This window comes from Massilia sp. LjRoot122 (genome assembly GCF_964252725.1).
Lineage (GTDB): Bacteria > Pseudomonadota > Gammaproteobacteria > Burkholderiales > Burkholderiaceae_D > Telluria.
In genome coordinates this window covers 396,012-509,384 of sequence record NZ_CAXUPB020000001.1, presented here as the reverse complement: position 1 = coordinate 509,384, position 113,373 = coordinate 396,012, and the positions used below count along the sequence as shown (strand labels likewise).

Below are 113,373 nucleotides of genomic sequence, written 5' to 3'. Positions count from 1 at the left end.
TCGAAGGCGGTGACGCTGGAGTATCCTGAAGAAGGCGGCCACGTCGGCTTCGCCGTCGGGCCCTTCCCCGGACGGATCGACTGGCTGCCGCGGCGCATCCTGGATTTCTTCGACCAGGCCGCGCCCGCCGCGACACGCGCGCCCGGCACGGCCGAAGCATGCGAAGCTTGAGACTATGGACGACATCGTAAAACAGGCAATGGCCAAGTGGCCGAACGTACCGCACTGCTACGGCTGGCTGGCGCTGGATGCACGCGGCAACTGGCGCATGCGCGACGAAGCGGCGCAGCGCGCCAATGCCCCCGGCGACAAGCTGGCCAACGCGGCGCTGGTGGGTTTCATCAACCGCAATTACGCGCACGACGACAAGGGCTGCTGGTATTTCCAGAACGGACCGCAGCGGGTCTACGTCAAGCTGGAAGCGACGCCTTATATTGCGCGTACCGATCCGGCGCAGGGCTTCGTGCTGCAGACCGGGGAGGCCCTGGCGGCGCCCGAGGCAGCATTCATGACCGACGCCGGTGCGCTGATCCTGCAGGCGGGCGAGGTCGTCGCCCAGCTCGACGACCGCGACGTGGCCCAGGTGCTGGCGCGTATGGAACTGGACGGCCGGCCGGCCTCGGTCGAAGCGATCATGGCTTGGCTGGAGGACGACTCGGACGAGCTGGCGCTGGTGCTGGAAGACAGCCGCGTGAAGGTGGAAAGGCTGTCGGCGGAAGCGCTGCGGCGCCGTTTCGGCTACGTGCAGGCGCCGGGCACCTGAGGTCCTAGCGCTCCTTCTCTTCTTCCTTCTCGGCCTTCTCGCGCGCCTTCAGCTCGCGTTCGCGCGCATCGATGACGGCCTGGTCGTAGAACGAGACGTCGCCCGCCTTGCGCGCCAGGTCGAGCTGCGCCACCGCCGCCGGCAGCGCGCCCGCGATCACGTAGGATTCCGCCAGCGCCATGTGCTGCAGGGCAATCTTGCCCTGCTTGGCATAGGCCCGCGCGAGCATGTCGTGCAGCTTCGGTTCCTGGCGGTAGAGCAGGGTCTGTTCGCGCAGGTAGCGCGTCGCTTCCTCGAGCTTGCCGGCCGCGATCAGGGCCTCGCCATACTGGCGGGCGATGGCGCGCGACAGCGGATAGCGCTGGCGCGCCGCGTCCGCCTCTGCCACGGCCTGCTGCGCGACCTCCGGCGCCTGGTTGGGCGCCAGCCTGATCTCGATCGACAGGCCGGCGAACATCGCCGCGCCATCGCCCGCATTCGATTCGACCGACAGCACGCCCTCCTTCGGCTTGACGGTCGCGCGCGCCTTGTCGAGCCAGCTTTGCGCCTCGGCCACCTTCCCCTGGCGCAGCGCCATCAGGGCCAGGCCGTACTGCGCACCGGCCTGCTGGTGGCGGTGCGGGTCCTTGAGCTGGGTGTCGAATGCATTCTTCGTGTCGCGGCGGCCGCTGACGCTCTCGTCCTGCAGCACGCGGGCACGCGCGCGCACCAGCTGGAAGTCGAGGTTGTCCACGCGCGCCTTTTTCGGGATCTCGCGGATGCGCGCCTGCATGTCGGTGATGCGCTCGGCCGTCAGCGGGTGGCTGCTCAGGTGGGCCAGGTGGGCGGGGATGTCGCCGGACAGCCGGGTGGCGCTCTGCAGGCGCTTGAAGAAGCCGACGATGCCGGTGACGTCATAGCCGCCGGCGCTCATGATCTGGAAACCGACGCGGTCGGCCTCGCGCTCGGCGTCCCGGCTGAAGTTCAGCTGGCGCTGCACGGCCAGGCCCTGCCCGCCCATCAGGACCCCCATCGCGGCATCCGGACTGGCCTTGGCGGCGAGCGCAGCGAGGATCATCGACGCCAGCGGCAGCAGCACATCCTGTTTCTGCTGCCCGATCATACGGGCAATGTGGCGCTGCGACACGTGGCCGACCTCGTGGGCCATCACGCCGGCCAGCTCGGATTCCTTCTGTGCCGCGACGATCAGGCCCGTATGCGCGCCGATGAAGCCGCCCGGCAGGGCGAAGGCGTTCAGGTTCGGATCGCGCATGGCGAAGAAGGTGAAGTCGGCGTTGGTCTCGCCGCGTGCGCCGGGCACGGCCGACACCAGTGCATTGCCGAGGTTATTCAGGTACTCGGTGATCGGGTCGTCGTCGAGGTAGCTCGGGTCGCGCCGGACGTCGTGCATGATTTCCTCGCCGAGCTTACGTTCGAGCACGGGCGACAGATCTTGCCGCGCGCTGTCGCCAAGCGTCGGCAATTTCATGTTGTCTGGTTTTTGCAGGGGCGCGGCGGGAGCGGCAATGGCGAAAGCGGCCGCCGTGCACAGGGCAATGGCGGTCAACGCAGGGCGCCAGCGGCGCGCCGATGCTGGGCGGGGAGCATATTTCACAATGCTATGATAACCGCATCCGCAGCCGCATTGCTGCCCTCGAAACACTTTGTTCCACAAGCTTATTTACCTTGCAATGAACCCATCCACTCCAGCCCCAGACCAACTGACCCACTTCGACGCCACCGGCCAGGCCCACATGGTCGACGTCGGCGCCAAGCAGGACACCCACCGCATCGCCGTCGCGGCCGGCACCATCCGCATGAAGCCGGAGACCCTGGCGCTGATCCAGTCGGGCAATGCGAAAAAGGGGGACGTGATCGGGATTGCACGGATTGCCGCCATCATGGCGTCGAAGCGCACCAGCGACCTGGTGCCGCTCTGCCATCCGCTGCCGATCACGCGGGTGGCGGTCGACTTCGAGGTGGATGCGGCGGCCAGCAGCGTGCATTGCAGGGCGCAGGTGGAAACCATCGGCAAGACCGGAGTCGAGATGGAAGCGCTGACGGCGGTGCAGGTGGGGCTCCTGACGGTTTATGACATGTGCAAGGCGGTGGACCGGGGGATGGTCATGACCAATGTGCGGGTGCTGGAAAAGCATGGCGGCAAGAGCGGGGACTGGACTGCCGAGATCTGACGATCAGCACGATTCTCATCGTCCCAATAGGCTGCGGCCGAGATACATATAAGCTGATATGATGCCGCTTTTCGCGTATCTTCTCGACAACGCGCCAAGCCCAGCATCACATGAACACTGAACCAGCTCGCGAACTCAAGCCCCAGGAATTCGAGTTCGAGACCATGAACCTGCAGGTCGGCGTCCGCCTGCAGGTGATGACTCACCGGCACCTGAAGCCGGCCCAGTATTTCTCGACCCTGATCGGCTACGTGAAGGACGAGTACCTCATCATCAAGATCCCTACCGAGAACGGCGCGCCGATCGCGATGACGGAAGGCGACCGGCTGACGATCAGGGTGTTCTCGGGGGTGAACGTGTGTTCCTTCGCCTGCTCGGTCGAGCGCGTATTCGCGCGCCCGCTCAACTACGTACACTTGTCCTTCCCGAGCTCGATCCAGGGCACCAGCCTGCGCGGTGCGATGCGGGTCAAGGCCGAGATTCCGGCGAGCGTGTCCATGATCGACGGCAAAGCCTCCTCGGCCGCCTGCATGCTGACGAACGTCTCGGTCACGGGTGCGAGGATCGAATCCGAGTATCCGCTGCCGCCTGGCAGCGAAGTGGTCACGCTGGGATTCACGCTGGCGACGCCGCCCACCAACGAAGAAGTGCCGGTCGAGAGCCTGGCCGCCGTCAGGAACATGACGGTAGCCAGGCCGGCGCCGGACAAGCCGGATGTCTACAGCTACGGCGTCCAGTTCGTCGACCTCGATCCCGTGCACTACACGCTGCTGCAGAACATGACCTACGAGGCGCTGCTGGCGGACCGGTTCAAGATCGTCTGAATCCTTCTTCAATGTCACATGGTAAATTGCTGGCCTGCGTAAGCGGCGCCCTGCCGCCTACCGAGATGACAACGAGGATGGAGCATGAATCTTCGTTTGCCGAGCCTGCTGCGCTTGCTACCAATCGCAGTGGCAACCCTGGCTGCCACGAGCGCAATGGCCGCACCGCGCGGCTTTACCGTGGAAGACCTGGTGAACATGGAACGGGTGGGCAGCCCGGCCGTGTCGCCTGACGCGAGCCGCGTCGTTTACACCGTGCGCAGCACGGACATGAGCAAGAATCGCGGTCACACGGAACTCTGGCTGGTCGACCTGCGCGCCGCCAAGCCGGTGCCGCAACGCCTGACCAATCACGCCTCGAGCAGCACCGAGCCGGAGTGGTCGCCCTCGGGCGACGCCGTCTACTTCCTGTCGACCCGTTCGGGCTCGTCACAGCTGTGGCGCTTGCCGCTGGCAGGAGGCAAAGCCGCCGAGCCGGTGAAAGTCACCGACCTGCCGCTCGACGTCGAGAGTTTCCGTGTGTCTCCCACGGGAGACCGGGTGGCGATGAGCCTGTCGGTGTTCCGCGACTGCGCCGACCTCGCCTGCACCAAACAGCGCCTCGATGCGGAGGAAAAGGACAAGGCCAGCGGCAAGCTGTACGACCGCCTGTTCGTGCGCCACTGGGATACCTGGAGCGACGGCCGCAACAACGTGCTGTTCTCGGCGCCCCTCGATGCCGGCGGGAAGCTGAGCAGCGCGCCAGTCAGCCTGTCAGGTGTGCTCGATGGCGATGTGCCTTCGAAGCCTTTCGGCGACCGCGAGGAGTTCCGCTTCAGCCCGGACGGCAAGACCATCGTGTTCGCCGCCCGCATCGCCGGCAAGACCGAGGCCTGGTCGACCAACTTCGACCTGTACACCGTGCCGGCCGCGGGCGGCGCCGCGCCGCGCAACCTGACGGCCGATAATCCGGCCTGGGACACCAAGGGCGTGTACTCGCCGGACGGCCGCACCCTCGCCTGGCTGGCAATGGCGCGCCCCGGCTTCGAGGCCGACCGCTACCAGGTGATGCTGATGGACGTGGCCAGCGGCCAAAAACGCAAGCTGGCCGCCGACTGGGACCGCTCGGCCGGCAGCCTGCACTGGCGCGCCGACGGCAAGGCGCTGATCGTCGATGCCGAAGACCTGGGCCAGCACCGCCTGTTCTCGATCGACGTCGCCACCGGACGGGTAGACGCACTGACCGGCAAGGGCGCGGTCGGCGCCTTCGACGTCCGCCGCGATACCGTCGCCTACACCCAGGCCAACCTGGCCTCCGGCGCGCAGCTGTTCGCGATGAAGCTGGGCAGCCAGCCCTCGCAGCTGACGACGCTGAACGCCGAGCGCCTGGCCGAGGTGCGCTGGGGCCAGTACGAGCAGTTCAGCTTTGCCGGTGCCAATGGCGAGACGGTGTATGGCCACGTGATGAAACCCTGGAATGCCGAACCGGGCAAGAAGTATCCGGTCGCCTTCCTGGTGCATGGCGGCCCGCAGGGCAGCTTCGGCAACGGCTGGAGCTACCGCTGGAATCCGCAGGTGTATGCGGGCGCCGGCTATGCCACCGTGTTCATCGACTTCCATGGTTCGACCGGCTACGGCCAGAAGTTCACCGATTCGATCAGCGGCGACTGGGGCGGCAAGCCGCTCGAGGACCTGCGCAAGGGCCTGGACGCGGCGGTGAAGAAGTTCCCCTGGCTCGACCGCGAACGCAGCTGCGCCCTGGGTGCGTCCTACGGCGGCTACATGATGAACTGGATCGCTGGGAACTGGAACGACGGCTTCCGCTGCCTGGTCAACCACGACGGCGTCTTCGACAGCCGCGGCATGGCCTACTCGACCGAGGAACAATGGTTCACTGACTGGGAAAACGGCGGCGCCTACTTCGCGGTGCCGGACAAGCACGAGCGCTTCAATCCGGTCCATCACGTGAACAAGTGGAAGACCCCGATGCTGGTGATCCAGGGCGACCTCGATTTTCGGATTCCGACGGCGCAGGCGCTGTCGACCTTCACGGCGCTGCAGCGCAAGGGCATCGACAGCCAGCTGCTGGTATTCCCGGACGAGAACCACTGGGTGCTCAAGCCGGCCAACTCGGTGCAATGGCATCACACGGTGGTGAAGTGGCTGGATCGGTATCTGCAGCCGCAGCCGGCGCGCTAAGCCTGAAAAGCAAACAGCCCGCTATGCAGCGGGCTGTTTGTCATTGTCATGCCAGGGCGGCATGACGGTCAGACGATTACAGCTTCGGACGGTACTTTTCGGTCACGTCGGTCGATGCGTCGTAGGTCGTGGTGCACTGTGCACCTTCGACACAGGTGATCAGATAGACCAGTTTCTTGGTGTCGATGCCGGCGTTGTTGGTGCCCTTCATGACAACGGTGACGGTACCCTTGTCTGCGGCGGTACCCGCAGCGGTAACCGAGGTGACGTACGAGCTGGTGATCGAAGTTGCAGCCGGCAGGCCGAGGGTGGTGTTAGTCGTGGAGGTAGACAGGCTACCTTCGTTGAATGCCTGTGCGATGGCCAGGCGGGCCGGCTGCGAGATCGACGAGGCTTCGCTGACTTTGGCTTTCGCGGTGTAGTCGCTGTAGGCCGGGATTGCGACGGCTGCCAGGATACCGATGATCGCGACGACGATCATCAGTTCGATCAGGGTGAAGCCGCCTTGTGCTTTGGTTTGCATTTGCTTGAAGTTCATGTCTATCTCTCCAGGTGGTGTATCAGGTGATTGGGTTACTGCTTGTTGCCACGCTTTCTTATATGCAAGTGGTATGCCAGCCCGAAAAATGCTGATTTTATTAGTGCGGAGATAACAAAACAGCGTGCCAGGACAAGTTTTGGCTTGAGCAGGGACAAAATTTGTCACTTGAGCTTAGCAATTTTTGTCAGTGGACAGTTTACGTAACGCAATTTGTCAGGTCAGGCAGCAAATAAAAACGGGGAGCCTCAGCTCCCCGTCTTCGTCGACCATGAAACGGTCAGATTACAGCATGGCCTTCAGCAGGCGAGCCATTTCCGACGGGTTCTTGGTGACGGTGATGCCGCAGGCTTCCATGATTTCCAGCTTGGCTTGCGCGGTATCGGCGCCGCCCGAGATCAGCGCGCCGGCATGGCCCATGCGCTTGCCCGGAGGCGCGGTGACACCAGCGATGAAGCCGACGACCGGCTTCTTCATGTTGTCCTTGATCCACTGAGCAGCGTTCGCCTCGTCCGGGCCGCCGATCTCGCCGATCATGATGACTGCGTCGGTATCCGGATCGTCGTTGAACATGCGCATCACGTCGATGTGCTTCAGACCATTGATCGGGTCGCCGCCGATGCCGACTGCCGACGACTGGCCCAGGCCCAGTGCGGTCAGCTGACCGACTGCTTCATAGGTCAGGGTGCCCGAGCGCGAGACGACGCCGATACGGCCCTTGCGGTGGATGTGACCCGGCATGATGCCGATCTTGATCTCGTCCGGGGTGATCAGGCCTGGGCAGTTCGGGCCCAGCAGCAGGGTCTTCGAACCGGCCTTGGCCATACGGTCCTTGACTTCCATCATGTCACGGACAGGGATGCCTTCGGTGATGCAGATTGCCAGGTCGAGCTCGGCTTCGACGGCTTCCCAGATCGCGGCGGCAGCACCTGCCGGCGGAACGTAGATCACCGACACGGTGGCGCCGGTTTCCGACTTCGCTTCCTTGACCGATGCGTAGATCGGGATGCCTTCGAAATCTTCGCCGGCTTTCTTCGGGTTCACGCCTGCCACGAAGGCTTCACGGCCGTTCGCGTAGTCGCGGCACATGCGGGTGTGGAACTGGCCGGTCTTGCCGGTGATACCTTGGGTGATGACTTTGGTGTCTTTGTTAATCAGAATCGACATTTTTATTTCCTTCGCGAATTAGGCTTGGCCAGCGGCAGCGGCAACGACCTGCTTCGCTGCGTCTTCCATGGTGTCTGCGGCGATGATCGGCAGGCCGGAGTCAGCCAGCATCTTCTTGCCCAGGTCTTCGTTGGTGCCCTTCATGCGGACGACCAGCGGCACTTGCAGCGAGACAGCTTTCGATGCGGTGATGACGCCTTCGGCGATCACGTCGCAGCGCATGATGCCGCCGAAGATGTTGACCAGGATGGCCTTCAGGCCCGGGTTCTTCAGCATGATCTTGAATGCTTCGGTGACCTTCTCTGCGGTCGCGCCGCCGCCGACGTCCAGGAAGTTGGCCGGCTCGCCGCCGAACAGCTTGATGGTGTCCATGGTGGCCATGGCCAGGCCGGCGCCGTTCACCAGGCAGCCGATGTTGCCGTCGAGCGAGATGTAAGCCAGGTCGAACTTCGATGCTTCGACTTCAGCTGGATCTTCTTCGTCCAGGTCGCGGTAGGCGACGATTTCCGGATGACGGAACAGGGCGTTCGAATCGAAGTTGAACTTGGCGTCCAGAGCGATGACCTTGCCCGAACCGGTCAGGATCAGCGGGTTGATTTCGGCCAGCGATGCGTCGGTTTCCCAGTACGCCTTGTACAGGCCCTGCAGGTTGGTGCGGGCGTCGACGATCGACGCTTCCGGCACGCCGATCTTGCGGGCGACGTCGTCTGCCTGCTCATCGGTCAGGCCGACCGACGGTTCGATCACGACGTTGTGGATCTTTTCCGGGTTGCTGTGCGCGACTTCTTCGATGTCCATGCCGCCTTCCGACGAGGCCATCATCACGACTTTCTGGGTGACGCGGTCGGTGACCAGCGACACGTACAGTTCCTTCTTGATGTCAGCGCCTTCTTCGATCAGCAGGCGGCGGACTTTCTGGCCTTCCGGGCTGGTCTGGTGCGTGATCAGCTGCATGCCCATGATCTGGTCCGAGTATTCCTTGACCTGTTCCAGCGACTTGGCAACCTTGACGCCGCCGCCTTTACCACGGCCACCGGCATGGATCTGCGCCTTGACGACCCAGACCGGGCCGCCCAGCTCTTCAGCGGCCTTGACCGCCTCTTCCACGTTCATGCACGGAATGCCGCGCGGAACGGTCACTCCGAACTTTCGGAGGATCTCTTTGCCTTGATACTCATGGATTTTCATGCTGGCTTCCCTTCTTCTATTACTGAATTAGAAATACGGTTGAATTACAAAAAATGACAAACAGCGAATGCTAACCCGACACTGCTTTGATCGACCAGCGGGGATAGTAGGTGGCCACGGCCGGTCCGTCGCTGCGCAGCGCATGGCAACGGTCGAGCTCGAAAGGCCGTTCGGCCGAGTTGTCGTCGGCGCCGCCGCGGGTGTCGAACACGTCGTCGGCGTAGGCCTGCAGCGCTGCCGTGGGCAGCACCTGGGCCAATTCGGTCAGGTGGGTGCAACCGAGCACGCCCGTGAGGCGGTCTTTCAGGTGCAGCCGGAAGTGGTTCATCAGCGACAGACCGACCAGCTTTTTGTAAGCAGGGCCTATCGTCTCGCAGAAACCGGGATACGGAACGGAATCGGAGGCAGCTTCGGCGTCCACGATGGTCAGCTTGCGGTCGATGGTGACGCGCAGCTTGAGGTCGTGTACGGGCGTCCCGCCCGGACGGGTGCCGGAAGGGAGGGGGATGTCAAGGGTTTTGACGTCGCGGATACTGGCGTCCAGATCCCACAGGCCATCGTCGCGCGCATAGGCTTCGACGGTAATGGCGCGCGTATGCCGGAGCGAGCGCGATACGGGAGGAGACAGGGGCATAAAAACCAATGCCGCTTGCGCGGCGGTTAGTGGTGCAGCCAGTGTGCTTCATGCACGTTGCCGTAGCTTCTACGACAACAACCGCTCATGCGGCGCTGCTTAAACCGTGAAAGTTTAGCACAGGGCGTTGTCGGTTGCACTGCAACAGAGGCCTTTTTGCCGCGTTGCAGCGATATTGGCGGGCTTTCTTGCTGAGTGGTCAATATTGCAGGTGGCTGGACGGGTTGCAGTAGCGGCAGGACCAATCAGCTGGTAATCAGCGGGTAAACGCACAGCGCCAGCGTGCAGCGCCATCGTCCGTTGAGGAATATGCCGGAGCATATCGGAGATGACGCTCCACGCTGGCGCCGGAGCAGCGCTTTCAGCTTCTCTATATAAGAAGCTGGAAAGCTGTCATGTGATCGAAAGGTGATACAGCAGGCCAGCGGCCAGGCCTGGCATATCGTCAGAGCAGCCTGGGGCCAGGCCGGCTCATCATCGTAGCAAGTGTGAACCCACCCCTGCTACAGCTCGTCGTCGTCGGGAGCGCCCTGCATCGCGGCCCGTGCAGCGCGTTGGGAGAAACCACGCTGCAGCAGGAAACGCATCTGCTTGGCTCGCTCGGCCGCATCGACGGCGACGGTGCCGAACTTGCGCTGCCACACTTCGGAGGCACGCGCCGTCTCGCTGTCGGCAAGCGAGGCTTTGATGTCATCCAAGGCTTCGCCTTTGACGCCGTGGCTTTGCAGCTCGGCCATCACCCGGCTGTTGCCGAAACGTGCCGCCCGCCGGTTGATGAGCGATTCGGCAAAACGTTCCTGCGACAGCCAGTTGTTTTTTTCAAGGAAATCCAGGAGGGCTTCCACATCCTCGCCCTCCTCGGCATAACGGGCCAGCTTGCGCCCCAGCTCGAGCCGGCTGTGCTCGCGCTGCGAGAGATAACGCAGCGCCCGCCCTTTGAGGCTCAGCTGGGGTGCAGGCATAGGCACTCTACAAGACAGCGATTACTCGCCGACTGCCTTCAGCTTGTCCTTGCCGCTGTCTTCGACAGCAGCGAGGACCGGCGGCAGTTCACGCACGCCCAGCGCAGCACGGACCTTGTTCTCGATTTCGCGTGCCAGTGCCGGACGCTCTTTCAGGAACAGGCGGGCGTTGTCCTTGCCCTGGCCAATGCGTTCGCCGTTATAGCTGTACCACGAGCCCGACTTCTCGACGATCTTGTTGTCGGCGCCCAGATCCAGGATTTCGCCTTCGCGCGAGGTGCCTTCTCCGTACAGGATGTCGAAGTGGGCTTCGCGGAACGGCGGCGCGATCTTGTTCTTGACGACCTTGACCTTGGTTTCGTTACCGATCACTTCGTCGCCCGACTTGATCGAGCCGGTACGGCGGATGTCCATACGCACGGAGGCGTAGAACTTCAGCGCGTTACCGCCGGTCGTGGTTTCCGGGCTGCCGAACATCACGCCGATCTTCATACGGATCTGGTTGATGAAGATGACCAGGGTGTTGGTGCGGTTGATCGAGGCGGTCAGCTTGCGCAGCGCCTGCGACATCAGTCGCGCCTGCAGGCCCGGGAGCGAGTCGCCCATGTCGCCTTCGATCTCGGCGCGCGGGGTCAGTGCCGCCACCGAGTCGATGACCACGAGGTCGACCGAGCCCGAACGCACCAGGGCGTCGGTAATTTCAAGCGCCTGTTCGCCGGTGTCCGGCTGCGAGATCAGCAGCTCGTCCAGCTTGATGCCCAGCTTCTGCGCATAGCCCACGTCGAGCGCGTGCTCGGCGTCGATGAAGGCGCAGGTGCCACCCAGTTTCTGCATCTGGGCGATGGTCTGCAAGGTCAGGGTGGTTTTACCCGACGATTCAGGACCGTAGATCTCGACGATACGGCCGCGCGGCAGGCCACCGACGCCCAGCGCGATGTCCAGGCCCAGCGAGCCGGTGGAAACAGTCTGGACTTCCTCGACCGGCATGTTGGAATCCATGCGCATGACCGAGCCCTTGCCAAACTGCTTTTCAATCTGCGCCAGGGCGGCTGCCAGCGCTTTGCCTTTTTCGGCAACATTCAATGCGATTTTTTTGTCGTCCATGGTGTACTTTCAGCTGTGGAGTAGGCAAGGTAGGGGCGCTACCGCTAAAATCAAGAGAACCACTGTATATAAATCCAGTTGTTCAAGCAAGCGAAATCAAGCCACTACTGTATATAAATCCAGTGGTTTAGGCAAGCGAAAAAAGTCTCGGTGTTGTTATCCGCGAGGCTCGCATTGTTGCGATAAATCAAACACAATAGGGCCTGTTGAAGGCTTAACGTTTTACAGGTGGTCCCCATGCGAATTCTGCTCGCCGAAGATGATAGCGTACTTGCCGATGGATTAACGCGTTCCCTGCGCCAGTCCGGCTATGCGATCGATTGCGTCAAGAACGGCCAGGATGCCGACACGGCCCTGTCCACCCAGGAGTTCGACCTCCTCATCCTCGACCTCGGCCTGCCCAAGCTGTCCGGCCTGGAAGTGCTGCGCCGCCTGCGCGCGCGCTCTTCGCTGCTGCCGGTGCTGATCCTCACCGCCGCCGATTCGGTCGAGCAGCGCGTCGAGGGCCTCGACCTCGGGGCCGACGACTACATGGCCAAGCCCTTCGCCCTGTCGGAGCTGGAGGCGCGGGTGCGCGCCCTCACCCGCCGCGGCGCCGGCGGCGGCCCCGCCGTGGTGCGCCACGGCCCGCTGGTGTACGACCAGGTCGGCCGCAGCGCCTACATCAACGACCAGATGCTCGACCTGTCGGCGCGCGAACTCGGCCTGCTCGAAGTGCTGCTGGCGCGCACCGGGCGCCTGGTCTCCAAGGAGCAGCTGGTCGACCACCTGTGCGAATGGGGCGAGGAAGTCTCGAACAATGCCATCGAGGTCTACGTGCACCGCCTGCGCAAGAAGATCGAGGTCGGCGGCGTGCGCATCGCCACCGTGCGCGGCCTCGGCTACTGCCTCGAGAAATTCTCCGACGCCCCGCGCGCGCCGGCTCCAGAGAGCAAGTGAACGAGCGCGACGCCGGGCTGGCGGATCCTCCCGCGCCGGAGACGGGACGGGACGGGCTGCAGCCCTACGTTCCGCCCAACCCCGAGCCCGACGAGAACATCCGGCACTCGCTGTTCGGCGAGATCCTCGACTGGATGCTGGCCCCGCTGCTGCTGCTGTGGCCGATGAGCATCGCGATCACCTACCTGGTGGCGAAATCGATCGCCAACCAGCCCTTCGACGATGCGCTCGAAGACCGCGTCACCGTGCTGTCGCAGCAGATCCGCACGGTGGCCGGGCGGCCCGTGGCGCAGCTGCCGGGCAGCGCGCTCGACGTGCTGCGCGCCGACGACGTGGACAGCGTCTACTTCCAGATCAGCGGCCCGGACGGCGCCCACATCGACGGCGACCGCGACCTGCCGCATCCCAGGCCCGGCAAGGGCGGCAACGACGGCGAACGCCCCCAGGGCGGCACCGTGGTGTTCCGGAACGACAGCATCCACGGCACCCCGGTACGCGTCGCCTACTCCTGGGTCAGCCTCGATCCGCTGCGCGCACCCGGCCAGGCCACAGCCAACCCAGGTGACCTGGCCCTGGTGCAGGTCGCGGAAACCCTCGACAAGCGCGCCAACCTGGCCAACGAAATCATCAAGGGCGTGATCCTGCCCCAGTTCATCATCCTGCCGGTGATCCTGGCGCTGGTCTGGTTCGCGCTGTCGCGCGGCCTGTCCCCGCTGGCCGAGCTGCAGGAGCGCATCCGCGCGCGCCCGCAGGACGACCTGTCGCCGATCGACCCGCGCCAGGTGCCGGAAGAGATCTCGCCGCTGGTGGGCTCGTTCAACGACATGCTCGAGCGTCTGGCCCAGACCGTCGAGATGCAGAAGCGCTTCATCGCCGACGCCGCGCACCAGATGAAGACGCCGCTGGCCGGCATGCGCATGCAGTCCGAGCTGGCGCTGCGCCAGGTCGACCCGAGCGAGATCCACCGCTCGCTCGAGCAGCTGGCCCAGAGCTCGGAATCGGCCACGCGCCTGGTCAACCAGTTGCTGGCCCTGGCCCGCGCAGAAAACCAGCCCCATGCCGGCCTGGCCTTCGAAGAGATCGACCTGGCCCAGCTGGCCCGCGCCACCGTGCAGGACTGGGTGCAGGCCTCGTTCGCGCACCGCATCGACCTCGGCTTCGAGCCGCCGGAAGAGACCCTGCAGATTGCCGGCAACGCGCTGATGCTGCGCGAGCTGCTGTCGAACCTGATCGACAACGCGCTGCGCTATACCCCGCAGGGCGGCAGCGTGACGGTGCGCGTGCGGCGCGACGGCGAACACGCCCTGCTCGAAGTCGAGGACACCGGTCCCGGCATCGCACCGGGCGAGCGCGCCCACGTGTTCGAGCGCTTCTACCGCATCCTCGGCAGCAACGTGCAGGGCAGCGGCCTGGGACTGGCGATCGTGCGCGAGATCGCACAGCAGCACGGCGCCGAGATCGACATCTTCAACAATCCGCGCAGCCACTCGCCCCGGTACCCGGGCAGCCTGTTCCGCCTGACCTTCCCGCCCCCAGCCCATGAGCCCGACGACGCCGCTTGACCCCACGCCCACGCCTTCCGGCCCACCCGGCGGCGCGGCCCTCGCCCGCCGCGAGGCGGCGCGCGCGGCCCACTGGCGGGCGACCCGGCGCCTGACCGCCGTCCTGATGACGCTGTGGCTGTGCACCGGCTTCGGCACCGTGTTCTTCGCGCGCGAGCTGGCGCGCTTCACCGTGTTCGGCTGGCCGCTGTCCTTCTACATGGCGGCCCAGGGCGCCTCGCTGGTATCGCTGGCGGTCATCGCGCTCTACGCCTGGCGCCTGCGCCGGCTCGACCGCCTGTACGAGGCCGCGGCGCGGGGGGACGCATGAGCGCGACCAGACCGCCCTACTTCCGCAAGCTGTCGCGCTACTACCTCTGGTACACCGCCTGCTTCGCCCTGTTCCTGGTGTCGCTCGCGCTGCTCGAGCAGGAAGGCATGCCGCGCCTGTGGATCGGCTACATCTTCATGTTCGCCACCATCGCGCTGTATGCCACCATCGGGGTGGTGGCGCGCACCTCGAACGTCACCGAATACTACGTGGCCGGGCGGCGGGTGCCGGCCCTGTTCAACGGCATGGCCACCGCCGCCGACTGGATCTCGGCGGCCAGCTTCATCAGCCTGGCCGGCGGCCTGTACCTGTACGGCTTCGACGGCCTGGCCTACATCATGGGCTGGACCGGCGGCTTCGTGCTGGTCGCCCTGCTGATCGCGCCCTACCTGCGCAAGTTCGGGCAGTACACCATCCCCGATTTCCTGGCGGCGCGCTACGGCGGCGGCGCGGGCGGACGGGGCGGACCGGTGCGGGCGCTGGCGGTGGCGGCCACCATCCTGGTCTCGTTCACCTACGTGGTGGCGCAGATCTACGCGGTCGGCCTGATCGCCTCGCGCTTCACCGGCGTCGACTTCTCGGTCGGCATCTTCCTGGGCCTGGCTTCCATTCTTGTCTGCTCGTTCCTGGGCGGGATGCGCGGCATCACCTGGACCCAGGTGGCGCAATACATCATCCTGCTGGTGGCCTTCCTGATCCCGAGTATCTGGCTGGCGGCCAAGCATGCCGACAACCCGGTGCCGCAGGTGGCCTACGGTTCGCTGCTGCCCAAGCTCGCCGCGCGCGAGCAGCAGCTGGAAAAAGACCCGCGCGAGGAACAGGTGCGCGCCGAGTTCCGGCGCCGCGCCGGCGAATATGCCATCCGCCTCGCCGGCCTGCCGGCGTCGTGGGAAACCGGCAAGCTGGAAGCGCAGCGCCGCCTGATGGCGGTACGCTCCCAGAATGCCTCGCTGGCCGAAGTGCGCCAGGCCGAGCGCGCGCTCCATACCTATCCCGGTTCGGCCGACGAAGCACGGGCGCTGTGGCTCGAGCTGCGCGATGCCAACCTGGCGCGCGCCCGCCCGCCGGTGCCGCACACGGTGCCCTTCCCCGGCGCGACCGAAGAAGAATCGGACAAGCGCCGCAACAACTTCCTGGCCGTGGTGTTCTGCCTGATGTTCGGCACCGCCGCCCTGCCCCACATCCTGATGCGGGCCTACACCACGCCCTCGGTGAACGAGACCCGGGTGTCGGTGTTCTGGACCCTGTTCTTCATCCTGCTGATCTACCTGACCATCCCGGCGCTGGCGGTGCTGGCCAAGTACGACATCTATACCGCCCTGGTCGGCAGCGACTTTTCTTCTCTGCCGACCTGGGTGTCGTACTGGTCGAACGTGGACAAGGTCAATCCCCTGCTCAGCATCGCCGACATCAACGGCGACGGCATCGTGCAGCTGGCCGAGGTCGCGATCGATGCCGACGTGCTGGTGCTCGCCACGCCCGAGATCGGCGGCCTGCCCTACGTGATCTCGGGCCTGGTGGCGGCGGGCGGCCTGGCGGCGGCGCTGTCCACGGCCGACGGCCTGCTGCTGGCGATCTCCAACGCCCTGTCGCACGACGTCTATTACAAGATGGTCGACCCGGGCGCCTCGACCCAGAAGCGGGTGACGATTTCCAAGCTGCTGCTGTTGGCGGTGGCCTTCATCGCGGCCTACGCCGCCTCGCAAAAGCCGGCCGACATCCTCTCCCTGGTAGGCGCGGCCTTCTCGCTTGCTGGTTCTACGCTTTTTCCCGTGCTGGTGCTGGGCGTCTTCTGGAAGCGTGCCAACCACACGGGGGCGATCGCGGGCATGGTCACGGGCTTCCTGGTCTGCCTGTGGTACATGCTGCGCGCCAGCCCGACCCTGGGCGGCAGCCTGGACGCCTCCTGGCTCGGCATCCAGCCGCTGGCGGCCGGCGTGTTCGGGGTGCCGGCCGGGCTGCTCGCGACCGTGGCCGGCAGCCTGCTGAGCGCGCCGCCGAGCCGCGCCAGCCTGGGCATGGCGGATTACATCCGGGCGCCGGAAGACGAAGCCTAGTCCGCACCACTTTTGCATCGGCGCGACAAACCGTATGCATGCCGCATCGCTTGGCGTTCAGGCCGCATTCCCGGTTTTGCCCCGCGCGCGAGACTGGTATTGTTGGCTCGCCTTCACGGCTGATACTTTCGAAAGAGCCAACATGACCTCATTCCTTCGCCGGGCGCTGCACGGCACCGCCTTCGCCGCGGCACTTGCCTGCGCGCTGACGGGCCCCCTTGCACAAGCGCAGTCCCCCGCCGCATCCGCGCTGCCGCCGGTCGAGCTGTTCTTCTCCAATCCTCTGCTGGCCAACGCCGAACTGTCGCCGAGCGGGCGCTACCTGGCGGCCCTGTCGGGCGCAGCCGGCCGGCGCGACATGCTGGTGGTGGTCGACCTGCAGGAAAACAAGGCCACCCCGGTAGCCGGCTACCAGAATGTCGATGTCCTGCGCTTCCAGTGGGTGAACGACGACCGCCTGCTGTTCAACGTCACCGACAAGCAGATCGGTCCGGGCGGGAACTACATGGCGAGCGGCCTGTATGCGGTCAACCGCGACGGCAGCGCCCTGCGCCAACTGGCCAACCGGCGCGGCGACATCGTCGCCGAGGGCGGCACCCAGATCGGGCGTCACGTCCTGCCCTGGCATACCTTCATGCTGGGCCAACGCGGCGCCCAGGATTCGGACCATGTCTACGTCACCAGCTACAACATCGACCAGAACGACGAGGTCGAGAGTCTCAGCCTGCTGCGCCTCGATACCGTGACGGGACGCTCGCAAGCCGTGCAGCGGCCGGGACCGATCGACAGCTGGCTGCTCGACAATGCCGGCGAACCGCGCCTGGGGATGTACTCCACCGCCGGCAAGACGAGCGTTTACTACCGCGAGCCGGCCAGCGGCGACTGGCGCACCATCGCGCAATACCCGACCTACTCGGGCAGCAAGGAAGGGTTCACGCCGGTCGGTTTCGGTGCGGACGGTACGCTCTATGTGCGCGCCCACGCCGGCAAGGATGCGGCGGCGCTGCATACGCTCGACCTGGCGACCGGGAAGATCAACCCGGAAGGCGTGGTCGTCATGCCGGGCTACGATTTCGACGGTGCGCTGATCAGCCGGCGCGGCAAACTGCTGGGCGCCTCCATCGAGACCGATGCCCCGGGCATCGTCTGGTTCGACAAGGACATGCAGAAGATCCAGCAGGACGTCGACAAGCTGCTGCCGGGCGGCGTCAACCTGATCTCGGTGGCCTCGCGTGCCGACGCTCCCTGGGTACTGGTGCGCTCCGTCTCCGACGTCCGTCCGCTGTCCTTCCACCTGTACCACCCCGCCAGCGGCAGGCTGAACCCGATCGGCAGCAGCCGCGATGGCATCGATCCGGCCAGGATGGGGCGCCAGGACCCGGTGCGCTACAAGGCGCGCGACGGCCGCGAGATCCCGGCCCTGCTCACGGTGCCGGCCGGCGCGACGAAGAACCTGCCGCTGGTGGTGATGGTGCATGGGGGCCCCTACGTACGCGGCAACCATTGGGGCTGGGATCCGGAAACCCAGTTCCTGGCCTCGCGCGGCTACGCGGTGCTGGAGCCGGACTTCCGCGGCAGCCGCGGCTACGGCACGGCACACTTCCGGGCCGGCTGGAAGCAATGGGGCCTGGCGATGCAGGACGACATCGCCGACGCCGCGCGCTGGGCGATCGCCCAGGGCCTGGCCGACCCCAAGCGCATCTGCATCGCCGGGGCCAGCTACGGCGGTTACGCGGCGCTGATGGGCCTGGTGAACGACCCCGACCTGTACAAGTGCGGCATCAATTTCGTGGGCGTCACCGACATCAACCTGCTGTACAACGGCCACTGGAGCTTCGACTCGGACATGACGGACGACTGGAAGAACCATGGCATGCCGCTGATGATCGGCGACCAGGTCAAGGACGCGGCGCAGTTCAAGGCCACCTCACCGATCCAGCAGGCCGCGAAGATCACCCAGCCGCTGCTGCTGGCCTATGGGGCGGTCGATCGCCGCGTGCCGCTCTACCACGGCAACCTGTTCCGCGATGCGGTGCAGGCCCACAACAAGCAGGTGGACTGGGTGGTGTACCAGGACGAGGGACATGGGTGGACGCGGCCGCAGAACCGCTTCGATTTCTGGAAGCGGGTAGAGACCTTCCTGGGGAAGCACATCGGAGACAGCGCTGCGAAGTAAATGCAGCCGCTCCCAAGCAAAACGGGCGCCTCGGCGCCCGTTTTGCTTGCATCAGACGACGTGCTTACTGCACGACGGTCTGCGCCTGCCCTTCTTCGCGCGCACGGATCTCGCCGATGCGGTACACGGTCTCGCCCGCGGCCTGCAGCTGCGCCATCGCCGCATCCGCGTTTTCCCTGGCCACGATGACGGTCATGCCGATACCGCAGTTGAACACGCGGTGCATCTCGGAGTCGGCCACGCCGCCGTGCTGCTGCAGCCACTGGAACAGCGGCGGCATGGTCCAGGACTTGGCGTCCAGGACGGCGGTCAGGTGATCGGCCAGCACGCGCGGGATGTTCTCGACCAGGCCGCCGCCGGTGATGTGCACCAGGCCCTTCACTTCCATCGAGGCCATCAGCGCCAGCAGCGGCTTGACGTACAGGCGGGTCGGCGCCATCAGCACGTCGGACAGCTTGCGGCCGTGGAAGTCGGCTTCCAGGTCCGGCTTGGCGACCTCGATGATCTTGCGCACCAGCGAATAACCGTTCGAGTGGATGCCCGACGAAGCCAGGCCCAGCACCACGTCGCCCGGGGTGATCTTGCTGCCGTCGATGATCTGCGATTTTTCGACTGCACCGACGGCGAAGCCGGCCAGGTCGTATTCGCCGTCCGGGTACATGCCCGGCATCTCGGCGGTCTCGCCGCCCAGCAGGGCGCAGCCGGACTGCTCGCAGCCTTCGGCGATGCCCTTGACGACCGCGGTCGCGGTTGCCACGTCCAGCTTGCCGCAGGCGAAGTAGTCGAGGAAGAACAGCGGCTCGGCGCCCTGCACCAGGATGTCGTTGACGCTCATGGCGACCAGGTCGATGCCGACCGTGTCATGGCGGTTCAGCTCGAAAGCCAGCTTGAGCTTGGTGCCGACGCCGTCCGTACCGGAGACCAGGACCGGCTCCTTGAACTTCTTGCTGATCTCGAACAGGCCGCCAAAACCGCCGATGCCGCCCAGGACGCCTTCGCGCATGGTGCGCTTGGCAAAGGGCTTGATCGCTTCGACCAGGGCGTCGCCTGCGTCGATGTCGACACCGGCGTCGCGGTAGGAGAGGGAAACATTAGATGGTTGGCTCATGGTATTTGGCAGCGGAGGCGGTAAAATAGAAGGCGGAGACCGTGCAAACCTGGTCAATCCGCTATTTTAGCAAAACGGCCTCTTTCCAACCCGTTTGCGCCCCATTTACAACCCGTTTTAGCAAAATAACAATAACGGCATGCCCTTTTTTCTGACCCCGGAGCAAAAACAGTCCACGTTCTGGTTGGCGCTCTGGCTGGCGGTGGCGCTGCTGTTGTACACCCTCGGGCCGATCCTGTCGCCCTTCATCGCGGCGGCCATCCTCGCCTACATGCTGAACGGCGCCGTCGACCGCCTGGCCCATGCGCGCCTGGGCAAGAGCCGGATGCCGCGCGTGGTCGCCGTTTCCATCGTCCTCACCGCCTTCTTCGCCGCCGTGATCGCGCTGGTGCTGGTCGTGGTGCCGGTGCTGCGCGCCGAAATCCCCCTGCTGCAGGCCAAGATCCCCGCCTTCTTCACCTGGCTCGACACCTTCGTCTCGCCCTGGCTGGCCGGCTACGGCATCAACGTCAAACTCGACAGCGCCGGCCTGCGCCAGCTGATCGAGCAGCAGGTGGCGGCCAGCGGCGACGACCTCTGGACCACGGTGCTGGCCAAGGTCCGGGTGGGCGGCAGCGCCCTGCTGGGCTGGATCGCGACGCTGACCCTGGTGCCGGTGGTGCTGTTCTACCTGCTGGTCGACTGGCACCACCTGCTGGCCCGCATCGAAGGCGCCATCCCGCGCCGCTGGGCGCAGCAGGTGGGCGGCATGGCGCGCGAATCGGACGAACTGCTGGCCCAGTACCTGCGCGGCCAGCTGCTGGTGATGATCGTGCTGGCCGTGTACTACTCGGCGGCGCTGGCCATCCTCGGGCTGGACGTGGCGCTGCCGGTCGGCGTGCTCACCGGCCTGCTGGGCTTCGTGCCCTACCTCGGCTTCGGCCTCGGGATGCTGCTGGCCCTGATCGCGGCGCTGCTGCAGTTCGCTGACTGGACCGGCCTGGCCTGGGTCGTGGCGATCTACACGGCGGGCCAACTGATCGAAAGCTTCTTCCTGACGCCGCGCCTGGTGGGCGAGCGCATCGGCCTGCACCCGCTGGCCGTGATCTTCGCCCTGATGGCCTTCGGCGAGCTGTTCGGCTTCGCCGGCGTGCTGCTGGCCTTGCCCGCCTCGGCGGTGCTGATGGTCGGCTTTCGCCACGTGCGCACCCACTACCTGCGCAGCAGCTTTTATAATGCCTGAAGCATATGACTTTTAACGTGAGCCCGACGCCATGAAACAGCTGGTGCTCGATTTAGGCGCCGAACCGGCGCACAGCCTCGACACCTTCCAGGTGGGCGAGAATGCCGAACTGGCGCACCTGATGCACCAGTTCGCGCAGCGTGCTTCGCGCGAGCATTTCGCCTACCTGTGGGGCGACACCGGCGCCGGCAAGACCCATTTGCTGCAGGCGCTGGCGGCCAGCCCGGCCTCGCGCTACATTCCCTTCGATGCCCCGGCAGACCAGTTCGTCCACACGGATGCTGTGACCCTCTATCTGCTGGACGACTGCGACCGCCTCTCGCCGCAGCGCCAGATCGACGCCTTCGCCCTGTTCAACCAGATCCGCGAGCACGGCGCCTACATGGTCAGCACCGGCCCGGTGCCGCCGGCCGTGCTGGGCGTGCGGGAAGACCTGCGTACGCGCATGGGCTGGGGCCTGATCTACCAGATCAAGGGCCTATCGGACGACGAGAAGATCGCCGCGCTCACCCAGGCCGCCGAAGCGCGCGGTTTGACGCTGTCGGCCAGCGTGTTACCCTATTTGTTGTCTCACTTCAAGCGCGACATGCGGTCGCTGGCGACGATGCTGGACGCTCTCGACCAGTATTCGCTCGAGACCCAGCGTCCCGTCACCCTGCCGCTGCTGCGTGATTTGTTGCTGCAAGAAAACCAGCAGTCGGAAACCAAAGAATGAAAAACCTTGCGCTGTTCGACCTCGACCACACCCTGCTGCCGATCGATTCGGATTATGAATGGGGTGAGTTCCTGGTCCGCATTGGCGCGGTGGACGAAACCGCCTTCCGCCGCCGCAACGACGAGTTCTTCGCCCAGTACCAGGCCGGCATCCTCGACCCGGTCGAATACCTCGAGTTCGCCCTCGGCACCCTGGCACGCTTCCCGCGGGCGCAGCTCGATGCCTTGTACGCGCGCTACATGGCCGAGGTCATCGAGCCGGCGATCAGGCCGCAAGCCTTGAAACTGGTGCGCGAGCACCAGGATGCCGGCGACCTGGTGGCGATCATCACCGCCACCAATTACCACATCACGGCGCCGATCGCAGCGCGCTTCGGGGTTGAGCACCACATCGGCGCGATGCCGGAATACGACGCCGACGGCAACCTGACAGGCAAGCTGCTGGGAACGCCGACTTCCGGCCCGGGCAAGATCACCCACATGCACGCCTGGCTGGAGCGCCTCGGCACCCGCTTCGACGCGTTCGAGCGCTGCCATTTCTACAGCGACTCGCACAACGACCTGCCGCTGCTGTCGATCGTCAGCCATCCGGTCGCCACCAACCCGAGCGCCAAGCTCGCCGCCCACGCGCAATCGCAGGGTTGGCCAACCATTCATCTCTTCAATGATTAAGAAATTCATCCGCAAGATCCTCGGCGTAAAAGACGACGGCCGCGACCCGACCCAACCGGTCATCCTGGGACCGGAAGAGCACAAGATCGACCCACGCAACGTGTCGCGCAACGCGGTCACGGTGACCCAGACGCTGCAGGAGGCCGGCTTCCAGGCCTTCGTGGTGGGCGGCGCCGTGCGCGACCTGCTGCTGGGCGTGAAGCCCAAGGACTTCGACATCGCCACCGACGCCACGCCCGAGCAGGTCAAGCGCCTGTTCCGGCGCGCCTTCATCATCGGCCGCCGCTTCCAGATCGTGCACGTGATGTTCGGCCAGGACCTGCTGGAAGTGACCACCTTCCGCGGCAACGGCAGCGACAACGCGCCGAAGGACGAGCATGGCCGGGTCCTGCGTGACAACAACTTCGGTCCCCAGCACGAGGATGCGGCACGGCGCGACTTCACCATCAACGCCATGTACTACGACCCGGCCACCCAGACGGTGCTGGACTACCATGGCGGCATCGAGGACATCCGCGCCAAGCTGCTGCGCATCATCGGCGTGCCGGAAGCGCGCTACCGCGAAGACCCGGTGCGCATGCTGCGCGTGGTGCGCTTCGCGGCGAAACTCGGCTTCACCATCGAGCCGACCACGCGCGCGCCGATTCCCGTGATGGCCCCGCTGATCGACAACGTGCCGGCCGCGCGCGTGTTCGACGAAATGCTCAAGCTCCTGCTGTCGGGCCACGCGCTGGCCTGCCTCAAGGAGCTGCGCTCGGCCGGCCTGCACCACGGCCTGCTGCCGCTGCTGGACGTCGTGCTGGAGCAGCCAATCGGCATGAAGTTCGTCACGCTGGCGCTGGAATCGACCGATGGCCGCGTCAAGGCCGGCAAGGGCGTTTCCCCGGGCTTCCTGTTCGCCTCGCTGCTGTGGCACCAGGTGCTGGAGAAGTGGAACGCCTACCGCGCCGCCGGCGAAGCGCCGATCCCGGCCCTGCACCTGGCCGCCGACGACGTGCTCGACACCCAGACCGAGAACCTGGCCCTGCAGCGCCGCATCGCCACCGACATGCGCGACATCTGGGCCATGCAGCCGCGCTTCGAGCGCCGCACCGGCAAGGCGCCCTTCAAGCTGCTCGAGCACCCGCGCTTCCGCGCCGGCTACGACTTCCTGCTGCTGCGCTGCGAATCGGGCGAACTGCCGGGCGACATCGGCGAATGGTGGACCGCGTTCTATGCGGCCGAAGGCGGCGAGCGCGAAGCCCTGCTGGCGGCGGCCAATGCCCGTCCCCGCAACGGTGAAGCGGGCCAGGGTCGCAGCGGCGAACCGCAGAAGCGCAAGCGCCCGCCGCGCCGCGGCCCGCGCAAGGGTAGTGGCGGCGAAGGCGGAGAAGCACCGGCACCACAGGGTGGCGGCGAGGAATGATCGCCTTCGTCGGCATCGGTGCGAACCTCGGCGACGCGCAGGCCAACGTGCTCGATGCGCTGCGCCGGCTCGCCCTGGTGCACGGCACGACGGTGATCGAAACCTCGGGCCTGTACCGCACGGCGCCGGTCGACTCCAGCGGCGACGACTACATCAATGCGGTCGCCTGCATCGACACCGCGCTCGACCCGCATGAACTCCTGCAGGCCCTGCAGGACATCGAACAGGCGCACGGCCGCGAACGGCCCTACCGCAACGCGCCGCGCACCCTCGACCTCGACCTGCTGCTCTACGGCGACCAAACCATCGCCACCGAGACCCTCACGGTGCCGCACCCGCGCATGCACGAGCGCGGCTTCGTGCTGGCGCCGCTGGCCGAAATCGCGCCGGATCTCGTCATCCCGGGCGTCGGCCCGGTGCACGACTACCTGCCCCTGGTGGCCAGCCAGGCCGTCGAGAAGATCGGCTAAGCTTCGTTCGATGACCACCTTCCTGCTGCTCGCCGCCTCGAACATCTTCATGACGATCGCCTGGTACTGGCATCTCAAGGGCGGCATGCACAAGCCGCTCCTGAGCGTCATCCTGATCAGCTGGGGCATCGCCTTCGTCGAGTACTGCCTCGCCGTCCCGGCAAACCGCATCGGTTTCGCGAGCGGCTGGAGCGCCGGGCAGCTGAAAGTCATGCAGGAAGCGATCGCCCTGGTCGTGTTCGGCGTCTTCATGGTGACCGTCCTCGGCGAACCCGTCTCATGGCGTCATCTCGCCGCCTTCGCCTGCATCATGGCGGCGGTGGGCTTCCTCTTCGTCGGCCGATAATCAAGAATCTGATTATTTCTGGCGTCACAGTCGTCAATACGATGCACGCTGAATAATCAAGATCAACAGCTTGAGCGTTTGGCGCCGGCTGCTCATCAAGCTCTCCGATCTGCCCGAGAATAAATACGAGCAGAGCAAAAATCCATCACTCGGAGACAATATGACAGACCCCAAGCGCAGCCACGGCCAGCGTGTCCACACATTCAAACTGACGGCCAGCGCCTTCGCCGTGGCCGCCCTCTTCGGCCAGGCACAGGCGCAGGAACAGCCGGCACAGGAACAGCCGGCGCCGGACAACACCAGCACCGTGGTCGTGACCGGCTTTCGCGCCAGCCTGAACAGCGCCTTGAACGTCAAGAAGAACACCGACGGCATCGTCGACGTCATCAAGGCCGAGGACATCGCCAAGTTCCCCGATGCGAACCTGGCCGAATCGCTGCAGCGCGTTCCGGGCGTCTCGCTGGCACGCGGCGACGGCGGCGAGGGCAAGCAGATCAGCGTGCGCGGCCTGAACGCGGGTTTCACGCGCGTGCGCATCAACGGCATCGAAGCCATCTCGGCGACCGGCGCCTCGGACATCAACGGCAGCACCAACCGTTCGCGCGCCTTCGACTTCTCGGTGTTCGCGTCCGAGCTGTTCAACAGCCTGGAAGTGCGCAAGACCTCGGAAGCCGCGATCGAGGAAGGCTCGCTGGGCGCCACCGTCGACCTGCGCGCCGCGCGGCCCTTCGATTTCAAGGGCGAGACCATCACCGTGGCCGGCCAGCAGACCTACAACACCCTGGCGCACCGCCCCGCTCCCCGGGCCACCGCCCTGTATTCGAACCGCTGGGACACCGGCATCGGCAAGCTGGGCTTCCTGGTCTCGGGCGCCTACTCGAAGCGCCAGGCCACCGAAGAAGGCTATGAGGCGGTCGAGATGCTGTCGGCGAACGCGGACGGCGGCTTCTGCTCGCCGCTGGGCGCGACACCGCAGAACCCGGCCAATTCTGCAGTAAAGGGCATTACCGCCACCAACTGCGGCTTCAACCTGCCGCGCACCTCCACCGCCGCGGCCTACAACGACGTGTTCGGCCGCACCGACAACTTTGGCGGCACGGTCGCGAATCCGGCGCCGGGCTCGGGCGCCTTCCACCCGCGCATCCCGCGCTACCGCCGCTCGGTGGCCGAGTACGAACGCGCCGGCCTGACCGCCGCCTTCCAGTGGCGTCCCGCCGCCGGCACGGAACTCAACCTGGACCTGCTGGGCGGCGACTTCAAGAACGACCGCTACGACAACTACATCTCGGCCATCTCCTTCGGCCGCAGCCTGGCCGCCGCCAACGGCAAGCCGCAGACCTCGATCGTGGAATCCTCGTTCAACGGCAACGGCAGCTGGGAATACGGCAGGTTCAACGGCGTGGACATCCGCTCGGAAGGCCTGCTGGACGTGAACAACACCAAGTTCCGCCAACACGTGTTCTCGGGCAGCCACAAGCTGACCGACACGATCAAGTTTGACTTCATGAGCGGCGTCTCGCGATCCAGCCTCGATTCGCCGATGCGCGCCACCGTGCAGATCGACTCGCCGAACGTCAACGGCTTCGTGTTCGATTTCCGCCAGAACCGCAAGGTCCCGACGCTCAACTTCGGCATCGACGTGGCCAATCCGAACAACTTCAGCTGGGGTCCGGTCGATCCGGACGGCACCGTGCACGGCCAGTTCGTCGGCCGCAAGCTGGACACCGGCAACCGCCTGAAAACCAATGCCGTGGGCGCCAGCTGGGAAGTCAACCAGAACCTGACCCTGCGCTCGGGGCTGTCGGCACGCGAGAACACCTGGACCAACTTCGAAGTGGGCTCCGGCGCGCCGAACGGCCTGCCCAACCCGGCCGGCTTCCAGATGGCCAGCGTGACCCGCATGATCAGCAATTTCGGCCGCGGCCTGGAAGGTTCGGGCTACCCGGGCCAGTGGGTGGCGGTCGACCTCGACAAGTTCCGCAAGGTGTGGGACATCGAGTGCCACTGCGCCGCCGTGCCGGGTTCGGAATACCAGCTGCTGACCCAGTCGAACCGCCGCGTGAAGGAGAAGATCGATGCGCTCTACCTGTCGGCCGATTTCAACTACGACGTCGGCCCGGTGACCCTGCGCGGCAATGCCGGCGTGCGCGCGGCCGAAACCCGCGCCACCGCGGCCGCGCTGGTCAACGCCGGCGGCACCCTGACCGAGGTCAGCTCCGACAAGAAGTACCGCGATTACCTGCCGGCCCTGAACCTGACCGCGCAGCTGCCGAACGACGTCTACCTGCGCTTCTCGGCCGGCAAGACCCTGTCGCGTCCCGAGTACGTGGACCTGGCGCCGTCGGCGGCCGTCAATACCCAGGCCCAGACCGTCAGCATCGGCAATCCCTCGCTCGACCCGATCCGCGCCAAGACCTACGACCTGCAGGCCGAGTGGTACTACGACAAGAACGCGATGGTCTCGGTGGGCTTCTTCCGCAAGGAGATCGCCACCTACATCCAGCGCATCAGCGAGCGCGTCCCCTACAACACCCTGGGCCTGCCGGATGCGCTGCTGAGCGGCGGGGGCGGCTGCTCGCTCACCGGCGGCACCCCGGCCTGCCCGACCCTGCCGGGATCGGTGGTGACGGTGAGCCGCGCGGCCAACACGCCGGGCGGTCCGCTCAATGGCTTCGAGTTCAACCTGCAGGCGCCGTTCAACTTCCTGCCGGGCATGTGGAGCAACTTCGGCCTGCTGGCCAACTACACCCGCGTGAAGTCGACCATCACCTACATCACCCGCACCGCCACTGCCACCCTGCCGGCGCTGACGATGGACGCCAACCTGGTCGGCATGTCGCCCAAGGCCGGCAACCTCACGCTGTACTACGAAGATTCGAAGTTCAGCGCACGCGTCTCGGCGGCGCACCGCTCGGAGTACCTGTTCAACGTGCTGGGTGACGTCAATGGCCACGACTACACCTTCGTGGACGCTGCGACCAACCTGGACTTCTCGATGTCGTACAACGTGACGCCGAACCTGCGCGTCAGCCTGGAAGGCTCGAACCTGACCGACGAACCGCTGCGCTATGGCCGCGATTCGCAGCGCAACGATACGCTGCTGTACGCCCACTCGGGCCGCACGTTTGCGCTGGGACTGTCGTACAAGTTCTAAGGTCCTGCGCTTAACCCGGCGCCACCGCGCGCCGGCGTTGTATCAGCGGCTTCACCACGACCCGGCCACGGTCGCCGGCCAGCGTGATCTGCGCCTGGTCGACCAGCGCCTCGTCATAACGGATCGCCAGCAGGAAGCGCCGCACCCTGCCATCCGGACCGATGTCGCGCTGGTCGTAGCTGAATTCCCAGCGGCGGCGGCCCCAGGGGATCGCGATGCCGACGCTGCCCTCGACCTCACCCAGGCGCCAGGGAATTCCCTGCTCGCCCGCATGCCGGGATGCGGCAGCGATCTTCAGGTAGTCGACCAGCTGGGCAAGCTCGAACAGCTCGAACACCCGCGCCAGTGTCCGGTTGCGAAAACCGCGCCACCCGGGCACCAGGAACCAGTGCGGGCATGGCAGCTCGTCGAGATAGCTGTTCAGCGCGGCCCCGCACAGCACGCAATGGTTGTGGCAAATCCCCTCGCGGATGGCAGTCCTCAGATAAGCAAAGTCCATCCGGATCACGCCCGCAGGCGCCCTTTTACGCACACACGGACAACATACATCATCGTCAATACGGCGCCTGTGCGGACGCGGAAACGATCAGCGTCCTGATCGATCGGCAGCGGTCCTAGCGGCCGCCGGCACGCCCGTTCTGACGAATACCATGCGCGTTTGCTTCCGCCGCATTACACTACGCGTTTCCGTACGACCGTCTTAAAAGGATTTTCATGAGCGCTTACCTGCAGGGTCAGGATCCGGCCGCCAACGATGCCCCGAAACCCGTCCGCAAGGCCGTCACCGCGCCCGCGCTGCTGTCCATGCGCGCGGCGGGCGACAAGATCGCGATGCTGACCGCCTACGACGCCAGCTTCGCCTCGCTGATGGACCGCTGTGGCGTCGACGTGCTGCTGATCGGCGATTCGCTGGGCATGGTCTGCGCCGGCTACGATTCGACCCTGCCGGTGACGGTGGCCGATGTGGCCTACCACACGGCGTCTGTCGCACGCGGCAACAAGCTGGCCCTGGTGCTGGCCGACATGCCCTTCGGCAGCTACACGACCCCGGTCGAGGCCTACAACAACGCGGTCACGCTGATGCGCGCCGGCGCCCAGATGGTCAAGATCGAGGGCGGCGCCTGGCTGGCCGAGACCGTGCGCTTCCTGGTCGAGCGCGGCATTCCGGTGTGCGCCCACATCGGCCTGACGCCGCAGTTCGTGCATGCCTTCGGCGGCTTCAAGGTGCAGGGCAAGACCGATGCGGCGGCCGAGCAGCTGAAGGCCGACGGCCTGGCGCTGCAGGCGGCGGGCGCGTCGATGGTGGTGCTGGAAGCGATTCCCGCGGCGCTGGGCAAGGAAGTCACCGAACTGCTGGCCATGCCGACCATCGGCATCGGCGCCGGCCCGGATTGCTCCGGCCAGGTGCTGGTGATGCACGACCTGCTGGGCGTCTTCCCGGGCCGCAAGGCACGCTTCGTGCGCAACTTCATGGAAGGCCAGACCAGCATCGACGCGGCGGTGACCAGCTATGTGGCGGCGGTGAAGGACGGCAGCTTCCCGGCGCCGGAACACTGCTTCTGAGGCCTTCGTGGACAGGCGCCTGTTCCTCGCCCTGTGGCCCGACCCCGGCCTGCGCCACCTGCTGAAGGAGCGGCGCGATGCCTGGGCCTGGCCGAAGAGCGCCTCGCCCGTCCATGCCGACAAGCTGCACGTCACCCTGCACTTCCTCGGCGCCGTCCCGGGCGAGCGCCTGCCGGAACTGCTGGAGGGTTTTGCGGTGCCCTTCGACCCCTTCCGCCTCGAACTGAATCGCGCCGCCTTGTGGCATAACGGGATCGCGGTGCTGGAACCCGAACGCGCGCCGCCCGAGCTGCTGGCGCTGAACGCGCGCCTGTCCACTGCCCTGGTGGCGCTCGGTCTGCCGCCGGAAACACGCAGCTACCGTCCGCACGTGACGATGGCGCGCCGCGCGGGCGGCGCCACCCTGCCTCCCGATGGCCCACCAGTCATATGGGACGCGCGCGGCTATTCGCTGGTCGAATCGAAGAACGGCGTGTACACGGTTCTTCGCGATTACGCCTGAAAATCGGCGTGCATACGGGGTGCATACCCCCCTCCTTTCCCCCTTGAGGGGGGGCGGTATTCCCCAACAGCCTCTGCCAGAATGTTTCACACCGGTCGACTGCATGAGACAGTCGCCCTCAGATGAACCGAAACAATCTGGAGCACAGCATGGCAAACTACGAGAAAGAGATCCAACAACTGTACGTCGCGTACTACAACCGTCCTGCCGATCCGGCCGGGTTGGCATACTGGCAGGGCGTCGTCGAAGCCCAGGGCGGCAATACTTCCTCGGTCTCGGCCGCCTTCGCCTCTGCGGACGAGTACCTCTCGGTCTACGGCGGCAAGGACAACCGCAGCGTGGTCAACACCGTGTACCAGAACCTGTTCGGCCGCGACGGCGAGCCGGCAGGCCTCGATTACTGGGCCAAGGCGCTCGATGCCCGCCAGATCACCGTGGACGGCGTGGTGACCGCCATCGCCGGCGGCGCACAGGGCGCCGACCTGGTCGCCTACAACAACAAGGTCAAGTTTGCGACCAGCTTCACCGGCGCGCTGGACGTGCATCCGGAAAAAGCCGCCTACAACGGCACCGAGGCCCTGGCATTCGCCAAGGGGCTGACCTCCTCGGTCACCACCGACGCCTCGCTGGCGGACGCTGTCGCCAAGCTGAGCACCTCGACCGCGGACTTCGTCGCGGCGAGCAAAGCGACGATCCTCTTCACCCTGAGCGCAGGGGCCGATACCGGCGTCGCCTTCAAGGGCGGCGGCGGCGACGATGTCTACCATGCCACCGCCGCCACCTTCTCGGCCGGTGACAGCATCCATGGCGGCGGCGGCCGCAATACCCTGCTTGTCATGGACGAGGCCAATGCTCTGGCGGCCACGCCACCGGCCGGGGCAACGCTGACCAATATCCAGGAACTCGCCATCAGCACCAAAGGCGGAATTGGCAATGCCAACGCCTACGATCTGTCGGGTTTCACCGACCTGCGCCAGGTCGCCTTCGACACTACCGGCCCCGTCAACGTGAAGGTCGCCGACACGGTTGAACTGGGCGTCCAGACCAGCGCCGGCACCGTCACTACCAATGGCGGCCACGCGGTCTGGGTGAGCGGCAACACGGCTGCGGCCACGCTCACCGGCAATGCGCTCACCACGGTCGGCCTGGCCAACACCACCCAGGCGGCGACCATCAACAACGGCACCGCGGACCATACGCTGGCCCTGCACCTGAACGGCGTCGGCAACGGCGCGACCGTCACCGATGCCAACTCCAAAACGGTCAAGCTGAAGGTCGCTCCCGGGCCGGCCGACGAGGGTTCGAACATCAACCTGGCGGCAGCCAGGGCCACGACGCTGAATATCGATAACAGCACCAGCTTCCAGCTGACTACCACTGCGCTGGCCGCGGACGACAAGCTGGCCACCATGAGCTTGACGGGCGCCGGCACGTTCAGCGCCGACGTCTCGGGCATCGCATCCCTGACCAGCTTCGACGGCGCGCAGTCGAGCGGCGCGAATACCCTCACCGTGGCCAGCGTGGCGGGCCTGTCGGTCAAGGGCGGATCGGGCGTGGACAAGCTGTCGATGAAAGGCGCCCTGGCCGGCAACGCCGTGGTCGAGCTGGGCGCGGGCAACGACTACTACGACTTCGTCCAGGCCGCACTGAGCGGGGCGAAGGTCGACGCCGGCGCCGGCCTCGATACCGTCGTGATCAACGATGCCGCCCTCCTGGCCACCACCGGCGTCCCGGTCTACAGCAATTTCGAAACGCTCGACTTCTCGAGCGGCAAAGGCACGTATGACCTCGATCGCGTGGGCAGCGTCACCACCCTGCACACCCATGCACGGCAGCGCGGCGAGGTCGAGTTCACCAACGGCAGGGCCGATTCCCGCATCGAGATGGTCAGCCAGGACGTCAATCCCGACCTGACCGGCGCGCCGGCGGATAACTTCGTGGTCGGCGCGAACATCAAGTTCAGCCTGAAGGATGCGTCCGGTGCCAACGACAAGCTGACGATCAGCATGAGCGCGAACGACGCCGCGGCCGACAACCGCAGCAACGGCCTGGTCAAGGCGAACAACTTCGAAACCAGCGGCATCGAGACGATCACCCTGCATTCCACCGTCAACAAGATGGAACCCGACAATCCGGCGACCAGCACCAACGAAGGCCGGATCGCGTCGGATTATGTGAACAGCTTCGGCTTCCTGCGCGCCGAGGGCAGCAAGACGATCCTCGTGACGGGCGATGCGAGCATCGACTTCGTGCAGGTCACGTCCAATACCCTTACGCGCTTCGACGCATCGGGTTCGACCGGCAACCTGAGCTTCGACGGCGTGGGCCGCAGCGCCGGCGCTCCCCAGACTGCGCTGGACTACATCGGCAGCCAGGGCACCGATTACTACACGTCGACCGCGGCCGGCGGCGTCTTCCAGGGTAACGGCGGCATCAGGGACGAGGCGGTCCTGTTCCGCGACAAGCAGGTGAAGGACACCATCGTGTTCACCAAGGCCAGCGATTCGCAGCTGATCTGGGCCACCCAGACCAGCAAGCAGGTCAACGGCTACGACGTGATCCACAACTTCCAGGTCGGCGTGGACAAGATCGACCTGTCGGCCCTGCACCTGGCGGCCGGCGCGAACCGCGACGGCTTCGTCAAGTTCAGCGTTGCCTCGAACACCGACCACATCCTGCAATCCGCGCTCAAGAACGGCGTGGACGTGTTCAACGACAAGGGCGTGGACCGTTCGATCGCCTTCGCCATGTATGGCGAGGACGATGGCTGGATGCTGGTGGACGTCAACGGCGACGGCAACTACACGAGCGGCACCGACATGGCCTTCGCCATGTACGGCAATACGGCCATGCCGGTGATGAGCGACTTCATCTTCTAAGGCTCACAGCCCTTCCGGACGAGCGGAAGGGCTGCTCTCATTTCGGCCGATGCAGGGCGCAGAGCTTGTTGCCGTCGGGGTCGCGGACGTAGGCCAGGTACATCGTGCCCAGGCTGCCTTCGCGCAGGCCCGGCGGGTTCTCGCAGGTGCTGCCGCCATGCGCCAGCGCGGCCTTGTGGAACTGCTGCACCTGTTCCGGCGAACTGCATTTGAAACCGATGGTGCCGCCGTTGGCGACGCACGCGGCCTCGCCGTTGATCGGCTCCGTGATGCAGAAGGCGGCGCCGTCGTGGCGGTAGAAGAGCCGGGCCTGGCCGGTCGGCGCCTGGTTCCGGAACGCCTCGCCGGCGCCGAGCGTCGCCAGCACGGCGTCGTAGAAGCGCTTCGAGCGCTCGATATCGTTCGACCCGACCATCACATGACTGAACATCGTGTTATCTCCTTGTAGTGATTGGCTTACCTGGCGATCAGGACCGGTTCGTCGAAGCCCAGTTCCTTCATCCGCGGCAGCTGGGTCTTCGCATCGCCGACCACCAGCCAGACCATCTTCGACGGGTCCAGGTACTTCTGCGACAAGGCCTGGACCTGCGGCAGCGTCATCGCCTTGACGATCTGTTCGCGCTCCTTGATGTAGTTGGCGCGCCAGCCGTACTTGCTGACGTTGTCGAGCATGCCCAGCTTGGCCGCAGAGGTTTCGAAGGCACGCGCATTGCTCTTGATGAGGAAGTTCTTGGTCGTCTCCAGGTCGGCCGCCGAATAGGTCGGGGCGTAGTCCTGCAGGATCTGCTTCACCAGCTGGGTCGATTCGAGCGTGACGTTGCTGCGCACGCCGCTGGCGATGATGAAGGGCCCGGCGCTCTTGCTGCCGCCGAAGCTCGAATTGATCCCGTAGGTATAGCCCTTGCCCTCGCGCAGCTGCTGGGTCAGGCGCGATGCGAAACCGCCGCCGCCCAGGATGTAGTTCGCCACGGTGGCCGGGTAGTAGTCCTGGTCGGTCACGGCCAGCGCACGGTAGCCGATGTGCAGCACCGATTGCTTCGCATCCGGCACGTCGACGAAGTAGACCTTGGCCGGCGGCAGGCTGGTGGCCGCCGCCGCTGGCGGCAGCGCTACCTCCTTCGCCTTCCACGCGCGGCTCAGGCCGGCCAGCGAACTCGCGACGGCCGCTTTCGGCAGGGCGCCGACCACGTGCATGCGCGCCCTCGAGGGCGACAGCTTGGCCTGGTAATAGCCCTTCAGGTCATCGATGGTGATCGCATTCACGCTCGCGGCGGTGCCGAGGATGTTGCGCGAACGAGGATCGTCCTTACCGTAGATCAGCTGGCCGAAATTGCGGCTGGCCAGCGCATTCGGATCGGCGTCCTGCTGGCGAATCTGGCTCAGCACGCTCTGCTTGATCAGGGCGAATTCCTTCTCGTCCCAGCGCGGCTGCAGCAGGATTTCCTCGACCAGGGCCAGGGTCGCGCGGTAATTGCGTGCCAGGGTCGTGACGCTGATGCGCACGTCCTCGGGCCGTGCGAACACATTGATGCTCGCGCCTAGCTGCTGGATCGCTTCTTCCAGTTCCTGCGGGGTCTTCTTCGCGGTCCCCTGGGTCATCAGGCGCGCCATCAGGTTGGCCACGCCCACCTTTTCCGGCTTGTCGAGCAGCAGGCCGCCGTCGATCGCGATATCGAACTGCACCAGCGGCACTTCATTGTTTTCGATGCCGACCACGCGCATGCCGTTCGCCAGCGTCGATTCCCACACCTGCGGCACTTTCACCTCCGGCGTCGGGCCGTAGGCGGGTTCCTTGCTGCGGTCGAAGCTGGACGGGGTCTTCGTGTATTCCGCGCTCACGCTCGGGTCGACGGCATTCTCCGCGCCTTGCACGACCTTCTCTTCGACGACGTCGGCTTTGCCCGATCCGCTCAAGGCGAGGGCCAGCTTGCCCTTCGGGACGAAACTGGTCGCGACAAAGGGCTTGCCCTTGATGTAGGTGTCGTACACGCGGCGCACGTCGGCCGGCGTCACCGCCAGCGTCTTCCTGACGCTCTGCGCCACATAACCCGGATTGCCGGTCAGGTAGTTGTACTCGGCCAGCAGGGCCGATTTGCCAAGCACGCTGGACACCGAGTTGTAGAAGCGGGTCTCGAGGCCGGCCTTGATGCGGTTCAGGTCGCGTTCGGAAATGCCTTCCTGTTCGAACTTGGCGAAGGCCTTGTCGACCGCGGCGGCCACCTCGTCGAGGGGCTTGCCTTCGAAGGCGCGGATGCGCAGCATGAACTGGCCCGCCAGTTCCGAGGTCTGGTTGCCGATCTGAACGTTCGGGGCCAGCTTGCTGTCTTCCACCAGCACCTTATAAAAAGGCGCGCGCTTGGTCTGCGACAGGTATTCGGCCAGCACCTCGAGCGCATACGAGTCCTCGTGCAAGTCCTCGACGGTGGGCCAGGCCATGTTCAGCTCGGGCAGCTTCGCGAAGTTGTCTTCGTGGGCCAGCTTGACGGTTTCCTTCACCACGCCGGGACGCTTGGCCATGGCCTTCATCGGCGCGCCGCGCTTGATCTCGGAAAAATACTTCTCGACCCACTTGCGCGCCTGGACCGGGTCGAAATCGCCGGCCAGCACCAGGGTCACGTTGTTCGGCACGTACCACAGGCGGAAGAATTCCTTGACGTCGTCCAGGGTCGCGTTCTGCAGGTCGTCGAGCGAACCGATGACCTGCCAGTTGTAGGGGTGGTCGGCCGGGTACAGGGCCTTGTTGATGACGTAGCGGGTGTGGCCATAGGGCGCGTTGTCCACGCCCTGGCGCTTCTCGTTCTTGACGACCTGCTTTTCCTTGGCCAGCACCGGATCGGTGACCGTGTTGATGAACCAGCCGAGCTTGTCCGCTTCGGCCCAGATCATCTTCTCGAGCGCGTCCTTGGGAACAGTCTGCAGGTAGTTGGTGCGGTCCTGCGAGGTCGAGCCGTTGGCGCCGGAGCCGCCGATGCGCGCGCTCATCTTGTCGAGGCCGCCCTTGCCCAGGTTTTCCGATTCCAGGAACAGCAGGTGCTCGAACAGGTGGGCGAAGCCGGTGCGGCCGGCCTTCTCGCGGGCCGAGCCCACGTGGGCCGTCAGGTTGACGGCGACGACCGGATCGGAGCGGTCGATGTGGAAGATCACGTCGAGGCCGTTGGGCAGGGTGAACTTTTGATAGTCCACCTTCAGCCCGGCCTTCGGCGTGGCTGCGGCCGGCTTGGCGGCGGCATGTGCCGGCATCGACAAGGCGGGCGCGAAGCAGGCGGCCACCAACAGGGTCAAGGGAAGAATCTTCATGCAATCAGGTCCTTAAGGAGAAGGGCGGCAACACGCCAAGGCGTTCTGGATAGTATTGCAATTTCCTGATTGCTACAACAGAGCTTCAGCCGCCGGCGCGCTTCACTTGGTGGCCGAGTTTTTTCAGTTCTTCCATGATCCGGTCGCAGTGGTCGCCCTGCACTTCGATCACGCCATCCTTCACGGTGCCGCCGCAGCCGCAGGCGGTGCGCAACTGCTTGCCCAGCACGGCCAATGCAAGGGGATCGAGGGCCAGACCTTTGACGAGCGTGACGGTCTTGCCGCCGCGGCCCTTCGACTGGCGCGATACGCGGGCGACGCCATCGCCGGCGGGCACGGCCTTGGCCTGCTTGCAGCTGCATGCGGATACCGGCTGCCGGCAGTCGGGGCACATGCGGCCAGTTTCTGTCGAATAGACGAGTCCGCCGTTTGAACTACGCTTCATGGCTTGCCTGACATCTCAAAAAAGCATCACGATGAGCCCTGTGAAGACGATGACGAGCAATAATGTGCAGATCCACCCTTGCCAGGTAACTGGCGTGACGCCAAAGCCGAACTTCCTCGGACCAAACCACGATTTACCCATACCTTGACCTCCTGTTGATCTCACTACCGGGCAGCAGCGCGCTACGCATCCTCCGCGCCGTCTTTCTTGCTCCCCGCCTCGATGTGCTTCACCCCGCGCCGCGCCAGCCCCTCCCTCAGCAGGAACTCGATTTCCGCATTCACACTGCGCAGGTCGCGGGCGGCGAGGCGCTGCAACTCCTCCCACAATGCAGGATCGATTCGTAGGGGGAATGCCTTTTTACCGGGACTTGCCATGCTCGTCGGCTGCTAGTTGTAGAGGGTGCCCGTGTTGACGATCGGCTGGGTTTCCTTGTCCGAACACAGCACCACGAGCAGGTTGCTGACCATGGCCGCCTTGCGCTCGTCGTCGAGTTCGACGATGCCCCGCTCGGACAAGCCCTTCAGCGCCGCTTCCACCATGCTCACGGCGCCATGCACGATTTTCGCACGGGCGCTGATGATGGCCTCGGCCTGTTGGCGGCGCAGCATGACCTGGGCGATCTCGGCGGCATAGGCCAGGTGGGTGAGCTTGGCGTCGAGCACCTCGACACCGGCCGCCTCGAAGCGCGCCTGCAGCTCGCATTTGAGCGCGTCGGCGACGACATCCATGCCGGCGCGCAGCGTGGTTTCGCCTTCCGGCAGATCTTCGCCCTCGTCGTAGGCATACTGCGATGCCAGGTGGCGCAGCGCGGCTTCGGCCTGGATCGAGACGTAGCGCTCGAAATCGTCCACTTCGAACACGGCCTGGGCGGTATCGCGGACGCGCCAGACGACGGCTGCGCTGATCTCGACTGGATTGCCGCGCTTGTCGTTGACCTTCAGGGTCGGCGCGTTGAAGTTGCGGGCGCGCAGCGACAGCCGGCGCTTGACGTAGAGGGGGAAGGCCCAGCGCAGGCCTTCGCTGCGGTCGGTACCGATGTACTTGCCGAACAGGGTGAGGATCGCGCTTTCATTCGGCTGGAGCATGAACAGGCCGGTCAGGCAGATGACCCCGGCCAGCACCATCAACAGGCTGCCCAGGAAAGGGAGAAGACCATTGGCAGGCTCGAGCCCGGTATTGAACAGGTAGACGGCGCCGCCCAGCAGGATGACGCCGGCAATGGCTGCCAGGTAGCCATTCGCGGACGAGAACGCCATTTCGCGGCGAGTGTGTGCTGCATTCATGCTCGATCCCCCTCCAGAAAAGTAACATCAAAGTGATATCACTTTAGGATCACCCGAAATTGTTGTCAAGTAATTTCGGCGGTGGGATCAGGCATGGCGTTTGATCACCCCCGCGCTCAGCGCAATCACCAGTCCCGACAGGGACAGCATGCCCAGCGCCACCATGATGCTGGCCTGCGCCGCGATATAGCCCAGCACCGGCGGCGCCAGCAGCAGGCCGCCATAGCCCAGGGTCGCTACCGCCGCCACGCCCGCGCCCGCACTCATGCCAGGAATACGCGAGGCGGCACCGAACAGCAGCGGCACCACGTTGGCCGCGCCGATGCCGATCAGGGCGAAGCCGGCCGCCGACAGCAGGAAGTGGGTGCTCAGCACCGCCGTCGCCAGGCCCGCGAACATCGCCAGGCCGCCCAGCACCATCACGCGCAGCGCACCGAAGCGCAGGATCATGCGGTCGCCCGCGAAGCGGCAGGCGGCCATCGCGATCGAGAAGGCGGAGTAGGCCAGCGCCGCCGTCGCCGGCTCGGCGCCGGTACGTTCCTGCATCAGGAGCGCGCTCCAGTCCACCAGCGCGCCCTCGACCGCGAAGCACAGCAGCGCCAGCAGGCCGAGGCTCAGGGCGGCGCCGCGCGGCAGCTGGAAGTGGCTGCCCGCTTCATGACTGGGCGCGAAGGCCATCACGCGCGGCGCGGCCGCGGCCAGGACCAGCGCGGTCAGAATGCCCATGGCCAGCGCACCCTGCCCGTCGCCCCAGCCCTGCTTGAGGATCATGCCGCCCAGCGCCGCCCCCAGCAGGCCACCCAGGCTGAAGAAGCCGTGGAAGGACGACATGGTCGGGATGCCGCGCGCGGTCTCGACCTCGCTGGCATTGGCGTTCATCGCCACGTCCAGTGCGCCGTTGCTGATACCGAAAACGAAGGCCGCCGCGAACAGCAGGGGCAGGTCGCTGACGTTCATGACCAGCGCCAGCATCGGTGCGAACAGGAAGCCGGATGCCAGGGTCATGCGGCGCGTGCCCCAGCGCGCCGTGAAGCCGCCCATCAGCGGCATGGCGAGCAGTGCACCGGCGGCGATGGTGAGCAGGACCATGCTCAAGGTCGCGGTATCGATGCCGGCGCGTGCCTGCACCACCGGCACGTGCGCGGCCCACAGGCCGATGCCGGCGCCGTTGAGCAGGAAGACGGTCGAGATCGACCAGCGTGCGGCCGCGAGGGAAGTGCTGCCTTGATTCCGGCTCATGTCCTGGCCCTGGCTGCAAGCTTGATGTCGAGTCCCGGATGCGCCTGGCGCAGGCGGGCGATGATGTCGGCGGGCGCGTCGGCTTCGAGCACCAGGTGGTCGAGCTCCGCCAGCCGGCCGAACAGGAAAGGCGCGCTGTCGGCCAGGCGTTCGTTCAGCACGGCCGCCGCGCGGCGCACGCTGCCGGACAGCATGGCGGCCTTGATGCCCGCTTCCTCGGCGTCAGCGGTGGCCAGTCCCCGCTCGGGATCGAGCGCGCAGATGCCGACGATGCACAGGTCGGCGCGCAGCTGCTGGAGTTCGGCCAGGGTCCAGGCGCCCAGCACCGCGCCTTGCGCGGCGTGGTAGGTCCCGCCCAGCAGCACCACGCGCGTGCGGCGGAACTCGCCCAGCGCCAGCGCCACCTGCGGGCTGTTGGTGACGATGGTGGCGGCCTGGCCGTCTTCCAGCAGGCGGGCTACGGCGAGGTTGGTCGAGCCGGCGTCGATCAGTACCGTGTCGCCGGGGCGGATGCAGTCGCGCAGCAGCTGGGCCAGCGCGGCCTTGCGCGCCAGGTCGCTTTCGGCGCGCTCGCCGAAGCTGGCGACGCTGGTGCGCCGCATCGCGCCGCCGTGCACGCGGCGCAGCAGGCCGGCGGCGTCGAGCTCGCGCAGGTCGCGCCGGATCGTATCCTCGGACGTATTCAGCCGCTGCGCCAGTTCGGCGGCAAGCACCCGCCCTTCCTTGTCGACCGCGTCGATGATCGATTGCCGGCGTTCTTCTGCGAGTTGCATGTGTTCTCCTGATGAATGGACAGGACTTTACGCATACACGCAGAAACATGCAAGTTTACGCAATAAACAGGATAATTCATGCAGAGTAAATGCTGTCATGCATACAACAAGACCGTATGCGGCTTGCCCATAAGTTGTTAAACTTCATCTACTTTAGTAAGAGAAATCCATGGACAAGTCCGCTTCCATCCTCATCGTCGACGACTACCTCCTGATCCGCACCCACGTGCGCCAGGTGCTCGCGGAACTCGGCTTCCTGAACGTGTTCCAGGCCGATAACGGCAAGACCGCGCAGGACCTCATGCGCAAGCAGCAGATCGACATCGTGGTGGGCGACTGGGGCATGCCGGTGATGAGCGGGATCGACCTGCTCAAGTGGATGCGGACCGACCATCGCTATGCGAACACGCCGTTCATGATGCTGACCGCGGAAGCGAATCCGCAGTCGGTGCGCACCGCGCTGCAGGCCGGCGTGAACGCCTACATGATCAAGCCCTTCACGGTGCACAGCTTCGCCTGCAAGTTCATGAGCATGCTGGGCGTGCAGCTCGAGACCGCACCGGGCCCGTTCGCGCGCCAGCATCCGCCTGCCCCCGCACCGGCGCCCGTGCCGAAGCCGGCGCCCGTGCCGGTGCCTGAGCCGGCGGCAGCCGTGCTGCCCGAATCGAACGTCATCGGCCTGGATGCGCCGATCGGCGAACGCGTGAAGAAATCCACGGTGCTGATCGTGGACGACATCCCGACCAACATCGAGGTGCTGGCCGGCGTGCTGAAGGACGAATACGCGATCAAGGTCGCGATCAGCGGCAAGAAGGCGCTCGAGATCGCGGATGCCTTCCACATCGACCTGATCCTGCTCGACATCATGATGCCGCTCATGGACGGCTTCGAGACCTGCCGCCAGCTGAAGGCCAATCCGAAGACCGCGCACATCCCGATCATCTTCCTGTCGGCGCGCGACGGTACCGAGGACGTGGTGGCCGGCCTGCGCCTGGGCGCGGTGGACTACGTGTCCAAGCCGGCCGACCCGACCATCCTGAAAGCGCGCCTGTCGGCGCACCTGCTGCTGGCCACCGCCCTGCAGGACGTCAAGCGCCAGAACGAACTCCTGATCGAGAACGCGCGCCTGCGCGAGGACGTCGACCGCATCACGCGCCACGACCTGAAAAGCCCGATCGCCGTGGCCCTGCACGGCAGCCAGGCGCTGCTCGTCAGCCCGCTCACGCCGAGCCAGCGCGAACACGCCCACATGATCGAGACCGCGGCCGAGAACGCGCTCGAGATGATCAACCGCACCCTCGACGTCTACAAGATGGAACAGGGCAGCTACCAGCCGGCGCTGCAGGTGTTCGACCTGGGCGACATGCTGGGCAGGATCTGCCGGCAGGCCCAGTTCACCTTCGACAACGACGACGTCAGCGTCGGCTACGAGCAGCCCGAGGGCGTGAGCTGCCTGGGCGAGCCGCTGCTGTGCTATTCGCTGTTCAACAACGTGCTGAAGAACGCGATCGAGGCCTCGCCCCCTGCCGGCAAGGTGAGCGTGTCCATCGCGCCCGGCTACGGCAACCTGCACGTCATGATCGACAATGCCGGCGACGTGCCGCCGGCGGCGCGCGAGCGTTTCTTCGAGAAGTACGCGCCATCAAGCAAGATCGGCGGCAACGGCCTGGGCACCTACTCGATCCGCCTCATGGCCGAGGTGCAGGGCGGCAGCGTGAGCATGGACACGGGCCACGGCCGCACGCGGCTGACCATTACCCTGCCCTGCCCGTAATCCTCAGTTCGGACCCCGGATCTTGCAGTTCGTGGCACGGTGCTCCCGCACCGCCTCATCTAGGGCGATACTGCAGACATGAATACAACGCCTTCCAAACCGACCGGACAGGGCCTGATGTGGCGCATCTACATCGGGGCCTGGCTGGTGTACGGGATTTTCCTGTCCTCCGCCGACCAGCTGGACATCCTGGCGGCCGGCCGCTTCGATGCGGCCCGCTGGATGCTGACCCTGGCCAGCCTGCTGCCCTCCGCCCTGCTGCTGGCGCTGGCCTGGCCGCTGACCGGCTTCCTCGGCCGCCGCGCCTACCGCCCGTCCACCGTCATCGGCACCCACATCGTGGCGGGCTTCGCGTTCTCCGTGGTCTCGCAGACACCCTTCTGGCTGCTGTTCAACTCCGCCAAGCCGATCAGCTGGTACGTCTGGCCCCTGCTCTACCACGTCATGACCTACCTGCTGGGGGCCGGCATCTTCCACCTGATCCGCGCCCGCGACGCCGCGCACCGCCAGGCGCTGGCGATGAAGGAGGCCCAGAACCTGGTGATCGCCTCGGAACTGAGCGCGCTGCGCAACAAGCTCAATCCTCACTTCCTGTTCAACACCCTGCACTCGATCATCGCGCTCACCCAGCGCAACCCGGCGGCCGCCGAGACCGCGCTGTTCCAGTTCTCGGACATGCTGCGCTACGTGCTCGACACGGAACGTGGCGGCAGCGACCGCGTGACCCTCGACGCCGAACTCGGCTTCGTGCGCGACTACCTGGAACTGGAACAGCTGCGCCTGGGCGAGCGCCTGCATGTCGAGTGGGACCTCGACGAGGATGCGGGCGACCATCCGCTGCCCGCCCTGTCGCTGCAGCCGCTGGTCGAGAACAGCATCAAGCACGCCTTCAATCCGCACAGCCGGCCGGGCATCCTGCACATCCGCACCCGGCGCGATCCCGCGACCGGCGAACTGACCATGACGGTGCGCGACACCGGCCCCGGCGCCGATCCGGCGCAGATGGCCGCCTCGCCCGGCCTGGGCCTGCGCACCGTCGAGCGGCGCCTGCAGCTGGACTACGGCGGCCGCGCCGCCCTGGGCGTGCGCAGCGCGCCCGGGGCCGGCTTCAGCGTGTCCGTCACCATTCCCGCCATCCGCGAGGAGAGCTACGCATGAGCATGAGAACCGCCTTTTTTGCCGAAGACGAGCCGCTGGCGCGCGACGTGCTGCGCGACGCCATCTACAGGCATCCGTCCCTGCGCCTGGTGGGCGAAGCGGCGGACGGCGCCAGCGCCCTGGCCCAAATCGGACGCCTGCGTCCCGAGGTCGTGTTCATGGACATCCAGATGCCTGAGATGACCGGCCTGGAGGTGCTGCGCCGGCTCGACTACCTGCCCAGGATCGTGTTCACCACGGCCTACGACCAGTACGCGGTGACGGCCTTCGAGCTGAATGCGGTGGACTACCTGCTCAAGCCCTTCACGCAGGCGCGCTTCGCCGCCGCGGTGGCGCGGCTGCTGGAGGGACCGGGACATGAACGTGAATCACTCGGCCAGGTCCTGGCACGGGCGCACGCGGTGCCGGCGCGGCTGGAACGCATCCTGGTGCGCGACCGCGGGCGCATCTTCCCGCTGGCGGCCGCCGACATCGAGTACATGAAGTCGGATTCGAAATACACGGTGATCACGGCGCGCGGCCAGAGCTTCCTGGTCCGGATCGGCATCTCGGAGCTCGAGGCCCAGCTCGACCCGGCGCGCTTCGTGCGCATCCACCGCTCGGCCCTGGTCAACCTCGACTTCGTGGAATCGATGCGGGCGGATGACCAGTCGCAGCTGCAGATCCACATGCGCGACGGAACCGTGCTGGGGGCCAACCGCGACGCCTCGAAGGTCCTGCGCGACATGGCGATCTAGGTACTATCTGCCCAGGTGCCGGCTGACGGCCGCCGCCACGTCCTGCGGGCTGACCGGCTTGACCAGGTGATCGTCGAATCCCGCCTCCAGCGTTGCGCTGCGGTCCTGCTGCTGGCCCCAGCCGGTCACCGCGACCAGCGCCACACTCCGGCCCCAGTCCTGTGCCCGCACCCAGCGCGCCACCTCGATGCCGTTCGCGTGCGGCATGCCGATGTCGAGCACCAGCGCGTCCGGCCGCCATTGCTCCGCCATCTGCATGGCTTCCCTGCCATCGTAGGCCACCTGGACCGCATACCCCTCCATGCGCAGCACCTCGCCCAGCAGGTCGGCGGCGTCGACGTTGTCATCGGCCACCAGCAGCCGCACATGCGTGTCGGACGCCGGGGCGGCGCTGGCCGGCGCCTGCTCTTCGGCAGTGCCGGAATCCATGCACGGCAGCTCGATCCGGACCGTCGTGCCCTGCCCGCCGCCTTCGCTGAAGGCCCGCACCGTGCCGCCGTGCAGGTCGACCAGCTTGCGCACCACCGCCAGGCCGATGCCGAGGCCTTCCGGCCCGCCGCTGACCTTCGACTGCCCCTGGGAGAACATGTCGAACACGGATTCCAGCTGGTCCGGTGCAATGCCGGCGCCGTTGTCGCTGACGGTGACGACGGCGCGCCCCTCTGCGCTGACGGCGCGAACCGTGATCGCGCCATGCGCCGGGGTGAACTTGGCGGCGTTGTTCAGGACGTTGCTGATGATCTGGGTCAGCCTTACCTCGTCGCCCGGCACCATGATGGGTGCCGCCGGCAAATCGAAACGGATGTCGTGGCCAAGCGATTCGATCAGCGCACGCGTGCTTTCATAGGCCAGTTCGATGGTGCGCCGCAGGTCGACCGGACGGGTCTCGAGTTCGATCCGGTTGAGGGTGATGCGGCTCAGGTCGAGCAGGTCGTCGAGCAGGCGCCCCATGTGACGGGTCTGACGGCTGATGACGTCGCGCGCCTTGCCGATGGTGGCGGGGGAAGCCACATGGCGCAGCATCTCGACCGAGTAGCCGATGGCGGCCATCGGGTTGCGCAATTCGTGCGCCAGCACCGACAGGAACTCGCTCTTCTGCCGGTTCGCCTTCTCCAGCTCGCGCTGGACGTTCTTGAGCGCGCTGACATCCATGATGGCCGCGACCGCCCCACGTACCCGTCCTTCCGTGTCGAACAGCGGCGCCGCACTCACCAGGATGGTGAGTGCACGGCCATCGTCGAACTGCACGTCGAGTTCTTCGCCACGCACCGGCCTGCCGAGCCGCGCCGCGACCCGCATTGGCCAGTCGTCCGGCGCGAGGACTTCGCCGCCGCGCAGGTAGCGATAGGGGCGTTCGTTGGTGCCGATCCGGTCGTAGTCGCTGCCGTGGTCGACGCCGAGCAGCGCGGAAAAATAGGGCGTGATGCTGATGTGCCGCGCTTCGGCATCGTGGCTGATGGCGATGCCGACCGGCAGCACGTCAAGGATGGTTTGCAGCTCTTCCTGCTGCTTGCGCTGGTGCTCCTTGTCCCCTACCTCGGCCGTCACGTCGCGCAGGGTGCCGATGACGAGGGAGGTCTCGCCGTCGTGCTTGCGCAGCAGCTTGCCGCTGCCGGCGAGCCAGCGCAGCTGGCCGTCGGCGCCCAGCACGCGGAACTCGGCGGCGACACGGCCATCGTCTTCGAGGGCGGCGTGCCAGACCGCGAGCAGTCCTGCACGGTCCTCGGGATGCACCTGTTCCAGCGCCTGCGCCGGGCTGGCATGGACGAATCCGCGCGGCTGGCCGAACATCGGCCCGACATCGTCCGAGCAGCTCAGCTGCCCGCTGCCGATGTCGACCTGCCAGGTCGCCATGCCGGCCGATTGCAGGGCGATCTCGAGGCGGGCCTTGGCGAGCGACTCGCGCGCCAGCGATTCCTGCAGCCTGGCGCGGTTGTGCACCCGTTCGAAGCAGCCGATGACGGCGAAGGGAACGCGCGGGTAATGCTTGGGCGTCTTGGTGATGTAGTCGTCCAGGCCCTCCTTCATGGCGTCGACGGCGACTTCCTCGTTGCCGCTGCCGGTGAACATGATGACCGGCACCTGCGGATAGCGCCGCTTGATCTCGCGCAGCACCTCGGTGCCGACCGTCCAACGCAGCCGGTAGTCGGTGACCGCGACATCGAAACCGCCGCCGTCCAGCGCTTCGGCCAGCATGGCGGCATCACTGATGTGGCGCACCGCGACCTGCTCGATGCGCAGCCGCAGCTCGCGCTCGACCAGCGCCCGGTCGTCGGGATTGTCGTCGATGAGCAGGACCCGCAGCGGTCCCTCGTTGGCGAATTGCTCAGGCACCGGGCAGCTCGATCCAGAAGTTCGACCCGATGCCGGGCGCCGCTTCGACACCCACGCTGCCGTTCATGCGCTCCACCCCTTTCTTGACGATCGCCAGGCCGATGCCGGTGCCCGGGTATTCCTCCTCGCCATGCAGGCGCTCGAACACGTTGAACACGCGCGCCCTGGCTTCATCGGCCATGCCGATGCCGTTGTCCTGCACCTCGATCCGCACCGTGCGCCCGCGCGCGCGCGCCACGAACTGCACCGCGGCATGGGTGTCGGGACGGACGAACTTGACGGCGTTGCCGAGCAGGTTGGTCAGGGCCTGCACCAGGATCGGCCGGTGCGCCCGCACCATCAGGTCCTGGGGCATATCGACCTGGATGTCGGCCGCCTGGAAGGCCGGTTCGCACTGCAAGGAGGCGCGCGCCTCCTGCACCAGGTCGAGCAGCGGCAGGCTGTCGGTGCTGATCTCGGCGCGCGACAGGCGCGCGAACTCGAGCAGGTCCGACACCATCAGGTCGATGCGGCGGGCAATGGCGTTGATGCGGTCGACGTACTGCTCGAAGTTGCTGAAGTCGCGCGCCGACAGGTCCTGGCGCAGCGCCGCGGCATAGCCCTGGATGGTGCGCAGCGGCTCGCGCAGGTCGTGCGAGACCGAGAAGCCGAAGGTCTCGAGCGCCTCGTTGGCTTCCTGCAGCTGCCGGGTGCGTTCGACGATGCGCTGCTCGAGTTCCGCATTCAGGCGGTGGATCTCGGCACCGGCCCGGCGCAGCGAGGTGGCGTCTTCGACGATGCCATCGATGGCCTCGTGGCCGTTGACCCTGACCCGCACCAGCTTGACGACGTAAAAGCGCCCGTGCTCGTCGCTCGCGCCAACTTCGGCCTGCAGGTCGGCCTGCAGTTCGGCGGTATCGAAGGCCGTCCGCAGCTGCGGCAGGCGGCTCCTCACCTGGTCGAGCAGCGGATGGCGCAAGGAGTCCGGGGCGCTGGGGTCGCCCCCGAGCATGGTCCAGAAGGCGCGGTTGGCCTCTTCCAGACTGCCCTCGAGCGACATGCGGAACACGCCGAGGTGGATGTTTTCCAGCAGGGCGGCCAGGCGGGTTTCCGAACGCATCGCGCGCGCTCGGATCTCCTTGCGGTCGAGGCAGGTACGCACCCCCACCGGCAGGCGTGCGTAGTGGCGCGGGCTCTTGATGACGTAGTCGTCGAGCCCGAGTTTCATCGCCTCGACCGCGATTTCCTGGGTGCCGGTGGCGGTGAACATGATGACCGGCATCTGCGCGTCGAAAGCCTTGACCTGCTTGAGGATGTCCAGGCCGGTGATCCAGCGCATCTGGAAATCGGTGATGACGATGTCGACCCGCAGGCCGGCCTGCAGTTCGCGCTCCCAGGCGGCACGGTCGCCCACCTCGGCGATGTCGCAGCCCGGCAGGTTGCGTTCCAGCTCGCGCCGCGCCAGGGCGCGGTCGTCCGGATTATCGTCGAGCAGGAGTATGTTCAGTGTCATCGATGCTTGTTCAATGCGGCGCCGGGGCCGGGGCCGGCGGAACGCTCAGGTTGTTCCTCAGCCAGTACAGGTCGAGCATGCCGAGCAGCTGGACCAGGCCGTTGAAGGCCACCGGTTTCTGCAGGTAGGAATTGGCGCCCAGCGTATAGGCTTTCTGGATGTCTTCGTCTTCGCTCGACGAGGTCAGCACCACCACCGGCGTGGTGTCCAGCGCCGGCTGGCTGCGCACCCAGCGCAATACTTCCAGGCCGGAGCGCTTGGGCAGCTTCAGGTCGAGCAGGATCAGCGCCGGCAGCGGCGAGCGCTCGCGATCGCCGAACTGCCCGCTGCCGTCGAGGTAGGCGACGGCCTTGTCGCCGTCTTCCACGACCTGCATCGAGACCGGCAGGGCGGCCTTCTTCACGGCGCGCCGCGCCAGCAGCACATCGTCGGGATTGTCCTCCACCAGCAGGATGACCGGCAGGCCTGCCATGTCATCCTCGTGGCTCATGCTTTCCATGTCTCTCTCCCTTGTCCTCAGTCGGCAGCCGGCATGCTCAGTTCGAAGATGCTGCCGCCGCCCTCCCGCGCCATGATCCGTACGGTCCCGTCCATGCGCTCGAGGCCTTTCTTGACGATCGCCAGGCCGATTCCGGTGCCGGGATAGCGTTCGTGGCCATGGAGGCGCTCGAACACGCCGAACACGTGCTCGCGGTGTTCCGGCGCGATACCGATGCCATTATCGGCGATCAGCAGCCGCACCGCCATCCCGTCACGCGCGGCACTGACGCCGATGTGCGGGACCACGCCCTTGTCCACGAACTTGACGGCGTTCGACACCAGGTTGGCGATGACCTGCACCAGGATGGTCGCATTGCCCCGCACCGCCGGCAAGGGCTGGGCGATGTCGAGTCGCGCGCCGCTGTCGCCGAGTTGGGCCTCGAGGTCGCGCAGGACAGTCTTCATGACGATGCCGAGGTCGACGCGCTCCAGGCGCAATTCGGCGCGCGACAGGCGGCTGTAGGCCAGCAGGTCGGTGATCAGGCGGTCCATGCGCACCACGGCGGCCACGATGCGATTCGCGAACAGCCTGCCATCCTCGGACATGCGCTCCGCCTCGTCCTCGATCAGCGCGGTGGCGAAGCCCTCCACGTTGCGCAGCGGCGCGCGCAGGTCGTGCGCCACGGTGTGGGCGAAGGCGCGCAGCTCGGCATTGGCTTCCGCGATCTGTTCCGTCCTTTCCTCGACACGCTGCTCGAGCATCTGGTTGGCCTCGATCAGCTTGCGCTCCGACTCGGCCAGGGCACGTGCGCGTGCATTGCGCTCGGTAACGTCGCGGAACACCAGCACCGTGCCCGTGGCACCGGCGCCGTTCGGTGCGATGGGCGCGGCGCTCAGCTCGATGGCATGTTCGCCGCCGCCATTCGAGGCCAGGACGGCCCGCTCGCCGCGGTCGTGGATGGCGTCGTCGAGTGCGACCGGCTGGCCGCTGCTGCGCTCGCGAAAGCGCAGCACCTGGTCGAGCCGCATGCCGACGCCGCGCGGTTCGGAGATGCCGGTCAGTTCCTCCGCCACCCGGTTCATCAGGCTGACCGTACCTTGCAGGTCGGTCGCGATCACGCCATCGCCGATACTGCGCAGCGTCGCGTCGAGCCGGGCACGCTCGGCCAGCAGGCGCGCCGCGTCGCGCGAGGACACCACCCACAACAGGACGACCAGGAAGGCCGCCACCGCCGCGGTGGTGGCGAAGGCCGCGATCAGTTCGCGGCGCCCGCTGTCGACGCGCTGCTGGCGCTCCTGCAGCAGGCGCCGCTCCTGTGTGCGGATCACCTCCGCATGCGCCAGGATCTTTTGCTTGAGCACCCGTCCGGATTCCAGCAGCGCCAGGTCGGGCTCCCTGCCGGCGCGCACCATCTGCATGACGCGCTCGAGCAGGTCGATACGCATCCGCACCGTTTCCTCGAAGGGACGCAGGGCCGCCTGCTGCCGGGGATTGTCCCGGGTCAGTTCGCGCAGCCGTGCAAGCTCGGGCAGCACATCGCCGCGGGCCTGGCGGTAGCTGTCGACGAATCGTTCGTTGCCGGTCAACAGGAAGCCGCGCTGCGCGGCTTCCGCTTCGCTGGCCAGCGTCAGGGTGGCCTGCACGTGCTCCAGCACCTCGCGCGTATGCACCACCCATTGCCAGGACTCGGACTGGTTCCGGATGCCGCGCGCCAGTACGCTCAGCGCGATGCCCAGCACCAGCAGGCTCAGGATGGTGGCGATGGTGACCGGCGCGCGCAGCTTGAACTTTTTCATGACGGCCAAGGATACACGAGCAGCCTGCCGCGCAGCGCGCATGAAAAAGGGCGCCGCAGCGCCCTTGCATGCGAAGCTGCGAAGACTAGTTGCCGCAGCCCATAGACTTGATGCGGTCGTAGGCGGCTTTCGCCTGCACCATGCCGTAGCCGTACTTGACGTCGCGGCCGGCCGGGCCCAGGTCAAGGGCGCTGTTGTTCAGCGAGGCACGGATCTGCGCGCCGCTGCAGGTCGGGAAGTAGCTCCACACCAGGGCGGCGACGGCCGACACGTGCGGCGTCGCCATCGAGGTGCCGTCGTAATAGGCGTAGTTGGTCGCCTTCACGCTCACGGTGGCGCTCTGGCCGATCTGCGCCTTCATCGCCGCGCCGTCGGTGTCGCTTGCAGTCACCGAGGGAATATTCGTCACGGTGGTGCCCAGGGTGCCGCCGAAACCGCCAGCCACGTTGTTGTACACGATGGCGCCGACGCCGCCGCTGGTCTGGCAGTTCGTGACCTTGGTGGCGAAGTCGATGCTGCCGCGCTGGATCAGGCAGACCTTGCCTGCAACGGCGCTGTTGACCGTGTCGCCGATGCCGAAGTCGGCCAGCGCCGCGGTCGCGCTCTTGACCGGCGAGCCTTCCATCGCACCGGCGGCATACGGCACGCCGCCCACGGTCACCGCGCCTTCGATGCCGCCGCCCATCGGCACGGTCGACAGCACGCTGACGCCCGGCGCCGATAGCTCGACCTTGTTGTTGTACTGCGAGAAGCTGGCCCACTGCGTCTTCTCGTCGAGCGCACCGACCATGACCACGCTCGCGTAGCCGGCCGGGTAGGAAACGATGCGGTTGCCGTCGTTGCCCGCGGCCGCGATGCTCAACCTGCCCTCGGCCTGCAGCTTGTCGAAGGCCTGCTGCTCGGTGGTGCTCTTGCGCGCGCCGCCCAGCGACATGCTGATCACGTTGGCGCCGGCTTTGCCGCACTTGTTGGCGGCCGAGGCCAGGGTCGAGGAATAGGCCCAACCATCCTTGCCGAACACCTTCACGATGTGCAGCTTGAGCTTCTTGTTGGCGGCCACGCCAACCACGCCGGTGTTGCTGTTGTTGATGGCGGCAATCGTGCCGGCGACGTGGGTGCCATGGTGGTTCTCGTCGGTGTACCAGTTGCCGGTGCCGGCATCGTATTCGCCGGTCACGCTGTTTCCCGCCAGGTCTTCGTGGTTGCGGTCGTAGCCGGAGTCGATGATGCAGACCATGCGGTTGGCGGCGGCGCTGTCCGACAGCTGGTCGGCCTGCACCAACTCGATACCGTAGGGGATCAGCTGGCCCCTCGCATACTGGGTCCCGGCGGATGGCGAAGTCAGGGCGAAGGGTTGGCGCAGCACGTCTTCTTCGATGTACTCGACGTTCGGGTTATTCTCCAGGCCTTTCAGGGCAGTGGCCGGGACTTCGATGGCCATGGCATTCATGCCGAAGATCTCGTGCTTGACTGCGCCCTTCGCGGCAGCGACGGCGGATTTCATCTTTGCGGCCGAACCGGGCTTGAAGGCCACGATGACACGGGTAGTGTCGGGTGGCGCGGCCTGCGCGCTGCCGAGGACGCCGGCGGCGACCAGGGAGGTCAGGCAGATACTGAGTTTCGAAACGCGAGTGTGCTGGTGTGCCATGCGTGTTCTCCGATTGACTGCTTTATGATGTGCCCGCTGAAGGGGCTAGGGACCTTATATGCGCCCACACCTATGCATGTGTGCCAATAGAGTTTATTTCGAAAACTTCTACATAAGCAAACAACTCTTCAATTGTGTGAACGAAAACAGACTCAACAGGAAAACGGTATTTTCAACAGGCAATACTTCGGCTCAGCCGACCCGGATCCAGGTCGTCTTCAGCTCCGTGTACTTGTCGAAGGCATGCAGCGACTTGTCGCGCCCATTGCCCGACTGCTTGTAGCCGCCGAAGGGCACGGTGATGTCGTCGTTGTCGTACTGGTTGACGTGCACCGTCCCGGCGCGCAGCGCGCGTGAGGTGCGGATCGCCTTGCTCATGTCCGCGGTCCACACGGCGGCGGCCAGGCCGTAGGGCGTGGCATTCGCCTGCCGCACCGCTTCATCCAGGTCGGTAAAGGACAGCACCGACAGCACCGGCCCGAAGATCTCTTCGCGCGCGATGCGCATGCCGGCGTCGACGCCGTCGAACAGGGTCGGCTCGACGTACAGGCCGCCGCTGTCCTGGCGCGCCGCGTTGCCGCCCGCGAGCAGGCGTGCGCCCTCGCGCTTGCCGTCCTCGATGTAGCCGAGCACCGTCTTCATCTGGACCGGGTCGACGATGGCGCCCATCACCGTGTCTTCGTGCAGCGGATCGCCCGGCGCATGGCGTGGAAGCAGCGCGAGCGCTTTTTCCAGGAAGGCGTCCTTGATCGACGCTTCGACGAACAAGCGCGAGGGCGCATTGCAGCTTTCGCCCTGGTTGAAATAGATCGAGCCGATCGCGCTTTCCACCGCGGCATCCAGGTCGGGGCAGTCGGCGCAGACGATATTGGCCGACTTGCCGCCCAGTTCCGTCCAGGCACGCTTCAGGTTCGACTGCCCCGCCATCTGGACGATCTGCTTGCCGGTGCGGGTCGAGCCGGTGAAGGCGATGCAGTCCACGTCCATGTGCAGGCCCAGCGCGCTGCCCGCCTCGCCCCCATAGCCGGGCAGCACATTGAACACGCCGGGCGGCACGCCGGCCTCGAGCGCCAGTTCGGCCAGGCGCAGGGACGTCAAGGGGGCTTTCTCGGACGGCTTGAGGACCAGGCTGTTGCCGGCGGCGAGCGCCGGGCCGATCTTCCAGGCCGCCATCAGCATCGGGTAGTTCCAGGGAATGATGGCCGCGACCACGCCGACCGGCTCGCGCGTGATCAGGGCCAGGCTGTCCGCGCCGGTGGGCGCCACCTGGTCGTAGATCTTGTCGATCGCCTCGCCGTACCAGCGGATGCAGTTCTGCGCCAGCTGCACGTCCACGCTCAGGCTGTAGCGGATCGGCTTGCCCATGTCGAGGGTTTCCAGCAGCGCCAGCTCGTCGCGGTGCTCCAGCATCAGGTCGGCAAAGCGGATCAGCACGCGCTTGCGGGCGGCGGGCGCCATGCCGGCCCAGCGGCCGTCCTCGAAGGCGGCGCGGGCGCTGGCGACGGCGGCGTCGGCGTCCGCTGCCTCGCAGCGCGCGACCTCGGCCAGCTTGCGGCCGTCGACCGGAGAGATGCAGTCGAAACGCGCGCCGGAGCGGGCTTCGACCCGGAATCCGTCAATGAATGCGCGGCCGTCGATGGCCAGCTGCGCGGCCCGTTCATGCCAGTTTGTCGTGGACATGCCAGTTTCCTTCACTGTTGAGCAACACTCGATGCCGAATCCTAGCAAAGTTGATCCAACTGCCGGATTCTGCATTTATAATCGCGGATTTTCCGCCCGATAACTTTCTTCTTCCGGAATCCCACCGCATGAATACCACTTTGATCGTTTTCGTCGCGCTTTACCTGCTCGGCACGCTGGGGCTCGGGATGTGGGCGGGTACGCGGATCAAGAATACCGCCGACTTCGCGGTGGCCGGCCGCAGCCTGCCGCTGGTCATGGTGATCACGACCACCTTCGCGACCTGGTTCGGCGCCGAGACCGTGATGGGCGTGCCGGCCAAGTTCGTGCAGGGCGGCCTGAACGCCATCATCGAAGACCCCTTCGGCGCCGGCATGTGCTTGATCCTGGTCGGCCTGTTCTTCGCGTCGAAACTGTACAAGCTGAATCTGCTGACCATCGGCGACTACTACCGCCAGCGCTACGGCAAGGGCATCGAGATCTTCTGCTCGGTGGCGATCATCCTGAGCTACCTGGGCTGGGTGGCGGCGCAGATCACCGCGCTGGGCCTGGTGTTCACGGTGCTGACCAATGGCGCGATGTCGCCGGCCATGGGCATGCTGATCGGTACCCTGGCGGTGCTGATCTACGTGGTGGTGGGCGGCTTCCTGGCGGTGGCGATCACCGACTTCGTCCAGATGATCGTGCTGGTGGTGGGCATGACCATCATCGCCTTCTTCGCGGCCGACCTGGCCGGCGGTTCGGACAAGGTGTTCGCGATGGCCCAGCAGGCCGACCTGTGGCGCGTGCTGCCGGAGCCGAGCTTCACCGACATCGCCTTCTTCGTGGGCGCGGCCGTCACCATGATGTTCGGCTCGATCCCGCAGCAGGACGTGTTCCAGCGCGTGATGTCGGCCAAGGACGCGCCGACCGCGCGCACCGGCGCCGTGATCGGCGGCGCCAGCTACATCCTGTTCGCCTTCGTGCCGATGTTCATCGTCGCCGCGGCCGTGGTGGTGATGGGCAACTCGGCGATGGAGATCGCCCAGAACGACTACCAGCGCCTGCTGCCGACCTTCATCATGACCAAGATGCCCCTGGTGATGCAGATCCTGTTCTTCGGCGCCCTGCTGTCGGCGATCAAGAGCACCTCGTCGGCCACCCTGCTGGCGCCGTCGACCAGCTTCGTCGAGAACATCCTCAAGAACCTGCGTCCGGGCATGAGCGACAAGCAGAACCTGCTGGCCATGCGCATCACCATCGTGATCTTCGCGGCCCTGGTGCTGGCGTATGCGATCGCGATGGAAGGCACCTCGATCTACGAGCTGGTGTCGAGCGCCTACCAGGTGACCCTGGTCGGGGCCTTCGTGCCGCTGGTGATGGGCCTGTACTGGAAGCGCGCCACCACCCAGGGCGCGATCCTGTCGATCGGCGCGGGCATCATCGTGTGGCTGCTGTTCTTCGAGGGCGTGACTACCTGGGGCGAGCATTTCCCGGGGCAGCTGGCAGGGCTGCTGGCGGCCTTCGCGGGCATGTTCGTGGGCTCGCTGGCGCCGCAGTTTTTCCGGAATGGTGGGGAACCGACCAAGCATATCGTGGCGAGCGCTTGAGTTCACACTAGTCTGCGGAATTGGATCCCGGCCTTCGCCGGGAGTCATGGGCGCCAGTGGCGCGCATGACGGTTCAAGGGTAGCGGGCTGACGGCAACGCTTCTACTGTTTGCCAAAAAACCGTCGTCCCGGCGCAGGCCGGGACCCAAGTTCGCTGCAAACCACCAGCTACTCCATCCACCCCCGCCCCACCACCTCCTCCAGCGTCAAATCCAGGCAATACCCGATCCGCTCCACCATCTCGTCGATCTGCACGGTCGTCATCGACAGCGGCGGCGCCACGATCATGCGGTCGCCGACCGCGCGCATGATCACCCCGTTGTCGAACATGTGCTTCCGGCACAGCATCCCCACCGCGTGAGCCGCAGGGAAGGCTTCGCAGTCATGCACCGTGGGCCCCTTGCGGCGCACCAGGTTCAGCCCCGCCGTCATGCCGCAGGTTTCGGCATGGCCCACCAGCGGATGCATCGCCAGCGAAGCAAAGCGCGACTTCAAGTGCGGCCCGGTCTCCAGCGCCACGCGCTCCACCAGCCCTTCGGCCTCGATGATGCGGATGTTTTCCAGCGCCGCCGCGCAGGCCGCCGGGTGGCCGGAATAGGTGAAGCCGTGGTTGAAGTCGCCGCCCTTCTCGATCAGCACATGCGCCACGCGCCCGCCCACCAGCACCCCGCCCAGCGGTACGTAGCCCGAGGTCACGCCCTTGGCGAAGGCGATCAGGTCGGGCTGGAAGCCCATCAGCTCGCAGCCGAACCAGGTGCCCAGGCGGCCGAAGCCGCAGATCACTTCGTCCGACACCAGCAGGATGTCGTACTTGTCGCAGATGCGCTGGATCTCGGGCCAGTAGGTCGAAGGCGGGATGATGACGCCGCCCGCGCCCTGCACCGGTTCGCCGATGAAGGCCGCCACCTTGTCGGGACCCACTTCCAGGATTTTCTCCTCCAGCCAGCCGGCGGCCGCCAGGCCGAACTCGGCCTCGCTCATGCCGCGCCCGCCCTCGGCGTAGTTCGGCTGCCCGATGTGGACGATGCCGGGAATCGGCAGTCCGCCCTGGGCGTGCATGCCGGCCATGCCGCCCAGCGAGGCCCCGGCGAGGGTAGAGCCGTGGTAGGCGTTGCGGCGGCTGATGATGACCTCGCGATCGGGCTTGCCGGCTAGCTGCCAGTAGCGCCGCACCATGCGCACGATGGTGTCGTTCGCTTCCGAGCCGCTGCCGGTGAAGAACACGTGCTGGAAGGGCTGCGGTGCGATGCGCGCCAGCAGCGCCGCCAGTTTCACGGCGGGCACGTTGGTGGTGTTGAAGAAGCTGTTATAGAAAGGCAGCTGCAGCATCTGGGCGTGCACCGCGTCGGCGATGCTGGCGCGGCCATAGCCGGCATTCACGCACCACAGGCCGGCCATGCCGTCGATGATCTTCTTGCCGTCCGAATCCCACAGGTAGACGTCCTCGGCGCGCACGATCACGCGCGCGCCGCGTTCCCTCAGCGCGGCGTGGTCGGTGAAGGGGTGCAGGAAGTGCGCGCTGTCGAGGCGCTGCAGCTCCCGGGTGTCATAGGTCTCGCATGCCTCGGGCGCGGTGATGCGCAGCGAGGCCACTGGCGTATTGGTAGTCATGATCGGCTCCCATTTTTTTGTGTGAACCAGCCAACGTGGCCCGATCAGACGTGCAGCAGCAGGTGTTCCCGCTCCCACGGACTGATGACGCGCATGAACTCCTGGTGCTCGAGGTCCTTCACCGCGGAGTACACGTCGATGAAGCGCTCGCCCAGCACGTCGCGCAAACGGTCTTCGCGGCGCAGCAGGGTGATGGCTTCGGACAGGCCCTGCGGCAGCTCGACCGGCATGTCGTAGGCGCTGCCCTCGACCATGCCGCTCGGCTCGACCGCATCGAGCATGCCCAGGTAGCCGCAGGCCAGGGTCACGGCCAGCGCCAGGTAGGGATTGGCGTCGGCACCGATCACGCGGTTCTCGACGCGCCGGTCCTGGGCGCCCGACACCGGCACGCGGAAGCCCACGGTGCGGTTGTCCATGCCCCACTGCAGGTTGATCGGCGCCGCCGAGTGGCGCACGATGCGGCGGTAGGAATTCACGTAGGGCGCGATGATGGCCATCGCCGAGGGCATGTAGCGCTGCAGGCCGCCGATGTAGTGGCGGAAGGACGGCGCCTCCGTGCCGTCGGGATTGCTGAAGATGTTGCGGCCGCTGTCCAGGTCGACCACGCTCTGGTGCACGTGCATCGCCGAGCCGGGCTCGTCGGCCATCGGCTTGGCCATGAAGGTCGCGTACATCTCGTGCTTGAGCGCGGCCTCGCGCAGGGTGCGCTTGAAGTAGAAGACCTTGTCCGCCAGCCCCAGCGGGTCGCCGTGCAGGAAGTTGATCTCCATCTGGCCGGCGCCGATCTCGTGGATGAGGGTGTCGACGTCGAGGTTCATCATCTCGCAGTAATCGTAGATGTCCTCGAACAGCGGGTCGAATTCGTTGACGGCGTCGATGCTGTAGACCTGGCGGCTGGTCTCGGCGCGGCCGCTGCGGCCGACCGGCGAGGTGAGCGGCAGGTTGGGATCGATGTTCTTGGCCGTGAGGTAGAACTCGAGCTCGGGCGCCACCACCGGCTTCCAGCCGCGCTCGGCGTAGAGCTTGAGCACACGGCGCAGCACGCTGCGCGGCGCATAGTCGACCAGCGTGCCGTCGGAGAAATAGCAGTCGTGGATGACCTGCGCGGTCGGGTCGACCGCCCAGGGCACCATGGTGATGGTGGTCGGGTCGGCCTTGAGGATCATGTCGCGGTCGGTGACCGCGATGGCGCGGTTATAGGATTCGTCGCGCTCGGGGGTATTGCCGGTGACGGTCATGCCCAGCACCACTTCGGGGATGCGCATGCCGCGGTCGTCGGTGAACTTGATGCGGGGGAGGATTTTTCCACGGGCGACACCGGTCAGGTCGGGGACCAGGCATTCGATTTCGGTGACCCGTTTGGCGTTGAGCCACTCCTCCATGTCGGTGTAAGAAAAATTGTCGCGGATTGCCATGATTGCCTCACTGTCTGTTTGGGATACGCGCGCACGCATGCGCGCTGCTCGGTTCAGGCAGGGAAGCTAGGGAACGGCACTCGTCGCCCACAGGCAGGCCGTCCGGTTGGCGACTTCGCTCATGCGGAACTCCGTTGTTTCTGGGCTTGGTAATCGCGGCAGGCCTGGCCGAAGGCGCCGAACATCTTCATCGAATACGGGTTGTGCTGGATGCGCCACTCGGGGTGCCACTGCACCGCCAGCGTGAAGCCGGGCGCGGTCGACACGGAAAAGGCTTCGACCAGCCCGTCCTCCGCTACTGCTTCGACCGTCAGGCCGGGCGCGAGTTCGTGGATGCCCTGCCCGTGCAGCGAGTTCACCGGGATCTCCGGCTGCCCCAGCATGCGCTCGAGGCAGCCGCCGGGCGTGAGCATGACGTTATGGGCGTCGCCGTACTGCTCGTCCATGCCGAGCTCGGGATTCTCGCGGTGGTCGAACTTGCCGGCTACGGCCTGCACCGCCTGGTGCAGGCTGCCGCCGAGCGCCACGTTCATCTCCTGGAAACCACGGCAGATCGCGATGATCGGGATGCCGCGCTTGACCGCTTCGCGGATCAGGGGCAGCGTGGTCTGGTCGCGCGCCGGATCCTGCGGCAGCGAAGGGTCGAGCACTTCCTCGGAATAGTAGCTGGGATGGACGTTCGAGGCCGAGCCGGTCAGCATGATGCCGTCGCACAGGGCCAGCATGGTTTCCAGGTCAAGCGAGGCGCCCAGGGAAGGCAGGATCATGGGGGCGCAATCGGCGCCGAGGACGACGGCGTCGACATACTTGTGCTGGGCCGCGTGATAAGGGTGTTCGCCGAAATCACGGGTGCATGCGGGGACGATGACGATGGGGCGCATGGTCTCTACCTTGTCGTGAAGCGCACGAAACCATGATACGAGCATTCTGGTCCGGGCGCGAGTGGCCAATGATTCAGATCAGCTGCGCCAGATCAATGTGGCGCGGCTGGAGCGTGCTTGTGCTGATCTGCCAAGGAACTGAGTTCCATAGCAAAATCTTAACGGTAACTCGAGAAGCATGCCAACACGGTAAGGCAGCACCGGTGACGAAATACTATTTCATGGGAAACGAAGTAATGAAATTTTATTTCGTCACGGCAATAGGCGGCGTGGTGCCGCCCGGCGGGATTATTTCTTGTATTCGTAGTACTTGCGCGCGTCGCCACGCACCTGCTCGGCCGGGTATTTCTCCCGGTTGAGCACCATCTTCTCCTGCACGGCAGCGAACAGGTCGACATCCAGCTTGTCGGCCAGGCGCACCAGGTAGACCAGCACGTCGGCCATCTCGTGCCGCACCTGGTCCAGCTTGTCAGGACCGAGTTCCTCGAGTCGTCCATGCTGCAGCCACTGGAAGTGTTCCAGCAGCTCCGCCGCCTCGACCGTCAAGGCCGAGGCGAGGTTCTTCGGCGTATGGAACTGGTCCCAGTCGCGCTCGTCCACGAAGGCGCGGACGAGATCGCGCAGCCGGGTCAGCTCACTGTCCGCGACGTTCGTCACGCACCTGCTCCCCGTCGATGTAGCCGCTCAACATGCGCTCGCGCTTGGGCGCGATCTCCTCGAAGCTGCTGACCGTGATGCCGAGGTCGCGCAGCAGGCCGTCGTGCACGCCGTAGACCCAGCTGTGAATGGTCAGCGGCTGGCCGCGTTCCCAAGCGTCGCGCACGATGGTCGTGTGCGCCACGTTGACCACCTGCTCGGCCACGTTCAGCTCCACCAGGCGGTTGACCGCCGCGCGGCCCGACACGTTGCCGAGGTACTGGCCATGCTTCTCGCGCACGTCGCGCACGTGGCCCAACCAGTTGTCGGCGAGGCCGACGCGGGCGCCGGTCAGCGCCGCGCCCACGCCCGAGCAGCCGTAGTGGCCGCAGATGATGATGTGCTTCACCTTCAGCACGTCGATCGCGAACTGCAGCACGCTCAGGCAGTTCAGGTCCGAGTGCACCACCACGTTGGCGATGTTCCGGTGCACGAACAGTTCACCCGGGGCCATGCCCAGCAGCTCGTTGGCCGGCACGCGGCTGTCCGAGCAGCCGATCCACAGGTATTCCGGGGCCTGCTGTTCCGACAGCGCCTTGAAGAAGGTCGGGTCTTCGGCCACCATCGAGGCAGCCCATTTGCGGTTGCGTGCGAAGAGGTCTTCGGCGGTCACGCCCGTCGTCTTGTTGTCCATGTTTCTCCCTATGATGCAATGCATGCTGAATAGGTAAGTATACCAACGAAAAAAAACCGCCGGGGACTTGCGCCGCCCGGCGGTTTGATTCGGCTGCTTACTCGAAGAAGTCCTTGACCTTGTCCATCCAGCCCTTGCTCTGCGGGCTGTGCTTGGCGCCGCCTTCGTTGGTCGAGCGTTCGAACTCGCGCAGCAGGTCCTTCTGCTTCTCGGTCAGCTTGACCGGGGTCTCGACCACCACGTGGCAGAACAGGTCGCCGGTATAGCCCGAGCGCACGCCCTTGACGCCCTTGCCCTTGAGGCGGAAGGTCTTGCCGGTCTGGGTACCTTCAGGCACCGTGAACGACACCTTGCCGGTCAGGGTCGGCACTTCGATTTCGCCGCCCAGCGCCGCCTTGGCGAAGGAGATCGGCATCTCGCAGTGCAGGTCGTCGCCTTCACGCTGGAACACCTGGTGCGGCTTGATGTGGATCTCCACGTACAGGTCGCCCGGCGGCCCGCCGTTGGTGCCCGGCTCGCCGTTGCCGGTCGAGCGGATGCGCATGCCGTTGTCGATACCGGCCGGGATCTTCACTTCCAGCGTCTTGTTGCGCTTGATGCGTCCGGCGCCGCCGCAGGCTGCGCAGGGTTCCGGAATGATCTTGCCGCTGCCGTGGCACTTCGGGCAGGTCTGCTGGATGCTGAAGAAGCCTTGCTGCATGCGCACCTGGCCGTGGCCCGAGCAGGTGGTGCAGGTGACCGGCTGGGTGCCCGGCTTGGCGCCGCTGCCGTGGCAGGTGTCGCACTTGTCCCAGCTCGGCACGCGGATGGTGGTCTCGTAGCCGTGCGCCGCCTGCTCCAGGGTGATCTCGAGGTTGTAGCGCAGGTCGGCGCCGCGGTAGACCTGGGGTCCGCCGCCGCGGCCGCCACGGCCACCGCCGAAGATGTCGCCGAAGATGTCGCCGAAGGCATCGCCGAAACCGCCTGCGCCGCCGCCGAAGCCTCCGCCGCCCATGTTCGGATCGACGCCGGCATGACCGTAGCGGTCATAGGCCTCGCGCTTCTCCGGATTGGTCAGCATCTCGTAGGCTTCCTTGACCTCCTTGAACTTCTCTTCCGCTTCCTTGTTGTCGGGATTGCGGTCGGGGTGGTACTTCATCGCGAGCTTGCGATACGACTTCTTGATGTCGTCTTCCGACGCATTCTTCGCGACCCCGAGGATCTCGTAAAAATCACGCTTTGCCATTGGCGGCACCTTGCTTGTTGATCTGGTAAAACGGTGTATGCAAAAAAACCGAGCCGGGAAACCAATCGGTCGCAGCGGCTCGGCCTGTCCCGTGCTGCGGGGCGGGTCTCATGTACCTGCCCCGCCCGGGATTACTTAGCGTCTTTCACTTCCTTGAAGTCGGCGTCCACCACGTCGTCCTGCTGTGGAGCCGATTCGCCGCCCTGGCCGCCAGCCTGCTGGCCGCCGGCCGCGCCGGCCTGCTGCGCCTGCATGTCGGCGTACATCTTCTCACCCAGCTTCTGGGCCGCTTCCGACAGGGCCGCGGTCTTGGCGTCGATGTCCGCCTTGTCGCCGCTCTTGATCGCGCCTTCCAGGTCGGTGATCGCCGCTTCGATCTTTTCCTTCTCGCCGGCTTCCAGCTTGTCGCCGTACTCGGTCAGGGACTTCTTGGTCGAGTGGACCAGCGCATCGCCCTGGTTGCGGGCTTCTGCCAGTTCCTTGACCTTCTTGTCCTCTTCCGCGTTCAGCTCGGCATCCTTCACCATCTTCTGGATTTCTTCTTCCGACAGGCCCGAGTTGGCCTTGATGGTGATCTTGTTTTCCTTGCCGGTGGCCTTGTCCTTCGCGCCCACGTGCAGGATGCCGTTGGCGTCGATGTCGAAGGTCACTTCGATCTGCGGGGTGCCGCGTGCCGCCGGCGGGATGCCTTCGAGGTTGAACTCGCCCAGGCCCTTGTTGCCCGCTGCGATTTCACGCTCGCCCTGGTAGACCTTGATGGTCACGGCCGGCTGGTTGTCGTCGGCGGTCGAGAACACCTGCGAGAACTTGGTCGGGATCGTGGTGTTCTTGTGGATCATCTTGGTCATCACGCCGCCCAGGGTTTCGATACCCAGCGACAGCGGGGTCACGTCCAGCAGCAGCAGGTCCTTGCGCTCGCCCGACAGGACCGAACCCTGGATGGCGGCGCCGACAGCGACGGCCTCGTCCGGGTTGACGTCCTTGCGCGGATCCTTGCCGAAGAACTCCTTGACCTTCTCCTGCACCTTCGGCATACGGGTCATGCCGCCGACCAGGATGATGTCGTCGATGTCCGAGACCTTGACGCCGGCATCCTTGATGGCGATGCGGCACGGCTCGATGGTCTTCGAGATCAGTTCCTCGACCAGTGATTCCAGCTTGGCGCGGGTCATCTTCAGGTTCAGGTGCACCGGCGCGCCGTTCGCCATGGCGATGTAGGGCTCGTTGATCTCGGTCTGCTGCGAGGACGACAGTTCGATCTTCGCGCGCTCGGCCGATGCCTTGATGCGCTGCAGGGCGATCGCGTCTTTCGACAGGTCGAGGCCGTTGATCTTGCGGAATTCGTCGATGATGTAGTCGATGATGCGCTGGTCGAAGTCTTCGCCGCCCAGGAAGGTGTCGCCGTTGGTCGACAGCACTTCGAACTGCTTCTCGCCGTCGACGTCGGCGATCTCGATGATCGACACGTCGAAGGTGCCGCCGCCGAGGTCGTACACGGCGATCTTGCGGTCACCCTTGTCGGTCTTGTCCAGGCCGAATGCCAGCGCGGCCGCGGTCGGCTCGTTGATGATGCGCTTGACGTCCAGGCCCGCGATGCGGCCGGCGTCCTTGGTCGCCTGGCGCTGCGAGTCGTTGAAGTAGGCCGGGACGGTGATGACGGCTTCGGTCACTTCTTCGCCGAGGTAGTCTTCGGCGGTCTTCTTCATCTTGCGCAGGACTTCAGCCGAGATCTGCGGCGGCGCCAGCTTCTTGTCGCGCACGCCGACCCATGCGTCGCCGTTGTCGGCGCCCATGATCTGGTAAGGCATCAGCGAGATGTCTTTCTGGACTTCCTTCTCGGCGAACTTGCGGCCGATCAGGCGCTTCACCGCGAACAGGGTGTTCTTCGGGTTGGTCACAGCCTGGCGCTTCGCCGGGGCGCCGACGAGGATCTCGCCGTCTTCCTGGTAAGCGATGATCGACGGCGTGGTGCGCGCGCCTTCCGCGTTCTCGATGACCTTCGGCTGGCCATTCTCCATGATCGCGACGCAGGAGTTGGTGGTTCCCAGGTCAATACCGATGATCTTGCCCATAGTTGTTTTCCTTTTAAATGCTGTAGTTTCGGATGGATTCAATATTGGGAAATACTGCGTGCTTTCAAGGGCCGCAGCGTCCAGCTCCTGCTTTACTTCGGCGCTGCTGCCGTCACGATGGCCGGACGCAGCAGGCGGTCGGCGATCATGTAGCCCTTTTGCAGCACGGTGACCACGGTATTGGCCTCCTGCTCGGACGGCACCACGGCCACGGCCTGGTGCTTGTTCGGGTCGAGTTTCTCGCCCGCTGCCGGCATGACTTCGACCAGGCGGTTCTTTTCGAACGCGGCGGTCAGCTGCTTGAGCGTCATTTCGACGCCTTCGCGGATGGCTTCGACGGTCTGGGTCTCGACCTTCAGCGCCATTTCCAGGCTGTCGCGCACCGGCACCATGGCCTCGGCGAAGCTTTCGATGGCGAATTTATGGGCCTTGGTGACGTCTTCCTGGGCGCGGCGGCGGATGTTTTCCGCGTCGGCTTTCGCGCGCATGAAGGCGTCATGCATTTCGGCCAGTTTGGCCTCGGTAGCGCTCAGCTGGGCTTCCAGGTCCGACTCAGGGGCGGCCGGCGCTCCGGATGGCGGAACGCCTGCCTGGCCGGCGCTGGCTTGTGCAGCCTCGGTCGCGGCTGCTGCGGTGGTATCCGCCTGCGCTGCGGCGTTGTCCTGCTTGGACAGCTCTTGGTTTTCTTGGTCTTGCATCGAAAAAACTCCTAGAATCAAGGACTTGGCTGAGTTGGTAACGTGTCCTGCCTGACACACAGGGCCCTACATGGGGCGATGTCCTACATTTTCAAGGGGCATTTCCAAGTGAGCCCGTGAAAAAGTGGAAATCATTTGTTACAAGATTTACGGTTTCCCTGAATCATTTCCCAGCGAAAAGTCTTACTCTTTCTGTCAAGCTTGCGGCGGGGGCCGCACTACCGGACAGACATCATGAGACTTCAACTGATCAGTGGCGCCGTCGTGCTGTACACCCTGGCGGTGCTGGCATGGCTGTGCTACGTCGGTATCGGCGCGGCGCCCTGGCATTGACGGGTAAGCGCTTATTTTAACAGGTCGATAAGATCCAGCTTTAGGCCCCCAGCTGGGCGGCGTGCTGGGCACCGACCTGTGCATCACGGCGCCGGGCCGCGCGCTGGGCCGGCGTGAGGATGGTCGGCCAGCCGATCAGGTGCTGTTCGGCGACCTCGGCCAGGCCCGTGATCCAGGCCGGCGACTCGTTCAGGCAGGGGATGTAGTGGTATTCCTTGCCCCCGGCGGCCTCGAAATCGTGGCGCACTTCCATGTTGATCTCTTCCAGGGTTTCCAGGCAGTCGCTGGTGAAGCCGGGGCAGATGACGTCGATCCGCTCCAGTCCCTGGCGCGCCAGTTCCTGCACGGTGGGCGCGGTATAGGGCTGCAGCCACTCGGCCTTGCCGAAACGCGACTGGAAGGTGACGATGTATTCGTCGGCGCCCATGCCCAGGGCCACCGCCAGCAGGCGCGCGGTCTTCTGGCATTCGCAGAAATACGGGTCGCCGAGCATCAGGGTGCGCTTGGGGGTGCCGTGGAAACTCATCACCAGCTTCTGGCCGCGGCCGTGGGCTTCCCAATAGGATTCGACCTGGACGCGCAGCGCCTCGATATAGCCTTCGTGGTCGTGGTAGTGGCGTACCAGGCGCAGCTCGGGGACGTTGCGAATGCGCGCATAGTGGGCGTAGACGGCGTCCCAGACCGAGGCGGTGGTGGTGCCGGAATACTGGGGATAGGCCGGCAGGACCACGATGCGCTGGCAGTACTCGGCCTGCAGGCGGTCCAGCACGTCGGGCAGCGAGGGCGAGCCGTAGCGCATCGCCATCACCACCTTCACGCCTTCATGGCCGCGCTCGGCAAGGGTCTTTTCCAGCAGGGCCGCCTGCTTCTGGGTATGCACCTTCAGCGGCGAGCCTTCCCTGGTCCAGATGGTGCGGTACTTGGCGGCCGACTGGCCGGAGCGGAAAGGCAGGATGAACAGGTTCAGGATGAACCACCAGATCCGGGCCGGGATCTCGACCACGCGCGGATCGGAAAGGAACTGCTTCAGGTAGCGGCGGACGGCCTTGCGGGTGGGTTCGTCCGGCGTGCCGAGGTTGACCAGCACGATGGCGCTGCCGGGCACGGTACCGTGGGGGAAAGGCGGTTCTTTTCTGAAAGGCATGAGCTCAAGTGATTGAAGGGACGCCCGTCATTATAAGTGGCGCCCCCCTGGCTGACGTGTCTACAGCCAACAACAACGGGTCAAGTCGTGGTGTGCAGGCGCACGTCGATGTTGTTGCGGGTGGCGTTCGAGTACGGGCAGACCACGTGGGCCTTGTCGACCAGGTCTTTCAGCTGGGCCTGGTCCATGCCGGGTGCCTTGATGCTCAGGTCGACTTCGATGCCGAAGCCGGTCGGGATCTGGCCGATGCCGACGTCGCCGGTGACGGTCAGGTCCTGCGGCAGCGACACGCCTTCCTTGCCGGCCACAAACTTCAGGGCGCCGAGGAAGCAGGCGGAATAGCCGGCCGCGAACAACTGCTCGGGATTGGTGCCGGAACCGCCACCGCCGCCGAGTTCTTTCGGGGTGCTCAGCTTCAGGTCAAGCACATTGTCGGAACTTTTCGAGCTGCCTTCACGGCCGCCTTGCGAGGTGGCCTGGGCGCGGTACAGCACTTTTTCGATGCTCATTCGAGATTCTCCTAGTCATGGTTGGACAAGCTCGCCGAAGGCGGAGCGTTTGTCACTTTGCCACAGAATGGTGAATTCCGGATGACGGTAGGGTGGGCGGCTGTGCCGCCCACGCGGTGATTGCTAACGGCTCTGGTTTCGTGCTCGGTGATCTTGCCGCCAACTATCACCGCGTGGGCGGGAGACCCGCCCACCCTACGACGCCAGCAACTCTCGCGCATGCTTGCGCGTCGTCTCCGTAATCTCGATCCCGCCCAGCATGCGCGCCACCTCTTCCACCCGAGCCCGGGTATCGAGCACGTCGATGCGCGACACCGTGCGGCCCTCGCCGGTGGTGCCCTTGGCGACCTGGAAGTGCTGGTTGGCCTGGCTCGCCACCTGCGGCAGGTGGGTGACGCACAGTACCTGGCGCTGCTGGCCCAGGCGCTTGAGCAGACGGCCCACCACCTCGGCCACGCCGCCGCCGATGCCGGTGTCGACCTCGTCGAAGATCAGGGTCGGCGTGGTGGTCGCGTGCGCGGTGATCACGGCGATCGCCAGCGAGATGCGCGCCAGTTCGCCGCCCGAGGCCACCTTGGCCAGCGGCCGCGGCGCCACGCCGGCATGGCCGGCCACCAGGAATTCGACCTGCTCCAGGCCATGCGCGCCCGGCTCGCCTTCGTTCAGCGCTACCGCGAAGCTGCCGCCGCTCATGCTCAGCTCCTGCATCGCCGAGGTCACGCCCTTGCCCAGCTCGACGGCCGCCTGTTGCCGCCGCTTCGACAGGCGCCGCGCCACTTCCATGTAGGCCGCCCTGGCCTTCTCTTCCTGCTTGCGCAGGCCGTCGATGTCGCTGGCGTCGGCCAGCTGGCGCAGGCGGGTGGCCAGCGCCGCATGCTCCTCGTGCAGCTCTTCCGGCGTGACGTGGTACTTGCGCGCGGCGCTGTGCAGCGCTTCCATGCGGGCGTCCACTTCGCGCAGGCGGGCCGGGTCGAGTTCGACCTTGTCGATGTAGTTGTTCAGCGCGTACACCGCTTCCTGCAGCTGGATGCGGGCCGGCTCCATGCAGTCGAGCACGGCCTGCAGTTCGGCATCCACGCTCACCAGCTTGCCCAGCTTGGTGTTCAGCGAGGACAGCTGTGACAGGATCGGCTGGTCGGCTTCCGAGATGGCCTGCAGCGCTTCCTGCGCGCCATCGAGCAGACTGGCCGCGTGCGACAGGCGGCTGTGCTCGTTGCTGATCTCGGTCCACTCGCCGGCCTTCGGCGCCAATTTGTCGAGCTCGCTCACCTGCCATTCCAGGCGCTCGCGCTCGATCAGCACATTACGGGCATCGTTTTCGAATTCCTCGCGCTGGCGCACCAGCGCCTTCCAGGCCTTGTAGGCGAGCGCCACGGCCTGTACTTCTTCGCTGGCGGCCGCATCGCGCACGGCGATCTGGTTGTCGAGCAGGGCACGCTGGGCATCGTTCTTGAGCAGCGACTGGTGCGCGTGCTGGCCGTGGATGTCGACCAGCATGTCGCCCAACTCGCGCAACTGCGCGGCGGTGGCACTGATGCCGTTGATGTAGGCCTTGGAGCGGCCGGCGTTGTCGATCACGCGGCGCAGCAGCGCCCCGCCTTCCTCGCTGCCGAATTCGTGCTGCGCCAGCCAGGCAGCGGCGGCTTCGGTCACTGCGAAGTCGGCCGTGATGTCGGCCTTGGTGGTTCCCTCCCGCACCATGCTCGCGTCGCCGCGCCCGCCCAACGCCAGTTGCAGCGCGTCGATCAGGATCGACTTGCCGGCGCCGGTCTCGCCGGTGAACACCGTGAAGCCGTTCGCGAACTCGAGCTCGATGGCGTCGACAATGACGAAGTCACGGATGGTAAGTGTGCGCAGCATGAAAAATCAGGTCTCCTGTCGTGGCTATCGATGCTCAGGTGAGCTTGCCTTCGTTGGTCGGGTATTCGTTCCAGTGCAGCTTTTCGCGCAGCGTATGGTAATAGCTCCAGCCGCGCGGGTGCAGGAAGGTGATCGTGTGCGGCGAGCGCGAGATGACGATGCGGTCGCCCAGCTGCAGGCTGGTGAAGGTCTGCATGTCGAAGTTGACGCTGATGTCGCGTCCCGCCACCAGTTCCACCACGATCTCGCTCGACTCGGGCACGACGATCGGCCGGTTCGACAGCGCATGCGGGGCGATTGGCACCAGCACGATGCCCTGCAGGCTCGGATGCAGCAGCGGGCCGCCGGCCGACAGCGCATACGCGGTCGAACCGGTGGGGGTGGAGACGATCAGGCCGTCGGCGCGCTGGTTGTACATGAACTCGCCGTCCACGCCGACCTTGAGCTCGACCATGCCGGCGCCGGTGCCACGCGCCACCACCACGTCGTTGAAGGCCACGCTGCAAAAGATCTCGCTGTCGTCGCGCACCACGCGCGCCTCGAGCAGCGTGCGCTCTTCGATCCGGCCCCGGCCCTGCAGGATCTCGTGCAGCGCCGGCACCATGCGGTCGAGCGGGATGTCGGTGATGAAGCCCAGCCGGCCGGAGTTGATGCCGATGAGCGGGATGTGGTACTTGGCGAGCTGGCGCGCGATGCCGAGCATGGTGCCGTCGCCGCCCATCACGACCGCGTAGCTGCCCTGCTCGCCGATCTCGGTCACCGTCATGGCCTCGATACCCGCGATGCCCAGGTAGGCCGCGGTTTCGGTCTCGAACACGACGCGGTAGCCTTCCCCGGACAGGAAATCCGTGAGCTGCCTGGCCGGCTCTTCGATGCCGGGAGTGTTCTGCCGCACTACGAGCGCGATGATTTTTTGCTTTTCAGGCGACACTGACATGGGTCCAGGGCGATTGAGTAGGGACTACGGAGATTAACCGATTATCCCTGCGTCTGCTATATGGCTCCCTATGGGCGCCCGTCAAATGACTGTACAAATAAACAGTATAAGGGCGCCGCTCGCTTCCGGCAAGATCAGAGCAGCAGGCCGAGCGCCACCGCCAGCGACACCACCGTCACCAGGGTGAGCAGGTGCAGCGCCAGCAGCACGACCCAGCGCAGCGCCGTCATGGCCCGGCCGCCGCCGTACACCCGCCGCATCGCGGTCGGTAGATAGAACACCAGCCAGGCGAGGAGCACGAAGCGGACGAAGTTCCAGCCGTCCGCCAGTATGAACAGGCTCAGCATGAAGAAGGCGAAGGCATTGCTGTGCAGGGCGAACAGGAAGTGTTCGCCATAGCGCCGGCCGGAGCCGAGGTAGAGCAGTTTCAGGTACAGGGCGAACACCGGCATCATCAGGAAGATCGCATACGGCGTATAGCTGAAGAAGACGCGCTTGGACGTGGCCTTCTGTTCTTCCCGCGGCATGGCGAGGAAGCGGTCGGCCCCCTGCTCCAGGCGCGGGCTGATGCCGCGCAGCCAGAGGCGGGCCTCGCTCCCTACCCTGCTGAGGTCTTCGTCCGGCGCCTGGACGGCGGCCGGCGCGCTCACCGCAGGCCGCGTACTATCGCGTCCGTTGCCGATGTTGATGATATCGACCGCGCTCAACTTGAACAGCGCAAAGAAGATGATGCTGAACGTCAGGTAGAGGCGCAGCGGCTCGACATAGCGCACGCGCCGGCCCTCGATGTACTCGCGGCTCAGGAAGCCCGGCTTGAACAGCAGCAGCGCCAGCGACTTCCACAGCTTGCCTTCCAGCGCCACGTAATGCCCGAGGAATTCATGCAGGAACTCGCGTGCGCTGGGCACGTGCACATGGGCCGGCTGGCCGCACTGGTGGCAGTAATTGCCGTGCGTAGCCGTGCCGCAGTTCTTGCAGGCGTCGGCATGGTCGTGGATCAGGAGAGCTTCAGTGGTCATGGGGCGGATCCGGCAATGTCATCCAAGCTGCCATGTTAAGCGGTTAATTGCAAAAAAGCATCTCGCATTCTCACACATCCAATTGCGCGACTTCTTCGGCGGGGCACGGTTAGGATTGAATTAACTGCAATATGGAAGGAGGGCTGACATGGTCACCGAAACCAAGGACCGCTTCGTCAACACGAAGGCACCGATCGAGAACGATGGCGTCAAGCGCCAGCCGCACGAGCGCGACGAAAGCCCGGACGCGCAGGACCAGGAACCGCGCGGCATCATGGAGCAGGCCGCGTCGGATATGGCGCAGGGCCTGCAGAACACCGACTGCTACGGCACCAACCCGGACGGCCTGGAAAAGGCGGTCGAACCGGCGGCCGGCGCCACCGGCCAGGCCAAGCCGCAGCCGGACGCCAACCGCTCGATGCGCCGGCACGACACCGCCAACGACACGGCGGACAAGAACAATCTTTGAAAGGAATACGATGACCATCAAGCGTAACGGCAGTGCCGTCTGGAGCGGTGGCCTGAAGGACGGCAAGGGTGCGGTCTCGACCGCGAGCGGCGTGCTCAAGGACGCCCAGTACGGCTTCAATACCCGCTTCGAGGACGGCCCCGGCACCAATCCGGAAGAACTGATCGGCGCCGCCCACGCGGGCTGCTTCACGATGGCGCTGTCCGGCCAGCTGGGCCAGGCCGGCATGACGGCCCAGGAACTGCGCACCACGGCAACGGTTTCGATGGAAAAAGTCGAAGGCGGCTTCTCGATCACCGCGGTGCACCTCGACCTGGTGGCCAGGATCCCCGGCGCCAGCCAGGAAGCCTTCGACAAGGCGGCCAACACTGCGAAGGAAAACTGCCCGGTGTCGAAGCTGCTGAACGCGAACATCACGATGACGGCGAAGCTGGAAAACTGAGGCGAATTCGTACTCTGCAGGATCCGCCGCCAGCGCATAGAATGACCGCTTTCCGAATCACCAGAAGGACTCTTCCATGCGCATTCTTCACACCATGCTCCGCGTCGGCGACCTGCAGCGTTCCATCGACTTCTACACCAATGTCCTCGGCATGAAGCTGCTGCGCACTAGCGACAATCCCGAGTACAAGTACAAGCTCGCCTTCCTCGGCTACGGCAGCAACCCGGACCACGCGGAACTCGAACTGACCTACAACTACGGCGTCGACAGCTACGACATGGGCACCGCCTACGGCCACATCGCCCTCTCGACCGAGGACATCTACGCCACCTGCGACCAGGTGCGCGCCCTAGGGGGCAACATCACGCGCGAGCCGGGCCCGGTCAAGGGCGGCAGCACCGTGATCGCCTTCATCACCGATCCGGACGGCTACAAGGTCGAGCTGATCGAGCGCAAGGACAATGCGGCCGGCGCCGGCCTGAGCAGCTAAGCACAGGCTGCAGAACACAACGGCGGCCTGTACGGCCGCCGTTTTCTTATGCCAGCGGATCGATCACGAAGGCCGGCATGCGCGCGTTGCCCTTGGCGCATTCGAGGAACTTGTCGCTGGTCGCCAGCGCTTCGTTGATGGTCACGTCCATGTCCAGGTAGCGGTAGGTGCCGAGGCGGCCGACGAAGGTCACGTTCGGCTCCTCGCGCGCCACGTTCACGTAGCGTTCCAGCTGCTGCTTGTCGCGCGCCTGGCGGATCGGGTAGTAAGGAATGTCCTTCTCTTCGCACTGACGGCTGAATTCCTTGTAGCACAGGGTCTTCTCGTGCTTTTCCCACGGCGAAAAGTGCTTGTGCTCGGTGATGCGGGTATACGGCTGGCTGTCGTCGCAGTAGTTGATGACGGCATTGCCCTGGTAGTCGCCGGTGTCGCGGAAGACCTCGAAGTCGAGCGTGCGGTAAGGCAGGCGGCCTTCGGAGTGATTGAACCAGGCGTCGATCGGGCCGCTGTAGAACACGTGCGCGTAGTCGCCTTTCAGGGCCGGGTCGAACCTGGTGTTCAGGTGCAGGGTGATGCCCGGCACGTCCATGATCTTCTCGACCAGCGCGGTATAGCCGTCTTCCGGCATGCCCTGGTACTTGTGCGCGAAGTAGTTGTCGTCGTAGTTGAAGCGCACCGGCAGGCGCTTGAGGATGCTGGCCGGGAGCTCGGTCGGCTGCATGCCCCACTGCTTGACGGTGTAGGTCTTGAAGAAGGCTTCGTACAGTTCGCGGCCGACGAAGCGCAGCGCCTGGTCTTCGAAGGTCACCGGGTTCTCTATCGACTTGTCGCCCAGCGAAGCGAGGAATTCCTGGGCTTCGGCCGGGCGGAAGGTCTTGCCGAAGAACTGGTTAATCGTCAGCAGGTTGATCGGCAGCGTATAGACGCTGTTGTTGGTGATCGCCTTGACGCGGTTCACGTAGGGCATGAAGCGGCTGTAGCCGTTGACGAACTCCCACACGCGCTCGATGTCGGTGTGGAAGATGTGCGGACCGTAGATGTGCACCATGACGCCGGTCTCGGCATCGCGCTCGGAGTGGCAGTTACCCGCGATGTGCGGGCGCGATTCGAAGATCTCGACGGTGTAGCCAGCCTTGGCGAGCTGGTTGGCAATGACAGCCCCGGAAAAACCGGCGCCGACAATCGCGATGTTCTTTTGCATGTTGTTTTTCCTTAGGGGGATGGAGAATTCCTGAGGCCGCTCCTGCCGGCAGGCGGTCTCTTCCGCACTGCCATTCAAGCGGCATTAACGTTGTCAGTTTATCAGTTTTGCAAAAAAATCCGCCCAAGTGCGACTTGTCGTGCGTCAACTATTTTGTCGTGGAATCAATGAGTTAGCGCGTGTTCAAAAACAAAAAGCCCGGACGACAAGGTCCGGGCTTTTCACATTCCGCGGCAGGCCAGGCCTGCGCGGCGATTACTTGTCGAGCAGGTTGTTCACCGCCGCCAGGTCCGACTCGCGCAGCGAGCCGGAGGCAGCCTTCAGGCGCAGGCCGTTCAGGATGGTGTCGTAACGTGCACGCGACAGGTCGGTGCGGGTCTGGTACAGCTGGCGCTGGGCATTCAGCACGTCGATGTTGATGCGCACGCCGACCTGGTAACCCAGCTTGTTCGATTCCAGTGCCGACTGGCTCGACACTTCCGCCGCTTCCAGCGCCTTGACCTGGGCCATGCCGCTGTTCACGCCGAGGTAGGCCTGGCGCGCCTGCAGGGCCGCCTGGCGCTTGGTCGCCTCGAGGTCGTTGCGGGCCTTGTCTTCCAGCGCGATGGTTTCGCGTACGCGGCTGGTCACGCCGAAGCCGTTGAAGATCGGGACCGTGAACTGCACGCCGATACCCTTGTTGGTGCCGAGGCCGGAACCGTCCTTGCGGCCATGGACGTCGGTGCGCTGCGAGCTGGCCACCAGGTCCAGGGTCGGGTAGTGGCCGGCGCGGGTCTTCGAGATTTCGCGCTTGGCCACTTCCACCTGCAGCTGCGACACGGCGACGCCGTAGTTGTCGTTCTCCGCCGACGACACCCATGGGTCGGGGTTGGCTGGCGACGGCGCCACCAGGGTGATGCCGGGCTTCAGCGGCGCCAGCGCGCTGGGTTCGGCGCCGATGATGGCCTGCAGCGCATTGCGCTTGTTGTCCAGGTCGTTCACCGCCGCGAATTCCTGGGCGATCACCAGGTCATAGGCCGCCTGCGCTTCGTGGGTGTCGGTGATGGTCTGGGTACCGACTTCGAAGTTGCGCTTGGCCGATGCCAGCTGCTCGGTCACCGCGGTCTTCTGGGCGCGGGTCGATTCCAGCTTGTCCTGGGCCGCCAGCACGTCGAAGTAAGCTTGGGCGACGCGGGTGATCAGGTCCTGCTGGGCCTGGGCGAACTGGGCTTCGGAGATGGATTGCTGCAGCTTGCTCTGCTGGTAGGTTTCCCAGCGATCCCAGCGGAACAGCGGCTGGGTCAGCGCGATCGTGAACGTGGTGGCGTGCAGGTTCGAACCGCTTCCCTGCACCCGGGTCTGGGCGCCGGTGAGCGGATCGGTGCTGATCACCGTGCCCTCGTTCCAGGGCGAGTCGTCGCGGTCGTTCTTGATGCTGCTGCCGGTGATGCCGACGACCGGGAGAAGTCCTGCACGCCCCTGAACGATCCGCTCCCGGCCGGCGGCGGCCGATGCGCGCGCGCTTGCAAACGTCGCGTCGTTGGCCAGTGCCTGCTGGTACACCTGGATCAAATCGGCCGCGCTGGCATTGAGCGAAAAGAGTGCGCTGGCGACCAGCACGGCAAGAAGGGGTTTCTGCATCACGTTCTCCACAGGAGTCATCAAAAGTTAGGAAGCAGGTCAGTACTTCGGCATCGAAGGATCGACCTGTACGGCCCAGGCGTGTACCCCGCCCGTCAAATTGGTTACTTTGTCAAACCCGTTCCGTTCGAGGAAGGCAGCAACCTGCATGCTGCGTGCCCCGTGATGGCAGATGCACACGATTTCTCGGTCATCCGGCAATTCTCCGGCGCGGATCGGCACCAGGTGCATCGGGATCTGGGTCGAACCTGCGATGTGGCAGGTGGCGAATTCCCAGTTCTCGCGCACGTCCAGCAAGAGCGGCTGCTCGGCCGCCGGATCGGCGAGCCGGGCTGCCAGCTCCGGTGCGGTCATGTGCTGCATCGCGGCCTCAGAACTGGAAGCGCGACGGCGTCTGCGCACCCGTCAGCGGCTTGACATTGGTCTCGAAGATCTTGACCGTGTCGTAGCCCGTTTCCGAGGTACGGGTGACGATGTTGAAGCTCATCGCCGGCGCATCGCCCAGAATCACACCCAGGCGGCCGCCCACCTTCACCTGCTTGAGCAGCGCTTCCGGCAGCACCGGCAGGCCGCCCGACACCAGGATCACGTCGTAGGGCGCGCCCTTGTCCCAGCCGCTGGCGCCATTGCCCTCTTCGACCGTCACGTTGCCGACGCCGGCGCGGGACAGGTTCTCCTGCGCCAGCCTTGCGGCTTCCGGCTGGATCTCCACGGTGGTCACGTGGCGCGCCTTGTGCGCCAGCAGTGCCGCCATGTAGCCCGAGCCGGCGCCGACTTCGAGGACGTTCTCATGCTTCTTGATCGCCAGTTCCTGCACGATGCGCGCTTCGACCTTCGGGTTGAACATCGCTTCACCGCCCGGCAGCGGGATCTCGACGTCCGCAAACGCCAGATTCTGGTACGCGGCCGGCACGAACTGTTCGCGCTTGACGACGTGCAGCATGTCCAGCACGTCCTGGTCGAGCACGTTCCACGGACGGATCTGCTGTTCGATCATGTTGAAGCGGGCTTGTTCGATATTCATCTGAGTTCTCGGTGGAAAAATAAATAATCCGATATTTTATCGTTGAACGGCCTCAGGACGCACATCTTAGCGATGGGCTGCCCGAGACCAGGGGAAATTGCGACAGTCTGCAGTTTAGAGGGGTTGAACGCCGGGAAAACGGCGTCCTGGCGCAAATGGCAACTCAAGCGGCGCGGGGAAGGAGGCCGTTAAGCGTGAGGTCGAGCAGATTTTCGAGAAATGCCTGGGGATCCAGATCGCTGCAGTCGCAAGGCGCGACGGCCGAGTGCTTCCATACATTGAGCATCATCATCGGCGCGATCAGCACCTGGGTCATCTGGGTGATGTCGAAGCTGCGGAACTCGCCCCGGTTCACGCCCCGTTCGAGGATGCTCGAGATCATGCGGACGGTCCGGCTCATGACCTCTTCCCGATAGAATCTGGCCAGTTCCGGGAAATTGACGGCTTCGGCAAGCATCAGCTTGCCCAGGCCCGAGGCCTTGCTCTGGCCGATCTGGCGCGACCAGTTCATGACCACGCTGCGCAGGAGCTCGGCGCTGTGTCCCTCGAATTCGGCAACCGACAGTTCGGCCTTGCCCAGGAAAGGAAGGATGCTCTCGCGCACGACGGCCTTGAACAGTTCTTCCTTGTTCGTGAAGTAGAGGTACAGCGTTCCCTTGGACACGCCGGCGCGGCGCGCGACGTCTTCGAGGCGGGTAGCGGCAAAGCCGTGTTCGACGAACAGCTCAATGGCGGCAGCAAGGAGCTCCTGGGGTCGGGCATCCTTCCGGCGCTCCCACCGCGGCTTGCTGTCGAGTGGACATTGCATCTTTCTGCCTAGAAACCAACTGAAGAGTCAAAGACTATAGACGGGGCTTGTGGGGCAGTCAAGCAATCCTTGTGTTACCGAAACTGTCAATATAAACAGGTATTTACATCATTCCTTCAGCTCATACCCGGGCCGTAAATACGGCCGTTGGCACGCGAGTCGTACAGGCCGCCGTCGGGGTTGCGCGGCGGGCTGTCCTGCTGCTGGCGCGGTACCTGGAATACCGACAGGCGGTCGACCAGGCCGGGCGCAATCTTCCCCATCAAAACATCGAGCTCGGCCATGACACCGACCCTGACGGTCCGCATCGGCACCACCGCCGCATGCAGGATGGCCGCTGCCACCTCATGCGGGTCGACCTGGGGCCCGGGCAGCTTCGGTTCGCGGTCCATGTAGTTGCGCGCATGCTCGGGCAGCGGCGTGTCGACGGCGGTCGGCTCGATCAGGGTGATCGACACCGGGGCGCCGTCCACCTGCTCGACCTCGATGCGCAAGGCGTCGGTGAAGCCTTTCACCGCGTGCTTGCTGGCCGAGTACATGCCCTGCATCGGGATCGCCACTTCGGAGGCCTCGCTGCCGAGGTTGATCAGGGCGCCGCCCTGGCGCGTCAGGTGCGGCAGCGCCACCAGCGAGCCGTGCACCATGCCCCAGAAATTGATGTCGAACAGGCGCCGGCTGTCTTCTTCCGAGACCTGGTCGAGGCGGCCGTAGATGGTGCTGCCGGCATTGTTGACCCAGGTGTCGATGCGGCCATAGCGCTCGATCGCGACCTGGGCGATGCGCTCGACCTGGGCACGCTCGGCGACGTCGGCCACGACGGCGATCGCCTCGAAGCCGTTCTCGACCAGCCCCTGCCGGACCGCCTCGAGCACGTCGGCCCCGCGCGCGGCCAGCACCAGCTTGGCGCCCTGCTTCGCCGCTTCCTGGGCGGTGGCCAGGCCGATCCCACTCGATGCGCCGGTGATCACCATGACCTGACGGTTCAGGGGTTTGAGGGGACTGGACACGGGACCTCCTGCTTGTGCATGTGCGATGGATGCAACGTAGCAGGAAAACGGCGGGCGACGCGCCCGCTACGGGGCCGGCGGCGCTATACTTCCGCCCTGCCTTTTTCTTCTCTACCCCACCATGCAGTGCAGAGACAACTGCGGCGCCTGCTGCACCGCGCCTTCGATTACCAGCCCGATTCCCGGCATGCCCGACGGGAAGCCGGCCGGCGTGCGCTGCGTCCAGCTGGGTGAGGACGAGCGCTGCCGCATCTTCGGCCGGCCCGAACGTCCGGCCTTTTGCGGCGGTTTGCAGCCTTCAATGGAAATGTGCGGGAACAGCCGGGAGCAGGCGATCCGCTGGCTGGACGAGCTCGAACGCGCTACGGCGCCCCTGGATTCTCATCGTCCGCCTCGCCTTTGAGCGTGAGCAGCCCGAAGCGCTTCTTTTTCTTCTTGATGACGACAGCATGCTCGACCGCCGGCTTGGTCGCGGGCGGCGGCGCCACGGGCAGGGGAAAGCCGAGGAAGGCCATCACGAAAAAGATCGGCAACAAGACATAGAACAGCGGCCGACGCCAGTTCAGTTTCTCTTTTAGCATGGCGCGCACATGGCGCCGTGCTTACGAAAAGCAAGACTGGCCCCCTACCCGCGCAGGGTAATCTGCCTGCCGCGCCTGTCCGCTTACGCCGAAGCGGTCTTGCCGCGCGCCTGCTGCACGCGCTGGAACAGCCCGCCCAGGGTCAGCCCTTCGTGCCAGATATCGTCGAGCATCAGGCCGTACTTGTCGCGCAGCGCCTTCGCCAGCGTCTCGATTTCCTGGGCCTCCGGCAGCCAGCGGGTCGGGTTGACCGCGCGGTAGATGCCGAGCACCTCGTCGTCCGGACGGAAGTGCAGCTTCTCGCTGTCGCGGAAGGAGAAAGCGGACACGAAGACGGACAGGAAATCGCGAATGTCTTTACGCGAAGCGGTAGGGAAAGTGCTGCGCCAGGCCCGGCCCTGGCAGGGTCGGTAACGCAAGGAGTTGGGCAATTGCCACCCGTGGAATGCTGCCCAGGCAAGCGCAGCAAGGATGAGAACAACAAAAATGCTCATTCGTTTGAGTCAGGAATACTCATGCGGTCGAGTGTAGCACGCGTTCGGGGCCGCGGCGCACGACAGAATTTTCCAGTCATGCCGATGAGCTAACCCTATGGCAAGCGTGGCGCGGTACAATCTTGCACCGGACACAGCAGGTGCGCCCCAGCTGTTGTGATCATGATAAGCTTCGACCCCGCCGCACCTCCACGGAATTCCCCGTACACCGCACCCAGCCGATTTCTTACGCTTACTGTTACCCCTAATGGACATTCTTCTCGCCATCAAGGCGATCATCATGGGCCTGGTCGAAGGCTTCACCGAGTTCCTCCCGATTTCCTCCACCGGCCACCTGATCCTCGCGGGCAGCCTGCTGAATTTCACCGGCGAGAAGGTCAAGGTCTTCGAGATCGCCATCCAGGCCGGCGCCATGCTGGCCGTGATCTGGGAATACCGCCGGCGCATCGCCAGCGTCGTCTCCGGCCTCGGCTCCGATCCGAAGCAGCGCCGCTTCGTCCTGAATATCCTGATCGCCTTCTTCCCGGCGGCCCTGCTCGGTTTCCTGTTCAGCGGGCTGATCAAGGCGGAACTGTTCGCACCGGTCCCGGTGGCGACCGCCTTCATCGTCGGCGGCCTGGTGATCCTGTGGGTGGAACGCCGCCACACCGGCGGCGAGCACAAGGCCCGCGTGGACAGCGTGGACGACATGAGCTACAAGGACGCGCTGAAGGTCGGCCTGGCCCAGGCCTTCGCCCTGATCCCGGGCACCAGCCGTTCCGGTGCGACGATTATCGGCGGCATGCTGTTTGGCCTGTCGCGCAAGGCGGCCACGGAATTCTCCTTCTTCCTGGCGATCCCGACCCTGCTCGGCGCCACCGTCTACTCGGTGATCAAGGAACGCCACCTGCTGTCGATGGCCGACCTGCCGATGTTCGCCCTGGGCGGCCTGGCGGCCTTCGGTTCGGCCTTCCTGTGCGTGCGCTGGCTTCTGCGCTACATCAGCACGCACGACTTCACGATCTTCGCCTGGTACCGTATCGTATTCGGTATCCTGGTACTCGTGACTGCGCACTTCGACCTCGTCGTGTGGGCTGAATAAATAGTAAGTAAAGTATGACAACCGATATCGGCGCGCGCGCCCTCCACGTCCTCGAGACGGTCTTCGGCTATCCCGCCTTCCGCGGGCAGCAAGGGGAGATCGTCGAGCACGTGGCCAGCGGCGGCGACGCACTCGTCCTGATGCCCACCGGCGGCGGCAAGTCGCTGTGCTACCAGATCCCGGCGCTGCTGCGCGACGGGGTGGGCGTGGTCGTCTCGCCGCTGATCGCGCTGATGCAGGACCAGGTCGACGCACTGGAAGAAGTCGGCGTCCGCGCCGCCTTCCTCAACTCGACCCAGACCTTCGAGGAAACCCTGCGCATCGAGCGCCTGGTGCGCAGCGGAGAAATCGACCTCGTCTACGTGGCGCCCGAGCGTCTGCTGACGCAGCGCTGCCTGGAACTCTTCGACGCCTCGCCGATCTCGCTGTTCGCCATCGACGAAGCGCACTGCGTGTCGCAATGGGGCCACGACTTCCGGCCGGAATACATCCGCCTGTCGGTCCTGCACGAGCGTTACCCGGGCATCCCGCGCATCGCGCTCACCGCGACCGCCGACCAGCAGACCCGTGACGAAATCGCGCACCGCCTGCAACTGGACGATGCGCGCAAGTTCGTCTCGTCCTTCGACCGCCCGAACATCCGCTATTCCATCGTCGAGAAGACCACCGGCCGCAAGCAGCTGCTCGACTTCATCAGCAGCGAGCATCCGCAGGATTCCGGCATCGTCTACTGCCTGTCGCGCAAGAAGGTCGAGGAAACCGCCGACTTCCTGAACGAGCACGGCATCCGCGCCCTGCCCTACCACGCCGGCATGGAATACAGCCAGCGCGCGGCGAACCAGGCCCGCTTCCTGCGTGAAGACAACATCACGATGGTCGCGACCATCGCCTTCGGCATGGGCATCGACAAGCCGGACGTGCGCTACGTCTGCCACCTCGACCTGCCCAAGAGCCTCGAGGGGTATTACCAGGAGACCGGCCGCGCCGGCCGCGACGGCCTCCCGGCCAGCGCCTGGATGGCCTACGGCCTGCAGGACGTGGTGCTGCAGCGCCGGATGATCGACGAATCCGAAGCCGACGAAACCTTCAAGCGCGTGCTGTCAATGAAGCTCGACGCCATGCTCGGCCTGTGCGAGACGCTGAGCTGCCGCCGCATGCGCCTGCTCGACTACTTCGGCGAGCGTTCCGGCCCTTGCGGCAACTGCGACACCTGCCTGATCCCGCCGGTGCAGGTGGACGGCACGGTGCCGATGCAAAAGCTGCTGTCGACGGTGTATCGGGTCGATCAACGGTTCGCGGCCGGCCACGTGATCGACGTGCTGCGTGGCGCCCAGACCGAACGCATCAGCCAGTGGCACCACGACAAGCTTACCGTCTACGGCGTCGGCGCCGACCGCTCCGAACAGGAATGGCGCGCCATCGTGCGCCAGGCGATCGCCCTCGGTTTCGTCACGGTCGACCACGATGCCTTCAGTTCGCTGAAGTTGACCGACGCCGCGCGCCCGGTGCTCAAGGGCGAGCAGAAGGTGCAGCTGCGCCAGTACCAGAAACCGGTCAAGGCCAAGCGGCCTTCGTCCTCGCGCAGCAGTGGTTACGAGGAACTGGAATTGTCGCGTTCCGAGCAGGCGATCTTCGACCGCCTGCGTTCCTGGCGCATGGGCACCGCGCGCGAGCATGGCGTGCCGGCCTATGTCGTGTTCCAGGATGCGACCCTGCGCGAGATCGCCAAGGTCAAACCCGGCTCGCTCGACGCGCTGCGCGGCGTGTCAGGCGTCGGCGAGAAGAAGCTCGTGTCCTACGGCGATGAAATCGTCGCCATCATCAACGAGATGATGTAGTTGGCGCTTATTTCTTGGTGAAGACGAGATCCCAGACGCCGTGGCCCAGCTTGAGGCCGCGGTTCTCGAACTTGGTCAGCGGACGGTATTCCGGCTGCGGCGCATAGCCTTCCGCCGTGTTCTGCAGCGCCGGCTCGTTGCCCAGCACTTCCAGCATCTGCACCGCGTAGTCTTCCCAGTCGGTGGCGAGGTGAATGTAGCCGCCCGGCGCCAGCTTGTCGCACAGGACCTTCACGAAGGCCGGCTGGATCAGGCGGCGCTTGTTGTGGCGCGCCTTGTGCCAGGGGTCCGGGAAGAACACGTGCACGCCGGCCAGGGAGCCGTCGGCGATCATGTTGGCCAGCACCTCGACCACGTCGTGCTGGATCAGGCGCAGGTTCTCGATGCCCTGCTCGCCGATCTGCTTGAGCAGGCTGCCCACGCCCGGCGTGTGCACCTCGACGCCGATGAAATCCTTCTCCGGCATCAGGCGCGCGATGTGGGCGGTGGTGTCGCCCATGCCGAAACCGATCTCGAGGACCACCGGCGCCTTGCGGCCAAAAGCGCCTTCCAGGTCCAGCGTCTGCTTTTTATACTCGATCAGGTACTTCGGACCGAGCTCCTCCAGGGCGCGCGCCTGCGCGGTCGACAGGCGGCCGGCCCGCGTGACGAAGCTGCGGATGCGGTGCTCGGTCGGATCGTAAAGCATGGACCGCGCCGGGCCGTTGGTGGGCTTTTCAGAAGACATGGGGAAAGTGAGTGAGGAAAAAACGGCTGTCATTATAGCCCACGCGGCGTGCGTAGCCTTGCGGCGGAATCGCGCATAATCGTGTTTTCACCCTTGCCGAGCACAGGAAGCCCTCCCATGCATTCGATGAAACACCCGATCGCCGTCGACGAGAACGTCGCCACCGCCCACCTGACCTCCTTCCATTACGGCAGCCCGGGCAGCGGCAAGAAGGTGTATATCCAGGCCGCCGTCCATGCCGACGAGGTGCCGGCCATGCTGGTGGCGCACTTCCTGCGCCAGGAACTGGAACGGCTGGATGCGGAAGGCCGGGTCAAGGGAGAGATCATCCTGGTGCCGGCGGCCAATCCGCTCGGCCTGTCGCAGGTGATCCATGGCGCACCCTTCGGCCGCTACCACCTGACGACCGGCACCAATTTCAACCGCCTCTACCGGCACGTGGCGGACGACCTCAAGAAGTCGCTCGAAGGCAAGCTCGGCAGTGACGTGGACGCCAACGTCGCCCTCATTCGCGAGCATGCCCGTCACCAGGTCGGTCTGTGGGAACCGAAGGACGATGCCGAGACCCTCAAGAAGACCCTGCTGTCGATGGCGATCGACGCCGACATCGTGCTCGACCTGCACTGCGATAACGAAGCGCTGATGCACATGTACACCGGCACGCCGCTGGTCGAGGCGGTGGAACCGCTGATGGCCCTACTCGGTGCGCGCGTGCTGCTGGTGGCCAAGGTCTCGGGCGGCGAAGCCTTCGACGAAGCCTGCAGCCGCCTGTGGTGGGACCTGGCCGACCACTTCGAAGGCACGGCGATTCCGCCCTCCTGCATCGCGGTCACGGTCGAACTGCGCGGCGAGAACGACGTGCGCTACGACTACGCGCGCGCCGACGCCGCGGCCATGCTGCAGTACCTGGGCCATGCCGGCGTGCTCGACATCCCACTCGAGCCGTTGCCGGAAACGCCTTGCCGCGCGACGCCACTGAATGCCGTCGAGCCGCTCGAAGCGCCGCATGCCGGCGTGCTGGTCTTCCACAAGAAGCTGGGCGAGCTGGTGGAACGGGGCGAGCCGGTGGCGGACATCGTCAACCCGGTGAGCGGCCAGGTCACGACGCTGGCGGCGGAACACGCCGGGCTGCTGTTCGCGAGCACGGCGCATAGGCACCTGCTGCGCGGGATGCACGTCTGCAAAATCGCCGGGACGGAATCATTCCGCAGCGGCGACCTGCTGTCGTCCTGAACGACGCGCCAGGCCCGCTGCCACAGCGAGGAAGGCCAGCACCAGCAGCAGCCAGGGAAGCGGCGCCCGCAGTTCCATGAGCGTGGCGCTGCTGGCAGCCGACCACAGCACCGGGATCACCCACAACGGCCAGGGCGCGCGCCAGAACAGCAAGGCCCCAAACGTTACGGCGACGGTCGGGTCGGGCGCGAAGCCGAAGACTTCAGCCTGCCACCAGCTGCGTCCATGCAGCGCTGCCAGCAAGGGATACCCCGCCAGCCCCAGCACGACGATGAGCGTCGCCATCCTGCCCGGAGATGGCGCCGCATGCCTTCTTGTCGCCATCCACGCCAGCAGGCCGGCCTGGATGCAATAGCCCAGCGCAAAATACGGCGCCGCGGTATGGATGTCGGCATAGCGCTGCAGGTGGTAGGCCCAGGCGACCGACGGCCAGGCCAGTCCGAGCAGCGCGAACGCGATCCTCGCCTTGATGCGCAGCATGCAGGCCAGGACGGCGATGCCGGCGCCAAGCGCCAGCAGCTGCAGCGGCCACAGCTCGCGGTTCATCAGCTCGAACTGGCGGTAATAGGTCCGCGCCGAGAACATCAGGAAGTCGGATAGCGAATACGTCCACCACTCGCTCATGCCAGCCTTTCGACATCCTGGACGATGCGGCGGCGCAGCGCCTCGTCCGGCAGCGGCCCGGTCGCGGCCAGCAGGTTCTCGCGCACGTGGGCGACGCTGGAGGTGGCGGGAATCGCGCAAGTCACCGCCGGATGGGCCACGATGAACTTGAGTAGCGCCTGGGCCCAGGTAGTGCAGCCGATCTCCGCGGCCCAACCGGGCAGGCGCTTGCCCGCCAGTGCCCGGGTCAGGTCCCCTTGCCGGAAGGGCCGGTTGACGATCACGCCGATGCGCCGCTCGCGCGCCAGCGGCAGGATGCGCTGTTCCACTTCGCGGTCGAGCACGTTGTACGAAACCTGCACGAAGTCGATCGGTTGGCTCGCCATGATCTTCAGGATCTCGGCATGCCGGCGTCCTTCCGAGGTAGTGATGCCGACGTAGCGCAGCCGCCCTTCCCGCTTCATCCGCAACAGCATGGGCAGGTGGGCTTCCCAGGCCAGCAGGTTATGCACCTGCAGCAGGTCGAAGCGGGGGATTTGCCACAGGCGGCGCGAAGCCTCGGCCTGCGCCGGTCCCTGCGCGCCTTCGCCGATCCATACCTTGTCGGCGCTGAAGAGCTGCGCCGGCTTGAGCTTGGCCACGGCTTCCCCGATCACTTCCTGCGCCGAGCCGTACATGGGCGAGGAATCGATGAGTCTTCCGCCGCCGGCGAAGAACTGGCGCATCACCGCGGCGCACTCGGCACGGGCAACAGGATCGCGGCCGACGTTGAAGGTGATCCAGCTGCCCAGGCCGACCACCGGGATCTGCTCGCCGGAGGAAGGGATGGCGCGGGTCAGGAGTGCCGGCCGGCCTTGGGCATGAGCGAAGGCCGGCAAGGCCAGCAGCGATGCGAGCAGGCGGCGGCGCGATCGGGAAGCGAGTAGCATGCGGGCGCTCCTTGTCGGGTGGGACGGGAAGGATGCGAGCATACCGCGCCGGCGCTGGACGCGGCGCGCCCGCGCAGGGGATACGTCATGCGACGCCGACCTCGCACTCCGCGATGGCCCAGCGGGTGCTGCTTCACCCGCAGAAACTACGCAATTATTCCATCGCGGCGACCGTGGGTTGGTTCGCCTCCTGCTGCAACTTCTCCTCGCGCGCTGCAATTTCTCGGTCGGCTTGAGCGTAGACCTTGGTGCTATGCATCCACCACATCACCCCAGCGACCACTCCGGCTCCGATCGCTACCGCTGGGGCGGCGGACATTATTACCATCAGGTTGTTGACTGCAGCGCCACCCCATACTGCACTGGTAGTCTTGATCACTAGCCGCTTCTCGTTTTCCGGTAGACGGTCTGCAAATTTAACCAGCCCGATCTTCGCACCGGTTAGCGCGAGAATCCCGAGGGGTGACGTGACGGCCATCGGATTTGCTTCCAGTGCTCCTGCCGACAGAGCGAGACTCGTGCTGACACCGTCAGCTACCGCTGACTGCATGGCATTCTTGTCGAGCCGCTCGATACGCTTCTCTGGCGGGGCTGGATTTGTGGTTGCGCAGCCTACGAGCGCAAAAGCGGCGATTGAAACTGTGGCGGCGGTCCTGTACAAATGCCAACCAGACCCCGAATATGACTTGGACATAATTCGAAACCTCGCTCAAAAAGTTCGTACGAAACCGCTAGCGCTGACAGCGACCAGTTGAAGACGATTGTTAGTAGTTGAGTCCTTTTTACTGATGAGCCAAGTTATCACAGCGTTTGTACTGATGAGCGTCCCGTACCTTTTGGCAATCGCTAAGCAGAGTCGGCTTTTTCCGCTGGGTACGCTTGAGCCTCGCGAGCAACAGTGACGCAGGTCACAGGTAGATTTGCCAACTTAACGGCTGTGTTGAATCCCGCAACATCTGGTCGGGATTATTTTTTGTGGAGCGCGTTGGATTTTGTGGAGCAGGCAGGAGGGCGATACAGGGCTGTTTCTACTATGGAGCGGGTGAAGGGAATCGAACCCTCGTCGTAAGCTTGGGAAGCTTCTGCTCTACCATTGAGCTACACCCGCGTTGCCTGCATTCTACGCGCGTTTGTCGCGCTTTGACAAATTTGCAGGACCGCCGCCTATTCCGGCTGCTCGACCGTATAGCCTTTGGCAGCCAGCGCCGCCACCATCCCCTTCGGATCCAGGATATCCCGCATCGGCAGCAGCGCGAAGCTCGATGCGTTCCTCTCCAGCGCACTCTCCGCCGCCGCCACCCACATGGCCTTCAGGCGCGGACGCACCGACTGGAAGGCCGGATCGTCGCGCACGGCGGCGCTGTTCAGGATCACGTCCCGGCAATTCTCTTCGTGATCGACGAAGTCGAGCTTGCGGATGCCGTCGATGTCGCCCTTGGCCCAGGCATTCGCGCGCACCCGCATGGCATCGATGTCGGTTTCGAGCCGGGCGATCGTGGAATTCAGGCAGGCCGCATCCTCGACCGGCGACTTCTTGAAATCCTTGATCATGCGTCGTGCGTTATCCATCGGCAGTTCGATCCTGGACCGCGTCACCTTCAGCTTCTTGTCGTCGACGATCTTCTCGACCTGCTTGCGCACGCCGGTGCGCGTAGTCAGGCCGGCCTTGGCCAGCGCGGAACCGAACAGCTGGCCCGCCACGAAGACCGGGCGCTCGCGCTCGTCGTTCTTGGGAAGGTATTTCTCTTTCATCGGCTGCCAGCGCGCATAGACATCCGGCGGCAGCACCTCACGCAGCGTTGCGCCATCGGGAATCTTGTTGATGCCGATGAGCGAGGGCAGCAGGAGTGCGCCCTTGAAGTAGCCGACCGACGCACTCGCGACCGGCGGCGCCAGGTATTCCTGCGAACGGGCGATCACGGCTTCGACTTCGTGCGAGCGCCATTGCATCTTGATCGGCAGCGGCGCGTAGTCGCCGAAGATCCACAGCACGTGATCGCCCTTCGACACCTTCCACATGCCGGGACCGGGCTTCTGGCCGACGACCAGGATCTGTTCGGTCGCCGCCGGCGCGGTGTCGGCGGAGGCCGCTGGCGGGTCTGCCGGACCGTCCGTCTGGGCGTGGACGGGTGCCGCGCACAGGGCGAGGCACAGCGCAGGAACGATCGCGAGTTTGAGCATCAGGACATCCTTGTTGTTGATTGTCCGTCAAGCTTAACCCGTCAATACGGGCAGGCGCTTAGCGATGCCTTAAGCAGCGCGGCGCCTTCCGCACTTCATGCCGCCTGCATGGCCAGGCGCGCCGGCGCCGCTTTGCCGGGCTGCGGGCGTGCGGCCGGCTGCGCGTGGGCGTCGTCCTCGATCTTGAACTCGCCCACCAGCGCCACCAGGGTGGCCGCCTGCTGCTGCAGGCTTTCCGCCGCGGCGGCCGCTTCCTCGACCAGGGCCGCGTTCTGCTGGGTCACGCCGTCCATCTGCACGATGGCCTGGTTGACCTGGCCGATGCCGGTGCTCTGCTCCGCGCTGGCGGCGCTGATCTCGGCGACGATGTCGCTCACCCGGCGCACGCTGGACACCACCTCTTCCATCGTCTTGCCTGCTTCCTCGACCAGCATGGTGCCCATGCTGACCTTGTCGACCGAATCGCCGATCAGGGCCTTGATCTCCTTGGCGGCGGCGGCGCTGCGCTGCGCCAGGTTGCGCACCTCGGTCGCCACCACGGCGAAGCCGCGGCCCTGCTCGCCGGCGCGCGCCGCTTCGACGGCGGCGTTCAACGCCAGGATATTGGTCTGGAAGGCGATGCCGTCGATGACGCTGATGATGTCCACCACCTTCTTCGACGCGTCGCTGATCGAGGCCATGGTGTCGACCACCTGGGCCACCACGTCGCCGCCGCGCGTGGCGATCTCGCTGGCCGACCCGGCCAGCTGCTTGGCCTGGCGCGCATTGTCCGCGTTCTGCTTCACGGTACCGTTCAGCTCTTCCATCGACGCCGCGGTTTCCTCGAGCGCGCTGGCCTGCTGTTCGGTGCGCACCGACAGGTCGGCGTTCCCCTGGCGGATCTCGCTCGATGCCGTCGCCACCGCGTCGGAGCTGCTGCGCACGCGTGCCAGCACGTCCTGGATCTTGGCCACGAAGGTATTGAAACCGCGGGCGATCTCGGCCAGCTCGTCGTTGCCGCGCGCCTCGAGACGCGCGCTCAGGTCGGCATTGCCGCCCGCCAGATCGGTCATGGCGTGGCCCAGTACGCGCAGCGGACGGGTCAGGCGGCGCTGCACTGTCACCATCACGAACACGGCGGCCACGGCGCAGAGCACCGAGACCAGCGCCGCGTAGCCGGCCAGTTCGCGCGCCGGGGCCGTCGCCACGCTGTGCGGGAAGGCCAGCGAGATCGCCCATGGCGCGACGTCGGGCGACACGCGCAGGGGCTGCAGCAGGTGCACGATGCCCTTGTCGTCGATGTATTCGTAGGGCTTGCCCTGCCTGACCGCTTCCAGCGCGGCGGCCGGCAGGTCATCGGCCTTCTTGCCGTTGCGGGCATGGTCCTTGTTGCTGGCGTACAGGCCGTGGTTCGAGATCAGCGCCAGCGTGCCCTGCTCCATCAGCTTCATCTCGCCCAGCATGGTGCCGAGCGTGGTGAGCTGGAAGTCGCCCGTGACGACGCCCTTGAACTGGCCGTCCACTTTGATCGGGGCCGCCAGCGAGGCGATCAGCACGTTCTTGCCGTTGATCGGGTACATGTAGGGTTCGGTGAAGTGCGAGCGGCCGGTGGCCTTCGGCACGTCGTACCAGTCGTTGCCGCCCGGGGTGGTGACGAACACGATCGGTTCGACATTCACCTTGCCTTGGGGGCTGCGCGTCCAGTAAGGCATGAAACGGCCCGTTGCGTCGTACATCGGCGCCTGGCCGGCGAACTCGGCATCCCTGCCGTCCAGCGCATCCGGTTCATAGGCGGCCGAGCTGCCGATGAACTCTTCGGAGCCCGCCAGCGTGGCGCTGACCGCGCCGGCGATCTGCTCGCGCGTCATCGCCTGGCCGGCGCCTTGGGTGGCGCCCAGCGTCGTGGCCACGCTTTCCAGGGTCGACAGGTTGGCTGCGATCCGGCCCTTGAGGAGCGCCGATGCTTCCTCCGTCAGCGTGCGCGCCTCGCGCATCGCCGCCGCCTCGGCGCTCTCGCTGTTCTTGACGGCGATGAAGGCCGAGGTCACGCCCATGCTCGCCACCACCAGGATGGTGGCGGTGACGCAGATCTTGGCGCTCAGGGAAAGGGAGAAGCGGCGCGAAATCGTTTGCTTGTTCATGGTCGTCTCTCTCGTTATCAGAAGCTGCGGGCGACGCTCACGGCGAGCGTAGCCTTGGCGGGATTGGAATAAGCGATGGCGCCGTCTGCGCGCGGCACGCCGGTGGTGTAGCGGTCGTAGGCATCGGTGGCGCCCCAGGCGCGGGTGTAAGCGGCGGCGACGGTCCAGCCGCCGTCGAACGCCCTGGTGACACCCGCTTTTGCATCGCGCCAGTCCCAGATGTCGTTGCCGGCGCCCGCCACGCGGCCCTCACCCAGGTGCAGGTTGAGCGTATAGCCGCCACCCAGGTCGTGGTTGGCGCCGAGGTCCAGGTAGCCGGTGCCGCGCGCGTCCGTGATGCCGAAGAAGTCGCGCGACACCGTGCGGTAGTACTTTGCATACAGGGCGCCGAAGCTCAGGCCGGGCACCAGTTCGGTGTAGTCGTATCTGGTGCCGGTGGCGCCGATGCGGGCGCCCGGATAGCGGTAATGCATCGCCGTCAGGCTGTAGCCGACCGGCCCGAAGGTGCCGGCGTAGCCGCCGTACAGGTCCCATTCGACCCGGCCACCCTCGATGAAGCGGTCGCTGACGGTCGAGGCCCAGGTGCCGAACGACCAGCCGCTCGGATGGATGACATCGAGGCCTGCCTGCAGCGCGGGTTTGCCCCAGGTCTGGCGCATCCCGCGCGAGACGTATTGGGACGCCACGCCAAGGGTGGTGGTGACGGTGGCGGCCGGGGCGGCTTCCTGGCCGCCGGCCTGGACGGTGGGCATGGCCAGCAGCAGCAGGGAAGCCGGCAGCAGCCGGCGAAGGGATGAAATCATGATGTCTCGTAGGTCCGTCGGCAGGCAGGAGGCCAACAATTAATGCCGTACGGAAATATTACGAGACAAATGTGAATATTCACGCGATTGTGAATTATTCGATAACGGGTTTTTACTGCCGTGCGTCCTCGGCGCAACACTCAGCCATTCCGGCGACGTCAGTCCGGTTCCGGAAGGTCGGGCCGTTCGAGCAGCTCGTGCGCCAGCTTCAGGCCCTTCACCATCACCGAGAAGGCTTCCTGCTTGGCGGCTTCGTCCGGCACCCGCAGCACGTAGGAGGGGTGGTAGATCGTCACCACCCAGATGCCGTCGTGGCGGATCGGTTTGCCCAGGGTGTCCTTCAGCGTGACGGTGGCCTTGCGCATCACCGACTTGAGCGCGGTCGCGCCCATGGCCACGATCACCTTCGGCTTGACCGCAGCCAGCTCTTTCTCGAGCCAGTAGTGGCAGGCCTCGATCTCGCGCTGGACCGGGGTCTTGTGCAGGCGGCGCTTGCCGCGCGGCTCCCATTTGAAGTGTTTGACCGCGTTGGTGAGGTAGATGGTCTTGCGGTCGACTTCGGCCTGGGCGAACACGCGGTCGAGCAGCTTGCCGGCCGGTCCGACGAAGGGTTTGCCGGCCAGGTCTTCCTGGTCGCCCGGCTGTTCGCCGACGACCATGATCTGCGCCCGCTTTGCTCCCTCGCCGCCGACCGCCTGGGTAGCGTATTGCCACAGCTCGCAGCGCCGGCATTCGTCCAGCTTGGAGGGCTGCTCGCGGTCGGGCTGCGCGGCTTCGGCGCTGATCGGGATGGTGGCGCCGCTGCGCCGTCCCACCGCCTGCACCTGGCCGATCTTGCGCGCCCCGAGCTCGGCCTGGCTCACCAGCGAAGGCACGATCGCGCCTTCCGGCAGGTTCTTCCAGAAGCGCGAGGGAATATGGCTCTGCATCAGCTGGGCGTTGACCCGGGCCGGATTGAAGATGCTGCGGTAATAGGTGAGCCAGAGCGCTTCGCCGGCGTCGTCCAGATCGGCGGCGCTCGACATCAGCGGGCCGGTGTGGTGCAGGGCCTGGCCATCCCACAGCACGCTGGCCTCGGGCGTGGCGATCATCCAGCTGAGCTTGCCCATGCGGGCCACGAAATGCTCGGCCACCTGGGGCAGCACCTCGTGGCGCGGCTCGAACCAGGCGACGAAGCGCGGCGGGCCGGCATCTAGCGGGCGCTCGCGGAATCGGATGTAGGCATGCATGTCGTGCTCCTCGCGGCGCACCGCCTTGACCATGCCGTGCAGGCGGCTGCCGTCCGGGTCGGCGGGCGACTGCACGTCGTGCTCGCCCTGCGTCCAGCGCCACAGCACCCGGTAGAGAAAAGCCCAGCGGTCGGGCGCGCGGAAGCAGGCGGCTTTCTGCAGCATCTCGAGCAAGGATCGTGGCACATGCGGTGCTTGTGTCGTGATGTCCGCATTATGCTGCGCCGGCGCCGGCGTCGGCGCACCCGAGAACAGGTCGCCACCCTCGGGCGCGCCCCAGTTGACCGCTTCTGGCCGCACGCCGGCGCGCAGCAGGTCGCGCGCGGCCGTGCGCCACTCTTCGAAGCTCGCCACCTGTGGCGCCTGGATCATGCGGCCTGCAATTCCGGCCACAAATTCATCTGCTCGGGCGCATCGGCCAGGTGGCGCCGGAGGAGGTGGGAACTGGCCGCGCCCTGCACCGGCTTGTAGTCGGCCGTGACGATGAAGGGCGCCAGCTTCTTCATGCTGCAGCGCAGGCGCGACAGGTCTTCCCAGCGGATGCGCCGGAGGCGGCGCAGCTCCACGATGCGTTTCGCGTTGCGGATGCCGATGCCCGGCACGCGCGCGATCATGCTTTCGTCGGCGCGGTTCAGGTCGAGCGGGAAGTGCTCGCGGTTGCTGAGTGCCCAGCCCAGCTTGGGGTCGACGTCGAGCGCCAGGTTGCCGGAGGTGGGCATCAGCTCGCCCGCCGTGAAGCCGTAGCCGCGCAGCAGGAAGTCGGCCTGGTACAGGCGGTGCTCGCGCAGCAGCGGCGGCGGCGCCGCCGGCACGCTCTTGGGGCTTTGCGGAATCGGGCTGAAGGCCGAGTAGTACACCCGTTTCAGCTTGTAGCTGCCGTACAGGGTCTCGGCGGTGTTGAGGATGGTGTGGTCGTCGCTGGCGTCGGCGCCGACGATCATCTGCGTGCTCTGGCCGGCCGGCGCGAAGCTGGGCGCCTTCGGCTCCTCGGCCTTTTCGTCGAGCTTGCGCCGGATCGAGCCCATCGCCAGCTTGATGGTGTGGACGTTTTTCTCGGGCGCGAGGCGGGTCACGCTGTCGTGGGTCGGCAGCTCGATGTTGACCGACAGGCGGTCGGCCCAGCGCCCCGCTTCTTCGATGAGCAGCGGGTCGGCATCCGGAATGGTCTTGAGGTGGATGTAGCCGCGGAAGCCGTGCACCTCGCGCAGCTGGCGCGCCACGGCCACCAGCTGCTCCATGGTGTAGTCGGCGGACTGGATGATGCCCGAGCTCAGGAACAGGCCGTCGATGTAGTTGCGGACGTAGAAGTCATGGGTGAGCTTGACCACCTCCTCGACCGAGAAGCGGGCGCGCGGCACATTCGAGCTGCGGCGGTTGATGCAGTACTGGCAGTCGTAGATGCAGAAGTTGGTGAGCAGGATCTTCAGCAGCGAGACGCAGCGACCGTCCGGCGTGTAGCTGTGGCAGATGCCCATGCCGGTGGTGGCGCCGAAGCCGTCCTTGTCCTCGGACGAACGTTTCGGCGCACCGCTGCTGGCGCAGGACGCGTCGTATTTCGCGGCGTCGGCCAGGATTTCCAGTTTGTCGTTGAGTTCCATCGCACGCTCTGAACTGTATGGGCATACAGTATACTATCGCGCGCGTATGCACAGGACCTTGAAGGTCAAGTGTGCAGGGTTTTGGCGGTTCAAAGCTGGGACAGATAGTGTAAGGAGGCGGGTCGGTGGGCATGCAAACTTGGATCCCGGCCTTCGCCGGGATGACGGTTTCAAAGCTAACTGAAGAGTTGACGCTAACTTGATTTGTTAGCCTGAAAACCGTCGTTCCGGCGAAGGCCGGAACCCAATTCCGTCGCTCAGCCATTAGCGTAAAAAAAGCCCGGTTGAAAACCGGGCTTCCCGTTACAACAAAATCAGCTCACATCAGCGAATCGGCTTGCCATCCGCATCCACTACGGTCACCTCGCCCCAACCGAGCGAGCGCACGCCCGCCTCGATCTTGCGCAGGTCACCGATTACCATCCACACCGCCTCGTCCGGCTTGATGAACTTCGACGACGCAGCACCCAGCTGCTCCGGCGTAAGCGCGCGCACGTTCGACGCGTACTTGCTCCAGTAGTCGTCGGCCAGGCCCAGGTTCACGGCCTCCAGTCCGGCCGATTCGAGCGCGGCCAGGGTGGAGTAGCGGCCCGGCAGGCGCGAGGTCATGCTGCGCATGATGCTCTCGTACTCGGTGCCCACCAGCGGACGCTCGCCGGCCACGCCGCGCAGTTCCTTCTGCACTTCACGCATCGCTTCGATCGTCTTGTCGGTCTGTACCGGCGCAATGATGTAGAACGGACGCTGGCCGCGCACTTCGGTCAGGCGTGCCTGGGTGCCGTAGCTCCAGTGCTTGTCGAGACGCAGGTTGCGGTTCAGGCGCGAGGTCGCCATGCCGCCGAAGTTCACCATCACCGGCTCGATCGCCAGGTCTTCCGGCTGGCCATAGGCATGCGAGATGTGGGTCGCGACGATGGTCGACTGCGGCGCATCCGGCTTGTCCACCAGGATCAGGCGCTTGCCCTGGGTCGCCGGCACGGTCGTCATCTTCTTGCTCGGTGCCGTGCCCTGCTGCCACTTGCCGAAGCTCGCTTCCAGCGCCGGCAGCAGCTTGTCCATGCTGGTGTCGCCGGCGACGACGATGGTGGCGCTGCCCGGCTTGAACCAGGCGGCGTGCCATGCCATCAGGTCGTCGCGGGTCAGGCTTTGCACGCTGGCCTCGAAGCCGGAAGCGGGCTTGCCGTAGGCATGCTCGGCGCCGTACAGCACCGAGGGCACCAGGCGCAGGGCCAGGCTGTTCGGCTGTGCCTTTTCCTGGGCGATGCCGGCGATGCGGCGGCTCTTCGACAGGGCGAACTGGTCCTGCGGGAAGGCTGGGGTCAGCGCGGCTTCCGCCATCAGGGCGAGCGAGGGCGCCAGGTTGGCGGAGGTCGCCTGCAGGCGCACCAGCGACTGGTCCTGGCCGGTACCGGTGTACAGGCGCGCGCCGAGGTTTTCCAGCGCGTCCGACAGGGCGAAGGCGTCGCGCGTCTTGGTGCCCTTGTCCAGCAGGTCGAGCGCCAGCGAGGCGGCACCGGCCTTGGCGGCGGTGTCCGAGGCCGCGCCGGCATCGACCGCCAGCGAGACGTTCACGATCGGAGCCGAGTGGCGCTCCAGCAGCACGACCTTCAGGCCGTTCTTCAGCTGGGCGCGCTGCAGCGCCGGGAACTTCACATCAGGCGCCTCGCCCAGGCCTGGGAGCTTCTTGCGGTCCAGCGTCGACTTGGCCGCGGCCAGCTTGGACGACGGACGCACCGTCATCGTGTAGTGGTTGGCGCGCAGCCAGCGGTTGGCGGCCGTCTTCACGTCGGCCGGGCCGCTGGTGGCGAAGATCTCGAGGCGGTCGAGGTAGGCGTCGGGCTTGCCGCCGTAGGTCTGGCTTTCGGCCAGCACGTCGTTGCGGCCGCCCATGCCGCCCACGCGCTCCAGGCTGCGGGCGAAATCGGCCAGGTCGCGGGTTTTCACGCGTTTCAGTTCCGCTTCGGTCGGGCCCTTCTCCAGCAGCTCGGCCACCACGCGCTCCATCTCGCGTTCCACTTCCATCGGGTCGACGCCCGGCTTGACGGTGACCGACAGGTTGAAGGTGCCGCCCAGCTCCGCATCGTTCACATAGGCCGACACGCCGGTGGCCATGCCCTTTTCGTACACCAGGCGCTTGTCCAGGCGTGCGTTCTTCGATCCGGCCAGCACGCCGGCCAGCAGGTTCAGGCGCTGGGTGTCGGTATCGCGCCAGGAAGAGGTATGCCAGCTGCGGTAGATGCGCACCTGCGGCACGTGGTCTTCCATCTCGTCGCGGATGTTGCGGTCCAGCTGGGGGATCCACTTCTCGGTGCGCGGCAGCGGCGGGCCCGGCGGGATCGCGCCGAAGTACTTGTTTACCAGCTCATAGGCGCGCTCCGGGGTGATGTCGCCGGCCAGCGAGATCACCGCGTTGTTCGGGCCGTAATAGGTGCGGTACCACTCCTTGATGTCGTCCAGCGAGGCGGCCTGCAGGTCTTCCATGTAGCCGATGGTCGACCACGAATACGGATGCGAGTACGGGTACATCTTGGCCGAGATTTCCATGCGCACGCGGCCATACGGCTGGTTCTCGCCCTGGCGCTTCTCGTTCTGCACCACGCCGCGCTCGCGCTCCAGCATCTCCTTCGAGATGTAGTTGCCGAGGAAGCCCATGCGGTCCGATTCCAGGAACAGGGTGCGCTCGAGCGCCGACACCGGCACGTCTTCGAAGAAGTTGGTGCGGTCGGTGTTGGTGGTGCCATTGCGGTTGTTCGCGCCGAGGTCGTCCATCGCCTCGCGGAAGCCGTGCGGGTAGTTCTCGGAACCGTTGAAGAAGAAGTGCTCGAACAGGTGGGCAAAGCCGGTCTTGCCGCGCTTCTCGTTGCGCGAACCGACGTGGTACCACATGTTCACGCCGACCACCGGCACGCTGTGGTCGGTGTGGACCAGCAAGGTCAGGCCGTTGGGCAGCACGAATTTCTTGTGCTCGATGCTGTAGGCCTTGCGGTCGAAGATGGTCGTTTTGGCGGAGGTGGTGGGCGCTGCGGCGTGCGAGGGCACTGCTGCGAAGGCTGCGAGGCCGAGCAGCATGGGAAGTGCAAATTTTTTCATGGCGTCTCGTGGACTGGTAGTTGTATGTATGCGTCCCGTCCGATCATGCGCTGGTTGAACGCGTGGGCGGCGCAGCCGCCCACCCTACAGGAATCGCTGAGCTGACGCCAGCTCAGGCGAAGCCCTGCGCCTGCGCCAGCAAGTGCGGCTCCATGCGCGCCGCGATTTTCTTCAGGTAACCTGACGCCGCCGCCACGCCCGCACCGCCGGCGCGCTGCAGCCAGCCGTAGGCCTCGACCAGGTCGCGCTGCACGCCCTGCCCCGCCGAATACATCACGCCGAGGTTGAACTGTGCCCGTGCATGGCCTTGGCGCGCGGCGCACAGGTACCAGAAGTGGGCGGCTTCGTAATCGCGCTCGATGCCCTTGCCGCAGTCGTGGCGCAGGCCGAGCTCGAACTGGGCCAGCGCGTGGCCCTGGTCGGCGGCCTTGTGGAACCAGTCGGTGGCTTCGCGCGGATCGGCGTGCTCGGCGCGGTCCAGCAGCGCGCCGACCATGTACTGGGCCGGCGCGTAATCCTGGTGCGCGGCGCGGCGGTACCACTCGAGCGCCTGCGCCTCGTCGCGCGCCACGCCGACGCCGGCTTCGAAGCGCAGGCCGAGGTCGAACTGGGCACGCAGGTGGCCCTGCTCGGCCGCCTGGCGGTACCAGTGCGCCGCCTGTTCGGGATCACCAGGGACGCCGTTGCCGGCATCGAACAGCTGGCCGAGGTGGTACTGCGCCGAGGGCATGCCCTGCTCGGCCGCCTGGCGGTACCAGTGCGCGGCCTGGGCCGGATTGCGATCGACGCCCTGGCCGTGCTCGTAGCGCACGCCGAGGTTGTCCTGCGCGCCGGCATGGCCCTGTTCGGCCGCGCGGCGGTACCAGTGCAGGGCCAGCGCTTCGTCGCGCGGCACGCCGTGGCCGCTGTCGTGGATCAGGGCAAGGTTGAACTGCGAGCTGGCGTGTCCCTGTTCGGCGGCGCGCCCGTACCACAGGATGGCGCGCTCGCTGTCCTGCTCGACGTCCTGCCCCTTGTCGTAGCGCAGGCCGAGGTTGAACTGGGCCGGCGCGTAGCCCTGCTCGGCGGCCTTGCGGAACCAGTCGACGGCCTGGGCGCCGCTGCTGCGCAGCGCCAGGCTGAACTGCGAGCGTGCATAGCCCTGGCTTGCGGCGCGACGGTACCACTCGGTCGCCGCATCCTGGTCTTGCGGCACGCCCTTGCCGGTCTCGTACATCATGCCGAGGTTGTGCTGCGCGCCCGGCTCGCCCTGGTCGGCGGCCTGGCTGAACCAGTGCAGCGCCTGCTGCACGTCGTTCGGCACGCCCTGGCCCTTGGCATACAGCCAGCCCAGGTTGTACTGCGCCGGCGCGTAGCCCTGGCTTGCTGCGCGGCCGTACCAGTAGGCGGCCTGGCCGTAGTCCTGGGCCACGCCTTGCCCCTTCTGGAACATCACGCCGAGGTTGTACTGGGCCAGTTCGAGGTCGGCGCTGGCCGCCATGCGGTACCAGGCGACCGCCAGCTCATAGTTCTGCGCCACGCCCTGGCCGTTGGCGTACATGAAGCCCAGGCTGTGCTGGGCGGCCGGCACGCCGCGCTCGGCCATCCCTTTGACACGCAGGAATTCGGCGCTGTAACGGGCTTCCGTGTCGCTGGCTGGTGCCGGGATGTCGAGCATGGCCTGTTCCGGTCAGGCCTGGATTGCGCGCAGGCCGAACAGCGTCGGCTGGGTGCGCAGCGACTTCATGAATTCGCCCAGCGGGATCGGGCGGTAGTACAGGTAGCCCTGCATGGTCATGCAGCCGTTCGAGCGCAGGTAGCGTGCCTGTTCCTCGGTCTCGACGCCTTCCGCGATCAGGTTCAGGCCCAGGCCGCGCGCGATCGAGATGATCGCCAGGATCACCGGATAGTGGCCGCCCTCTTCGTGGATTTCTTTCACGAAGGACTGGTCGATCTTGACCGTGTGGATCGGGAAGCGGTGCAGGTAGGACAGCGAGGAGTAGCCGGTGCCGAAGTCGTCGATCGCCACCGACACGCCGAGCTGGCACAGCTTGTTCAGCTGTTCGATCGCGTACTGCGGGTTGCGGATGCAGATGTTCTCGGTGATCTCGACTTCGATCTGGCCCGGCGCGATCCCGTAGCGCACCAGCGCATTGCGCATCTTCTCGAAGAAGTCGCCGCGGTCGAGGTATTGCGGGGACAGGTTGAGCGACAGGCGCACGTGGTCGGTGCCCGAGGCATTCCACTGCAGCATGTCGCGGCACAGCGCGCCGATCATCCAGTCCGAGATCGGCAGCATCAGCCCGTTTTCTTCGGCGAAGGGCAGGAACTCGCCGGCCGACAGCAGGCCGCGGGTCGGGTGGTTCCAGCGCATCAGCGCCTCGGCGCCGACGATGCGGCCGGTCAGGGCGTCGATCTGCGGCTGGTAGTACATCTCCAGCTCGTCCTGCTCGAGCGCGCGGCGCAGCGCCTGCTCGAGGGCGATCTTCTGGTGCGAGATGTCCAGCATCGACGTATGGTAGAAGCTGTGGCCGTTCTTGCCCTGGGCCTTGACCTGGTACATGGCGATGTCGGCATGGCGCAGCAGCTCGTCGATCGATTCGCCGTCGTTCGGGTAGATCGCGATGCCGATCGAGGCCGAGATGTGCACCTCGTGGCCGTCCAGGTCGAACGGCTCCTGCAGGGTCTCCAGGAATTTGTCGGCCACCATGCGCGCGTCGTCGCGGTCGCGCAGTTCCGGCAGCACGATGGTGAATTCGTCGCCGCCCTGGCGCGCCAGGGTGTCGCCCTTGCGCAGGCAGCCCTTCAGGCGGGTGGCGGCCTGCTGCAGCAGCTCGTCGCCCTTCACGTGGCCGAGGGTGTCGTTGACCAGCTTGAAGCGGTCCAGGTCGATGAACATCACCGCCAGCTCGGTCTTCTTGCGCTTGGCCTGGATCACCGCCAGCCCCAGGCGATCCTTGAACAGGATGCGGTTCGGCAGGTCGGTCAGGATGTCGTGGTAGGCCTGGTAGGAGATGACTTCCTCGGCGCGCTTGCGGTCGGTGATGTCACGCGCCACGCCGTAGGTGCCGAAGAACTCGAGCTTCTTCACTTCCTGGTCGGGCACGTGCATGCCGATCGCGTTCAGCGAGATCGTCATCAGGGTGTTGTTGAAGGTGCGTTCCGGGCTGTTGCTGCCGCCACTCCTGCACTTCAGGCGCAGCTCGACGTTGCGCGAGGCGCGTTCGTCGACGCGGCGCTCGTTGAAGACGTAGCGCGCGCGCTCCAGGTCTTCTTCGTGCACCAGCACCGAATAGTGCTTGCCGAGCAGCTCGTCGCGCGAGTAGCCGAGCAGCTGGTAGGCGCGGTCGTTCACGAAAGTGAAGCGGCCTTCGTGGTTCAGGGTGTAGATGATGTCCGGCGAGGAGTCCACCAGGTAGCGGTACATCTTCTCGGAGGCGTCCAGCTGGTTGGCCATGCGCTGGTTCTCGAGCGCCAGGCGGCGGCCCTTGAGCGCGTTGGCGACCGTTGCCAGCAGCTCTTCTCTGGCATAGGGCTTGCGCAGGTAGTCGTAGGCGCCGCGCTTGAGCGCGCCGATCGCCGCGTCGATGCCGACCTCGCCGCTCATCACGATAACGTCGGCGTCGATGCCCTTCTGGTTGATGAAGTCCATGATCTCGTGGCCGCCGATGTCGGGCAGGCGCAGGTCGAGCAGGACCAGGTCGAAGCGCAGGCGCGACAGGTGGGCCAGGGCCTCGCTGCCGGAAGACGCGGTGGTCAGCTGGTAACCGCGGTCGCGCAGCAGCTCGTACAGCGACGAGAGCAGGCGCGGCTCGTCGTCGACCAGCAGCAGGCGCGGCTGGCTGTCGGTGTCGAGCGGCGGGCTGTATGCAGCCGGCTCGAACATTGCGTTGTGCGCGTTCATCATGACTTTATGCAGAGCCCAGCGCGCGGGCCGGCAGCGCGACCGGCGTCGCGGCGGTGCCGGCGCCGGACCACGCCGGCAGGAGAATTTCGAATGCAGTGCCGCTGCGGCCGCTGCGGCAGGCGATGTGGCCGCCCAGTTTCTTGACCAGGCTGTGGACGATCGACAGGCCCAGTCCGTGGTGGGCGCCGTCCTTGGTGCTCTTCACCGGCGAGAACAGATGGGTCAGCACCTCGCGCGACAGGCCGGGACCGTTGTCGCTGACGACCAGTTCCAGGTACAGCTGGCGCTCGCGGTTGACGTGGCCGCGGTTGACGATCTCCACGCGGCCGCCGGTCGTGCCGAGCGCCTCGATCGCGTTCTTCACCAGGTTCACCAGGATCTGCTTGAGCACGTCGGCGTCGCCCTCGATGCGGGTCGCTTCCTCGTGCATGGTGACGTTGATGTCGACCGTGCTGGGGACGAAGCCGGTACTGCGGAACAGGCGCTGCACCTCGTCCACCACCTTGGCGACGTCGGTCGGGCGCGGGCCGGTGTCGACCGGCTTGAGGTCGGCCAGGCTGCTGACCAGCTGGCCGACGCGGTCGATCTCTTCGTTCAGGATCGACATCTCGCTGCTCACCGGTTCCTGGCGCGCCAGCTTGCTGTCGAGGACACTCAGGTAGTTCTTGATGATCGACAGCGGGTTGTTCACCTCGTGCACCACGCGGCGCGAGGCCTCGCGGTATTCCTCGGCCACGTGGGCGAGCTGGCGCCGTGCATGGCCGCGCTCGGACAGCATGTTTTCCAGCGCGGTGGCGGCCTGCGCCCCGAAGGACTGCATGAAGCGCTCGCGCCGCTGGCAGACCGGGACCTGCCAGCTGGCGATGCCGCCGATCAGGACGCCCAGGCAGCGCGCGCCGGCGACCAGCGGCACGCACACCAGGCTGTCGGTGCCGAGCATGCGCAGCAACTGTTCCTCGGCCAGGCCGAGCGAGTCGCCGTCGCTGCCGATGAAGGCCGGGCGGCGCTCCAGCGCGCTCTTGGCGATCGCGCCGCCCTTGGCCAGCGGCACGGCGAATTCGGCGATGCGCTGGCTGCCCTGGGTGGGCGCGCCGACCAGCGCGTGCCCGGTCGGGTTCTCGAGCAGGACCACGGCGCTGCCGAAGTCGAACAGGATGCGCGCCGAGCGCGTCATCGCTTCCAGCAGGCCGGATTCGCCCTGCTGGCGCGCGAAGCTCTGGCCCACTTCCGAGACCAGCACCATGTTGCGCACCTCCTCGGACAGGCGCTGCTGCACCGGGTCGAGCGCCGGCGGCGCATAGGCCGGCGGCGCCGGGATGTCGTCGGCGCCGGCCAGGTCGATGCCCAGGTGGGCGGCGGCCTTGTCGACCTGGCGCGCGGCGCCGTCGAGCAGCCTGCCGACCTGCTCGGCGTCGAGGCCGCACAGGGCGGCGGCGTCGCGCACGACCGGCTCCTCGCCCGCATGGCTGGACAGCACGTGCGCCAGGCGCACGATGCGGATCAGGGGATGGGCCGACTCGATGCGGTCGCTGGCTTCGTGGTGGTACAGCACCGCGTCGGCCAGGAAGGAATCGAGCTGCCAGCGCTCGATCAGCCAGGCGCCGGCTTCGGCATGGGTGATCTGCAGGGTGCGCTGCTCGACGGCGCACAGGTCCTCGTCGTCGCGCGCGGTGAAGTTGAAGGCGTATTCCTTGGGCGCCGTGGCCAGCAGCGCGAGGCGGCCGACGTTGTGCAGCAGGCCGGCCAGGTAGGCTTCTTCCAGGTGCGGGTAGTCGACCAGGCGCGCGATCTCCTTCGCGATCACGGCCGCGCTCAAGGAGTTCTTCCAGAAGGCGCGCAGGTCGGTACTGCCCGAATGCGGGAAGTTGTTAAAGGTCTGGAATACCGAGTCGCTGATGACCAGGGTCTTGATCATGTCGGTGCCGAGGGCGACCAGCGACTGCTCGAGGTTGACGTTGCGGTGATGGCGCTGGTAGGCCGAACTGTTGGCGACCGCCAGCAGCTTGCCGGTCATGCCGGCATCCTTCGAGATCAGGGCGGCCAGTTCCGGCATGCCGAGGTCGTCGGCCTGCAGGTGTTCGATGAGACGCACGAGGATCTGCGGCATGGCCGGCAGACGGGCAATCAGCAGGCGATTGCGAATATCCTGATCCGATGGTTGCATGGTCTCAAACGTGGCCGCTTGTGGGTTAGCTGAGGCAGCCCAGGACGGGCTGCCACACAGTCTTGCTTTTTCATCTACCAAACAGAACAATGTTTCGAGGTTTGTTCTAGGCACGAAAAACTTATCTTAGCATATAGACATTTCTGATCGGGAACAATACTTTCTGTAAAAAGTGTTGTCGGGATGTCGCTCTAGAGCTATAGACGCAACCCGACAATTCCCGAACAGGCGAAATAGTATTTCAATATGCATGCATACGTGTAATTTTATTTCATCAGGGCATCGGGTGCCCGTCGCGGATCTTCTGGCGCCGGTAGCGCCGCGCCGTGGCCCAGAAACTTAGCGCCAGCAGCGCGAAGCCGGCCTGGCCAAGCGCCAGCGCCAGCACCGAGTGCGACAGCATCGGCGCGATCACGCCGGCCACGATCGCGCCCATCAGCGTGGTGACGAAGGACTGGCAGGAAGCCACGGTGCCGCGGATGTGCGGGAACAGGTCGAGCGCCAGCAGGGTCGCCCCCGGCGCGATGATCGAGCTGCCGAAGGTGAAGAAGAACATGTGCGCCACGCTCCAGGGCAGCGACGGCGGCAGGAAGCTGTGGTAAGCCACATTGAAGGTGATCGCCCCCAGCATGAAGAAGAAGCCGACACGGATCTGGCGCGCGAAGCTCAGCTTGCCCGCCATGCGGTTGGCCGCCAGTGCACCCAGGAAGATCCCGCTCACGGTCGGCACGAACAGCCAGGCGAACTGCGACGGGCCCAGGCCCAGGTGCTCGGGCAGCAGTACCGGCGCCGCCGCGATGTACAGGAACAGGCCGGCGAAGTTCATCGCCACCACGCCCGCCTTCATGTGGAACAGGAAGGAGCTGAAGATGGCGCCATAGCTCTGGGCCAGGAAGCGCGGATTGAAGGGCTGGCGCTTCTCCACCGGCACGGTCTCGGGCAGGTGCTTCCACGAGAACCAGCCCAGCGCCACGGTGTAGACGCACAACGCGAGGAAGATCGCGCGCCAGTCGAAGAAGCTCACGATCCAGCCGCCCAGCACCGGCGCGATGGCCGGGGCGATCGAGAAGATCATGGTCACCATCGACAGCAGCCTTGCCGCCGCCGCGTCCGAATACAGGTCGCGGATGATGGCGCGGCCCACCACCACGCCCGCCCCCGCGGACACGCCCTGCATGATGCGGAACACCCACAGGTAGTGCACCGAACTGGCCGCCGCGCAGCCGAAGGTGCCGATCGCGAACACGACCAGCGCGAACAGGATCACGTTGCGCCGGCCGAAGGCATCCGACAGCGCGCCATGCCACAGCACCATGCCGGCGAAGGCCAGCATGTAGGCGGTGAGCGTCTGCTGCACTTCCAGTGCCGAGGCATTCAGATCGGCGCGGATCTGCGGGAAGGCCGGCAGGTAGGCGTCGATCGAGAACGGTCCCAGCATCGACAGCGCGGCCAGCAGCGTAGCCAGGCCGCCGGCCGTGAGCATCGCGATCTTGTGCGGCGGGGGCAACGGAACCGGGGTGACCGGATCCTTGGGCAAGTCGTCGGGTTCGGTCGGCGGCAGCATCGGGGCTTATTGCTCCTGTTTTGGCTTGGCTTCCTCGCGGCGATTGAAGCCGGCCACCATGTCGAAGCGGAACAGGCGGCATTCCAGCGCGCCGTTGAAGAACGGGGTCTTGCGCGACTCCTTCAGGCGCAGCAGCTTGGGCAGCTGCAAATCGGCCGTGAACAGGAAGGCGGTCCAGCCGGCGAAGCGCTGCTTGAGCGTGGTGCCGAGCGCGGAATAGAAGGACACCGCCATCTCGTCCTGCGGGACGGTGGAGTCGCCGCGCACGCCGATGCGCTCGCCGTAGGGCGGATTGGTGAGCAGGATGCCCGGCTGTTCCGTCGGCGGCGACACGTGCTGGGCCTCGATCTGCTTGAGCGGCACCTCGAACAGGATGCCGGCGATCTTCAGGTTGTGGCGGGTCATGGCGACCATGTCGCCCGAGATGTCGGAGCCGAAGATGGTCGGCTCGCTCGGCAGCGGATTCGGCTTGATCTCGGCCTTCATCGCCGCCCAGGCCTCGCGGTCGAAGTCGGCGAACTTCTCGAAGGCGAAGCGGCGGCGCGCACCTGGCGGAATGCCCTGTACCATCTGGGCCGCTTCGACCAGGATGGTGCCGGAGCCGCACATCGGATCGAACAGCGGCACGCCCGGCTTCCAGCCGGCCACGCGCAGCATGCCGGCGGCCAGGTTCTCGCGCAGCGGCGCGTCGCCCGTCTCTTCACGCCAGCCGCGCTTGAACAGCGCTTCGCCCGAGGTGTCGAGGTAGATGATGAAGTTGCGCTGGTCGAGGAAGCCGACGATGCGCATGTCCGGCTCGCGGGTGTCGACCGAAGGACGCTTGTTGAACTGGTCGCGGAAGCGGTCGCAGACGGCATCCTTGATCTTCAGCGTGGTGAATTCGAGGCTCTTCAGCGGGGATTTCACCGCGGTGACGTCGACGCGGATGGTGTGGTTGACGCCGAACCAGTCTTCCCAGGGCTGCTCGAGCACCAGGTCGTAGATGTCGTTTTCGTTGTTGTAGCTGCGCTGCCCCATGCGCATCAGGACGCGCGAGGCGATGCGCGAGTGCAGGTTGATGCGGTAGGCGTCCAGCATCGCGCCGGAGCAGTGCACGCCGCCCGGCACCTGGTTGTGCACCTTCATCGTGGTGCTTTGCTGGGCGATTTCGCCCAGTTCTTCGGCAAGTGCCGCTTCCATGCCGCGCGGGCATGGGCAAAAGTATGAGGCCATGAGGGGTACCCTTTGTCCGTTAATAAAACTTATAAGCAAGTTAGCAGTATCAGTACCGCTAACTGAAAAACCGTCGTTCCTGCGAAGGCCGGAACCTAATTTGACGTTCGCGGCGGATCGACGAACTTGGATCCCGGCCTTCGCCGGGATGACGTTCTACAGCTAACTCTTAGAACGGCTTCACCACCACCAAAACCACAATCGCCAGCAACAACAGCACCGGCACTTCATTGAAGTAGCGATACCACTTATGGCTGCGCACGTTCGCCCCGCGCTCGAATTTCCTGAGCAGCGATCCGCAGGCATGATGGTAGCCGATCACCAGCAGCACGAGCGCGAGCTTCGCGTGCAGCCAGCCGCCCTGGATCCCGTAGCCCAGCCACAGCCAGAGGCCCAGCAGCAGCGCCGGCACGGCCAGGATGGTGGTGAAGCGGTACAGGCGGCGTCCCATGCCCAGCAGGCGCTCGAGCGCGGCCGGGTTGGTTTCCTGGGCCAGGTTGACGAAGATGCGCGGCAAGTAGAACAGTCCGGCGAACCAGGACGCGATGAAGACGATGTGCAGGGCCTTGATCCAGAGGTACATGCGGTTCTCGTTCCTGTTTAGCTGCGCACTTCGCCGTGCCCGAACACGACGTACTTCAGTGAGGTCAGTCCTTCCAGCCCGACCGGCCCGCGTGCGTGCAGCTTGTCGTTCGAGATGCCGATCTCCGCGCCCAGCCCGTATTCGAAGCCGTCGGCGAAACGCGTCGAGGCGTTCACCATCACCGAGGCGGAATCCACCTCGCGCAGGAAACGCAGGGCGGCACTGTAGTCTTCGGTGATGATGGCTTCCGTGTGCTTCGACGACCAGGTGTTGATGTGGTCGATCGCCCCGTCCAGCCCTTCCACCACGCGGATCGCCAGGATCGGCGCCAGGTATTCGGTGCTCCAGTCCTGTTCGGTCGCATGCGCCAGGTACGGATAGCCGGCCAGGATCGCATGCGCCTCGGCATCCGCGCGCAGCTCGACCTCCTTGGTCTGGTACAGCTCCGCCAGCTGCGGCAGCACGGTTGGCGCGATCGCACGGGCGACCAGCAGCGTTTCCATGGTGTTGCAGGTGCCGTAGCGGTGGCACTTGGCGTTGAAGGCCACCGGCAGCGCCTTGGCGATGTCGGCCTTGTCGTCGATATACACGTGGCAGATGCCGTCCAGGTGCTTGATCATCGGGACGGTCGACTCTTCCATCAGGCGCGCGATCAGGCCCTTGCCGCCGCGCGGGACGATCACGTCCACGTACTGCGGCATGGTGATCAGGGCGCCGACGGCGGCGCGGTCGGTCGTGTCGACCACCTGCACCGCGTCCAGCGGCAGGCCGGCGCCCTGCAGGCCTTCGCTCACCAGTTTGGCCAGCGCACGGTTGCAGTGGATCGCTTCCGAACCGCCGCGCAGGATGGCCGCGTTGCCGCTCTTGATGCACAGGCCGGCCGCGTCCACCGTCACGTTCGGACGGGCTTCGTAGATGATGCCGATGACGCCCAGCGGCACCCGCATCTGGCCGACCTGGATGCCGCTCGGGCGCGACTTCATGTTGGTGATCTCGCCGACCGGATCCGGCAAGGTGACGATCTGGCGCAGTCCCTCGACCATGGTCGTGATGGCGCTGTCGGACAGCGCCAGGCGGTCGAGCAGCGCCGGTTCCAGGCCGCCGGCGCGGGCAGCTTCCATGTCCTGCTGGTTGGCGGCGCGCAGCACGTCCGCATCGCGCTCGATGGCCTCGGCGATCAGGAGCAGCGCGCGGTTGCGGGTGACGCCGTCGGCGCGCGCCATCGCGCGCGAAGCGGCACGGGCCTTGCGGCCCATGGAGTGCATGTGTTCGGTGATGTCCATCGTGTAGCCCGTTTCGGTTTTCGTAGGGTGGGCGGCTTTGCCGCCCACGCGTTCAAACAGCAGTTGAGTAACGCAGCAGCCGGTTGGACGCGTGGGCGGGAGACCCGCCCACCCTACGATGAACGTGATCCGTTACCGCGCAACTCTGAGCGCCAGCTGGAGCATGGCATCCCACGCGTCCCCGGCAAACGCTTTCGCGCGCAGGCCCTTGACCATGCGGTCGACCTGCGCCGCCTCTTGCAGGGCCGCTTCCAGCGTGGCAACGGACACGCGCCTCAGCGCCGGCTCCATCATCCGCTCGCGTGGACCCCAGATGCGGTATTCCTTCAGCAGCGCGCCCAGCGGACGGCCCTGCGCCATCCCGGATTTCAATTTTAGCAGCGTGCGGATTTCTTCACTGACGGCCCACAAAACCAGGGGCAGGGCCTCGCCCTCGCCTTTCAGGCCGTCGAGCATGCGCGCCAGGCGCGCCGGGTCGCCCTGCAACATGGCTTCGGACAGCTTGAACACGTCGTAGCGCGCCACGTTCAGCACGGCGTCATGCACCTGCTCGAAACTCAGCTTGCCCGGCTCGTAGAGCAGGCCGAGCTTCTGGATTTCCTGGTGCGCCGCCAGCAGGTTGCCTTCGACGCGGTCGGCAATGAAGTCCAGGCTCTGGCGCTCGGCGCTCTGGCCCTGCGCGGAGAGGCGCATGCCGATCCAGCCCGGCAATGCGGGGCGTTCCACGTTCGGGATCTCGATGTAGACCGCGGCCTGCTGCAGCGCCGCCACCCACGAGGCCTTGGCGGTCTGCCAGTCCAGCTTGGGCAGGGTGATCAGGGTCAGGTTGTCGGGACCGAGGTCCTTCGCATAGGCCTGCAGGGCCGCGCTGCCGTCCTTGCCCGGCTTGCCGCTCGGGATGCGCAGCTCGATCAGCTTCTTGTCGCCGAACAGGGACATGGCCTGGTTCGACGCCAGCAGCTCGCCCCACTTGAAGTTACGCTCGACCGTGAGCACGTCGCGCTCGGTGTAGCCCTGGGCGCGCGCGGTCTTGCGAATACGGTCGGCCGCTTCCAGCGCGAGCAGGTGCTCGTCGCTGGTGATCACGTACAAGGGCGCGAGGCCCTTGGCCAGGTGGCCCTCGAGGGCCTCAGGCCGCAGTTGCATGGCTCGGGTTCAAATCGGTTTGATGGCGGCCAGGCGGCGCATGATCTGCTGCACCAGGTCGGCCTGCATGTCGCGGTACAGGAGCTGCTCTTCCGATTCCTTGGCCAGCACCTGCGATTCGTCGAAGGCGATGTTGCGGCGCAGGGTGATCTCGGTCGGTCCCAGCAGTTCCTTGTTGTTGGCATCGCGCACGCGGAACACCAGGGTGTAGCTCAGCGAGTACTCACGCACCCGGCCCAGGCTGTTCAGCGACAGGATGGCCTTGCCGCGCGACTCGGACAGCACGTCGAACAGGGCCTGCGCCTTCGACGCGTCGTCCTCGATGCGCACGTTGTCGCCCGCGCGCAGGTTGCGCTTGAGCTCAGTGCCCAGCGGCGAGGTCTCGGGGAAGGCCAGGTAGATGCTCTGGAAGGGCATGTTGTACTGGTCGCCCGAGCCGCGCAGCTTGAAGCCGCAACCCGCCAGGGTTGCCGCTGCAAGCAGCGCCACGAACATACGCACCACGATGGTCCTCATCGCTTACACCACGATGTTGACGAGTTTACCGGGGACGACGATGACCTTCTTCGGCGTGCCTTCGATGAACTTCTGCACCGATTCCTCGGCCAGCGCGGCGGTTTCGATGCTCGCCTTGTCGGCATCCTTGGCCACCTTCACCGAGCCGCGCAGCTTGCCGTTCACCTGGATCATCAGTTCGATCTCGGACTGTTCCAGCGCGGCCGGGTCGACTTCCGGCCACTGCACGTTGAGGATGTCGCCGTAGACCGTGGCATAGCCCAGGTCCTGCCACAGGGCGTGGGTGATGTGCGGCGCCACCGGATTCAGCAGGCGCAGGAAGATCGAGAAGCCTTCCGCGATCACCGCATCGCTCGCCACGCCTTCGGCCAGCTTGCTCGACTCCAGGGTATTGAGCATCTTCATGCAGGCCGAGACGACCGTGTTGTACTGGATGCGCTTCAGGTCGTAGTCTGCCTGCTGCAGCACCTTGTGCACTTCGCGGCGCAGGGTCTTCTGGGCATCGTCCAGCGCGCCTTGCTGCTGGCCCTTGAGTGCCGATGCAATGCGCTCGCGCTGCGCGTAGCCATAGGCCCAGACGCGGCGCAGGAAGCGGCTCGCACCTTCGACGCCGCTGTTCGACCACTCCAGGGTCTGCTCCGGCGGCGAGGCGAACATGGTGAACAGGCGCGCGGTATCCGCGCCGTACTGCTCGATCTGTGCCTGCGGGTCGATGCCGTTGTTCTTCGACTTCGACATCTTCTCGGTGCCGCCGATCTGGACCGGCTGGCCGTCCGATTTCAGCACCGCGCTCTGCGGGCGGCCCTTGTCGTCGAAGGTGAGTTCGACGTCGGCCGGGTTGAACCAGGTCTTCTTGCTGGACGCGTCCTCGCGGTAGTAGGTCTCGTTCAGCACCATGCCCTGGGTCAGCAGGTTGACGAAAGGCTCGTCGAACTTCAGCAGGCCGAAGTCGCGCATCACCTTGGTCCAGAAACGCGCGTACAGCAGGTGCATGACGGCATGCTCGATGCCGCCGATGTACTGGTCCATCGGCATCCAGTAGTCGTTGCGCTCGTCGACCATCTTGTCGTTCGAACCCGGCGAGGTATAGCGCATGTAGTACCAGGACGAGTCGATGAAGGTGTCCATCGTGTCGGTCTCGCGGCGCGCCGGCTTGCCGCACTTCGGGCAGGAGCAGGCCAGGAAGCTTTCGTCCTTGTTGAGCGGGTTGCCGGTGCCGTCCGGGACCAGGTGTTCCGGCAGCACGACCGGCAGGTCCTGCTCGGGAACCGGCACGGCGCCGCAGTCGCCGCAGTGGATCATCGGGATCGGGGTGCCCCAGTAGCGCTGGCGCGAGATGCCCCAGTCGCGCAGGCGGAAGGTGACCTTCTTGTCCCCCAGGCCTTGCGCGGCCAGGTCGCCCGCCACCGCATTGACGGCGGCGATGTAATCGAGGCCGTCGTACTTGCCCGAATTGATGGTCTTGCCCTGCTCCTTGTCGCCGTACCACTCCTGCCAGCCGTCCAGCGAGAACTCCTGGCCTTCGACGGCGACTACCTGCTTGATCGGCAGGTCATACTTCTTGGCGAAGCCGAAGTCGCGCTCGTCGTGGGCCGGCACGCCCATCACGGCGCCGTCGCCGTAGGTCATCAGGACGTAATTGCCGACCCAGACCGGCACTTGTTCGCCGGTGACCGGGTGGGTGACGGACAGGCCGGTCGGCATGCCCTTCTTCTCCATCGTCGCCATGTCGGCTTCGATCACGGAGCCCAGCTTGCACTCGGCGATGAAGGCCTGCAGTTCCGGGTTGTTCTTTGCGGCGTGCTGGGCCAGCGGGTGCTCGGCCGCCACGGCGCAGAAGGTCACGCCCATGATGGTGTCGGCGCGGGTGGTGAAGACGTACAGCTTGCCTTCGTTGATCAGCTCACCGGCTTCGTCCATGATCACGTGCGGGAAGGCGAAGCGCACACCGGTCGACTTGCCGATCCAGTTGGCCTGCATGATGCGCACGCGCTCCGGCCAGCCCGGCAGCTTGTTGTCCACGTAGTCCAGCAGCTCGTCCGCGTACTCGGTGATGCGCACGTAGTACATCGGGATCTCGCGCTTCTCGATCAGTGCGCCCGAACGCCAGCCGCGGCCATCCACCACCTGTTCATTCGCCAGCACGGTCTGGTCCACCGGGTCCCAGTTCACGGTGCCGGTCTTCTGGTAGATGATGCCCTTCTCGAGCATCTTGAGGAACATCCACTGGTTCCACTTGTAGTATTCCGGCTTGCAGGCGGTCATCTCGCGCGACCAGTCGATAGCCAGGCCCATCGATTCCATCTGCCCGCGCATGTGGGCGATGTTCGAATAGGTCCACTCGCTAGGGGGCACGTTGTTCGCCATCGCCGCATTCTCGGCCGGCATGCCGAAGGCATCCCAGCCCATCGGCATCAGCACGTTGTAGCCGTTCATCCGCAGGTAGCGGTACATCACGTCATTGATCGTATAGTTGCGCACGTGACCCATGTGCAGCTTGCCCGACGGGTAAGGCAGCATCGAGCAGGCGTAATACTTGCCTTTTGGGAAACGCGGGTCGTGTTCGACGGCCTTATAGGCGTCGATCGACTTCCAGTAGGCCTGGGCGGCCTGTTCTACTTCGGCTGGACTATATTTTTCTTGCATGATTTCTGCAGACGTAATGGAGGGGTGGAACCGGACATTATACTGCAATGCAAAAATGAAAAACCGCCATGCCTGCCGTGGCAGGGATGGCGGTCGGGGATGGCGCCGGCCGGCTTTAGCGCAGCACCAGTTCCAGCGCCGGCTTCTCGCCGTAATCCTCGTAACGCTCGTTGATGCCGCCGATGCAAAACGCGATCTCTTCCAGCAGATCGGGCACGGCCGCCTTCATCTTGTCGGCATCCGCCACGACGATTTCCAGCACCTCGTTCGGCTTGAGCCGGAACTTGGTCATGTTCTCTTCGTCGCGCAGGTAGCTCATGCAGTCGACCCAGGCGTCGATGCTGTCGGCATACGACTCGGGAAAGCCGAACGCACGCCGGCTCTCGGCATGGAAGGAGGCCTCGTCGACGATGGCCGCGCCGTTCAGTTCCGCGACTGCCATGATCAGCCCTTCAGGCCCAGCACGTCGTGCATGTCGAACAGGCCATTCGGCTTGCCCGCCAGGAAACGTGCGGCGCGCAGGGCGCCGTGGGCGTAGGTGACGCGGCTGCTCGACTTGTGGCTGATCTCGATGCGCTCGCCGGTACCGAGGAACATCACGGTGTGGTCGCCCACCACGTCGCCGCCGCGCACGGTGGCGAAGCCGATGGTGGACGGGTCGCGCTCGCCGGTCACGCCTTCGCGGCCGTAGACGGCGCATTCCTTCAGGTCGCGGCCCAGCGCGTCGGCGATCACTTCGCCCATCTTCAGCGCGGTGCCGCTCGGCGCGTCCACCTTGTGGCGGTGGTGCGCTTCGACGATCTCGATGTCGTAGCCTTCGCTGAAGCTCTTCGCCGCCATTTCGAGCAGCTTGAGGGTGACGTTCACGCCCACGCTCATGTTCGGGGCGAACACGATGCCGATCTTCTCGCCGGCGGCGCGGATCGCGGCCTTGCCGGCTTCGTCGAAACCGGTGGTGCCGATCACCAGCTGCACATTGTTGGCGACGCAGTATTCCAGGTGCTGCAGCGTGCCTTCCGGACGGGTGAAGTCGATCAGGACGTCGGCATCTTTCAGGCCGGCCGCCAGGTCGGACTGGATGACCACGCCGGTCAGCTGGCCCGAGAAGGCACCCGCGTCCATGCCGATCGAGGGCGAGCCGGCCAGGCCCAGTGCGCCCGCCAGCACGGCGTCCGGCGCGGCGCCAATGGCGTCGACCAGCATGCGGCCCATGCGGCCGTCGGCGCCGGCGACGGCGATTTTCAATGCGTTCATGGCTGCGCAGTTCATGGCTGAATGACCGGAGCGCCGCCGACCTTGGCCGGTTCGACCGGACGCGATTCCGGCTTGGCCTTGTTGCTCACCTTGGCCGGACCGGCGATGCGGTCGATGTATTCGCGCTCGGTCGGCAGGTTGCCGCCTTCGAAGCGCTCGACCTTGTCGTCCTTGAAGAACACGGTGACGCGGCTGGTGGTCAGCTCGCCGTTGCCGCGCGCGAGGTAGAAGGGGTAGTCCCAGCGGTCTTCGTGGAACACGTCGTTCAGCAGAGGGGAACCGAGGATGAAGCGCACCTGGTCGCGCGACTGGCCGACCTTCAGCTGGGCCAGCATCTCCTGCGAGACGAAGTTACCCTGCTGGATGTCGGGGCGGTAGGGCGAGAAGATCCAGAAGAACTTCTGCAGCTTGGTGGCCTGGACGGTCTGGGCGCCCGCATTGGCGGCGGCGGCCGACTTCTGTGCGTCGGCGGAGACTGCCGCCGCGTCCGTGCTCACCGGCGGCGCGGGACGCGTCTGGTTGCGCCAGGCGGCGCAGCCGGACAGCATCAGCGTGCATGCAAGGCCGGCCGCGAGGGCTGCCCGGCTTGAAAATCGGTGGAGAACGGCTTGTTTGACGCGCATAGGTAACCTCAAAACGTTTGAGCGGGAGCTCCAAAACGCTATATCATAAAGCACTATGCCAAACTACGAGCAACAAGATGAGTAACCGCCATGAGTAACAACCCTACCGACCTGAAAGCCAGCGGCCTGAAGGCAACTTTGCCACGACTGAAAATCCTGGAAATCTTCCAGAACAGCTCCGTTCGGCACCTGACGGCGGAAGATGTCTACAAAATCCTCCTGGCCGACAACATGGACGTCGGCCTGGCCACCGTCTACCGCGTGCTGACCCAGTTCGAGCAGGCCGGCCTGCTGAACCGCAACCACTTCGAGACCGGCAAGGCCATCTACGAGCTGAACGCCGGCTCGCACCACGACCACCTCGTCTGCCTCGACTGCGGCCACGTGGAAGAGTTCTACGACGAAGAAATCGAAGCGCGCCAGCACAAGATCGCCGTGGAGCGCGGTTTCAAGATCGCCGAGCACTCGCTGGCGATCTACGGGAATTGCGTGAAGCCGGCCTGCCCGCACCGGCACTAAGCGCCCGGCAGGCCGGACCGCCGGTCCGGCCGCGCTCCGTCTTACAAGGACTTGAGGTACTCGGCCAGGTCCGAGATTTCCGCAGCACTCAATCCCAGCCTCTTGCGCGTGTTATAGGCCGCCACCACGTCCGCCGTGCTGGCGGCGCTGCCGTTGTGAAAGTACGGCGGGTGCTGCCACAGGCCCCGCAAGGGCGTGGTCCGGTACTGCCTGGTCGCCGACCGTGAGGCATAGCTGGGCGCGCCACCGGGCTCCGGCTCGCTGACCACATCCGCGGCCGGATGCAGCCTCAGGTTCGCGTCCGTGAATTTTTCTCCGCTGTGGCAGCTGATGCAGTGTGCCTTTCCCCTGAACAACTGCGCGCCTCGCGCGGCCGCGGCCACGTCGACACTGTGGGCCGGCGCTGGCGGCGCCTCGAGCGATAGCTGGTAGGCCCGCAGGGCCGGCAGCTTGGGGCCGACCAGGTCGACCTCGCCGTTGCGCACGTCCACGCCGATGCGTGGGTCGGAAAAGCTGCCCAGGCCGCCCATCTGGGTGACGGCCACGTAGCGGTTCCAGTAGCTGACGTCATCGCCGTCGCCGGTATAGGTGATCCGGTGGATGCCTTTCAGGCCGTACGCCGGGGGAATGAGCACGGGGCCGTTGATGCCGTCCAGGTTGAAGCGGGGATCGTACTTTCCCTTGCCCCAGGAATTGTAGACCGCCTTCTGGGCCGCGCTCAGCGCAGGCGACAGCGCAATGATCGCCCCCGGGTTCAGGTCACGGTTGGCCCAGCCGTCGAGACGCTTGCCGATCCCGGGCGCAAATGCATTATCGACGGTGGAGTGGCACAGCGCGCAGGTCGTGCCGACCCGTTTGAGCACGTCCTTCCCGTGCACGGTTTCGACCTTGCCGACCAGGCCCACCACCGCATTGAGCTTGAGCAGCGTGACCGTGGTTTGCGGGCTGCGCAGGTCCACGCTGCCATCCTTGATGCCTTGCAAGACGGCGGGAGGCAGCGCCTCGGCATCGACCTTCAGGCCGACCGACAGGGCCGTG

General features: G+C 65.6%; 99 protein-coding genes and 1 tRNA gene (2 of these 100 running past the window's edge). 32 read left to right on the top strand and 68 right to left on the bottom strand.

The features are described from left to right. Nucleotides 1-171: the final stretch of a YheT family hydrolase gene (locus ACSQ25_RS02265; RefSeq protein WP_436104092.1), read on the top strand. The gene continues 816 nt to the left of window position 1, outside the view; 171 of the gene's 987 nt are visible here — the last part of the coding sequence; its start codon lies off the left edge, out of view; the stop codon is at nt 169-171. A 4-nt stretch (nt 172-175) separates the two neighbouring features. Then, nucleotides 176-763: a DUF2946 family protein gene (locus ACSQ25_RS02260; protein WP_436104091.1), complete on the top strand. Its 588-nt coding sequence runs from the start codon at nt 176-178 to the stop codon at nt 761-763. 4 nt (nt 764-767) lie between these two features. On the opposite strand, the gene ACSQ25_RS02255 is transcribed toward ACSQ25_RS02260, so the two are convergent. Continuing rightward, nucleotides 768-2,231 carry a M48 family metalloprotease gene (locus ACSQ25_RS02255; RefSeq protein WP_436104090.1) on the bottom strand — a complete coding sequence of 488 codons (1,464 nt, stop codon included), beginning with the start codon at nt 2,229-2,231 and terminating at the stop codon, nt 768-770. 202 nt (nt 2,232-2,433) lie between these two features. Here ACSQ25_RS02255 and moaC point away from each other — a divergent pair, with 202 nt between their 5' ends. The 3 genes from moaC to ACSQ25_RS02240 all read left to right on the top strand — a co-directional run bounded on the left by moaC (nt 2,434) and on the right by ACSQ25_RS02240 (nt 5,936). Further along, complete coding sequence (gene moaC / locus ACSQ25_RS02250) at nt 2,434-2,934, top strand: cyclic pyranopterin monophosphate synthase MoaC (protein WP_436104089.1); 501 nt, start codon at nt 2,434-2,436, stop codon at nt 2,932-2,934. 110 nt (nt 2,935-3,044) lie between these two features. Then, nucleotides 3,045-3,758: a flagellar brake protein gene (locus ACSQ25_RS02245; RefSeq protein ID WP_436104088.1), complete on the top strand. Its 714-nt coding sequence runs from the start codon at nt 3,045-3,047 to the stop codon at nt 3,756-3,758. Nucleotides 3,759-3,842: 84 nt separating this feature from the next. After that, the gene (locus ACSQ25_RS02240; RefSeq protein ID WP_436104087.1) at nt 3,843-5,936 is read left to right on the top strand and encodes an LpqB family beta-propeller domain-containing protein; all 2,094 of its coding nucleotides are present in this window, start codon (nt 3,843-3,845) and stop codon (nt 5,934-5,936) included. A gap of 76 nt (nt 5,937-6,012) precedes the next feature. Here ACSQ25_RS02240 and ACSQ25_RS02235 read toward each other — a convergent pair whose 3' ends face one another. The 6 genes from ACSQ25_RS02235 to recA form a co-directional block, all read right to left on the bottom strand. After that, entirely contained in the window at nt 6,013-6,474 is a 462-nt protein-coding gene (locus ACSQ25_RS02235) for a pilin (RefSeq protein ID WP_436104086.1), read from the bottom strand. Between the two features lie 285 nt (nt 6,475-6,759). Next, on the bottom strand, nt 6,760-7,641 hold the full coding sequence (gene sucD, locus ACSQ25_RS02230; RefSeq protein ID WP_436104085.1) for a succinate--CoA ligase subunit alpha: 882 nt from the start codon (nt 7,639-7,641) through the stop codon (nt 6,760-6,762). An 18-nt stretch (nt 7,642-7,659) separates the two neighbouring features. Beyond that, nucleotides 7,660-8,829 carry an ADP-forming succinate--CoA ligase subunit beta gene (gene sucC, locus ACSQ25_RS02225; protein ID WP_436104084.1) on the bottom strand — a complete coding sequence of 390 codons (1,170 nt, stop codon included), beginning with the start codon at nt 8,827-8,829 and terminating at the stop codon, nt 7,660-7,662. A gap of 70 nt (nt 8,830-8,899) precedes the next feature. After that, a complete protein-coding gene (locus ACSQ25_RS02220; RefSeq protein WP_436104083.1) occupies nt 8,900-9,463 on the bottom strand; it encodes a DUF2889 domain-containing protein in 564 nt (187 codons plus the stop codon). Nucleotides 9,464-9,966: 503 nt separating this feature from the next. Next, nucleotides 9,967-10,425, bottom strand: a complete 459-nt coding sequence (recX, locus tag ACSQ25_RS02215; RefSeq protein WP_436104082.1) for a recombination regulator RecX — start codon at nt 10,423-10,425, stop codon at nt 9,967-9,969. Between the two features lie 21 nt (nt 10,426-10,446). Beyond that, entirely contained in the window at nt 10,447-11,529 is a 1,083-nt protein-coding gene (gene recA / locus ACSQ25_RS02210) for a recombinase RecA (RefSeq protein WP_436104081.1), read from the bottom strand. Nucleotides 11,530-11,766: 237 nt separating this feature from the next. On the opposite strand from recA, the gene ACSQ25_RS02205 reads away from it, so the two are divergent. The 5 genes from ACSQ25_RS02205 to ACSQ25_RS02185 all read left to right on the top strand — a co-directional run bounded on the left by ACSQ25_RS02205 (nt 11,767) and on the right by ACSQ25_RS02185 (nt 18,573). Next, nucleotides 11,767-12,468 carry a response regulator gene (locus tag ACSQ25_RS02205; protein ID WP_436104080.1) on the top strand — a complete coding sequence of 234 codons (702 nt, stop codon included), beginning with the start codon at nt 11,767-11,769 and terminating at the stop codon, nt 12,466-12,468. Beyond that, entirely contained in the window at nt 12,465-14,030 is a 1,566-nt protein-coding gene (locus tag ACSQ25_RS02200) for a sensor histidine kinase (RefSeq protein WP_436104079.1), read from the top strand. The genes ACSQ25_RS02205 and ACSQ25_RS02200 overlap by 4 nt, the downstream gene beginning before the upstream one ends. Then, the gene (locus ACSQ25_RS02195; protein WP_436104078.1) at nt 14,008-14,340 is read left to right on the top strand and encodes a DUF4212 domain-containing protein; all 333 of its coding nucleotides are present in this window, start codon (nt 14,008-14,010) and stop codon (nt 14,338-14,340) included. The genes ACSQ25_RS02200 and ACSQ25_RS02195 overlap by 23 nt, the downstream gene beginning before the upstream one ends. After that, a complete protein-coding gene (locus ACSQ25_RS02190) occupies nt 14,337-16,397 on the top strand; it encodes a sodium:solute symporter family protein (protein ID WP_436104077.1) in 2,061 nt (686 codons plus the stop codon). The genes ACSQ25_RS02195 and ACSQ25_RS02190 overlap by 4 nt, the downstream gene beginning before the upstream one ends. 142 nt (nt 16,398-16,539) lie before the next feature. After that, nucleotides 16,540-18,573 (top strand): alpha/beta hydrolase family protein, encoded by a 2,034-nt coding sequence (locus ACSQ25_RS02185; RefSeq protein ID WP_436104076.1) that lies wholly within the window; start codon nt 16,540-16,542, stop codon nt 18,571-18,573. Between the two features lie 64 nt (nt 18,574-18,637). Here ACSQ25_RS02185 and purM read toward each other — a convergent pair whose 3' ends face one another. After that, nucleotides 18,638-19,681 (bottom strand): phosphoribosylformylglycinamidine cyclo-ligase, encoded by a 1,044-nt coding sequence (gene purM / locus ACSQ25_RS02180; protein WP_436104075.1) that lies wholly within the window; start codon nt 19,679-19,681, stop codon nt 18,638-18,640. Nucleotides 19,682-19,820: 139 nt separating this feature from the next. On the opposite strand from purM, the gene ACSQ25_RS02175 reads away from it, so the two are divergent. The 7 genes from ACSQ25_RS02175 (at nt 19,821) to ACSQ25_RS02145 (ending at nt 27,664) form a co-directional block, all read left to right on the top strand. Beyond that, the gene (locus ACSQ25_RS02175; RefSeq protein ID WP_436104074.1) at nt 19,821-20,903 is read left to right on the top strand and encodes an AI-2E family transporter; all 1,083 of its coding nucleotides are present in this window, start codon (nt 19,821-19,823) and stop codon (nt 20,901-20,903) included. 31 nt (nt 20,904-20,934) lie between these two features. After that, nucleotides 20,935-21,618 carry a DnaA regulatory inactivator Hda gene (gene hda / locus ACSQ25_RS02170; RefSeq protein ID WP_436104073.1) on the top strand — a complete coding sequence of 228 codons (684 nt, stop codon included), beginning with the start codon at nt 20,935-20,937 and terminating at the stop codon, nt 21,616-21,618. Beyond that, nucleotides 21,615-22,289, top strand: a complete 675-nt coding sequence (locus ACSQ25_RS02165) for an HAD family hydrolase (protein ID WP_436104072.1) — start codon at nt 21,615-21,617, stop codon at nt 22,287-22,289. The genes hda and ACSQ25_RS02165 overlap by 4 nt, the downstream gene beginning before the upstream one ends. Further along, nucleotides 22,282-23,694, top strand: coding sequence for a polynucleotide adenylyltransferase PcnB (gene pcnB / locus ACSQ25_RS02160; protein ID WP_436104071.1), 1,413 nt, complete (start codon nt 22,282-22,284; stop codon nt 23,692-23,694). Before ACSQ25_RS02165 ends, pcnB begins: the two co-directional genes overlap by 8 nt. Continuing rightward, nucleotides 23,691-24,164, top strand: coding sequence for a 2-amino-4-hydroxy-6-hydroxymethyldihydropteridine diphosphokinase (folK, locus tag ACSQ25_RS02155; protein WP_436104070.1), 474 nt, complete (start codon nt 23,691-23,693; stop codon nt 24,162-24,164). The genes pcnB and folK overlap by 4 nt, the downstream gene beginning before the upstream one ends. Nucleotides 24,165-24,174: 10 nt before the next feature. After that, nucleotides 24,175-24,510, top strand: a complete 336-nt coding sequence (locus ACSQ25_RS02150) for a DMT family protein (RefSeq protein ID WP_436104069.1) — start codon at nt 24,175-24,177, stop codon at nt 24,508-24,510. 160 nt (nt 24,511-24,670) lie between these two features. Then, on the top strand, nt 24,671-27,664 hold the full coding sequence (locus ACSQ25_RS02145; RefSeq protein WP_436104068.1) for a TonB-dependent receptor: 2,994 nt from the start codon (nt 24,671-24,673) through the stop codon (nt 27,662-27,664). A 10-nt stretch (nt 27,665-27,674) separates the two neighbouring features. On the opposite strand, the gene ACSQ25_RS02140 is transcribed toward ACSQ25_RS02145, so the two are convergent. After that, complete coding sequence (locus ACSQ25_RS02140) at nt 27,675-28,163, bottom strand: hypothetical protein (protein ID WP_436104067.1); 489 nt, start codon at nt 28,161-28,163, stop codon at nt 27,675-27,677. Between the two features lie 215 nt (nt 28,164-28,378). Between ACSQ25_RS02140 and panB the strand changes: the two genes are divergently transcribed. The 3 genes from panB (at nt 28,379) to ACSQ25_RS02125 (ending at nt 32,608) form a co-directional block, all read left to right on the top strand. Further along, entirely contained in the window at nt 28,379-29,227 is an 849-nt protein-coding gene (gene panB, locus ACSQ25_RS02135) for a 3-methyl-2-oxobutanoate hydroxymethyltransferase (protein ID WP_436104066.1), read from the top strand. Nucleotides 29,228-29,234: 7 nt separating this feature from the next. Further along, nucleotides 29,235-29,729 carry an RNA 2',3'-cyclic phosphodiesterase gene (thpR, locus tag ACSQ25_RS02130; protein WP_436104065.1) on the top strand — a complete coding sequence of 165 codons (495 nt, stop codon included), beginning with the start codon at nt 29,235-29,237 and terminating at the stop codon, nt 29,727-29,729. A 149-nt stretch (nt 29,730-29,878) separates the two neighbouring features. After that, on the top strand, nt 29,879-32,608 hold the full coding sequence (locus ACSQ25_RS02125; RefSeq protein ID WP_436104064.1) for a DUF4214 domain-containing protein: 2,730 nt from the start codon (nt 29,879-29,881) through the stop codon (nt 32,606-32,608). A 37-nt stretch (nt 32,609-32,645) separates the two neighbouring features. Here the strand turns inward: ACSQ25_RS02125 and ACSQ25_RS02120 are convergent, their stop codons facing one another. The 7 genes from ACSQ25_RS02120 to ACSQ25_RS02090 form a co-directional block, all read right to left on the bottom strand. Further along, nucleotides 32,646-33,038, bottom strand: coding sequence for a VOC family protein (locus tag ACSQ25_RS02120; protein WP_436104063.1), 393 nt, complete (start codon nt 33,036-33,038; stop codon nt 32,646-32,648). Nucleotides 33,039-33,064: 26 nt separating this feature from the next. After that, entirely contained in the window at nt 33,065-35,905 is a 2,841-nt protein-coding gene (locus tag ACSQ25_RS02115; RefSeq protein WP_436104062.1) for a M16 family metallopeptidase, read from the bottom strand. Nucleotides 35,906-35,990: 85 nt separating this feature from the next. Continuing rightward, nucleotides 35,991-36,350, bottom strand: coding sequence for a translation initiation factor Sui1 (locus ACSQ25_RS02110; RefSeq protein ID WP_436104061.1), 360 nt, complete (start codon nt 36,348-36,350; stop codon nt 35,991-35,993). Between the two features lie 182 nt (nt 36,351-36,532). Continuing rightward, nucleotides 36,533-36,727 carry a hypothetical protein gene (locus ACSQ25_RS02105; protein WP_436104060.1) on the bottom strand — a complete coding sequence of 65 codons (195 nt, stop codon included), beginning with the start codon at nt 36,725-36,727 and terminating at the stop codon, nt 36,533-36,535. Between the two features lie 12 nt (nt 36,728-36,739). Beyond that, nucleotides 36,740-37,636, bottom strand: coding sequence for an SPFH domain-containing protein (locus ACSQ25_RS02100; RefSeq protein WP_436104059.1), 897 nt, complete (start codon nt 37,634-37,636; stop codon nt 36,740-36,742). Nucleotides 37,637-37,723: 87 nt separating this feature from the next. After that, complete coding sequence (locus ACSQ25_RS02095) at nt 37,724-38,875, bottom strand: MFS transporter (RefSeq protein WP_436104058.1); 1,152 nt, start codon at nt 38,873-38,875, stop codon at nt 37,724-37,726. Next, nucleotides 38,872-39,648 carry a DeoR/GlpR family DNA-binding transcription regulator gene (locus tag ACSQ25_RS02090; RefSeq protein ID WP_436104057.1) on the bottom strand — a complete coding sequence of 259 codons (777 nt, stop codon included), beginning with the start codon at nt 39,646-39,648 and terminating at the stop codon, nt 38,872-38,874. Before ACSQ25_RS02090 ends, ACSQ25_RS02095 begins: the two co-directional genes overlap by 4 nt. A 169-nt stretch (nt 39,649-39,817) precedes the next feature. Here ACSQ25_RS02090 and ACSQ25_RS02085 point away from each other — a divergent pair, with 169 nt between their 5' ends. From ACSQ25_RS02085 to ACSQ25_RS02075, 3 genes are all read left to right on the top strand, one after another. Continuing rightward, nucleotides 39,818-41,422 carry a response regulator gene (locus ACSQ25_RS02085; protein WP_436104056.1) on the top strand — a complete coding sequence of 535 codons (1,605 nt, stop codon included), beginning with the start codon at nt 39,818-39,820 and terminating at the stop codon, nt 41,420-41,422. A 78-nt stretch (nt 41,423-41,500) separates the two neighbouring features. Next, entirely contained in the window at nt 41,501-42,580 is a 1,080-nt protein-coding gene (locus ACSQ25_RS02080) for a sensor histidine kinase (protein WP_436104055.1), read from the top strand. Then, nucleotides 42,577-43,317: a LytR/AlgR family response regulator transcription factor gene (locus ACSQ25_RS02075; RefSeq protein ID WP_436104054.1), complete on the top strand. Its 741-nt coding sequence runs from the start codon at nt 42,577-42,579 to the stop codon at nt 43,315-43,317. The genes ACSQ25_RS02080 and ACSQ25_RS02075 overlap by 4 nt, the downstream gene beginning before the upstream one ends. Nucleotides 43,318-43,320: 3 nt before the next feature. Here the strand turns inward: ACSQ25_RS02075 and ACSQ25_RS02070 are convergent, their stop codons facing one another. From ACSQ25_RS02070 to ACSQ25_RS02045, 6 genes are all read right to left on the bottom strand, one after another. Beyond that, nucleotides 43,321-45,651 carry a response regulator gene (locus ACSQ25_RS02070; RefSeq protein WP_436104053.1) on the bottom strand — a complete coding sequence of 777 codons (2,331 nt, stop codon included), beginning with the start codon at nt 45,649-45,651 and terminating at the stop codon, nt 43,321-43,323. Next, the gene (locus tag ACSQ25_RS02065; protein WP_436104052.1) at nt 45,644-47,143 is read right to left on the bottom strand and encodes a sensor histidine kinase; all 1,500 of its coding nucleotides are present in this window, start codon (nt 47,141-47,143) and stop codon (nt 45,644-45,646) included. Before ACSQ25_RS02065 ends, ACSQ25_RS02070 begins: the two co-directional genes overlap by 8 nt. Before the next feature lie 10 nt (nt 47,144-47,153). After that, a complete protein-coding gene (locus ACSQ25_RS02060) occupies nt 47,154-47,642 on the bottom strand; it encodes a response regulator (RefSeq protein WP_436104051.1) in 489 nt (162 codons plus the stop codon). A 17-nt stretch (nt 47,643-47,659) separates the two neighbouring features. Then, complete coding sequence (locus ACSQ25_RS02055; protein ID WP_436104050.1) at nt 47,660-49,420, bottom strand: sensor histidine kinase; 1,761 nt, start codon at nt 49,418-49,420, stop codon at nt 47,660-47,662. 85 nt (nt 49,421-49,505) lie between these two features. Then, nucleotides 49,506-51,068, bottom strand: a complete 1,563-nt coding sequence (locus ACSQ25_RS02050) for a S8 family serine peptidase (protein WP_436104049.1) — start codon at nt 51,066-51,068, stop codon at nt 49,506-49,508. A 192-nt stretch (nt 51,069-51,260) separates the two neighbouring features. Next, nucleotides 51,261-52,748: an aldehyde dehydrogenase gene (locus tag ACSQ25_RS02045; protein WP_436104048.1), complete on the bottom strand. Its 1,488-nt coding sequence runs from the start codon at nt 52,746-52,748 to the stop codon at nt 51,261-51,263. A 128-nt stretch (nt 52,749-52,876) separates the two neighbouring features. Between ACSQ25_RS02045 and ACSQ25_RS02040 the strand changes: the two genes are divergently transcribed. Continuing rightward, nucleotides 52,877-54,337: a sodium:solute symporter family protein gene (locus tag ACSQ25_RS02040; protein WP_436104047.1), complete on the top strand. Its 1,461-nt coding sequence runs from the start codon at nt 52,877-52,879 to the stop codon at nt 54,335-54,337. 168 nt (nt 54,338-54,505) lie between these two features. Here the strand turns inward: ACSQ25_RS02040 and ACSQ25_RS02035 are convergent, their stop codons facing one another. The 13 genes from ACSQ25_RS02035 to ACSQ25_RS01975 form a co-directional block, all read right to left on the bottom strand. Beyond that, entirely contained in the window at nt 54,506-55,948 is a 1,443-nt protein-coding gene (locus tag ACSQ25_RS02035) for an aspartate aminotransferase family protein (RefSeq protein ID WP_436104046.1), read from the bottom strand. A 44-nt stretch (nt 55,949-55,992) separates the two neighbouring features. Further along, complete coding sequence (locus ACSQ25_RS02030; RefSeq protein ID WP_436104045.1) at nt 55,993-57,363, bottom strand: glutamine synthetase family protein; 1,371 nt, start codon at nt 57,361-57,363, stop codon at nt 55,993-55,995. Between the two features lie 119 nt (nt 57,364-57,482). Next, nucleotides 57,483-58,244: a gamma-glutamyl-gamma-aminobutyrate hydrolase family protein gene (locus ACSQ25_RS02025; protein WP_436104044.1), complete on the bottom strand. Its 762-nt coding sequence runs from the start codon at nt 58,242-58,244 to the stop codon at nt 57,483-57,485. A gap of 288 nt (nt 58,245-58,532) precedes the next feature. Continuing rightward, nucleotides 58,533-58,901 carry a nucleotide pyrophosphohydrolase gene (locus ACSQ25_RS02020; RefSeq protein WP_436104043.1) on the bottom strand — a complete coding sequence of 123 codons (369 nt, stop codon included), beginning with the start codon at nt 58,899-58,901 and terminating at the stop codon, nt 58,533-58,535. After that, on the bottom strand, nt 58,879-59,574 hold the full coding sequence (gene can / locus ACSQ25_RS02015; RefSeq protein WP_436104042.1) for a carbonate dehydratase: 696 nt from the start codon (nt 59,572-59,574) through the stop codon (nt 58,879-58,881). The genes ACSQ25_RS02020 and can overlap by 23 nt, the downstream gene beginning before the upstream one ends. 97 nt (nt 59,575-59,671) lie before the next feature. Further along, nucleotides 59,672-60,799 (bottom strand): molecular chaperone DnaJ, encoded by a 1,128-nt coding sequence (gene dnaJ / locus ACSQ25_RS02010; RefSeq protein WP_436104041.1) that lies wholly within the window; start codon nt 60,797-60,799, stop codon nt 59,672-59,674. A 131-nt stretch (nt 60,800-60,930) separates the two neighbouring features. After that, complete coding sequence (gene dnaK / locus ACSQ25_RS02005; protein ID WP_436104040.1) at nt 60,931-62,871, bottom strand: molecular chaperone DnaK; 1,941 nt, start codon at nt 62,869-62,871, stop codon at nt 60,931-60,933. A gap of 92 nt (nt 62,872-62,963) precedes the next feature. Continuing rightward, nucleotides 62,964-63,569: a nucleotide exchange factor GrpE gene (grpE, locus tag ACSQ25_RS02000; protein WP_436104039.1), complete on the bottom strand. Its 606-nt coding sequence runs from the start codon at nt 63,567-63,569 to the stop codon at nt 62,964-62,966. Nucleotides 63,570-63,942: 373 nt separating this feature from the next. Further along, complete coding sequence (gene hemH, locus ACSQ25_RS01995; RefSeq protein ID WP_436104038.1) at nt 63,943-65,046, bottom strand: ferrochelatase; 1,104 nt, start codon at nt 65,044-65,046, stop codon at nt 63,943-63,945. 80 nt (nt 65,047-65,126) lie between these two features. Then, complete coding sequence (locus tag ACSQ25_RS01990) at nt 65,127-65,555, bottom strand: organic hydroperoxide resistance protein (protein ID WP_436104037.1); 429 nt, start codon at nt 65,553-65,555, stop codon at nt 65,127-65,129. A 195-nt stretch (nt 65,556-65,750) separates the two neighbouring features. Continuing rightward, on the bottom strand, nt 65,751-67,415 hold the full coding sequence (gene recN / locus ACSQ25_RS01985) for a DNA repair protein RecN (RefSeq protein ID WP_436104036.1): 1,665 nt from the start codon (nt 67,413-67,415) through the stop codon (nt 65,751-65,753). A 34-nt stretch (nt 67,416-67,449) separates the two neighbouring features. Continuing rightward, nucleotides 67,450-68,352, bottom strand: a complete 903-nt coding sequence (locus ACSQ25_RS01980) for an NAD kinase (protein ID WP_436104035.1) — start codon at nt 68,350-68,352, stop codon at nt 67,450-67,452. Nucleotides 68,353-68,486: 134 nt separating this feature from the next. After that, nucleotides 68,487-69,371, bottom strand: coding sequence for a DUF3667 domain-containing protein (locus ACSQ25_RS01975; protein WP_436104034.1), 885 nt, complete (start codon nt 69,369-69,371; stop codon nt 68,487-68,489). A 148-nt stretch (nt 69,372-69,519) separates the two neighbouring features. Between ACSQ25_RS01975 and ACSQ25_RS01970 the strand changes: the two genes are divergently transcribed. From ACSQ25_RS01970 to gloA, 3 genes are all read left to right on the top strand, one after another. Beyond that, nucleotides 69,520-69,840: a hypothetical protein gene (locus ACSQ25_RS01970; protein WP_436104033.1), complete on the top strand. Its 321-nt coding sequence runs from the start codon at nt 69,520-69,522 to the stop codon at nt 69,838-69,840. Nucleotides 69,841-69,850: 10 nt separating this feature from the next. Continuing rightward, entirely contained in the window at nt 69,851-70,282 is a 432-nt protein-coding gene (locus tag ACSQ25_RS01965; protein ID WP_436104032.1) for an OsmC family protein, read from the top strand. 76 nt (nt 70,283-70,358) lie between these two features. Next, nucleotides 70,359-70,772, top strand: a complete 414-nt coding sequence (gene gloA, locus ACSQ25_RS01960) for a lactoylglutathione lyase (RefSeq protein ID WP_436104031.1) — start codon at nt 70,359-70,361, stop codon at nt 70,770-70,772. 46 nt (nt 70,773-70,818) lie between these two features. Here gloA and glf read toward each other — a convergent pair whose 3' ends face one another. The 6 genes from glf to ACSQ25_RS01930 form a co-directional block, all read right to left on the bottom strand. Further along, the gene (glf, locus tag ACSQ25_RS01955; protein ID WP_436104030.1) at nt 70,819-71,973 is read right to left on the bottom strand and encodes a UDP-galactopyranose mutase; all 1,155 of its coding nucleotides are present in this window, start codon (nt 71,971-71,973) and stop codon (nt 70,819-70,821) included. A gap of 255 nt (nt 71,974-72,228) precedes the next feature. Next, nucleotides 72,229-73,593 carry a TolC family outer membrane protein gene (locus ACSQ25_RS01950; protein WP_436104029.1) on the bottom strand — a complete coding sequence of 455 codons (1,365 nt, stop codon included), beginning with the start codon at nt 73,591-73,593 and terminating at the stop codon, nt 72,229-72,231. A 39-nt stretch (nt 73,594-73,632) separates the two neighbouring features. Next, nucleotides 73,633-73,956, bottom strand: coding sequence for a rhodanese-like domain-containing protein (locus tag ACSQ25_RS01945; RefSeq protein ID WP_436104028.1), 324 nt, complete (start codon nt 73,954-73,956; stop codon nt 73,633-73,635). A 7-nt stretch (nt 73,957-73,963) separates the two neighbouring features. After that, nucleotides 73,964-74,617 (bottom strand): protein-L-isoaspartate O-methyltransferase family protein, encoded by a 654-nt coding sequence (locus ACSQ25_RS01940; protein WP_436104027.1) that lies wholly within the window; start codon nt 74,615-74,617, stop codon nt 73,964-73,966. 163 nt (nt 74,618-74,780) lie between these two features. Then, nucleotides 74,781-75,425, bottom strand: coding sequence for a TetR/AcrR family transcriptional regulator (locus ACSQ25_RS01935; protein WP_436104026.1), 645 nt, complete (start codon nt 75,423-75,425; stop codon nt 74,781-74,783). Between the two features lie 116 nt (nt 75,426-75,541). Next, nucleotides 75,542-76,432 (bottom strand): SDR family oxidoreductase, encoded by an 891-nt coding sequence (locus tag ACSQ25_RS01930; protein ID WP_436104025.1) that lies wholly within the window; start codon nt 76,430-76,432, stop codon nt 75,542-75,544. 121 nt (nt 76,433-76,553) lie between these two features. Here ACSQ25_RS01930 and ACSQ25_RS01925 point away from each other — a divergent pair, with 121 nt between their 5' ends. Next, the gene (locus tag ACSQ25_RS01925) at nt 76,554-76,835 is read left to right on the top strand and encodes a YkgJ family cysteine cluster protein (RefSeq protein WP_436104024.1); all 282 of its coding nucleotides are present in this window, start codon (nt 76,554-76,556) and stop codon (nt 76,833-76,835) included. On the opposite strand, the gene ACSQ25_RS01920 is transcribed toward ACSQ25_RS01925, so the two are convergent. Together ACSQ25_RS01920 and ACSQ25_RS01915 are read right to left on the bottom strand one after the other, a co-directional pair. Beyond that, complete coding sequence (locus ACSQ25_RS01920; RefSeq protein WP_436108009.1) at nt 76,795-77,013, bottom strand: hypothetical protein; 219 nt, start codon at nt 77,011-77,013, stop codon at nt 76,795-76,797. The genes ACSQ25_RS01925 and ACSQ25_RS01920 overlap by 41 nt on opposite strands. Before the next feature lie 83 nt (nt 77,014-77,096). Beyond that, nucleotides 77,097-77,342 carry a hypothetical protein gene (locus tag ACSQ25_RS01915; protein WP_436104023.1) on the bottom strand — a complete coding sequence of 82 codons (246 nt, stop codon included), beginning with the start codon at nt 77,340-77,342 and terminating at the stop codon, nt 77,097-77,099. Between the two features lie 412 nt (nt 77,343-77,754). Between ACSQ25_RS01915 and ACSQ25_RS01910 the strand changes: the two genes are divergently transcribed. Together ACSQ25_RS01910 and recQ are read left to right on the top strand one after the other, a co-directional pair. Then, nucleotides 77,755-78,588, top strand: a complete 834-nt coding sequence (locus tag ACSQ25_RS01910; protein ID WP_436104022.1) for an undecaprenyl-diphosphate phosphatase — start codon at nt 77,755-77,757, stop codon at nt 78,586-78,588. Between the two features lie 14 nt (nt 78,589-78,602). Further along, nucleotides 78,603-80,426 (top strand): DNA helicase RecQ, encoded by a 1,824-nt coding sequence (recQ, locus tag ACSQ25_RS01905; RefSeq protein WP_436104021.1) that lies wholly within the window; start codon nt 78,603-78,605, stop codon nt 80,424-80,426. 7 nt (nt 80,427-80,433) lie between these two features. Here recQ and trmB read toward each other — a convergent pair whose 3' ends face one another. Then, nucleotides 80,434-81,114 carry a tRNA (guanosine(46)-N7)-methyltransferase TrmB gene (gene trmB, locus ACSQ25_RS01900; RefSeq protein ID WP_436104020.1) on the bottom strand — a complete coding sequence of 227 codons (681 nt, stop codon included), beginning with the start codon at nt 81,112-81,114 and terminating at the stop codon, nt 80,434-80,436. Between the two features lie 156 nt (nt 81,115-81,270). Between trmB and ACSQ25_RS01895 the strand changes: the two genes are divergently transcribed. Then, the gene (locus ACSQ25_RS01895) at nt 81,271-82,386 is read left to right on the top strand and encodes a succinylglutamate desuccinylase/aspartoacylase family protein (protein ID WP_436104019.1); all 1,116 of its coding nucleotides are present in this window, start codon (nt 81,271-81,273) and stop codon (nt 82,384-82,386) included. Here ACSQ25_RS01895 and ACSQ25_RS01890 read toward each other — a convergent pair. The 23 genes from ACSQ25_RS01890 to ACSQ25_RS01780 all read right to left on the bottom strand — a co-directional run bounded on the left by ACSQ25_RS01890 (nt 82,354) and on the right by ACSQ25_RS01780 (nt 111,816). Further along, entirely contained in the window at nt 82,354-83,010 is a 657-nt protein-coding gene (locus tag ACSQ25_RS01890) for a DUF6064 family protein (RefSeq protein WP_436104018.1), read from the bottom strand. The genes ACSQ25_RS01895 and ACSQ25_RS01890 overlap by 33 nt on opposite strands. Then, the gene (locus ACSQ25_RS01885; RefSeq protein WP_436104017.1) at nt 83,007-83,918 is read right to left on the bottom strand and encodes an aldo/keto reductase; all 912 of its coding nucleotides are present in this window, start codon (nt 83,916-83,918) and stop codon (nt 83,007-83,009) included. The genes ACSQ25_RS01890 and ACSQ25_RS01885 overlap by 4 nt, the downstream gene beginning before the upstream one ends. A gap of 154 nt (nt 83,919-84,072) precedes the next feature. Further along, nucleotides 84,073-84,468, bottom strand: coding sequence for a hypothetical protein (locus tag ACSQ25_RS01880; RefSeq protein WP_436104016.1), 396 nt, complete (start codon nt 84,466-84,468; stop codon nt 84,073-84,075). A gap of 484 nt (nt 84,469-84,952) precedes the next feature. Continuing rightward, nucleotides 84,953-85,026 (bottom strand) — tRNA-Gly (locus ACSQ25_RS01875). A 56-nt stretch (nt 85,027-85,082) separates the two neighbouring features. Next, the gene (locus tag ACSQ25_RS01870; protein ID WP_436104015.1) at nt 85,083-86,099 is read right to left on the bottom strand and encodes a TraB/GumN family protein; all 1,017 of its coding nucleotides are present in this window, start codon (nt 86,097-86,099) and stop codon (nt 85,083-85,085) included. A gap of 95 nt (nt 86,100-86,194) precedes the next feature. Continuing rightward, nucleotides 86,195-88,219 carry a methyl-accepting chemotaxis protein gene (locus ACSQ25_RS01865; RefSeq protein ID WP_436104014.1) on the bottom strand — a complete coding sequence of 675 codons (2,025 nt, stop codon included), beginning with the start codon at nt 88,217-88,219 and terminating at the stop codon, nt 86,195-86,197. A 17-nt stretch (nt 88,220-88,236) separates the two neighbouring features. Beyond that, on the bottom strand, nt 88,237-89,022 hold the full coding sequence (locus ACSQ25_RS01860) for a TorF family putative porin (RefSeq protein ID WP_436104013.1): 786 nt from the start codon (nt 89,020-89,022) through the stop codon (nt 88,237-88,239). A gap of 158 nt (nt 89,023-89,180) precedes the next feature. Next, nucleotides 89,181-90,623, bottom strand: coding sequence for a UdgX family uracil-DNA binding protein (locus ACSQ25_RS01855; protein ID WP_436104012.1), 1,443 nt, complete (start codon nt 90,621-90,623; stop codon nt 89,181-89,183). Then, nucleotides 90,620-91,849 carry a putative DNA modification/repair radical SAM protein gene (locus ACSQ25_RS01850; RefSeq protein ID WP_436104011.1) on the bottom strand — a complete coding sequence of 410 codons (1,230 nt, stop codon included), beginning with the start codon at nt 91,847-91,849 and terminating at the stop codon, nt 90,620-90,622. The genes ACSQ25_RS01855 and ACSQ25_RS01850 overlap by 4 nt, the downstream gene beginning before the upstream one ends. Nucleotides 91,850-92,173: 324 nt before the next feature. Further along, nucleotides 92,174-94,939, bottom strand: coding sequence for a M16 family metallopeptidase (locus ACSQ25_RS01845; RefSeq protein ID WP_436104010.1), 2,766 nt, complete (start codon nt 94,937-94,939; stop codon nt 92,174-92,176). 112 nt (nt 94,940-95,051) lie between these two features. Next, complete coding sequence (locus ACSQ25_RS01840) at nt 95,052-96,596, bottom strand: hypothetical protein (protein ID WP_436104009.1); 1,545 nt, start codon at nt 96,594-96,596, stop codon at nt 95,052-95,054. Nucleotides 96,597-96,608: 12 nt separating this feature from the next. Continuing rightward, complete coding sequence (locus ACSQ25_RS01835) at nt 96,609-98,822, bottom strand: putative bifunctional diguanylate cyclase/phosphodiesterase (RefSeq protein ID WP_436108008.1); 2,214 nt, start codon at nt 98,820-98,822, stop codon at nt 96,609-96,611. A gap of 7 nt (nt 98,823-98,829) precedes the next feature. After that, entirely contained in the window at nt 98,830-100,989 is a 2,160-nt protein-coding gene (locus ACSQ25_RS01830) for an HDOD domain-containing protein (protein WP_436104008.1), read from the bottom strand. A gap of 274 nt (nt 100,990-101,263) precedes the next feature. Then, nucleotides 101,264-102,553, bottom strand: a complete 1,290-nt coding sequence (locus tag ACSQ25_RS01825; protein ID WP_436104007.1) for a multidrug effflux MFS transporter — start codon at nt 102,551-102,553, stop codon at nt 101,264-101,266. A 6-nt stretch (nt 102,554-102,559) separates the two neighbouring features. Next, entirely contained in the window at nt 102,560-103,765 is a 1,206-nt protein-coding gene (locus ACSQ25_RS01820; RefSeq protein WP_436104006.1) for a THUMP domain-containing class I SAM-dependent RNA methyltransferase, read from the bottom strand. 169 nt (nt 103,766-103,934) lie between these two features. Further along, nucleotides 103,935-104,348: a CopD family protein gene (locus tag ACSQ25_RS01815; protein ID WP_436104005.1), complete on the bottom strand. Its 414-nt coding sequence runs from the start codon at nt 104,346-104,348 to the stop codon at nt 103,935-103,937. A 17-nt stretch (nt 104,349-104,365) separates the two neighbouring features. Then, a complete protein-coding gene (locus ACSQ25_RS01810; RefSeq protein WP_436104004.1) occupies nt 104,366-105,631 on the bottom strand; it encodes a glutamate-5-semialdehyde dehydrogenase in 1,266 nt (421 codons plus the stop codon). 132 nt (nt 105,632-105,763) lie between these two features. After that, on the bottom strand, nt 105,764-106,777 hold the full coding sequence (gene holA / locus ACSQ25_RS01805; protein WP_436104003.1) for a DNA polymerase III subunit delta: 1,014 nt from the start codon (nt 106,775-106,777) through the stop codon (nt 105,764-105,766). A 9-nt stretch (nt 106,778-106,786) separates the two neighbouring features. After that, nucleotides 106,787-107,293: an LPS assembly lipoprotein LptE gene (locus tag ACSQ25_RS01800; protein ID WP_436104002.1), complete on the bottom strand. Its 507-nt coding sequence runs from the start codon at nt 107,291-107,293 to the stop codon at nt 106,787-106,789. 3 nt (nt 107,294-107,296) lie between these two features. Beyond that, complete coding sequence (gene leuS / locus ACSQ25_RS01795) at nt 107,297-109,939, bottom strand: leucine--tRNA ligase (RefSeq protein ID WP_436104001.1); 2,643 nt, start codon at nt 109,937-109,939, stop codon at nt 107,297-107,299. Between the two features lie 115 nt (nt 109,940-110,054). Then, nucleotides 110,055-110,381, bottom strand: a complete 327-nt coding sequence (locus ACSQ25_RS01790) for a barstar family protein (RefSeq protein WP_436104000.1) — start codon at nt 110,379-110,381, stop codon at nt 110,055-110,057. A 2-nt stretch (nt 110,382-110,383) separates the two neighbouring features. Further along, nucleotides 110,384-111,193: a 4-hydroxy-tetrahydrodipicolinate reductase gene (gene dapB / locus ACSQ25_RS01785; RefSeq protein WP_436103999.1), complete on the bottom strand. Its 810-nt coding sequence runs from the start codon at nt 111,191-111,193 to the stop codon at nt 110,384-110,386. Nucleotides 111,194-111,204: 11 nt separating this feature from the next. Beyond that, entirely contained in the window at nt 111,205-111,816 is a 612-nt protein-coding gene (locus ACSQ25_RS01780) for an outer membrane protein assembly factor BamE (RefSeq protein WP_436103998.1), read from the bottom strand. A gap of 90 nt (nt 111,817-111,906) precedes the next feature. On the opposite strand from ACSQ25_RS01780, the gene fur reads away from it, so the two are divergent. After that, complete coding sequence (gene fur / locus ACSQ25_RS01775; protein ID WP_027866534.1) at nt 111,907-112,335, top strand: ferric iron uptake transcriptional regulator; 429 nt, start codon at nt 111,907-111,909, stop codon at nt 112,333-112,335. 41 nt (nt 112,336-112,376) lie between these two features. Here fur and ACSQ25_RS01770 read toward each other — a convergent pair whose 3' ends face one another. Next, nucleotides 112,377-113,373: the 3' portion of a c-type cytochrome gene (locus ACSQ25_RS01770; RefSeq protein ID WP_436103997.1), read on the bottom strand. Its footprint extends 218 nt past the window's final position; the window shows 997 of its 1,215 coding nt (coding positions 219-1,215); the start codon falls outside the window, past its right edge; the stop codon is at nt 112,377-112,379.

Coding starts and splice junctions, on each gene's coding strand:
- ACSQ25_RS02260 (WP_436104091.1), top strand. CDS start 176: ATGGACGACATCGTAAAACAGGCAATGGCCAAGTGGCCGAACGTACCG.
- ACSQ25_RS02255 (WP_436104090.1), bottom strand. CDS start 2,231: ATGAAATTGCCGACGCTTGGCGACAGCGCGCGGCAAGATCTGTCGCCC.
- moaC (WP_436104089.1), top strand. CDS start 2,434: ATGAACCCATCCACTCCAGCCCCAGACCAACTGACCCACTTCGACGCC.
- ACSQ25_RS02245 (WP_436104088.1), top strand. CDS start 3,045: ATGAACACTGAACCAGCTCGCGAACTCAAGCCCCAGGAATTCGAGTTC.
- ACSQ25_RS02240 (WP_436104087.1), top strand. CDS start 3,843: ATGAATCTTCGTTTGCCGAGCCTGCTGCGCTTGCTACCAATCGCAGTG.
- ACSQ25_RS02235 (WP_436104086.1), bottom strand. CDS start 6,474: ATGAACTTCAAGCAAATGCAAACCAAAGCACAAGGCGGCTTCACCCTG.
- sucD (WP_436104085.1), bottom strand. CDS start 7,641: ATGTCGATTCTGATTAACAAAGACACCAAAGTCATCACCCAAGGTATC.
- sucC (WP_436104084.1), bottom strand. CDS start 8,829: ATGAAAATCCATGAGTATCAAGGCAAAGAGATCCTCCGAAAGTTCGGA.
- ACSQ25_RS02220 (WP_436104083.1), bottom strand. CDS start 9,463: ATGCCCCTGTCTCCTCCCGTATCGCGCTCGCTCCGGCATACGCGCGCC.
- recX (WP_436104082.1), bottom strand. CDS start 10,425: ATGCCTGCACCCCAGCTGAGCCTCAAAGGGCGGGCGCTGCGTTATCTC.
- recA (WP_436104081.1), bottom strand. CDS start 11,529: ATGGACGACAAAAAAATCGCATTGAATGTTGCCGAAAAAGGCAAAGCG.
- ACSQ25_RS02205 (WP_436104080.1), top strand. CDS start 11,767: ATGCGAATTCTGCTCGCCGAAGATGATAGCGTACTTGCCGATGGATTA.
- ACSQ25_RS02195 (WP_436104078.1), top strand. CDS start 14,008: ATGAGCCCGACGACGCCGCTTGACCCCACGCCCACGCCTTCCGGCCCA.
- ACSQ25_RS02190 (WP_436104077.1), top strand. CDS start 14,337: ATGAGCGCGACCAGACCGCCCTACTTCCGCAAGCTGTCGCGCTACTAC.
- ACSQ25_RS02185 (WP_436104076.1), top strand. CDS start 16,540: ATGACCTCATTCCTTCGCCGGGCGCTGCACGGCACCGCCTTCGCCGCG.
- purM (WP_436104075.1), bottom strand. CDS start 19,681: ATGAGCCAACCATCTAATGTTTCCCTCTCCTACCGCGACGCCGGTGTC.
- ACSQ25_RS02175 (WP_436104074.1), top strand. CDS start 19,821: ATGCCCTTTTTTCTGACCCCGGAGCAAAAACAGTCCACGTTCTGGTTG.
- hda (WP_436104073.1), top strand. CDS start 20,935: ATGAAACAGCTGGTGCTCGATTTAGGCGCCGAACCGGCGCACAGCCTC.
- ACSQ25_RS02165 (WP_436104072.1), top strand. CDS start 21,615: ATGAAAAACCTTGCGCTGTTCGACCTCGACCACACCCTGCTGCCGATC.
- pcnB (WP_436104071.1), top strand. CDS start 22,282: ATGATTAAGAAATTCATCCGCAAGATCCTCGGCGTAAAAGACGACGGC.
- folK (WP_436104070.1), top strand. CDS start 23,691: ATGATCGCCTTCGTCGGCATCGGTGCGAACCTCGGCGACGCGCAGGCC.
- ACSQ25_RS02150 (WP_436104069.1), top strand. CDS start 24,175: ATGACCACCTTCCTGCTGCTCGCCGCCTCGAACATCTTCATGACGATC.
- ACSQ25_RS02145 (WP_436104068.1), top strand. CDS start 24,671: ATGACAGACCCCAAGCGCAGCCACGGCCAGCGTGTCCACACATTCAAA.
- ACSQ25_RS02140 (WP_436104067.1), bottom strand. CDS start 28,163: ATGGACTTTGCTTATCTGAGGACTGCCATCCGCGAGGGGATTTGCCAC.
- panB (WP_436104066.1), top strand. CDS start 28,379: ATGAGCGCTTACCTGCAGGGTCAGGATCCGGCCGCCAACGATGCCCCG.
- ACSQ25_RS02125 (WP_436104064.1), top strand. CDS start 29,879: ATGGCAAACTACGAGAAAGAGATCCAACAACTGTACGTCGCGTACTAC.
- ACSQ25_RS02120 (WP_436104063.1), bottom strand. CDS start 33,038: ATGTTCAGTCATGTGATGGTCGGGTCGAACGATATCGAGCGCTCGAAG.
- ACSQ25_RS02115 (WP_436104062.1), bottom strand. CDS start 35,905: ATGAAGATTCTTCCCTTGACCCTGTTGGTGGCCGCCTGCTTCGCGCCC.
- ACSQ25_RS02110 (WP_436104061.1), bottom strand. CDS start 36,350: ATGAAGCGTAGTTCAAACGGCGGACTCGTCTATTCGACAGAAACTGGC.
- ACSQ25_RS02105 (WP_436104060.1), bottom strand. CDS start 36,727: ATGGCAAGTCCCGGTAAAAAGGCATTCCCCCTACGAATCGATCCTGCA.
- ACSQ25_RS02100 (WP_436104059.1), bottom strand. CDS start 37,636: ATGAATGCAGCACACACTCGCCGCGAAATGGCGTTCTCGTCCGCGAAT.
- ACSQ25_RS02095 (WP_436104058.1), bottom strand. CDS start 38,875: ATGAGCCGGAATCAAGGCAGCACTTCCCTCGCGGCCGCACGCTGGTCG.
- ACSQ25_RS02090 (WP_436104057.1), bottom strand. CDS start 39,648: ATGCAACTCGCAGAAGAACGCCGGCAATCGATCATCGACGCGGTCGAC.
- ACSQ25_RS02085 (WP_436104056.1), top strand. CDS start 39,818: ATGGACAAGTCCGCTTCCATCCTCATCGTCGACGACTACCTCCTGATC.
- ACSQ25_RS02080 (WP_436104055.1), top strand. CDS start 41,501: ATGAATACAACGCCTTCCAAACCGACCGGACAGGGCCTGATGTGGCGC.
- ACSQ25_RS02075 (WP_436104054.1), top strand. CDS start 42,577: ATGAGCATGAGAACCGCCTTTTTTGCCGAAGACGAGCCGCTGGCGCGC.
- ACSQ25_RS02065 (WP_436104052.1), bottom strand. CDS start 47,143: ATGACACTGAACATACTCCTGCTCGACGATAATCCGGACGACCGCGCC.
- ACSQ25_RS02060 (WP_436104051.1), bottom strand. CDS start 47,642: ATGGAAAGCATGAGCCACGAGGATGACATGGCAGGCCTGCCGGTCATC.
- ACSQ25_RS02055 (WP_436104050.1), bottom strand. CDS start 49,420: ATGAAAAAGTTCAAGCTGCGCGCGCCGGTCACCATCGCCACCATCCTG.
- ACSQ25_RS02050 (WP_436104049.1), bottom strand. CDS start 51,068: ATGGCACACCAGCACACTCGCGTTTCGAAACTCAGTATCTGCCTGACC.
- ACSQ25_RS02045 (WP_436104048.1), bottom strand. CDS start 52,748: ATGTCCACGACAAACTGGCATGAACGGGCCGCGCAGCTGGCCATCGAC.
- ACSQ25_RS02040 (WP_436104047.1), top strand. CDS start 52,877: ATGAATACCACTTTGATCGTTTTCGTCGCGCTTTACCTGCTCGGCACG.
- ACSQ25_RS02035 (WP_436104046.1), bottom strand. CDS start 55,948: ATGACTACCAATACGCCAGTGGCCTCGCTGCGCATCACCGCGCCCGAG.
- ACSQ25_RS02030 (WP_436104045.1), bottom strand. CDS start 57,363: ATGGCAATCCGCGACAATTTTTCTTACACCGACATGGAGGAGTGGCTC.
- ACSQ25_RS02025 (WP_436104044.1), bottom strand. CDS start 58,244: ATGCGCCCCATCGTCATCGTCCCCGCATGCACCCGTGATTTCGGCGAA.
- can (WP_436104042.1), bottom strand. CDS start 59,574: ATGGACAACAAGACGACGGGCGTGACCGCCGAAGACCTCTTCGCACGC.
- dnaJ (WP_436104041.1), bottom strand. CDS start 60,799: ATGGCAAAGCGTGATTTTTACGAGATCCTCGGGGTCGCGAAGAATGCG.
- dnaK (WP_436104040.1), bottom strand. CDS start 62,871: ATGGGCAAGATCATCGGTATTGACCTGGGAACCACCAACTCCTGCGTC.
- grpE (WP_436104039.1), bottom strand. CDS start 63,569: ATGCAAGACCAAGAAAACCAAGAGCTGTCCAAGCAGGACAACGCCGCA.
- hemH (WP_436104038.1), bottom strand. CDS start 65,046: ATGCCTTTCAGAAAAGAACCGCCTTTCCCCCACGGTACCGTGCCCGGC.
- ACSQ25_RS01990 (WP_436104037.1), bottom strand. CDS start 65,555: ATGAGCATCGAAAAAGTGCTGTACCGCGCCCAGGCCACCTCGCAAGGC.
- recN (WP_436104036.1), bottom strand. CDS start 67,415: ATGCTGCGCACACTTACCATCCGTGACTTCGTCATTGTCGACGCCATC.
- ACSQ25_RS01980 (WP_436104035.1), bottom strand. CDS start 68,352: ATGTCAGTGTCGCCTGAAAAGCAAAAAATCATCGCGCTCGTAGTGCGG.
- ACSQ25_RS01975 (WP_436104034.1), bottom strand. CDS start 69,371: ATGACCACTGAAGCTCTCCTGATCCACGACCATGCCGACGCCTGCAAG.
- ACSQ25_RS01970 (WP_436104033.1), top strand. CDS start 69,520: ATGGTCACCGAAACCAAGGACCGCTTCGTCAACACGAAGGCACCGATC.
- ACSQ25_RS01965 (WP_436104032.1), top strand. CDS start 69,851: ATGACCATCAAGCGTAACGGCAGTGCCGTCTGGAGCGGTGGCCTGAAG.
- gloA (WP_436104031.1), top strand. CDS start 70,359: ATGCGCATTCTTCACACCATGCTCCGCGTCGGCGACCTGCAGCGTTCC.
- glf (WP_436104030.1), bottom strand. CDS start 71,973: ATGCAAAAGAACATCGCGATTGTCGGCGCCGGTTTTTCCGGGGCTGTC.
- ACSQ25_RS01950 (WP_436104029.1), bottom strand. CDS start 73,593: ATGCAGAAACCCCTTCTTGCCGTGCTGGTCGCCAGCGCACTCTTTTCG.
- ACSQ25_RS01945 (WP_436104028.1), bottom strand. CDS start 73,956: ATGCAGCACATGACCGCACCGGAGCTGGCAGCCCGGCTCGCCGATCCG.
- ACSQ25_RS01940 (WP_436104027.1), bottom strand. CDS start 74,617: ATGAATATCGAACAAGCCCGCTTCAACATGATCGAACAGCAGATCCGT.
- ACSQ25_RS01935 (WP_436104026.1), bottom strand. CDS start 75,425: ATGCAATGTCCACTCGACAGCAAGCCGCGGTGGGAGCGCCGGAAGGAT.
- ACSQ25_RS01925 (WP_436104024.1), top strand. CDS start 76,554: ATGCAGTGCAGAGACAACTGCGGCGCCTGCTGCACCGCGCCTTCGATT.
- ACSQ25_RS01920 (WP_436108009.1), bottom strand. CDS start 77,013: ATGCTAAAAGAGAAACTGAACTGGCGTCGGCCGCTGTTCTATGTCTTG.
- ACSQ25_RS01910 (WP_436104022.1), top strand. CDS start 77,755: ATGGACATTCTTCTCGCCATCAAGGCGATCATCATGGGCCTGGTCGAA.
- recQ (WP_436104021.1), top strand. CDS start 78,603: ATGACAACCGATATCGGCGCGCGCGCCCTCCACGTCCTCGAGACGGTC.
- trmB (WP_436104020.1), bottom strand. CDS start 81,114: ATGCTTTACGATCCGACCGAGCACCGCATCCGCAGCTTCGTCACGCGG.
- ACSQ25_RS01895 (WP_436104019.1), top strand. CDS start 81,271: ATGCATTCGATGAAACACCCGATCGCCGTCGACGAGAACGTCGCCACC.
- ACSQ25_RS01890 (WP_436104018.1), bottom strand. CDS start 83,010: ATGAGCGAGTGGTGGACGTATTCGCTATCCGACTTCCTGATGTTCTCG.
- ACSQ25_RS01885 (WP_436104017.1), bottom strand. CDS start 83,918: ATGCTACTCGCTTCCCGATCGCGCCGCCGCCTGCTCGCATCGCTGCTG.
- ACSQ25_RS01880 (WP_436104016.1), bottom strand. CDS start 84,468: ATGCAGTCAGCGGTAGCTGACGGTGTCAGCACGAGTCTCGCTCTGTCG.
- ACSQ25_RS01870 (WP_436104015.1), bottom strand. CDS start 86,099: ATGCTCAAACTCGCGATCGTTCCTGCGCTGTGCCTCGCCCTGTGCGCG.
- ACSQ25_RS01865 (WP_436104014.1), bottom strand. CDS start 88,219: ATGAACAAGCAAACGATTTCGCGCCGCTTCTCCCTTTCCCTGAGCGCC.
- ACSQ25_RS01860 (WP_436104013.1), bottom strand. CDS start 89,022: ATGATTTCATCCCTTCGCCGGCTGCTGCCGGCTTCCCTGCTGCTGCTG.
- ACSQ25_RS01855 (WP_436104012.1), bottom strand. CDS start 90,623: ATGATCCAGGCGCCACAGGTGGCGAGCTTCGAAGAGTGGCGCACGGCC.
- ACSQ25_RS01850 (WP_436104011.1), bottom strand. CDS start 91,849: ATGGAACTCAACGACAAACTGGAAATCCTGGCCGACGCCGCGAAATAC.
- ACSQ25_RS01845 (WP_436104010.1), bottom strand. CDS start 94,939: ATGAAAAAATTTGCACTTCCCATGCTGCTCGGCCTCGCAGCCTTCGCA.
- ACSQ25_RS01840 (WP_436104009.1), bottom strand. CDS start 96,596: ATGCTCGACATCCCGGCACCAGCCAGCGACACGGAAGCCCGTTACAGC.
- ACSQ25_RS01835 (WP_436108008.1), bottom strand. CDS start 98,822: ATGAACGCGCACAACGCAATGTTCGAGCCGGCTGCATACAGCCCGCCG.
- ACSQ25_RS01830 (WP_436104008.1), bottom strand. CDS start 100,989: ATGCAACCATCGGATCAGGATATTCGCAATCGCCTGCTGATTGCCCGT.
- ACSQ25_RS01825 (WP_436104007.1), bottom strand. CDS start 102,553: ATGCTGCCGCCGACCGAACCCGACGACTTGCCCAAGGATCCGGTCACC.
- ACSQ25_RS01820 (WP_436104006.1), bottom strand. CDS start 103,765: ATGGCCTCATACTTTTGCCCATGCCCGCGCGGCATGGAAGCGGCACTT.
- ACSQ25_RS01815 (WP_436104005.1), bottom strand. CDS start 104,348: ATGTACCTCTGGATCAAGGCCCTGCACATCGTCTTCATCGCGTCCTGG.
- ACSQ25_RS01810 (WP_436104004.1), bottom strand. CDS start 105,631: ATGGACATCACCGAACACATGCACTCCATGGGCCGCAAGGCCCGTGCC.
- holA (WP_436104003.1), bottom strand. CDS start 106,777: ATGCAACTGCGGCCTGAGGCCCTCGAGGGCCACCTGGCCAAGGGCCTC.
- ACSQ25_RS01800 (WP_436104002.1), bottom strand. CDS start 107,293: ATGAGGACCATCGTGGTGCGTATGTTCGTGGCGCTGCTTGCAGCGGCA.
- leuS (WP_436104001.1), bottom strand. CDS start 109,939: ATGCAAGAAAAATATAGTCCAGCCGAAGTAGAACAGGCCGCCCAGGCC.
- ACSQ25_RS01790 (WP_436104000.1), bottom strand. CDS start 110,381: ATGGCAGTCGCGGAACTGAACGGCGCGGCCATCGTCGACGAGGCCTCC.
- dapB (WP_436103999.1), bottom strand. CDS start 111,193: ATGAACGCATTGAAAATCGCCGTCGCCGGCGCCGACGGCCGCATGGGC.
- ACSQ25_RS01780 (WP_436103998.1), bottom strand. CDS start 111,816: ATGCGCGTCAAACAAGCCGTTCTCCACCGATTTTCAAGCCGGGCAGCC.
- fur (WP_027866534.1), top strand. CDS start 111,907: ATGAGTAACAACCCTACCGACCTGAAAGCCAGCGGCCTGAAGGCAACT.